Source organism: Blastococcus sp. SYSU DS0617 (genome assembly GCF_054051075.1).
In genome coordinates this window covers 228,321-341,033 of sequence record NZ_JBJHAO010000001.1, presented here as the reverse complement: position 1 = coordinate 341,033, position 112,713 = coordinate 228,321, and the positions used below count along the sequence as shown (strand labels likewise).

General features: G+C 74.3%; 111 protein-coding genes, 3 tRNA genes, 1 other RNA gene and 1 pseudogene (2 of these 116 running past the window's edge). 43 read left to right on the top strand and 73 right to left on the bottom strand.

Annotated elements, in window-relative coordinates; all coding sequences use genetic code 11:
- Both ACI793_RS01650 and ACI793_RS01645 read left to right on the top strand, forming a co-directional pair.
- On the top strand, nt 1-821 hold the 3' portion of the coding sequence (locus tag ACI793_RS01650; RefSeq protein WP_456604621.1) for an HAD family hydrolase. The gene continues 25 nt to the left of window position 1, outside the view; only the last 821 of its 846 coding nucleotides appear in the window; its start codon lies off the left edge, out of view; it ends in the stop codon at nt 819-821.
- Nucleotides 822-914: 93 nt separating this feature from the next.
- Nucleotides 915-1,187: a hypothetical protein gene (locus ACI793_RS01645; RefSeq protein WP_456604620.1), complete on the top strand. Its 273-nt coding sequence runs from the start codon at nt 915-917 to the stop codon at nt 1,185-1,187.
- A 59-nt stretch (nt 1,188-1,246) separates the two neighbouring features.
- Here ACI793_RS01645 and ACI793_RS01640 read toward each other — a convergent pair whose 3' ends face one another.
- Nucleotides 1,247-2,035, bottom strand: coding sequence for an oxidoreductase (locus tag ACI793_RS01640; RefSeq protein WP_456604619.1), 789 nt, complete (start codon nt 2,033-2,035; stop codon nt 1,247-1,249).
- Between the two features lie 140 nt (nt 2,036-2,175).
- Between ACI793_RS01640 and ACI793_RS01635 the strand changes: the two genes are divergently transcribed.
- Nucleotides 2,176-2,727: a histidine phosphatase family protein gene (locus ACI793_RS01635; protein WP_456604618.1), complete on the top strand. Its 552-nt coding sequence runs from the start codon at nt 2,176-2,178 to the stop codon at nt 2,725-2,727.
- A 97-nt stretch (nt 2,728-2,824) separates the two neighbouring features.
- Entirely contained in the window at nt 2,825-3,586 is a 762-nt protein-coding gene (locus tag ACI793_RS01630) for an adenosylcobinamide-GDP ribazoletransferase (RefSeq protein ID WP_456604617.1), read from the top strand.
- Nucleotides 3,587-3,939: 353 nt separating this feature from the next.
- Here the strand turns inward: ACI793_RS01630 and ACI793_RS01625 are convergent, their stop codons facing one another.
- On the bottom strand, nt 3,940-4,269 hold the full coding sequence (locus ACI793_RS01625; RefSeq protein WP_456604616.1) for a tetratricopeptide repeat protein: 330 nt from the start codon (nt 4,267-4,269) through the stop codon (nt 3,940-3,942).
- Nucleotides 4,270-4,398: 129 nt separating this feature from the next.
- Between ACI793_RS01625 and ACI793_RS01620 the strand changes: the two genes are divergently transcribed.
- Nucleotides 4,399-5,106, top strand: coding sequence for a DUF4383 domain-containing protein (locus tag ACI793_RS01620; RefSeq protein WP_456604615.1), 708 nt, complete (start codon nt 4,399-4,401; stop codon nt 5,104-5,106).
- 2 nt (nt 5,107-5,108) lie between these two features.
- Here the strand turns inward: ACI793_RS01620 and ACI793_RS01615 are convergent, their stop codons facing one another.
- Nucleotides 5,109-6,290: a glucose-1-phosphate adenylyltransferase family protein gene (locus ACI793_RS01615; RefSeq protein WP_456604614.1), complete on the bottom strand. Its 1,182-nt coding sequence runs from the start codon at nt 6,288-6,290 to the stop codon at nt 5,109-5,111.
- Between the two features lie 93 nt (nt 6,291-6,383).
- Here ACI793_RS01615 and ACI793_RS01610 point away from each other — a divergent pair, with 93 nt between their 5' ends.
- Entirely contained in the window at nt 6,384-7,643 is a 1,260-nt protein-coding gene (locus ACI793_RS01610; protein ID WP_456604613.1) for an MFS transporter, read from the top strand.
- On the opposite strand, the gene ACI793_RS01605 is transcribed toward ACI793_RS01610, so the two are convergent.
- The 4 genes from ACI793_RS01605 to def are packed head-to-tail and all read right to left on the bottom strand — an operon-like array spanning nt 7,628 to nt 10,079.
- On the bottom strand, nt 7,628-8,245 hold the full coding sequence (locus ACI793_RS01605; protein ID WP_456604612.1) for a flavodoxin family protein: 618 nt from the start codon (nt 8,243-8,245) through the stop codon (nt 7,628-7,630). The genes ACI793_RS01610 and ACI793_RS01605 overlap by 16 nt on opposite strands.
- A gap of 38 nt (nt 8,246-8,283) precedes the next feature.
- On the bottom strand, nt 8,284-8,787 hold the full coding sequence (locus ACI793_RS01600; RefSeq protein WP_456604611.1) for an FBP domain-containing protein: 504 nt from the start codon (nt 8,785-8,787) through the stop codon (nt 8,284-8,286).
- A 55-nt stretch (nt 8,788-8,842) separates the two neighbouring features.
- Nucleotides 8,843-9,505: an HAD hydrolase-like protein gene (locus ACI793_RS01595; protein ID WP_456604610.1), complete on the bottom strand. Its 663-nt coding sequence runs from the start codon at nt 9,503-9,505 to the stop codon at nt 8,843-8,845.
- 16 nt (nt 9,506-9,521) lie between these two features.
- A complete protein-coding gene (def, locus tag ACI793_RS01590; RefSeq protein ID WP_456604609.1) occupies nt 9,522-10,079 on the bottom strand; it encodes a peptide deformylase in 558 nt (185 codons plus the stop codon).
- A 43-nt stretch (nt 10,080-10,122) separates the two neighbouring features.
- On the opposite strand from def, the gene ACI793_RS01585 reads away from it, so the two are divergent.
- The 3 genes from ACI793_RS01585 to ACI793_RS01575 all read left to right on the top strand — a co-directional run bounded on the left by ACI793_RS01585 (nt 10,123) and on the right by ACI793_RS01575 (nt 13,350).
- Entirely contained in the window at nt 10,123-11,076 is a 954-nt protein-coding gene (locus tag ACI793_RS01585; RefSeq protein ID WP_456604789.1) for a cobalamin biosynthesis protein, read from the top strand.
- A 103-nt stretch (nt 11,077-11,179) separates the two neighbouring features.
- Entirely contained in the window at nt 11,180-11,848 is a 669-nt protein-coding gene (locus ACI793_RS01580) for a lysophospholipid acyltransferase family protein (RefSeq protein WP_456604608.1), read from the top strand.
- The gene (locus ACI793_RS01575; RefSeq protein WP_456604607.1) at nt 11,845-13,350 is read left to right on the top strand and encodes a cobyric acid synthase; all 1,506 of its coding nucleotides are present in this window, start codon (nt 11,845-11,847) and stop codon (nt 13,348-13,350) included. The genes ACI793_RS01580 and ACI793_RS01575 overlap by 4 nt, the downstream gene beginning before the upstream one ends.
- A 6-nt stretch (nt 13,351-13,356) precedes the next feature.
- On the opposite strand, the gene ACI793_RS01570 is transcribed toward ACI793_RS01575, so the two are convergent.
- Complete coding sequence (locus ACI793_RS01570; protein ID WP_456604606.1) at nt 13,357-13,743, bottom strand: acyl-CoA thioesterase; 387 nt, start codon at nt 13,741-13,743, stop codon at nt 13,357-13,359.
- Between the two features lie 40 nt (nt 13,744-13,783).
- Here ACI793_RS01570 and ACI793_RS01565 point away from each other — a divergent pair, with 40 nt between their 5' ends.
- Together ACI793_RS01565 and ACI793_RS01560 are read left to right on the top strand one after the other, a co-directional pair.
- Nucleotides 13,784-14,482 (top strand): MSMEG_1061 family FMN-dependent PPOX-type flavoprotein, encoded by a 699-nt coding sequence (locus tag ACI793_RS01565; RefSeq protein WP_456604605.1) that lies wholly within the window; start codon nt 13,784-13,786, stop codon nt 14,480-14,482.
- 39 nt (nt 14,483-14,521) lie between these two features.
- A pseudogene (locus tag ACI793_RS01560) lies at nt 14,522-14,946 on the top strand (VOC family protein).
- A gap of 1 nt (nt 14,947) precedes the next feature.
- On the opposite strand, the gene ACI793_RS01555 reads toward ACI793_RS01560, so the two are convergent.
- Nucleotides 14,948-15,145, bottom strand: coding sequence for a hypothetical protein (locus ACI793_RS01555; protein ID WP_456604604.1), 198 nt, complete (start codon nt 15,143-15,145; stop codon nt 14,948-14,950).
- A 177-nt stretch (nt 15,146-15,322) separates the two neighbouring features.
- On the opposite strand from ACI793_RS01555, the gene ACI793_RS01550 reads away from it, so the two are divergent.
- On the top strand, nt 15,323-15,838 hold the full coding sequence (locus ACI793_RS01550) for a type II toxin-antitoxin system PemK/MazF family toxin (RefSeq protein ID WP_456604603.1): 516 nt from the start codon (nt 15,323-15,325) through the stop codon (nt 15,836-15,838).
- Between the two features lie 7 nt (nt 15,839-15,845).
- On the opposite strand, the gene ACI793_RS01545 is transcribed toward ACI793_RS01550, so the two are convergent.
- Entirely contained in the window at nt 15,846-16,157 is a 312-nt protein-coding gene (locus tag ACI793_RS01545; RefSeq protein WP_456604602.1) for a hypothetical protein, read from the bottom strand.
- A 200-nt stretch (nt 16,158-16,357) separates the two neighbouring features.
- Between ACI793_RS01545 and cobT the strand changes: the two genes are divergently transcribed.
- Nucleotides 16,358-17,449 (top strand): nicotinate-nucleotide--dimethylbenzimidazole phosphoribosyltransferase, encoded by a 1,092-nt coding sequence (cobT, locus tag ACI793_RS01540; protein ID WP_456604788.1) that lies wholly within the window; start codon nt 16,358-16,360, stop codon nt 17,447-17,449.
- Entirely contained in the window at nt 17,449-18,801 is a 1,353-nt protein-coding gene (gene cobA, locus ACI793_RS01535) for a uroporphyrinogen-III C-methyltransferase (RefSeq protein ID WP_456604601.1), read from the top strand. Before cobT ends, cobA begins: the two co-directional genes overlap by 1 nt.
- A 205-nt stretch (nt 18,802-19,006) precedes the next feature.
- Here the strand turns inward: cobA and ACI793_RS01530 are convergent, their stop codons facing one another.
- The 3 genes from ACI793_RS01530 to ACI793_RS01520 form a co-directional block, all read right to left on the bottom strand.
- Complete coding sequence (locus tag ACI793_RS01530; RefSeq protein WP_456604600.1) at nt 19,007-20,629, bottom strand: DUF222 domain-containing protein; 1,623 nt, start codon at nt 20,627-20,629, stop codon at nt 19,007-19,009.
- 236 nt (nt 20,630-20,865) lie between these two features.
- Nucleotides 20,866-21,534 (bottom strand): class F sortase, encoded by a 669-nt coding sequence (locus tag ACI793_RS01525; protein WP_456604599.1) that lies wholly within the window; start codon nt 21,532-21,534, stop codon nt 20,866-20,868.
- A complete protein-coding gene (locus tag ACI793_RS01520) occupies nt 21,512-22,375 on the bottom strand; it encodes a hypothetical protein (RefSeq protein ID WP_456604598.1) in 864 nt (287 codons plus the stop codon). The genes ACI793_RS01525 and ACI793_RS01520 overlap by 23 nt, the downstream gene beginning before the upstream one ends.
- 348 nt (nt 22,376-22,723) lie before the next feature.
- Between ACI793_RS01520 and ACI793_RS01515 the strand changes: the two genes are divergently transcribed.
- The 3 genes from ACI793_RS01515 to ACI793_RS01505 are packed head-to-tail and all read left to right on the top strand — an operon-like array spanning nt 22,724 to nt 24,793.
- Nucleotides 22,724-23,650, top strand: a complete 927-nt coding sequence (locus tag ACI793_RS01515; protein WP_456604597.1) for an ABC transporter ATP-binding protein — start codon at nt 22,724-22,726, stop codon at nt 23,648-23,650.
- Nucleotides 23,647-24,501: an ABC transporter permease gene (locus ACI793_RS01510; protein ID WP_456604596.1), complete on the top strand. Its 855-nt coding sequence runs from the start codon at nt 23,647-23,649 to the stop codon at nt 24,499-24,501. Before ACI793_RS01515 ends, ACI793_RS01510 begins: the two co-directional genes overlap by 4 nt.
- A gap of 4 nt (nt 24,502-24,505) precedes the next feature.
- Nucleotides 24,506-24,793: a helix-turn-helix transcriptional regulator gene (locus ACI793_RS01505; RefSeq protein WP_456604595.1), complete on the top strand. Its 288-nt coding sequence runs from the start codon at nt 24,506-24,508 to the stop codon at nt 24,791-24,793.
- Here the strand turns inward: ACI793_RS01505 and ygiD are convergent.
- Nucleotides 24,790-25,641, bottom strand: coding sequence for a 4,5-DOPA-extradiol-dioxygenase (ygiD, locus tag ACI793_RS01500; protein ID WP_456604594.1), 852 nt, complete (start codon nt 25,639-25,641; stop codon nt 24,790-24,792). The two genes, ACI793_RS01505 and ygiD, sit on opposite strands and share 4 nt — an antisense overlap.
- A 22-nt stretch (nt 25,642-25,663) precedes the next feature.
- Complete coding sequence (locus ACI793_RS01495) at nt 25,664-26,851, bottom strand: PucR family transcriptional regulator (RefSeq protein WP_456604593.1); 1,188 nt, start codon at nt 26,849-26,851, stop codon at nt 25,664-25,666.
- A 75-nt stretch (nt 26,852-26,926) separates the two neighbouring features.
- On the opposite strand from ACI793_RS01495, the gene ACI793_RS01490 reads away from it, so the two are divergent.
- The 4 genes from ACI793_RS01490 to ACI793_RS01475 are packed head-to-tail and all read left to right on the top strand — an operon-like array spanning nt 26,927 to nt 30,185.
- Nucleotides 26,927-28,228 (top strand): alkyl sulfatase dimerization domain-containing protein, encoded by a 1,302-nt coding sequence (locus ACI793_RS01490; RefSeq protein ID WP_456604592.1) that lies wholly within the window; start codon nt 26,927-26,929, stop codon nt 28,226-28,228.
- Nucleotides 28,228-28,587 (top strand): YidH family protein, encoded by a 360-nt coding sequence (locus ACI793_RS01485; protein WP_456604591.1) that lies wholly within the window; start codon nt 28,228-28,230, stop codon nt 28,585-28,587. The genes ACI793_RS01490 and ACI793_RS01485 overlap by 1 nt, the downstream gene beginning before the upstream one ends.
- On the top strand, nt 28,587-28,982 hold the full coding sequence (locus tag ACI793_RS01480; RefSeq protein WP_456604590.1) for a DUF202 domain-containing protein: 396 nt from the start codon (nt 28,587-28,589) through the stop codon (nt 28,980-28,982). The genes ACI793_RS01485 and ACI793_RS01480 overlap by 1 nt, the downstream gene beginning before the upstream one ends.
- Nucleotides 28,983-29,021: 39 nt before the next feature.
- A complete protein-coding gene (locus tag ACI793_RS01475; protein ID WP_456604589.1) occupies nt 29,022-30,185 on the top strand; it encodes an acyl-CoA dehydrogenase family protein in 1,164 nt (387 codons plus the stop codon).
- A gap of 12 nt (nt 30,186-30,197) precedes the next feature.
- Here ACI793_RS01475 and ACI793_RS01470 read toward each other — a convergent pair whose 3' ends face one another.
- Nucleotides 30,198-30,902, bottom strand: coding sequence for a (2Fe-2S)-binding protein (locus ACI793_RS01470; protein WP_456604588.1), 705 nt, complete (start codon nt 30,900-30,902; stop codon nt 30,198-30,200).
- A 142-nt stretch (nt 30,903-31,044) separates the two neighbouring features.
- Between ACI793_RS01470 and acs the strand changes: the two genes are divergently transcribed.
- From acs to ACI793_RS01455, 3 genes are all read left to right on the top strand, one after another.
- Nucleotides 31,045-32,997, top strand: a complete 1,953-nt coding sequence (acs, locus tag ACI793_RS01465) for an acetate--CoA ligase (protein ID WP_456604587.1) — start codon at nt 31,045-31,047, stop codon at nt 32,995-32,997.
- A 104-nt stretch (nt 32,998-33,101) separates the two neighbouring features.
- Nucleotides 33,102-33,614 carry a phage holin family protein gene (locus tag ACI793_RS01460; protein WP_456604586.1) on the top strand — a complete coding sequence of 171 codons (513 nt, stop codon included), beginning with the start codon at nt 33,102-33,104 and terminating at the stop codon, nt 33,612-33,614.
- A 7-nt stretch (nt 33,615-33,621) separates the two neighbouring features.
- On the top strand, nt 33,622-34,551 hold the full coding sequence (locus tag ACI793_RS01455; protein WP_456604585.1) for an alpha/beta fold hydrolase: 930 nt from the start codon (nt 33,622-33,624) through the stop codon (nt 34,549-34,551).
- A 12-nt stretch (nt 34,552-34,563) separates the two neighbouring features.
- On the opposite strand, the gene ACI793_RS01450 is transcribed toward ACI793_RS01455, so the two are convergent.
- The 5 genes from ACI793_RS01450 to nth are packed head-to-tail and all read right to left on the bottom strand — an operon-like array spanning nt 34,564 to nt 38,324.
- Nucleotides 34,564-35,736, bottom strand: a complete 1,173-nt coding sequence (locus ACI793_RS01450; RefSeq protein WP_456604584.1) for a MarP family serine protease — start codon at nt 35,734-35,736, stop codon at nt 34,564-34,566.
- Nucleotides 35,737-35,747: 11 nt separating this feature from the next.
- Nucleotides 35,748-36,206, bottom strand: a complete 459-nt coding sequence (locus ACI793_RS01445) for a cupredoxin domain-containing protein (protein WP_456604583.1) — start codon at nt 36,204-36,206, stop codon at nt 35,748-35,750.
- Nucleotides 36,203-36,964 carry an NUDIX hydrolase gene (locus tag ACI793_RS01440; RefSeq protein ID WP_456604582.1) on the bottom strand — a complete coding sequence of 254 codons (762 nt, stop codon included), beginning with the start codon at nt 36,962-36,964 and terminating at the stop codon, nt 36,203-36,205. Before ACI793_RS01440 ends, ACI793_RS01445 begins: the two co-directional genes overlap by 4 nt.
- On the bottom strand, nt 36,961-37,527 hold the full coding sequence (locus ACI793_RS01435; protein WP_456604581.1) for a TlpA family protein disulfide reductase: 567 nt from the start codon (nt 37,525-37,527) through the stop codon (nt 36,961-36,963). Before ACI793_RS01435 ends, ACI793_RS01440 begins: the two co-directional genes overlap by 4 nt.
- Complete coding sequence (gene nth / locus ACI793_RS01430) at nt 37,524-38,324, bottom strand: endonuclease III (RefSeq protein WP_456604580.1); 801 nt, start codon at nt 38,322-38,324, stop codon at nt 37,524-37,526. The genes ACI793_RS01435 and nth overlap by 4 nt, the downstream gene beginning before the upstream one ends.
- Before the next feature lie 79 nt (nt 38,325-38,403).
- Here nth and ACI793_RS01425 point away from each other — a divergent pair, with 79 nt between their 5' ends.
- Entirely contained in the window at nt 38,404-38,643 is a 240-nt protein-coding gene (locus ACI793_RS01425; protein ID WP_456604579.1) for a hypothetical protein, read from the top strand.
- Between the two features lie 151 nt (nt 38,644-38,794).
- A complete protein-coding gene (locus ACI793_RS01420) occupies nt 38,795-39,469 on the top strand; it encodes a Crp/Fnr family transcriptional regulator (protein ID WP_456604578.1) in 675 nt (224 codons plus the stop codon).
- A gap of 54 nt (nt 39,470-39,523) precedes the next feature.
- Here ACI793_RS01420 and ACI793_RS01415 read toward each other — a convergent pair whose 3' ends face one another.
- The 3 genes from ACI793_RS01415 to ACI793_RS01405 are packed head-to-tail and all read right to left on the bottom strand — an operon-like array spanning nt 39,524 to nt 41,011.
- On the bottom strand, nt 39,524-40,315 hold the full coding sequence (locus ACI793_RS01415) for an NUDIX hydrolase (protein ID WP_456604577.1): 792 nt from the start codon (nt 40,313-40,315) through the stop codon (nt 39,524-39,526).
- 55 nt (nt 40,316-40,370) lie between these two features.
- Nucleotides 40,371-40,844: a RidA family protein gene (locus ACI793_RS01410; protein ID WP_456604576.1), complete on the bottom strand. Its 474-nt coding sequence runs from the start codon at nt 40,842-40,844 to the stop codon at nt 40,371-40,373.
- Nucleotides 40,841-41,011, bottom strand: coding sequence for a hypothetical protein (locus ACI793_RS01405; protein WP_456604575.1), 171 nt, complete (start codon nt 41,009-41,011; stop codon nt 40,841-40,843). Before ACI793_RS01405 ends, ACI793_RS01410 begins: the two co-directional genes overlap by 4 nt.
- Before the next feature lie 93 nt (nt 41,012-41,104).
- On the opposite strand from ACI793_RS01405, the gene ACI793_RS01400 reads away from it, so the two are divergent.
- From ACI793_RS01400 to ACI793_RS01390, 3 genes are read left to right on the top strand one after another with little or no spacing between them, the layout of a single operon-like run.
- Nucleotides 41,105-42,100, top strand: coding sequence for an ArsA-related P-loop ATPase (locus ACI793_RS01400; protein WP_456604574.1), 996 nt, complete (start codon nt 41,105-41,107; stop codon nt 42,098-42,100).
- Nucleotides 42,097-43,341, top strand: a complete 1,245-nt coding sequence (locus tag ACI793_RS01395; protein ID WP_456604573.1) for an ArsA family ATPase — start codon at nt 42,097-42,099, stop codon at nt 43,339-43,341. Before ACI793_RS01400 ends, ACI793_RS01395 begins: the two co-directional genes overlap by 4 nt.
- Before the next feature lie 41 nt (nt 43,342-43,382).
- The gene (locus ACI793_RS01390; protein ID WP_456604572.1) at nt 43,383-45,632 is read left to right on the top strand and encodes a transglycosylase domain-containing protein; all 2,250 of its coding nucleotides are present in this window, start codon (nt 43,383-43,385) and stop codon (nt 45,630-45,632) included.
- 11 nt (nt 45,633-45,643) lie between these two features.
- Here ACI793_RS01390 and ACI793_RS01385 read toward each other — a convergent pair whose 3' ends face one another.
- A complete protein-coding gene (locus ACI793_RS01385; protein WP_456604571.1) occupies nt 45,644-46,096 on the bottom strand; it encodes a GatB/YqeY domain-containing protein in 453 nt (150 codons plus the stop codon).
- A gap of 51 nt (nt 46,097-46,147) precedes the next feature.
- Here ACI793_RS01385 and ACI793_RS01380 point away from each other — a divergent pair, with 51 nt between their 5' ends.
- The 3 genes from ACI793_RS01380 (at nt 46,148) to ACI793_RS01370 (ending at nt 49,053) form a co-directional block, all read left to right on the top strand.
- A complete protein-coding gene (locus ACI793_RS01380; protein WP_456604570.1) occupies nt 46,148-47,059 on the top strand; it encodes a metallophosphoesterase in 912 nt (303 codons plus the stop codon).
- A gap of 62 nt (nt 47,060-47,121) precedes the next feature.
- Nucleotides 47,122-47,195, top strand: a tRNA-Pro gene (locus ACI793_RS01375).
- A 64-nt stretch (nt 47,196-47,259) separates the two neighbouring features.
- The gene (locus tag ACI793_RS01370; RefSeq protein ID WP_456604569.1) at nt 47,260-49,053 is read left to right on the top strand and encodes a prolyl oligopeptidase family serine peptidase; all 1,794 of its coding nucleotides are present in this window, start codon (nt 47,260-47,262) and stop codon (nt 49,051-49,053) included.
- Nucleotides 49,054-49,582: 529 nt separating this feature from the next.
- Here ACI793_RS01370 and ACI793_RS01365 read toward each other — a convergent pair.
- Together ACI793_RS01365 and ACI793_RS01360 are read right to left on the bottom strand one after the other, a co-directional pair.
- Nucleotides 49,583-50,635, bottom strand: coding sequence for an aspartate-semialdehyde dehydrogenase (locus tag ACI793_RS01365; protein WP_456604568.1), 1,053 nt, complete (start codon nt 50,633-50,635; stop codon nt 49,583-49,585).
- Complete coding sequence (locus ACI793_RS01360; protein WP_456604567.1) at nt 50,632-51,897, bottom strand: aspartate kinase; 1,266 nt, start codon at nt 51,895-51,897, stop codon at nt 50,632-50,634. Before ACI793_RS01360 ends, ACI793_RS01365 begins: the two co-directional genes overlap by 4 nt.
- 74 nt (nt 51,898-51,971) lie before the next feature.
- Between ACI793_RS01360 and ACI793_RS01355 the strand changes: the two genes are divergently transcribed.
- The 3 genes from ACI793_RS01355 to leuA all read left to right on the top strand — a co-directional run bounded on the left by ACI793_RS01355 (nt 51,972) and on the right by leuA (nt 56,914).
- Nucleotides 51,972-53,564 (top strand): phospholipase D-like domain-containing protein, encoded by a 1,593-nt coding sequence (locus tag ACI793_RS01355; RefSeq protein WP_456604566.1) that lies wholly within the window; start codon nt 51,972-51,974, stop codon nt 53,562-53,564.
- Between the two features lie 135 nt (nt 53,565-53,699).
- Nucleotides 53,700-54,935 (top strand): AI-2E family transporter, encoded by a 1,236-nt coding sequence (locus ACI793_RS01350; protein WP_456604565.1) that lies wholly within the window; start codon nt 53,700-53,702, stop codon nt 54,933-54,935.
- A 245-nt stretch (nt 54,936-55,180) separates the two neighbouring features.
- Nucleotides 55,181-56,914 (top strand): 2-isopropylmalate synthase, encoded by a 1,734-nt coding sequence (leuA, locus tag ACI793_RS01345; RefSeq protein WP_456604564.1) that lies wholly within the window; start codon nt 55,181-55,183, stop codon nt 56,912-56,914.
- Nucleotides 56,915-56,936: 22 nt separating this feature from the next.
- On the opposite strand, the gene mnhG is transcribed toward leuA, so the two are convergent.
- The 14 genes from mnhG to ACI793_RS01275 all read right to left on the bottom strand — a co-directional run bounded on the left by mnhG (nt 56,937) and on the right by ACI793_RS01275 (nt 73,369).
- Nucleotides 56,937-57,377: a monovalent cation/H(+) antiporter subunit G gene (mnhG, locus tag ACI793_RS01340; protein ID WP_456604563.1), complete on the bottom strand. Its 441-nt coding sequence runs from the start codon at nt 57,375-57,377 to the stop codon at nt 56,937-56,939.
- Nucleotides 57,374-57,715, bottom strand: coding sequence for a monovalent cation/H+ antiporter complex subunit F (locus ACI793_RS01335; protein WP_456604562.1), 342 nt, complete (start codon nt 57,713-57,715; stop codon nt 57,374-57,376). The genes mnhG and ACI793_RS01335 overlap by 4 nt, the downstream gene beginning before the upstream one ends.
- Nucleotides 57,712-58,302, bottom strand: coding sequence for a Na+/H+ antiporter subunit E (locus ACI793_RS01330; RefSeq protein ID WP_456604561.1), 591 nt, complete (start codon nt 58,300-58,302; stop codon nt 57,712-57,714). Before ACI793_RS01330 ends, ACI793_RS01335 begins: the two co-directional genes overlap by 4 nt.
- Entirely contained in the window at nt 58,299-60,056 is a 1,758-nt protein-coding gene (locus ACI793_RS01325; protein ID WP_456604560.1) for a Na+/H+ antiporter subunit D, read from the bottom strand. Before ACI793_RS01325 ends, ACI793_RS01330 begins: the two co-directional genes overlap by 4 nt.
- The gene (locus ACI793_RS01320; RefSeq protein ID WP_456604559.1) at nt 60,053-60,589 is read right to left on the bottom strand and encodes a Na(+)/H(+) antiporter subunit C; all 537 of its coding nucleotides are present in this window, start codon (nt 60,587-60,589) and stop codon (nt 60,053-60,055) included. The genes ACI793_RS01325 and ACI793_RS01320 overlap by 4 nt, the downstream gene beginning before the upstream one ends.
- Nucleotides 60,586-63,462, bottom strand: a complete 2,877-nt coding sequence (locus ACI793_RS01315) for a Na+/H+ antiporter subunit A (protein ID WP_456604558.1) — start codon at nt 63,460-63,462, stop codon at nt 60,586-60,588. Before ACI793_RS01315 ends, ACI793_RS01320 begins: the two co-directional genes overlap by 4 nt.
- Before the next feature lie 84 nt (nt 63,463-63,546).
- On the bottom strand, nt 63,547-63,822 hold the full coding sequence (locus tag ACI793_RS01310; protein WP_456604557.1) for a response regulator transcription factor: 276 nt from the start codon (nt 63,820-63,822) through the stop codon (nt 63,547-63,549).
- Nucleotides 63,823-64,046: 224 nt separating this feature from the next.
- Nucleotides 64,047-65,867 (bottom strand): ABC-F family ATP-binding cassette domain-containing protein, encoded by a 1,821-nt coding sequence (locus ACI793_RS01305; RefSeq protein ID WP_456604556.1) that lies wholly within the window; start codon nt 65,865-65,867, stop codon nt 64,047-64,049.
- 37 nt (nt 65,868-65,904) lie between these two features.
- Entirely contained in the window at nt 65,905-67,827 is a 1,923-nt protein-coding gene (locus ACI793_RS01300) for a clostripain-related cysteine peptidase (protein WP_456604555.1), read from the bottom strand.
- Between the two features lie 109 nt (nt 67,828-67,936).
- Nucleotides 67,937-68,824, bottom strand: a complete 888-nt coding sequence (locus tag ACI793_RS01295) for a transglutaminase family protein (protein WP_456604554.1) — start codon at nt 68,822-68,824, stop codon at nt 67,937-67,939.
- A 76-nt stretch (nt 68,825-68,900) separates the two neighbouring features.
- Entirely contained in the window at nt 68,901-69,851 is a 951-nt protein-coding gene (locus ACI793_RS01290; RefSeq protein ID WP_456604553.1) for an alpha-E domain-containing protein, read from the bottom strand.
- On the bottom strand, nt 69,845-71,449 hold the full coding sequence (locus ACI793_RS01285; RefSeq protein ID WP_456604552.1) for a circularly permuted type 2 ATP-grasp protein: 1,605 nt from the start codon (nt 71,447-71,449) through the stop codon (nt 69,845-69,847). Before ACI793_RS01285 ends, ACI793_RS01290 begins: the two co-directional genes overlap by 7 nt.
- A gap of 142 nt (nt 71,450-71,591) precedes the next feature.
- Entirely contained in the window at nt 71,592-72,356 is a 765-nt protein-coding gene (locus ACI793_RS01280) for a class I SAM-dependent methyltransferase (protein ID WP_456604551.1), read from the bottom strand.
- Entirely contained in the window at nt 72,353-73,369 is a 1,017-nt protein-coding gene (locus ACI793_RS01275; RefSeq protein ID WP_456604550.1) for a methylenetetrahydrofolate reductase C-terminal domain-containing protein, read from the bottom strand. Before ACI793_RS01275 ends, ACI793_RS01280 begins: the two co-directional genes overlap by 4 nt.
- A gap of 149 nt (nt 73,370-73,518) precedes the next feature.
- On the opposite strand from ACI793_RS01275, the gene ACI793_RS01270 reads away from it, so the two are divergent.
- A complete protein-coding gene (locus ACI793_RS01270) occupies nt 73,519-74,547 on the top strand; it encodes a pirin family protein (protein WP_456604549.1) in 1,029 nt (342 codons plus the stop codon).
- Nucleotides 74,548-74,604: 57 nt separating this feature from the next.
- On the opposite strand, the gene ACI793_RS01265 is transcribed toward ACI793_RS01270, so the two are convergent.
- Both ACI793_RS01265 and ACI793_RS01260 read right to left on the bottom strand, forming a co-directional pair.
- Nucleotides 74,605-75,360: a VOC family protein gene (locus ACI793_RS01265; RefSeq protein WP_456604548.1), complete on the bottom strand. Its 756-nt coding sequence runs from the start codon at nt 75,358-75,360 to the stop codon at nt 74,605-74,607.
- Nucleotides 75,361-75,434: 74 nt separating this feature from the next.
- Nucleotides 75,435-77,447: a TPM domain-containing protein gene (locus ACI793_RS01260; RefSeq protein WP_456604547.1), complete on the bottom strand. Its 2,013-nt coding sequence runs from the start codon at nt 77,445-77,447 to the stop codon at nt 75,435-75,437.
- Nucleotides 77,448-77,534: 87 nt separating this feature from the next.
- Between ACI793_RS01260 and ACI793_RS01255 the strand changes: the two genes are divergently transcribed.
- Nucleotides 77,535-77,909: a Rieske (2Fe-2S) protein gene (locus ACI793_RS01255; protein ID WP_456604546.1), complete on the top strand. Its 375-nt coding sequence runs from the start codon at nt 77,535-77,537 to the stop codon at nt 77,907-77,909.
- Nucleotide 77,910: 1 nt separating this feature from the next.
- Here the strand turns inward: ACI793_RS01255 and ACI793_RS01250 are convergent, their stop codons facing one another.
- The 10 genes from ACI793_RS01250 to ACI793_RS01205 form a co-directional block, all read right to left on the bottom strand.
- The gene (locus ACI793_RS01250; protein ID WP_456604545.1) at nt 77,911-79,068 is read right to left on the bottom strand and encodes an ABC transporter ATP-binding protein; all 1,158 of its coding nucleotides are present in this window, start codon (nt 79,066-79,068) and stop codon (nt 77,911-77,913) included.
- Complete coding sequence (locus ACI793_RS01245) at nt 79,065-80,105, bottom strand: ABC transporter ATP-binding protein (protein ID WP_456604544.1); 1,041 nt, start codon at nt 80,103-80,105, stop codon at nt 79,065-79,067. Before ACI793_RS01245 ends, ACI793_RS01250 begins: the two co-directional genes overlap by 4 nt.
- A 7-nt stretch (nt 80,106-80,112) precedes the next feature.
- Nucleotides 80,113-81,054: an ABC transporter permease gene (locus ACI793_RS01240; RefSeq protein WP_456604543.1), complete on the bottom strand. Its 942-nt coding sequence runs from the start codon at nt 81,052-81,054 to the stop codon at nt 80,113-80,115.
- Between the two features lie 31 nt (nt 81,055-81,085).
- On the bottom strand, nt 81,086-82,090 hold the full coding sequence (locus ACI793_RS01235) for an ABC transporter permease (RefSeq protein WP_456604542.1): 1,005 nt from the start codon (nt 82,088-82,090) through the stop codon (nt 81,086-81,088).
- Nucleotides 82,091-82,203: 113 nt separating this feature from the next.
- Nucleotides 82,204-83,916 (bottom strand): ABC transporter substrate-binding protein, encoded by a 1,713-nt coding sequence (locus ACI793_RS01230; protein ID WP_456604541.1) that lies wholly within the window; start codon nt 83,914-83,916, stop codon nt 82,204-82,206.
- A gap of 201 nt (nt 83,917-84,117) precedes the next feature.
- On the bottom strand, nt 84,118-84,717 hold the full coding sequence (recR, locus tag ACI793_RS01225) for a recombination mediator RecR (RefSeq protein ID WP_311346244.1): 600 nt from the start codon (nt 84,715-84,717) through the stop codon (nt 84,118-84,120).
- 37 nt (nt 84,718-84,754) lie between these two features.
- Nucleotides 84,755-85,105, bottom strand: coding sequence for a YbaB/EbfC family nucleoid-associated protein (locus ACI793_RS01220; protein WP_456604540.1), 351 nt, complete (start codon nt 85,103-85,105; stop codon nt 84,755-84,757).
- A gap of 116 nt (nt 85,106-85,221) precedes the next feature.
- Complete coding sequence (locus tag ACI793_RS01215; RefSeq protein ID WP_456604539.1) at nt 85,222-87,450, bottom strand: DNA polymerase III subunit gamma and tau; 2,229 nt, start codon at nt 87,448-87,450, stop codon at nt 85,222-85,224.
- A 65-nt stretch (nt 87,451-87,515) separates the two neighbouring features.
- Nucleotides 87,516-87,611: signal recognition particle sRNA small type (gene ffs, locus ACI793_RS01210), an RNA gene on the bottom strand.
- 91 nt (nt 87,612-87,702) lie between these two features.
- Nucleotides 87,703-87,787, bottom strand: a tRNA-Ser gene (locus tag ACI793_RS01205).
- Nucleotides 87,788-87,987: 200 nt separating this feature from the next.
- On the opposite strand from ACI793_RS01205, the gene ACI793_RS01200 reads away from it, so the two are divergent.
- Both ACI793_RS01200 and ACI793_RS01195 read left to right on the top strand, forming a co-directional pair.
- Nucleotides 87,988-88,335, top strand: a complete 348-nt coding sequence (locus tag ACI793_RS01200; RefSeq protein WP_311346241.1) for a hypothetical protein — start codon at nt 87,988-87,990, stop codon at nt 88,333-88,335.
- Nucleotides 88,336-88,359: 24 nt separating this feature from the next.
- A complete protein-coding gene (locus ACI793_RS01195; RefSeq protein ID WP_456604538.1) occupies nt 88,360-90,144 on the top strand; it encodes a serine/threonine-protein kinase in 1,785 nt (594 codons plus the stop codon).
- Nucleotides 90,145-90,348: 204 nt separating this feature from the next.
- Here the strand turns inward: ACI793_RS01195 and ACI793_RS01190 are convergent.
- From ACI793_RS01190 to ACI793_RS01170, 5 genes are all read right to left on the bottom strand, one after another.
- A tRNA-Ser gene (locus ACI793_RS01190) sits at nt 90,349-90,434 on the bottom strand.
- Between the two features lie 10 nt (nt 90,435-90,444).
- On the bottom strand, nt 90,445-90,909 hold the full coding sequence (locus ACI793_RS01185; RefSeq protein ID WP_456604537.1) for a nucleoside deaminase: 465 nt from the start codon (nt 90,907-90,909) through the stop codon (nt 90,445-90,447).
- Nucleotides 90,906-91,568, bottom strand: a complete 663-nt coding sequence (locus ACI793_RS01180) for an HAD-IA family hydrolase (RefSeq protein WP_456604536.1) — start codon at nt 91,566-91,568, stop codon at nt 90,906-90,908. Before ACI793_RS01180 ends, ACI793_RS01185 begins: the two co-directional genes overlap by 4 nt.
- Nucleotides 91,565-92,068, bottom strand: coding sequence for a tRNA adenosine deaminase-associated protein (locus ACI793_RS01175; RefSeq protein WP_456604535.1), 504 nt, complete (start codon nt 92,066-92,068; stop codon nt 91,565-91,567). Before ACI793_RS01175 ends, ACI793_RS01180 begins: the two co-directional genes overlap by 4 nt.
- Nucleotides 92,065-92,727, bottom strand: coding sequence for an O-methyltransferase (locus ACI793_RS01170; RefSeq protein WP_456604534.1), 663 nt, complete (start codon nt 92,725-92,727; stop codon nt 92,065-92,067). The genes ACI793_RS01175 and ACI793_RS01170 overlap by 4 nt, the downstream gene beginning before the upstream one ends.
- A 43-nt stretch (nt 92,728-92,770) precedes the next feature.
- Between ACI793_RS01170 and ACI793_RS01165 the strand changes: the two genes are divergently transcribed.
- Both ACI793_RS01165 and ACI793_RS01160 read left to right on the top strand, forming a co-directional pair.
- Nucleotides 92,771-93,733 (top strand): prephenate dehydrogenase, encoded by a 963-nt coding sequence (locus ACI793_RS01165; protein WP_456604533.1) that lies wholly within the window; start codon nt 92,771-92,773, stop codon nt 93,731-93,733.
- 36 nt (nt 93,734-93,769) lie between these two features.
- Nucleotides 93,770-94,003 (top strand): DUF2630 family protein, encoded by a 234-nt coding sequence (locus ACI793_RS01160; protein WP_456604532.1) that lies wholly within the window; start codon nt 93,770-93,772, stop codon nt 94,001-94,003.
- 61 nt (nt 94,004-94,064) lie between these two features.
- On the opposite strand, the gene ACI793_RS01155 is transcribed toward ACI793_RS01160, so the two are convergent.
- The gene (locus ACI793_RS01155; RefSeq protein WP_456604531.1) at nt 94,065-95,282 is read right to left on the bottom strand and encodes a PucR family transcriptional regulator; all 1,218 of its coding nucleotides are present in this window, start codon (nt 95,280-95,282) and stop codon (nt 94,065-94,067) included.
- Nucleotides 95,283-95,612: 330 nt separating this feature from the next.
- Here ACI793_RS01155 and ACI793_RS01150 point away from each other — a divergent pair, with 330 nt between their 5' ends.
- The gene (locus ACI793_RS01150; protein ID WP_456604530.1) at nt 95,613-96,599 is read left to right on the top strand and encodes a UDP-glucuronic acid decarboxylase family protein; all 987 of its coding nucleotides are present in this window, start codon (nt 95,613-95,615) and stop codon (nt 96,597-96,599) included.
- Between the two features lie 165 nt (nt 96,600-96,764).
- Nucleotides 96,765-98,333: a substrate-binding domain-containing protein gene (locus ACI793_RS01145; protein ID WP_456604529.1), complete on the top strand. Its 1,569-nt coding sequence runs from the start codon at nt 96,765-96,767 to the stop codon at nt 98,331-98,333.
- A 63-nt stretch (nt 98,334-98,396) separates the two neighbouring features.
- Here ACI793_RS01145 and ACI793_RS01140 read toward each other — a convergent pair whose 3' ends face one another.
- From ACI793_RS01140 to ACI793_RS01075, 14 genes are all read right to left on the bottom strand, one after another.
- Nucleotides 98,397-99,341 (bottom strand): glycosyltransferase family 9 protein, encoded by a 945-nt coding sequence (locus ACI793_RS01140; protein ID WP_456604528.1) that lies wholly within the window; start codon nt 99,339-99,341, stop codon nt 98,397-98,399.
- A gap of 119 nt (nt 99,342-99,460) precedes the next feature.
- A complete protein-coding gene (gene rfaE2 / locus ACI793_RS01135) occupies nt 99,461-100,831 on the bottom strand; it encodes a D-glycero-beta-D-manno-heptose 1-phosphate adenylyltransferase (protein WP_456604527.1) in 1,371 nt (456 codons plus the stop codon).
- The gene (locus ACI793_RS01130) at nt 100,828-101,523 is read right to left on the bottom strand and encodes a D-sedoheptulose-7-phosphate isomerase (RefSeq protein WP_456604526.1); all 696 of its coding nucleotides are present in this window, start codon (nt 101,521-101,523) and stop codon (nt 100,828-100,830) included. Before ACI793_RS01130 ends, rfaE2 begins: the two co-directional genes overlap by 4 nt.
- Nucleotides 101,520-102,722 carry a glycosyltransferase gene (locus ACI793_RS01125; RefSeq protein WP_456604525.1) on the bottom strand — a complete coding sequence of 401 codons (1,203 nt, stop codon included), beginning with the start codon at nt 102,720-102,722 and terminating at the stop codon, nt 101,520-101,522. Before ACI793_RS01125 ends, ACI793_RS01130 begins: the two co-directional genes overlap by 4 nt.
- Complete coding sequence (locus ACI793_RS01120) at nt 102,719-103,711, bottom strand: glycosyltransferase (protein WP_456604524.1); 993 nt, start codon at nt 103,709-103,711, stop codon at nt 102,719-102,721. Before ACI793_RS01120 ends, ACI793_RS01125 begins: the two co-directional genes overlap by 4 nt.
- Nucleotides 103,708-104,715 (bottom strand): glycosyltransferase family 9 protein, encoded by a 1,008-nt coding sequence (locus ACI793_RS01115; protein WP_456604523.1) that lies wholly within the window; start codon nt 104,713-104,715, stop codon nt 103,708-103,710. Before ACI793_RS01115 ends, ACI793_RS01120 begins: the two co-directional genes overlap by 4 nt.
- A complete protein-coding gene (locus ACI793_RS01110; RefSeq protein ID WP_456604522.1) occupies nt 104,709-106,199 on the bottom strand; it encodes an HAD-IIIA family hydrolase in 1,491 nt (496 codons plus the stop codon). Before ACI793_RS01110 ends, ACI793_RS01115 begins: the two co-directional genes overlap by 7 nt.
- A gap of 85 nt (nt 106,200-106,284) precedes the next feature.
- Nucleotides 106,285-106,962 (bottom strand): 3-oxoacid CoA-transferase subunit B, encoded by a 678-nt coding sequence (locus tag ACI793_RS01105; protein WP_456604521.1) that lies wholly within the window; start codon nt 106,960-106,962, stop codon nt 106,285-106,287.
- A complete protein-coding gene (locus ACI793_RS01100; protein WP_456604520.1) occupies nt 106,959-107,627 on the bottom strand; it encodes a 3-oxoacid CoA-transferase subunit A in 669 nt (222 codons plus the stop codon). Before ACI793_RS01100 ends, ACI793_RS01105 begins: the two co-directional genes overlap by 4 nt.
- Before the next feature lie 76 nt (nt 107,628-107,703).
- Entirely contained in the window at nt 107,704-109,356 is a 1,653-nt protein-coding gene (locus tag ACI793_RS01095; protein ID WP_456604519.1) for a tripartite tricarboxylate transporter permease, read from the bottom strand.
- A 1-nt stretch (nt 109,357) separates the two neighbouring features.
- A complete protein-coding gene (locus ACI793_RS01090) occupies nt 109,358-109,801 on the bottom strand; it encodes a tripartite tricarboxylate transporter TctB family protein (RefSeq protein WP_456604518.1) in 444 nt (147 codons plus the stop codon).
- Nucleotides 109,802-109,873: 72 nt separating this feature from the next.
- Nucleotides 109,874-110,878, bottom strand: coding sequence for a Bug family tripartite tricarboxylate transporter substrate binding protein (locus ACI793_RS01085; protein ID WP_456604517.1), 1,005 nt, complete (start codon nt 110,876-110,878; stop codon nt 109,874-109,876).
- A 346-nt stretch (nt 110,879-111,224) separates the two neighbouring features.
- Entirely contained in the window at nt 111,225-111,725 is a 501-nt protein-coding gene (locus ACI793_RS01080) for a MarR family winged helix-turn-helix transcriptional regulator (RefSeq protein WP_456604516.1), read from the bottom strand.
- Between the two features lie 56 nt (nt 111,726-111,781).
- Nucleotides 111,782-112,713: the 3' portion of a hypothetical protein gene (locus ACI793_RS01075; protein WP_456604515.1), read on the bottom strand. Its footprint extends 196 nt past the window's final position; 932 of the gene's 1,128 nt are visible here — the last part of the coding sequence; its start codon lies off the right edge, out of view — the gene reads right to left on this strand; the stop codon is at nt 111,782-111,784.

The following is a 112,713-nucleotide window of genomic DNA, read 5'->3' as shown; positions in this document are numbered from 1 at the left end:
ATCTGGACAAGACGATCATCGCCAAGTCCAGCACCCTGGCCTTCGGCCGTCCGTTCTTCCAGGGCGGGCTGATCAACCGGCGCACGGTCCTCAAGACCGCGTACGCCCAGTTCGTGTTCTCCCTCGCCGGCGCCGACGCCCAGCAGATGGAGCGGCTGCGCGCGCAGATGACCGCCATGGTCACCGGCTGGGACGCCGCCGCCGTGCAGGACATCGTCCGGGAGACCCTGCACGAGATCGTGGACCCGCTGGTCTACGCCGAGGCCGCGGACCTCATCGAGGAGCACAAGGCCGCCGGCCGGGAGATCGTCATCGTCTCCAGCAGCGGGGCGGAGATGGTCGAGCCGATCGGCGAGATGCTCGGCGCCGACCGCGTGGTCGCCACCCGCATGGTGGTCGAGGACGGCCGGTACACCGGCGAGATCGAGTTCTACGCCTACGCGGAGAACAAGGCCGCCGCGATGCGCGAGGTGGCGGCCGAGGGCGGCTACGACCTCGCCGACTGCTACGCCTACAGCGACTCGGTCACCGACCTGCCCATGCTCGCGGCGGTCGGTCATCCCACGGCGGTCAATCCCGACCGCGGCCTGCGCAAGGCCGCCCTGCAGCACGGCTGGCCGATGCTCAGGTTCGAGCGGCCGGTGAGGATGCGGTCCCGGTTCTCGGTGCCGGCGGCTCCGGTGGTCACCGGCGCGGCGGCCATGGGCGTGGGCGCCGCCGTGGTGGGGATGGCCTGGTACGCCCGGCACCGGACGGCCCGACCGGTCGCCCCCGGGACGCCCGGTCCGCTCAGCGGGCGACGGCGCCGCCGCGGGGCCTGACCTCCCCGGCCACCGGAGCGCCACCCCGGCGCCCTGGGCCCGTTCCCGGCGAGGCACCGGCCGCACCGCCGACGCGTCGGCCATCCTGCGGACGTGCTCACCGCGGTCCTCGCCTGGCTCGCGGCCCTGGCCGTGTGCGTGGCCGCCGTGCTCCTCGGCCAGTCCGTGCGGACCGCACCGCGGCGCCGTCGGCGCCGGCGGGCCGCCCGCATCGGTCTCTTCCTCTCGCTGTCCGGCCCGTGGCTGTCGGTGCTCGCGGCGCTCGCCTACGGGTACCTCACCGGTGCCTGGATACCGGCCGCGGCCGCCGGTGCGATCGCGGTGACCACCGTCGCGCTCACGGGACTGCTGCTCGCACCCCGCTGACCCGCGCCGCGCTCACCCACACTCCGACGAGCCGCGCCGCGCTGACCCGCGGCGAGCGGTCAGCCGCGCAGCAGGCTCTCGCAGATGGCCAGACCCTCCAGGGCTCCGTGCTCGGTGGCCTGGCAGCAGTGCACCAGCCAGCGGGCCACGCCCGAGGGCTCCCCGGAGGTGTAGGCGGCGAGCGCCTCGGCGTAGGCCGCGACGCCGAGTTCGGCGAAACCGACCTCCGGGACCGAGACCGCCTTGGGGTCCAGCCCACGGCTGATGCCGGTGAGCCGGCCGGCCGCGCGGGCCACCAGGCCGTCGGCCACCCCGAAGGGAGCCATCGCGGCGAGCTCACCGTGCACGAGCGCTGCCACGACCACAGCCGGCGCCGACGTCGCGCCGGTGACCAGCGAGAACAGGCCCGACAGCCGGGGCCCGACGTGGGGCGCCGGCCGGCCGAGGTCCGCGCTGTCGACCCGGTCGCTGGCGGCCAGCACGTGCAGGCGGGCGAGCACCTGACCGGGGGCCTTGGGCCACGTCTCGACCATGCCGCCCAGACCTGCCGACACCCGCAGCGCGCCCTGCACGACCGGATCGTCGACCGCACCGGCCCGGAGTTCGGCCAGGGGCACGTCCACACCTTCGAGCGCGGCCGAGGCGCGGGCGCCGCGCAGGGCCGACTCCGTGCTCACACCCGCCGACTCCCGGCGCAGCACCTTGTGGCTCAGCAGCCGGTCGACGGCCGCGCGGGCGGAGTCGGCGGCCACCCGGACGCCGGGCAGCTCGAGCACGGGCGCGAGCGGGTCCGGTGCGCCCGCTCGGTCGGCGGGACGGGTGGCGCCGGGACGGACGGGGATGCTCACGTGCTCTCCTCGCTGCGCCCGTCGGTCGGGCCGACCGGCGCTGCTGTGCGGGTGCGCGGCCTCCTCGGAGCGGCCGCGACGACGACGGTACGAGGCTCGCTCTCCGCGCCGCCGACCACCTGGTTACGCTTTCATCCACCATGGCTCACCCGTTGACGCTGCTGCTCGTCCGCCACGGGCAGAGCGAGTGGAACGCCGCGGGCCTGATGCAGGGGCAGACGGCCCACATCCCGCTCACCGATCTCGGCCGGAGCCAGGCCGAGGCCGCGGCCGAGGAACTGGCGGGGCTCTCCCCCGGCGCCCTCATCACCAGCGACCTGCTGCGGGCCGTCCAGACCGCGGAGTCGTGCGCGCGGGCCACCGGCCTGCCGATCGTGACCACGCCGGCCCTGCGCGAGCAGGGGTACGGCGTGCTGGAGGGCCGGCCGTCGCAGGAGCTGTGGGACGTCGTCGACTGGAGCGACGCGCAGTGGTCGGCCGAGGGCGGGGAGAGCCTCGCGGAACTGCACGGCCGGGTCGAGGCCTACCTCAAGGACCTCTGCGCCGAGCCGCCCGCCGACGTGATCGCCCTGGTCACCCACGGCGACACGATTCGCGCGATCCAGGCCGTGGTCGCGGGTCTGGGCCCCGATGCGATGCCGGCGGTGACACCGCACAACGGCAGCATCACCCGTTTGGAGTTCTGCCCGTGATCGCCCGGGTCCGGCGGCGCCCCCTCGGCGCGCGGCCCGTCGGCGCGCGGCGCGTCGGTGCGGGGCCCGTCGGTGCGCGGCCCGTCCAGCAGCCGGGATGAGGCTCACCGGCCCGCTGGAGTCAGCGGCGCTGCTCACCGCCCTGCCGGTGCCCGCCGGCGCGGCGACCTCGACCCGGGGCGTGCTGCCCTGGGCTCCGCTGGTCGGCGTCCTGCTGGGCGGGATCGCGGCCGGGGTCGCCGAGGCCGGCGCCCGGGCGGTCTCGCCCCTGACCGGAGCGGTGCTCGCCGTCGCCGTCCTGGCCCTGCTGACCCGCGGGCTGCACCTCGACGGGCTGGCCGACACCGCTGACGGTCTCGGTCCGCTGCGCGGCACTGAGCGGGCCCTGCAGGTCATGCGCCAGAGCGACGTCGGCCCGTTCGGCGTCGCCACGCTGGTGCTGACGCTGCTGCTCCAGGTGGCCTGCCTGTCGGCGCTGCTGCCCCAGGACGGCGGCTGGCTGGTGCTCTGGGCGGCGGTGGTGGTGGCCCGGCTGGTCATGACCCGCACCGGCCTGCCCGGGGTGGCGGTCGCGGACGGGTCGTCACTGGGCCGCACCGTGGCCGGCACCGTCTCCGCCGCGTGGCTGGCCTCGGCCGCCGTCCTCACCCTGGCCCTCGCCGCCCTCGCCGCGGCCGCGGTGGGCGGCACCGGGCGGGCCGCCGTGCTCGTCGGTGCCCTCGCGGCCGGCGTCGTCGCTGCCGAAGCGCTGCACCGCCGCGCGCTCCGCCGGCTCGGTGGGACCACCGGCGACGTCATGGGGGCCATGGGCGAGGTCGCGACGGCGGCGACCCTGCTGGCCGCCGCCGCCCTCTGGTAGCCGTCTACCCGCTCAGCCGCGGGCGGCCGGCGATCAGCGGCGTCGCAGCAGTCCGCCGACCATGCTGCCGAGCCCGCCGGAGGACGCCGGCGTGCCACGCCCACGGCCCATGCCGCGCCGGCCGACCGCACCCTTGGCGGTGGACCTGCCCATCCCTCGTCCGGGCCGTGCGGTCCCGCGTCCGCCACGGGCTGCTCCGCGCGCTGCGCCTTCTGCTGAACCCATCAGTCGTCCGAGAATGCTCATGGGACGTGGGTGCCCACCGGAGGGCGCCCGACGCGAACCGTCGGGCACCCCCCGGCGTGGCGTGACTCCGCGTCGAGGAGCACGAGCCGACCGGACGCCCGGCCGGGTCACCGTGCGCCGAGGGCGTCGGCCATCCGGTGGTGCGGAACCGCCTCGGCGTGCCGGCTCTGCCGCTCCAGCGTGCGGGCGAGCGCACGCCGGGCCCACCCGTTGGCCGGGGCCAGGTGCACCAGACGGATCAGCGCCTCCTCGGCACGGGCGAGCTGGGCCGAGCCGAAGTAGGCGCGCGCCAGGGCCTCCAGGGCGGCCTGGTTGGTGGGCTCGCCCTCGACGACCGCTGCCAGGATCCGGGCCGCCTCGACGGGCTGGCCCATCGCGAGGAAGAGGTCCGCGCGCAGGAACTCGGAGTGCAGGTCGATCTCGAACCGCTCGTTCACGCACGGATCAACGCAGCGGACCCGGCACGCCTTCCCGCCCCTGCAGCCGGGCCGGCCGTGTGCGCACGTCGCATCCGAACCACCTCCGGCCGGCGAAGAGGGGGCATCCACCTCGACCGAGGAGCCCCCATGCAGCTTCGCCACCTTCCCTCCCTGCGGACGGCGAAGGGCACCGCCCTCGCCGCCCCCGCCGTCGGCGACGACGGCGACGACGGCCCCCGTCACGACCCGCGGGTCTTCGCCGTCCAGCGGATCGGCGCCCTCGCCGTCGCCGCCGTGATCCTGGTCTTCGGACTGCTCGGGTTCGCCGGCGGCCTGGACTTCTTCTCGACCGACGGCGAGCCGATCCTCGGCATGTCGTCCAACGGCCTGCTGTCGACGATCTCGGTGCTCACCGCCGCCGTCCTCGTCCTCGCCGCGCTGCGCAGCCCGCGGACGGCCTCGACGCTGATGATCGTCGTCGGCATCCTCTTCCTCGTCGCCGGTCTGGGCAGCCTCGCGGTGCTGCGGACCGACGCCAACGTGCTGGCCTTCGAGATCGAGAACGTGGTCTTCTCCGAGGTGGCCGGGCTGGTCCTGCTGCTCCTGGGCGCCTTCGGCCGGGTGAGCGGGAACCTCCCGTCCGACAGTCCGTACGCCCGCCCGCAGGAAACCGACGACGGCACGGACGGCGTCCCGTCGACGCCGGCGGAGTTCGCTGCCGAGCGGGCCATGCGCGAGGCCGAGATCGCGGTGGTCAACCACGTCGCGACGCCCGACCAGCGCCGCCGGGTCGAGGCCATGGCGCAGGTGCACACCCGCGGCGACCGGCGCCGCGTGTGGATGGAGTTCGACTGAGCTCAGTCGTCCTCGGGCTCGGGGAAGCGGGCGCCGGCGGCGAGGTGCGTGCCGGCGTCGACGACCGCCTGGTGGCCGACCAGCGTGATCTCGCCGTCACCCCCGACGGTGGCCGACTCCCCGATCTCCACCCGGTCGTCGAGCACGGAGCGGGTCACCGTCGCCCCCGCGCGCACCCTGACCCCGGGCAGCAGCACCGAGTCCACCACGGTGGCCCCCTCCTCCACGATCACGCCCGGGGACAGGACCGAGCCGCGCACCTCACCGCCCACCCGCGTACCGCCGGAGACCAGGCTGTGCTCCACCGCGGCCCCGCGCAGCAGCCGTGCCGCGCTGTGCCGGCCACCCCGGGTGCGGATGGCCCACAGCGGGTCGTCCAGGTCCAGCGGGGGCTCCTCCTGGATGAACTCCCGGTGGGCCTCCCAGTAGGCCGGGATGGTGCCGACGTCGCGCCAGTACCCCTCCAGCGGATGGGCGCGGGCCAGCCCGTCGGCGGTCTGGGCGGGCAGCAGTTGCGTGCCGAGGTCCTCCAGCCCCTCCTCCCCCGCGTCCCGGGCCAGCGCCTCGAGCCGGTCGAGGGTCTCGGTCGGCGAGAAGACGAAGACCTCGTTGGTCGCCGTCGTCGTCGCCGGCTCGTCGGGCTTGTAGGCGTAGCCGGTCACCCGGCCGCCCTCGCCGACCTCGACGATGCCGTAGCGCGAGGCGTCGTCGGCAGCGACCTCGGTGGTGACCATGGTGACCTCGGCACCCGAGCCGAGGTGGGCCTCGGCCACCTCCCGGTAGTCCAGCTTGTAGACCGCGTCGGAGCTGGCCACGACCAGTGCGTCGGGCGCGAAGGCACGGATCTGGTCGGCCTGGCGCCACAACGAGTCCGCGGTGCCGGTGTTCCACCCACCCCGCTCGGTCCCCCGGTAGGGCGGCAGCGTGAGCAGCCCGCCCACGCTGCGGTCCAGGTCCCACGGCCGGCCGTTGGCCAGGTGCTCCGCGAGCGACGTCGGGTGGAACTGGATGGAGACCCAGGCGTCGGCGATGCCGGAGTGCAGGCAGTTGCTGAGCGGGAAGTCGATCAGCCGGTAGACGCCCGCGAAGGGCACGGCCGGCTTGGCCCGCCGGTCGGTGAGCAGTTCCAGGCGGCCCCCCGCTCCGCCGGCCAGGACGAGGACGAGGACCCGGGGAAGCGCCATGTCCGGCCCCGTACCCGGCGCTCTGGCCCGCCACGCCCCGTTCCGACACGCGGCCCGGGAATCGGCTCCCGGGCGTGGGCCTTGCTGTCTGTCGTGCCCGAGTCTCGCCGTCTGCCCCGCACCCCCGCCTTCTGGTCGGTGGCCGTCCTCCTGGTGCTCATGCTGGCGGCGTCGGGCGTGCCGTCCCCGCTGTACCGGGTTTACCAGGAGGAGTTCGGCTTCGGCCCCGGGATGCTGACGACGGTGTTCGGCATCTACGCCTTCGCGCTGCTGGCCTCACTGCTCGTGGTGGGCGGGCTGTCCGACCACGTGGGCCGGCGGCCGGTGCTGATCGTGGCGTTCCTCCTCGAGGCCGTCGCGATGGTGCTGTTCCTGGCCGCCGACGGCGTGGGGTGGCTGCTGGCCGCGCGGGTGGTCCAGGGGCTGGCGACCGGGGCGCTCACCAGCACGCTCGGGGCCTCGCTGCTGGACCTGCAGCGCCCGGAGCGACCGCACGGCGCCTTCATCAACAGCGCCTCCCCGGGGCTCGGTCTCTCCATCGGGGCGGTCGCGGCCGGTCTACTCGTGCAATCGGTCGCCGCACCGGACACGTGGGTGTTCGGCGTGCTGGCGGTGGTGTTCGTGCTGGCCGCCCTGGGCGTGCTGTGGCTCCCGGAGACCTCGGCCCGGGTGCCCGGTGCCGCGGCCTCGCTGCGCCCGCGGGTCCACGTGCCGGCCGCGCACCGCAGGGCCTACGTCGTCGCGCTGCCGCTGCTGGTCGCCTGCTGGGCGCTCGGCGGCCTCTACGCCTCCCTCGGCCCGTCGCTGGTCGCCGACGTCTTCGCCATCGACAACCACCTGGTCGGCGGGCTGCTCATCCTGGCGCTCAACGGCACCGGGATCATCGGCTCGCTGGCGCTGCGCACCTCCCCGCCCGAGCGGGCGATGCTGGTCGGCGCGCTGGTGTTCACCGGTGGGGTGAGCGGCACGCTCGGCGCCCTGGCCACCACCTCGGCACCCCTGCTGTTCGCCGCGGCGGTCGGCACCGGCTTCGGTTTCGGTGCCGCGTTCCTCGGCGCGGTCGCCACGATCACGCACGGCATCGAGCCAGGGCACCGGGCCGGCCTGATGGCCGCGATCTTCGTCGTCGGGTACCTGGCGTTCAGCGTGCCGGCGATCGCCGCGGGCGTCGCCGCCGGGCACGCCGGCCTGACGCGGACGACCGGGGTCTACGGGATCGCGGTCGTCGTCCTCGCGCTGCTGGCCGTGGCCGGCCTGCTGCGGGCCCGGCGGACCGCCGGGTCGCTGGCCGCCGGCGAGGCACCCGCGGGCGAGCGGTCCGATCGGCGCGCCCCGGTTCAGCTGCCCGGGTAGGGGCTCGCCTTCAGCGCGCGGGCCAGGTGCGCGGCGTTCTCGGCCAGCGTGGCGGTGGTGGAGGCGACCGCCTCCGGGGTCTCGTCGAGGTCCATGTAGTCGGTGCCACCCATGGCCTGGTCGTTCCAGTAGGTGCCGCCCTGCGACGGGATCGTGAAGCCGATGTCGTTCAGGGCCTGGAAGAGGTCGGCGATGATCTTGTGCGCGCCGTCCTCGTTGCCGACGACGGCGGAGACGGCCACCTTGCCGGCGACCAGCGGCCGTCCCGAGTCGTCGGTCTCCGACAGCTCGGCGTCCAGGCGCTCGAGCACCCGCTGGGCGACGCTGCTCATGTGCCCGACCCAGGTGGGCGTGGAGACGATCAGGATGTCGGCGGCCATCATCTGCTCGCGGAGGGCCGGCCAGGCGTCGCCGGCGCCCATGTCCACCTCGACACCGGGCTTCACGTCGTGGTCGACGACGCGGACGACGTCGCCGGTCACCCCGTGCCTGCCCAGCTCCCCGAGGATCTGACGGGCCATGAGGTCACTGCTGGACGGCGCGGGCGTGGGCTTGAGGCTGCAGACGAGGGCGAGTGCGCGCAGCGGCGTCGATTCGGTCATGCACCGTCAGATGCCCCACCACCGGCCGTCGCCACACATCAGCGGCGGACCGCCTCGACGAAGCTCTGCACCCGTTGCCGCAGCTCGGCGGCCCGTTCGGCGACGACCTCGTCCGGATTCCGGTCCTGCAACCACGGCGGGATCTCCGTGCGCACGCGGGCGGCGCAGCCCAGATCGGCGCACATGTACGTGCCGACGGTGTTGCCGTTGCGGCCGGCCGCGCCGGTGCGCCTGGCCGTGAAGAGCGAGACGGCGTCCCCACTCTGCGCCGTCTGGCACAGCAGGCACATCGCGGTCGTGCGGGCCGACATCCGGGACTCCGCGGCCCGCACCGCGATCCCGACCGGGCGCCCGGCCGCACCGTCCGGGTCCTCGACGACGAGGTAACCGCGCAGCGGAGCCTTCGGGTCCCGCCAGCCGAGCAGCTCGAGGGCGGGCCAGTCCAGGTCGGCGAAGTCCCTGGGGAGGGCGAGCCCCTTGGCCTCGCCCTGGGAGCAGTTGACGAACGAGCGGCGGACCTGCTGCTCGGTGAGGGCGTGCACGATCGAACTCCTTGCTACGGGGGGCGGCCCATGGTGCGCGACGCCGGCCCGGGGTTCACCCCGTTTTCGCCAGCAGGCCCGGCACGTCCGCGGGGACGGCGGCGATCGCGGCCGCACCGGCGGCGGCCAGCTCGCCGTCCTCGGCCGGGCCCCAGCCCGCCCCGATGCACGGCAGGCCGTGGGCGGCCGCGCCCAGCACGTCGTGCGACCTGTCGCCGACGAGGACGGGGGCGCGCCCCCGTGGATGCGCCCCGAGCGCCGCGGCCACCACCTGCTCCTTGTGCCGGACCGCGCCGTCCAGAGTCGCGCCGTGGACGCTCGCGAACGCTGGGAGCAGGCCGGTGTGGTCGAGCACGCGCACGGCGAACGGCTCGGGTTTGCTGGTCGCGACGGCGAACGTCGCCCCCGCCGCCCGGAGGTCGGCGAGCAGCCCGGGGATGCCGTCGTGCACCGTGACGTCGAGCAGCGCACCGGCCGCGTAGTGCGCCCGGTAGGCGGCGACGGCGCCGGGCACGTCGTCGACCGCGAGGCCGAGGACCAGTGCGAAGCCGTCCTGCAGCGGCGGCCCGACCATGTCGCGCAGCTGGTCCGGCGTCGGCTCCGGGAGGCCGAGCGCGGCCGCGGCGTGCCGGACGGAGGAGGAGATGCCCGGCGAGGAGTCGACCAGCGTGCCGTCCAGGTCGAACAGGACGAGGCGGCCGCCCAGGTCCCCGCTCACGCGGGCAGGTCGCCGCTCACGCGGGCAGGTCGCCGCCGGGACCCGCCGCCTCGGCGAGCAGCCGCTCGCGCACGTCCTCGGGCAGCCGGTCCACGTAGACGATTCCTTCCAGGTGGTCGACCTCGTGCTGGAGGCAACGCGCGGCCATCCCGGTCGCCTCGATCGACACCGGGTCGCCGTGGACGTCGACGCCGTCGACCCGCGCGCGGAAGGCACGGGGCAGCTCGGCGTACGGGCCGGGCACCGACAGGCAGCCCTCCTCGGTGACCTCCTCGGCCGGGTCCTCACCCTCGGCCGGGAGGATCGTCAGGGTCGGGTTGATCGCGTACCCGACCACGTCCTCACCGGCGGCGTCGGGGCAGTCGATGACGAAGATCCGCGCGTCCACGCCGATCTGGTTGGCCGCCAGGCCCACCCCGTCGGCGGCCGCCATGGAGGCGAACATGTCCAGGAGCAGGTGGCGGAGGGCGCGGTCGAACTCGGTCACCGGGGCGCACGGACGGTGCAGCACGGGGTTGCTTCCGTACGTGACGATGGGCCGGGCGACGCCGTCGTAACGGCCGGGCAGACGCATGACGACCGATCCTAGGGAGGCCGCCCGCGGGCGTGCGGGCACCATGTCGCCCGTGGACGTCCCACTCGCCGCCGGCCTGGCCCTCGGCTCCGTCGCCGACCTGCTGCTCGGTGACCCGCGCCGCCACCACCCGGTGGCCGGCTTCGGATCGGCAGCCGCCGCGCTGGAGCGCCGGCTGTGGCGGGACGAGCGCCTCGCCGGCGCCGGGCACGCCCTGCTGCTGACGACGGCGGTGGCCGCGCTCGGGACCGCACTGGAGCGGGCGACCGGCTCCCGGCCGGGTGCGCGCACGCTGGTCACCGCGGCCGCCACGTGGACGGTGCTCGGTGGCACGTCGCTGTCCCGCACCGCGGAGCGGATGGCGGCCGCCCTCGCAGCGGACGACCTGCCCGGGGCGCGGGCCGTGCTGCCCGCCCTCGCCGGCCGCGACCCGAGCGGGCTGGGCGCCACCGAGCTGGCGCGGGCGACGGTCGAGTCGGTCGCGGAGAACACCTCCGACGCCGCCGTCGCCCCGTTGTTCTGGGGCGCGGTCGCCGGCGTACCGGGCCTGCTCGCCTACCGCGCCGTGAACACGCTGGACGCGATGGTCGGGCACCGCTCGCCGCGGTACGAGCGCTTCGGCTGGGCGTCGGCCCGGCTGGACGACGTCGCCAACTGGGCGCCGGCCCGGACGACGGCCGCGCTGACGGTCGCCTGCGCGCCGCTGGTGGACGGCTCGGCGTCCGGTGCGCTGCGCGCCTGGCGCGCGGACGGCGCGGCGCACCCCAGCCCCAACGCGGGACGGTGCGAGGCGGCGCTGGCCGGCGCCCTCGGGCTGCGCCTGGGTGGCCGCAACGTCTACGGCTCCCGGGTGGAGGACCGGCCGACGCTCGGCTCGGGCCGGCCGCCGGAGCCCGGGGACATCCGCCGGGCGGTGCGCCTCTCGCGTGCCGTGTGGACGACGTCGGCCGCCGTCGCCGTCGCCGCCCGCCTGGTCCGCGCGCGCCGGCGCCGCTGAACCGGGCCTGCGCGCTGCCGCCCCGGGCGGTCCGGAACAATGCGGACGCCGCACGAGCCGTCGGTCCCGCCGACGGCGGGGCGGGCCGAGGAGGGAGCACCCGGTGTTCTACGTCATCGCCCGCTTGGTCATCCGGCCCGTGTTCTGGGTGCTGTTCCGCCCGCGGGTCACCGGCAAGGAGAACGTGCCGCCCACCGGGCCGGTGATCATCGCCAGCAACCACCTGTCGTTCATCGACAGCCTGGTGATCCCCACCGTCGCCCCGCGCCGGGTGCGGCTCCTGGCGAAGGCCGAGTACTTCACCGGCAGCGGAATCTCCGGCTGGTTCACCCGGGTGCTGTTCACCGCGCTCGGCGCGTACCCGGTCGAGCGAGACACCCACCGCGCCGCGCAGGCCGCGCTGGACACCGCGCTGTCGGTGCTCCACCAGGGCGACGCCTTCGGCCTGTACCCGGAGGGCACGCGCTCGCGCGACGGCCGGCTGGCCCGCGGCAAGACCGGTGTCGCGTGGCTGGCGCTCACCGCCGACTGCCCGGTCGTGCCGGTCGCCGTCCACGGCACCGACCGCATCCAGCCCGTCGGGGCCCGCTGGCCGCGGCCCGCCCGGGTCTCGGTGACCTTCGGGGCCCCGCTGACCTTCCCCGAGCACCGCGGCCTGGCCGGCAAGGGCAAGGCCCGGCGCGAGGTGACCGACGCGGTCATGGAGCAGATCGCGGCCCTCTCCGGCCAGGAGAAGGCCGGGTGGGGCACCCCTCCCGAGGCGCCCGCGTGAGCGGAGCACTGCTGGTCGCCGGCACGACCTCGGACGCCGGCAAGTCCCTCGTCACCGCGGGGATCTGCCGCTGGCTCGTCCGGCAGGGCGTCTCGGTGGCGCCGTTCAAGGCGCAGAACATGAGCAACAACTCGATGGTCACCGCCGACGGCGCGGAGATCGGCCGCGCCCAGGTCGTGCAGGCGGCCGCGGCCCGGGTGGAGCCCGAGGCTGCGATGAACCCGGTGCTGCTCAAGCCGGGCGGGGAGAACTCGAGCCAGGTCGTCGTCCTCGGCCGCGCCGTGGGCGAGGTGACCGCCCTGTCCTACCGGCCGCGGAAGGCCGCCCTGATGGAGCAGGTGCTGGCCAGCCTGGCCGACCTGCGGGCACGGTTCGACGTCGTCGTCTGCGAGGGCGCCGGCTCCCCGACCGAGATCAACCTGCGGGCCGACGACATCGCCAACATGGGGCTGGCGACGGCGGCCCGGCTCCCGGTGGTGGTGGTCGGGGACATCGACCGCGGCGGGGTCTTCGCGGCGCTGCACGGCACGGTGGCGCTGATGCCACCGGAGGACCAGCGGCTGGTCGCGGGCTTCCTGGTCAACAAGTTCCGCGGCGACGTCCGGCTGCTGCGCCCCGGGCTGGACCAGCTGACCTCGCTGACCGGCCGTCCCACGCTGGGCGTGCTGCCCTGGCTGGCCGACCTGGAGGTCGACGTCGAGGACTCCCTCGGACTGGACGTGCCGCGCTCCCCCGCCGGGCCGGCGCACGGGGAGGACGTCCTCCGGGTGGCGGTGGCGCGGCTGCCCCGCATCTCCAACTTCACCGACCTCGACGCGCTCGCCGCCGAGCCGGGGGTGCTGCTCCGGTACGCCACGCGCCCCGAGGAGCTCGCCGACGCCGACCTCGTGGTCCTGCCCGGCACGCGGGCGACCGTCGCCGACCTGGCCTGGCTGCGCACCACCGGGCTGGCCGAGGCGGTGGGCCGGCGGGCCGCGGCGGGGCTGCCGGTGCTGGGCATCTGCGGCGGGTTCCAGATGCTGGCGCGCACCATCCGCGACGACGTCGAGTCACGTGCCGGTGTCGTGGCCGGGCTGGGGCTGCTGCCGACCGAGGTGCGGTTCGCGCCGGAGAAGACGCTGGGTCGTCCGGCCGGCTCCGCGCTGGGCGAGCCGGTCACCGGCTACGAGATCCACCACGGCGTCGCCACGGTGGACGAGGACGCGGAACGTTTCCTCGACGGGGCGCGGGCGGGGTCGGTCTTCGGGACGACGTGGCACGGGGCGCTGGAGAACGACGGTTTCCGCCGGGCGTTCCTGCGCGAGACGGCCGCGCTGGCCGGACGCCGGTTCGTGCCCGCCCCGGACACCGACTTCGCCGGTGTCCGGGAGGCGCGGCTGGACCGACTGGGCGACCTGGTCGCCGAGCACGCCGACACCGACGCGCTGTGGCGGCTCGTCGAGCAGGGGCCGCCCGCCGGCCTCCCGCTGCTGCCGCCGGGGTCCGGGTTCGGGGCGCGCTGATCGGCCTCAGCCGGCCAGGCACGCCCGCAGGTCGTCGGGCCAGGCCGTCGGGGCGCCACCGGTGAGGCACACGTAGGTCGTCCGCACGGTGCAGCACAGCCGCTCGCCCACCCGGATCACGAAGCGCACGGTCAGGCTGGTGCGGCCGAGCTTCTCCAGCTCGGCGTCCACCTCGACGGTGTCGCCGTGCCGCGCCGAGGACGTCCACTCCAGGGTGCTGGCGACGACGACGTACTGGAAGCCCTCGGCTCCGAACCGGCCCCAGTCGACGCCCCGCTCGATCCACCACGGGGTCAGCGCCTCGTCGGCCCACACCAGGTAGTGGGCGTTGAAGACGATGCCCTGCATGTCGCACTCGGCGAACCGGACGGGAGCACTCCACACCTGGGACACGGAGGGCCACGCTATCCGCGTGGCCGGTTACGGTCGTCGGGTGGATCCCGTCACCGCTCCGGACGTCCCCCGTCCCGACCCGGCGCTTCCGAACCCCGACCCGGCGCTCCTCAACCCCGACCCGGCCCTCCCGCTGACCGACCCCGCCGGCCGGGACGTCGTCGCCGGCTACCGGGCGCCCGGCGGGCTGGTCCTGGACAAGGTGATCGACCACCTCGACGCGCACTGCCGCGAGTTCATCGCCCACTCCCCCTTCGCCACGCTGGCCACCGCCGATGCCGACGGCTGGCCGGAGATCTCTCCTCGCGGCGGCGACCGGGGCTTCGTGCACGTGCTCGACGAGCACCGGCTCGCGCTGCCCGACCGCCCGGGGAACAACCGCGTCGACAGCCTGCGCAACCTGACGGCGAACCCGCGGGCGGCGCTGATGTTCTTCGTCCCGGGCGTCGACCAGACGCTGCGCGTCTACGGGACCACCTCGCTGCTGCGGCCCGAGGAGCTCGACCTCGACCTGACCGAGTTCGGCCGCGCGCCGCTGTCGGTGCTCGTGCTGCAGGTCCGCAGGGCGTTCTTCCAGTGCCCGAAGTCGGTGATGCGCTCGGGGCTGTGGGACCCGGCGCAGCGGCTGGAGCCCGGAACGCTCACCCCGTTCGGCCGCGTCATCAAGGACCACTGCGCCCTGGAGACCGACCTCCCCGACGACGCGACGATCTGGGCGGACCTGGCCCAGGAGCTCTAGCCGGCCCGGACCGTCGGTACCGCGGCCTACGGTCCGGTCATGGCATTCGACATCCAGGTCGTCGTCGACTCCACGGCTCCGCACGAGCTCGCCGACTGGTGGGCCGAGGCGCTGGGCTGGCAGGTGGAGCCGCAGGACGAGTCGTTCATCACCCGCATGGTGCAGGCCGGCGCCGCGAGCGAGGCCGACACGATGCGGCATCGCGGCGCGCTGGTGTGGACGCTCGGCGCGGCCATCACCTCGCCCGAGCCGGGCCGGCCGCGCGTCCTCTTCCAGCGCGTCCCGAGGCCAAGACGGTCAAGAACCGGCTGCACCTCGACGTGCACGTGGGCCCGGAGGGCCGGGAGGCCGAGATCGCCCGGCTGCTCTCGCTCGGCGCGACCGAGCTCTGGCGCGGCTCGCAGGGGCCGATGGAGTGGGCGACCCTCGCCGACCCCCAGGGGAACGAGTTCTGCGTCGCCTGAGTCAGTCGGGGGGCAGGTCACGCTCCAGTCTGCGATCGGCCACCGCCCGCTCGGCGAGGATGCGGGCCCGCTGGGCTCGTGGTCTGCGCCCGTTGCCCAGGTAGCGCGCGTCCTCGACCAGCTGGAAGGCGGCCAGCACGCTGGCCTGCACCTCTCCGGCCCGCGGGACGGCGGGGCGCACCGGCTCGGCCGACGTCATGCGGACCCCTCTTCCCCGGAACCCGCCCCCGACTGCCTGTCACGGCCGATCCCGTGCCGGAACGGTTTCCCCGCAATCGGGCGAGCTAACCACTGAGTGACCGGAGGGTGCCCATGTGTCACAGAGGACACATGGGCACCAGCGGCGGCCGCGAGGCGGGCCCGTAGCGTGCGGCGCATGGCAGCGCGGCGGAGGCTCCGAGCGGCGGCGCGGTCGATGCTCGACCTGGTGCTGAAGGCCGGCGGCGAGAGCCGTGCGGCGCCGGGGCGCCGGTCGCCCGACCGCCCCCGTCGTCGGACCGGTGCCCCGGCCCCCGACGTCGAGTACCGGCCCCGGGACGACGACGCGGCCGATCCCGGCGAGATCGTCTGGGCGTGGGTGCCCTACGACGAGGGCGACGGGCGCGGCAAGGACCGCCCGGTGCTGGTCATCGGTCGACGGGGCGACGACCTGCTCGGCCTGATGCTCAGCAGCCAGGACCACGACCGCGACGCCGCGGACGAGGCGCGACACGGGCGGGTGTGGACCGACCTGGGCACCGGCGCCTGGGACGCGCGCGGGCGCCCCAGCGAGGTCCGCCTGGACCGGTTGCTGCAGCTCGCGCCCGGGAGCGTGCGCCGCGAGGGCGCCGCGCTGGACCGGGCGCGGTTCGACCGCGTCGTCGCCGAGGCCCGTCGCGTGCAGGGCTGGTGAGCGCGGCTCAGTCGGCGACGGACTCGTCGCGGGCGGCGTGCTCGGCGCGCGGGCGGACGGTGTAGACACCGGCGCCGTCGGCGAGCGTCTCGAGGTCGTAGCGGTGCACGACCTTGGGCCCGCCGTGCAGGTGCACGTGCGTGACCGTGGGCAGGGGCTCGCCGTGGCAGGCCTTGCGGATCTCCACGCGGCCGTCCAGCGGGCCGCCGACGAACAGCAGCACGGCGTCGTCGTCGGCCGGCTCGGCCCCGGTTCCAGCGTCCTCGGACAGTTCAGCGCTCCCTCGCTCGTTCCGCGACCAGCCAGGGTAGGCGCGCACGGCCGCCCGGGGGAGGTCAGCCGCCGGTGATGCGCCGGAGCTCGGAGACGTGCGTCGGACACCGCCCGGCCCGGCCGGGCTGACCGTGTCACCTGCGTGTCACACGGGCGTGGTCTCATGCGTCCCCTGCACCACCTGACGCCCGGGTCCGCGCTCGCTGCGATCCTTGACCCCGACACCGCCGCCGCCGAGGAGTTCCGCTGAGCACCGATCCCGCCCCGTTCGCCGGCACGCTGCTCGGCGACACCATCGCCGCCGTCCGCCCGCGGGACGCGGCGGCCGAACGCGCCGCCCGCGAGCGGCTGGACCGGATGACCAAGCCCCCGGGCTCGCTCGGCGTCCTGGAGGACGTTGCGACGCAGCTCGCCGGCATCGCGGGCGTCTGCCCCGCGCCGCTGCCCGAGCCGGCCACCGTCGCCGTCTTCGCCGGCGATCACGGGGTGCACGCCCAGGGCGTGACGCCGTGGCCGCAGGAGGTGACGGCGCAGATGGTGGCCAACTTCGTGGCCGGCGGCGCGGTGGTGAACGCCTTCGCCGCCGGGCTCGGCGCGCGGGTCGTGGTCGTGGACGTCGGCGTCGCCGTCCCGCTGGACGCCACGCCGTCGCTGCTCGACCGCAAGGTGCGCCCGGGCACCGCCGACCTCTCCGTCGGTCCGGCCATGACAGTCGACGAGGCGCGCCAGGCGGTCGAGGCGGGCATCGAGGTCGCCACGACGCTGGCCGCGGACGGCGGCTGCCTGATCACCGGAGACATGGGGATCGCCAACACCACCGCTTCGGCGGCCCTGGTCTGCGCCTTCACCGGCGCCACCCCGGCCGCCGCGACCGGGCGGGGCACCGGCATCGACGACCCCACGCTGGCACGCAAGGTCGAGGTCGTGAGCCGCGCGGTGGCCCGCGTGCCCGCGCGGCCGACGACCCCCGAAGCGGCGCTCGCGGTGCTCGCCGAGGTGGGCGGCCTCGAGCACGCGGGCCTGGCCGGCTTCGTGCTCGGCGCGGCAGCCGCACGGGTGCCGGTCCTGCTGGACGGCGCGATCGCGGGCTCGGCGGCGCTGGTCGCCGCGGCGCTGTGTCCCACGGTGCTCGACTACGCGCTGGCCGGGCACACCTCGGTCGAGCCGGGGCACGCCGTCGCGCTGGACGCGCTCGGCCTGCGCCCGCTGCTGGGGCTGAACCTGCGACTCGGTGAGGGCACCGGGGCGCTGCTGGCCCTGCCGCTCGTCACCAGCGCCGCGCGGGCGCTGCGGGACGTCGCCACCTTCGACTCCGCCGGCGTGACCGAGAAGAGCTGATGGCCACTCCTGCCGACCCCGCGCGGACTCCCGGACCTGCCGGTCCTGCCCACCCCGAGCGGGCTCCCGGGCCCGCCGGTGCAGCCGACCCCGTGCGGGCTGCCGGGCCCAGCGGCCCGGGTGGCCCCGTCTACCCCGTCGGCCTGCGGCTGCTGGACCGGCGGGTGGTCGTCGTCGGCGGCGGGCAGGTGGCGCACCGCCGGGTGGCCGGGCTGGTGGAGGCGCGGGCGCGCGTCACCGTCGTCAGCCCCGAGGTCACCCCCGCCCTCGAGGCGCTCGTCGCGCCGGGCTCCCTCACCTGGCTGCGCCGGCGCTACGAGCCGGGCGACCTCGACGGCGCCTGGTACGCCGTGGCGGCGACCGACGACGCGGATGTCAACGCGGCCGTCGCCGCGGAGGCGGAGAGCGCCCGCATCTTCTGCGCGCGCGCCGATGACCGCGCCTCCTCCAGCGTCTGGACGCCTGCGACCGGCCGGCACGGCGATCTCGTCGTCGGCGTCCACGGCGGCGGCGACCCCCAGCGGGCGATCGCGGTCCGCGACGCCGTCGTCTCCGGGCTGACCGACGGCACGATCGCCGACCGCGCCTCGCGGGACGTGATGTCCGGCCGCGCCGGCGGCGTCGTGCTGGTGGGCGGGGGCCCGGGTGACCCGGCGCTGATCACCGTGCGCGGGCGGCAGGCGGTGGCCCAGGCCGACGTCGTCGTGGCCGACCACCTGGCGCCACTGTCCCTGCTCGCGTCGCTGCCGGACGAGGTGGAGGTCATCGACGCCTCCAAGCTGCCGCGCGGCCGTTCGATGGCCCAGGAGCAGATCAACGACCTCCTGGTGACGCGTGCGCTGGCCGGCAAGCGGGTGGTGCGACTCAAGGGCGGCGACCCGTTCGTCTTCGGCCGGGGCATGGAGGAGGTCGAGGCCTGCCTGGCCGCGGGCGTGCCCGTCGAGGTGGTGCCGGGGGTGACCAGCGCGATCGCCGTGCCCGCGCTCGCCGGCATCCCGGTCACCCACCGCGGGATGACCCACGAGTTCGTCGTGGTCTCCGGCCACCTGCCGCCCGGCCATCCCCAGTCGCTGGTCGACTGGTCGGCGATCGCGCGGTTGCGCGGCACGGTCGTGGTCCTCATGGGCGTGGACACCGCGCCGGCCATCGCCGCGGCGCTGGTCGAGCACGGCCGGGCACCCTCGACGCCCGTCGGGATCGTCAGCGACGGCTCGACACCGACGCAGCGCACCGTGCGGACGACCCTCGCCGAGCTGCCCGCCACCCTGGCGACGGCCGACATCCGGCCGCCGGCCGTGTGGGTGGTCGGACCCGTCGTGTCGCTGTCACCGGACCCGAGCACGCCCAGCTGAGCTCTCGCCCACCTCCTGGGTAGTGGCCCGGGTCGCGTCCTCGGCAGGGCGGCCTGGGGGCGACAGGCCTTCTCGGAAGGGCGAGCCTGGGGCATCACGTCTCCTCACAACGGCAGCCCGGGGCACCGAGTCTGCTCGGAACGGCGCCTGGAGCACGTGGTCGAGCGGGTGTGGGGTGTCGGCGACGTGGCCGTGCGGGTCCCGCTCAGAAGGGCGGCGGTTCCTCCACAACCGGCACCGGTTGCGGCCCCGGTAGCGCGGGTTGTGCGCGCAGGCCCGGTGGTCGAGTCGTTCGGGTGATGCCGGACGGGGTGGTGACGGTGAGGGTGCCGTCGGGGTGCATCCGGAAGCGCCAGTTGCGGGCGAAGGTCTTGAGCCGGTGGTGGGTGCGGCACAGGCAGCAGAGGTTCTGGCAGGTGGTGCGGCCGCCGCAGTCGTGGGGGACGACGTGGTCGGCGTCGGTGCGTCCGGCGGGTTGGCCGCAGCCGGGGTGCCGGCAGGTGCGGTCGCGGAGGCGGATGAACCGTTCCTGTGCGGGGGTGTGGTCGTAGCCGCGCGCCTCGGGCGGCGGGCCCACCACCGGGCACCGGCAGGTGGCTTCACGTCCGTGGGTGGGGCAGCCGCGGGTGGCCAGTCGGGTGAGTTCTGCGGCGGTGGTGGTGGCGAGCAGCGCGCCGTCGTCGTCGACGAGCGCCGCCTCCAGGCTGCCGCCCGGCGGAGCCTGGACGCCGAGTGCGCCGAGCTGGGTGAGCAGTTCGCGCAGGTGGGCGGCGGTGATGGCGGTGCCGTTCACGGCCGGGGTCGCCGCGCCGGCTGCCGCACGCTCCACCGCCCGGTTCGGCGCCTCGTCGGCCGGCGCCGACCGGGCCGGCGCCTCTCGGGCCGGGATCTCGCAGGTCGGCATCAGCTGGGTCCGCGCCACCTGGGCCGGCGTCTCCTGGGCCGCGGTGCGGGATTGGTTCGGCGGGCGCAGGGCTGACAGTGGTGCGGTCACGGTGAGGTGGCCGGTCATGGCCGGGCGGGAGGTGTCCCAGGTGCGCAGCACCAGCGCGGCGTGCGCCTCGGTGCGCAGCATCCCGATGGGCCGGTCGTCCCCGGTGGTCTTCGCGAGCTGGGCGGCCTGGTCGATCACCGACCACATCGCCGCGGCCACCGGCGAGGGCAGCTCACTGGTCAGCACCGACATGCCGTCGCCGGTCTGGTACAGCCGCACCGCCGCGCGCTGCTCGGCCTCGATGCGCCGCTGCTCGGCGAACTCCTCGTCCGCCGCCTCGGCGGCGGCGACCAGCCGCTTACGGAGCTTCCCCGCCGACAGGCCGGCCGCCAGGGGCAGCACCGCGGGCACCACGACCGCGACGACCTCGTCGGTGGCCGTACCGAGGACGTCGGCGAACACCCGCGCTCGGTACCAATCCAACCGGCCGGCGGTGCAGTCGGCGTGCACCGCGGGCATCCGTTCCACCAGCTGGTAGGAGTCCGACAGCACCCCGGCGGCGAAGGCGCGGGAGCAGTTGAGCACCATCGCCAGCTCGTCGGGCAGGAACTCCGACGTCCCCGGCACCGGCGAGCCACCACCGCGCCGCCGCGCACCCGGATGCCCGGGCGGCGGGTCATCGGTGTCGGGCCGGGCGGCGGCCAGCGCCATGACCAGTTCGGCCTCGTAGGCGGCGTCCATGGCCTTGCGCGCCTGCACCCGCTGCAGCTCGGCTGCCGCCTCGTCGGCGGTCATCAGGCCGACCGGCAACCGCTGCACCGACGGCGCCCGCTGCAGCAGCAGGCCCAGCAGCGCACCCTCCACCACGGAGCGCTGGAGCAGGTTCGTCGGCACGGGTCGAACATACGTTCGGGGTATGACAGTTCTGACCGCGCTCACGCCAAGAGCGCGGCCGCCTCACGGCTCAGCGAACCTCGGTCGCACGGCTCCATCGACGCACGACCGCACGATCTCGGGACCGCACGACCTCAGGACCGCACGACCTCACGACCGCACGACCTCAGGACCGCACGACCCCACGGCCCCACGGCCAACGGCCCCACGGCCCACGGCCCCACGGCCCCACGGCTTCAGCGAACGACGGTCGCGAACACCACCGTGTTGTCGGTGCTGGTGCCGGCGTCCTCGACGAACTCGCCGCCGCAGGTCACCAGCGCGACGTCGGCCTCCGGCGGGTGGCCGTTGAGCGTGTCGGCCAGCGCGGAGGTCGCCTTGTCCAGCCCGGTGACCGGCTCGCCCAGCACCTGCAGACGCAGCACCGCACCGTTCGCGTCGCGCAGGCTGACCTCGTCCCCGGGTCGCAGGGTGTGCAGCCGATCGAAGACCGCACCCCCGGAGGCCTGCTGGTGCCCCAGGATGACCGCCATCTGACCCGAGCCGGGCAGCGGGCCGTCCGACCACCACGACGTGGTGCGCATCGACTCCGGCACCCCGTAGCCGTCCACCTGGGCGCCGGTGAACGGGTTCTCGTACTGCACGGTGCCGCGGGACTCCACGATCGTGTCCACGTCGATCGCCGGGATGCTCAGCGAGGCCGGCTGGATGGCACCGGTGGCGACCATCTCGCCGGCCAGGGCCGGCGCCTCGCCGGCGAGCGGCGCCGACGCCCCGGGAGCCGGTCGCGGAGCGGTGTCCGCGTCCGGGCGCCCGGAGACGACGAGCAGCAGTGCCAGTCCGGCCGCCAGCACCACCAGGAAGGCGCCGGCGGCGCGGAGATCAATCCCGCGTACGAACCGCACGGCCCCGCATCCCGTATCCAGCCGCACCGGCGGCCACGAGCACCAGTCCGCCACCCAGGGCGGTCAGCGGCACCGAGGTGTCGTCGGCCCGGGGGGCGTCGGCACCCGTGGGCGCGTAACCCAGGTAGGCGACCGGCTGGGCCACCGGCTCGGGGGCGTGCGGCGCGGGCTGCGCGGGCGTGGGGTGGACGACCGGCGTCTCCGGCTCCGGCTCGGGCTCCTCGGTGGGCGGAGCGGGGATGCACGCGGCGAGCGCCTCGCCGAGAGCCACCAGGCCGTCGACCAGGGTCAGCGTGGGCAGCTCAGGGGTCTCCGGCGCGGGCGTCTCCTCGGCCGGGACCTCGCCCTCCGGGGCACCCTCCCCGCCGAGCAGCCCCTCGACGTCTCCGACCAGCGGCAGGGCGGCGCCCTCCGGGGCCGCCTCGCCCTCGGCGGCGGACTGGTCAGCGGCCGCGGACTCGTCGACAGCTCCCGGAGCGGCGCCGGCCAGGCCCCCGAGGAGCTGGTCGAGAAGGTCCTCGATGACGGCGAGCTCGTCGGGCAGCGGCAGGCCCTCGCCACCGCCGAGCAGCTCCAGCAGCGCCGCGAGCGCGTCGGCGAGCTCGAGCGGCAGTGCGATGAGGCCGCCCAGGATCAGCTCGATCGCGTCCGCGACGCCGTCCACGCAGTTCTCGGGAAGCATGGCTGCATCGGCCAGCTGCTGGAACGCAGCCCGGATCTCCGGGGGCACCTCGAAGGCCGGCAGACCGGGGGCCGCCCCGTCCGACGGCGCTTCGGCGGCCAGGCCCTCCAGGAAGGCGGTCACCTGCTCGACCGGCTCGGCCTCGTTGGCGGCGGCCATTCCGGGGACCGTGACCAGCGCGGCGGTGAGGCCGGAGGCGACGAGGACGCGGTGCCCGCGTCGCGGACTGGAGGGGCGGCGGCGCTGAGACAAGTGTGACTCCCGGTTACGAACAGGTGAGTGAGCGCACTCACTGTCCGAAGGGCCACCCGTGCCCGCCAGTCCGGACCTGGGCTTTTGCTGTGAGCCCGGGTGTGCCGTCACTGCCTGCAGGCGGAGCGAGACGGACCGTTCCCACTCCCGACGAGCGTCGCCGCGCCCCTGGCCCTCGCTGACGTCACGGCGCTACGTGGTTGTGCTGTCGATGTAGCACTCCTACTATCAGCGCCGACCCGAGAGGTGAGGCGCATGAACCCCGACTCCGACGATCCGGTCGTCTCCGTCCGCGGACTGCGGATGTCCTACGGCTCGCACGACGTCCTGACCGGCGTGGACCTGGAGGTCCGCTCCGGCGAGGTGGTCTGCCTCCTGGGCCCGAACGGGGCCGGCAAGACCACGACCATCGAGGTCCTCGAGGGCTTCCGGCTCCCCTCCGACGGCGAGGTGCGGGTGCTCGGCGAGGACCCGGCGAACGCCAGCGAGGCCTGGCGGGCCCGGGTGGGGGTGGTCCTGCAGTCCTGGCGGGACCACGGCCGGTGGACCCCGCGCGCCCTGCTCCAGTCGCTCGGCGGGTACTTCGTCCCCTACTCCACCCCCGACCGCACGCGCCCCTACGACGTCGACGAGCTGCTCGAGACCGTGGGCCTGGGCGAGCACGCCGGCCGGCGGATCGGCACGCTGTCCGGCGGCCAGCGGCGCCGTCTCGACGTCGCCGTCGGCATCATCGGCCGCCCCGAGCTGCTCTTCCTCGACGAGCCGACGGCCGGGTTCGACCCGCAGGCACGGCGGGACTTCCACGACCTCGTGCACCGGCTCTCCGACCTCGAGGGCACCAGCATCATGCTGACCACCCACGACCTCGCCGAGGCCGAGAAGCTGGCCGACCGGATCCTGATCCTCGACGGCGGCCGGATCGTCGCCGACGGCAGCGCCGAGGAACTGACCCGCCAGGTGGCCGGCACGTCCGAGGTGCGCTGGGCGCGGGGCCGGGAGCGGTTCGTGCACCCCACGGACGACGTCGTCGGCTTCGTCCGACGCCTGTTCGAGCAGGACGGCGACGCGCTGACCGACCTCGAGGTGCGCAAGGCCAGCCTGGAGGACACCTACCTGGCGATGGTGCAGCGCTCGCAGTCCGACCCCACGACGACGCCCCGACTCCAGGAGGTGGCCCGGTGAACCGCACCCGGCATGCGACCGGCCTCGGTCTCCGCCGCGGCTGGACCGAGTTCGTGCTGAGCCTGCGCAGCCCGCAGGACCAGGCCTTCTACCTCTTCACCGCCGTCGGGGCCCTGGTGTTCCTCTGGTTCAACCGGGACAACGAGCTCGAGGGCACCGAGCTGATGTACCCCACCTACGCGCTGCCCAGCATCCTCGGTGCGCTGCTCGCCTTCGGCGTCGTCATCGGCCCGGCCTTCGCGCTCGCCATGGAACGCGAGGACGGCACGCTGCTGCGGCACAAGGCCCTCCCCCACGGCATGCAGGGCTACGTGACCGGTCAGATCACCTACCACTCGCTCTGCCTGTTCCCGTCGCTGCTGACCATCCTCGTGCCGAGCTTCCTGCTCTTCGACGACCTGATGCACCGCGGCGCCGGCGGCTGGCTGACGGTTGCGTGGGTCGTCGTCCTCGGGCTGCTGGCCACGCTGCCGCTGGGCATGATCATCGGCTCGGTCGTGCCGAGCACGCAGAAGGTCGGCACCTGGGGAATGCTCCCCGTCATGCTCCTCACCGCGATCTCGGGGATCTTCTTCCCGATCCAGGCGCTGTGGGGCTGGGTGCAGGCCGTGGCCCAGGTCTTCCCGACCTACTGGATCGGGCTCGGGCTGCGCTCGGCCTTCCTCCCCGATTCCGCGGTCACCCTCGAGCTCGGCGACTCCTGGCGGACGGGGACGACGGTCGCCGTCCTGCTCGCCTGGGCGGCGTTCGGCGCCCTGGTGACCCCGCGGGTGCTGCGCCGGATGGCCCGCCGCCAGTCCGGATCGACGGTCGAGGCGGCGCGCGAGGCCTCGCTGCAGTGGGTCCGCTGATCCCGTGACGCCCGATCCCACGAGCGAACGCCCCGGCGACGGCGTCCACAACCGGATCGCCCTGCTGCGCGCCGAGCAGCAGGTGACCCGGCGCGAGCTCGCCGACGCCCTGGGCGTGCACTACCAGACGGTCGGCTACCTGGAGCGCGGCGAGTACAACCCCAGCCTGCACCTGGCGCTGCGCATCGCCGAGTTCTTCGGCGTCCCGGTCGAGGCCGTCTTCTCCACCCGCCCGTTCCCCCGGATCACCGACCTGCACCGCCGGGCGGAGGAGCCACCCCGCACCGCCTAGATGTTGGCGCCGTCGGGGGGCGGCACCTCCGGCAGCGCCGCGGCGACACCCGGCGCCGACAGGGCCGGCGGCGTCATGCCGACCGTGTAGGACGCCATCGACAGCGAGCCGTGGGCGTACCCGTCGACCAGCACCTCGGCCGGCAGCCCTGCCGCGCCGGCGAGCCCCGCCAGGTAGAGCAGCGGGAGGAAGTGCTCCGGCGTCGGGACGGCGAGATCGAAGTCCCGGTGCCCGTCGAGGCGGAGGACGTCCGCCGGGTCGGTGAGCATGCACTCCTTGGCCTGCTCGCCGAACCGCCGGGCCCAGTCGAAGCCGGCGTCCGGCATCGCCCGGCTGACCCCACCGAGGTTGTGGACGACGTTGCCGCTGCCGATCACCAGGACGCCCCGCCTCCGCAACGGCTCCAGGGCCGCGCCGAGCTGCAGGTGGTAGTCGAAGGGCTTGAGCGCGTTGAGGGACAGCTGCACCACCGGGACGTCCGCATCCGGGAAGGCGTGCACCAGCACCGCCCAGGCTCCGTGGTCGATCCCCCAGCTGTCGACGTCGGCGCCGACCCACGTCGGGTGCACGACGTCGGCGATCTCGTCGTAGAGCTCCGGCAGGCCGGGCGGTTCGTAGCGGACCTCGAACAGCTCGGGCGGGAAGCCGTAGAAGTCGTGGAGCATGCGCGGCCGCGGCATGGCGGTCACCGCGGTGGCCTGCACGTACCAGTGCGCGGAGACGACCAGGACCGCCCGCGGGCGGGGCACCGACCGGCCGAAGGCGCGCCAGGCCTCGGTGTAGCGGTTCCTCTCCAGGGCGTTCATCGGATTGCCGTGTCCGACGAACGCGGCGGGCAGCTCCGTCATGCGACTCCCCCCGGCTCCAGACCTACCGATCATCCTCCGCGCGGACCCCGGCCGCGAGGCCCTGCGGACCTCGGGCAAGGGTCCGGTGGACCACGATCGCCGCCCCCAGGAGCTGGATGCCCCGGGCCGAGCGGGGATCGACCCCGGTCAGCTCGCCCACCCGGTCCAGCCGGTTGTCGACGGTGTTGGCGTGCACCCCCAGCGCCCGGGCGGCGTTCCGCCGGTTCAGGTCGGCGTCGAGGAAGGCGGTGAGGGTGGGCAGCAGCTCGGGGTGCCCGCTCAGGGGGGTGAGCACCGCCACCAGCTCCGCCGCGCTGTCCACCTGGTGGGTGAGGTGGTACTCCAGCAGCACGTCGGAGAGCTGGTGCGCCCCCGGTCGGCCGGCGACGGCGGCGATGCGGTCGGCCCGCGCCGCGGCCGCCGGCACGTCCTCCGGCAACGCCGCCGTCGCGATGCCCACGACCGGCGCAGCCGCCGCGTCGGCCGGGATGACCACGTCCTCGACCGGGCAGGAGCCGGGCAGCAGCACGAAGCCGCCCAGGTCGTCGCGCAGGCTGAGCGCGCGCCCGTCGGCCCGGGGGGCGGTCCGGGCCAGCACGAACCGCAGCGCCGCCCGGGCCGCGGCCGGGTTCCCGCAGCGGGCGGTGCGCACGCGGAGCACCAGGTATCCGGACTCGAGCGCCAGCCCGTAGCGCGCGGCGACGTCCGCGGGCCGTTCCCCGCGGACGAGCGCCCAGGTGAGCTCGCGGACCGCGACGTGCTGGTCGCCGGCGCCCGCGACGTAGGCCTCGGTCACCTGGGCCACCGCCGCGCCCACCGCGCGCATCTGCTGGCGCGTCAGCCGCAGCAGGGCGCCCTCCTCGCCCGGCAGGGCCGCCTCGGCGAGGGCGTCGACGACCACCTCGGCACCCACGGAGTACGTCTGCACGAGGGCGGCCAGCGGCACGCCCTCCTCGGCCCGCTGCACGGCCCGCTGCCGGGACAGATCGGCGCTCCGGCCGGGCAGGCCCTGCGCGTGCTGCAGGAACGCCCGGATCGCCGCTCGCGCGGTCGCGGCGACCTCCATGTCCTGCACGTCGCTGGGGAGCCGGTCGAAGCCGGGTACCTCGCTCCGGATCCGCTCGACCACCCGGCGCGCCAGCCGGGGTACCTGCGGGACCAGCCGGGCGGCCAGCGCGGCCGTCTGCGCATCGCCCACAGGTTGTGACATGTCACAACGATACCGACGTCGGACTGGCTCTCCGGCCGGTTGCCCGCCCCGGTCGGAGGCGCCACGGTGAACGGCATGACGCGCTCTCTGGTCGACTACGCCGACGACGTCTGGCGCGGAGCCGCCGACGACAACATCGCCCAGAGCGGATCCGGTGGGTCCGGTGTCCTCGACGTGGCCGAGGGCGTCGGGTTCCACCCCGGCTTCGGCAACGTGGTCACGTTCCGCGCCGGTGGCGAGCTGGTCCTCTTCGACAGCGGCAACCCGATGGGTGCGCAGGCCCTGCACGCGGCGGTCCGGCGGTGGAGCGCGGACCCGGTGAGCACGGTGGTGTTCTCGCACGGGCACATCGACCACGTGTTCGGCGTCGGGCCCTTCGACGCCGAGGACTCCCCCCGTCCCACGGTCATCGCCCAGGAGCTCATCGGCGACCGGTTCGACCGCTACATCCTCACCAACGGCTACAACGCGGTGATCAACCAGCGCCAGTTCCAGGCACCGCAGCTGACCTGGCCCGCCGAGTACCGCCGTCCCGACATCACCTATCGCGACGGCATGACCGTGACCCGCAACGGTCTGACCATGGAGCTCTTCCACGTCCAGGGGGAGACCGACGACGCCACGGTGGCCTGGCTGCCCCAGCAGCGCATCCTGTGCCCGGGCGACATGTTCATCTGGGTGACGCCGAACTGCGGCAACCCGCAGAAGGTGCAGCGCTACCCCCGCGAGTGGGCGATCGCGATGCGCCGGATGGCCGCGCTGGACGCGGAGATCATGCTGCCCTCCCACGGCGCGCCGATCTTCGGCGCCGAGCGCATCCGGCAGGCGCTCACCGAGACCGCCGAGTGGCTGGAGAGCCTGGTCGAGCAGACCCTGGACGGCATGAACGCCGGAGCGCGGCTGGACGAGCTGGTGCACACGGTGAGGCCCCCGGCGCACCTGGCCGACCGGCCCTACCTGCGGGCCCGCTACGACGAGCCGGAGTTCATCGTCCGCAACCTCTGGCGCCGGTACGCCGGCTGGTACGACGGCAACCCGGCCAACCTCAAGCCGGCCCCCGACCACCAGCTCGCCGCCGCCGTGGCCGAGCTCGCCGGTGGCACCACGGCGCTGGCCGACGCCGCCCGCCGCTACGCCGGCGCCGGGGAGCTGCGGCTGGCCGCGCACTTCGCCGAGCTGGCCGTGCAGGCCGACGCCGACGACGCGACCGCCCACGCCGCCCGAGCCGAGGTCTACGCGGCCCGTGCCGCGGCGGAGGAGTCCCTGATGGCCCGCGGCATCTTCACCTGGGCCGCGGCCGAGTCGCGCAAGGTCACCGAGGGCACCGGTCCGGAGGCGGGGCCGTCGGCGCGGCTGCTGGCGCCGACGCAGGACTAGTGGGGCGCTGGCCGGGCCGGGTCTACCGGGAAGGGGCCGAGCCGGACCCGCGGTTCACCTTCGCCAACGAGCGGACGTTCCTCGCCTGGCTGCGGACGTCGCTGGCGCTGGTGGTCGCCGGGGTGGCGGTCGACGTCCTGGCCGAGTCGGGCGACGCCGACGCCGGCGGCTACCGGCCGCTCGCCGCCGCCCTGATCGTCCTCGGCATGGCCTCCAGCGCCACCGCCTTCGTCCGGTGGATGGCCAACGAGCGCGCCATGCGCCGGCAGGAGCCGCTGCCCGGCCTGGGGATGGGCACCGTCCTGGCGGTGGGCATCGCGGTCATCGCCCTCGGCCTGGCGCTGCTGATCGTGCTCTGATGGCCCGCCTCGCCGGGCGCATCCGTCCCCGCCTCCTCCGCCCCGAGCAGGCTCGCCCCTCCGGCCCCGGACGGCCCGCGCCCTGGGACCCGGGGCTGCAGCTCGAGCGGACGACGCTCGCCTGGCGCCGGACCGTCCTCTCCGGCTACGGCGCGGCGCTGCTCATCGGTCGGCTGCTGCTCGACCGGTCGGTGGCGGCCGCCGTCGCGCTCGCCACCGCCGCCACCGTCCTGGTGACCGTGATCGGCGTCCGGGCAGCGCTGCGCTCCCGCGCGGCCGACGCGCGGCTGCGCCGGGACGAGGCCCTGCCCGACGCCAGGCTGTACCTGGCGGTGACCGGGCTGATCCTCCTCGTCGGCGTGATGGCGCTGGCCACGGTCGTCCTGCGACCCTGACCGCTACGGTCGGCGCCCCTCGACCCGGGAGGACAGCGGATGAGCAGCGACGACGAGGTGCGCCACGAGGTGCGTGCGTGGCTGGCCGCGCACTGGGAGCCCGGGACGGACCGGACCCGGTGGCTGGCCGCCGTGGTGGACGCCGGGTACGCCGTTCCGCGCTGGCCACGCTCCGCCTTCGGCGCAGCCCTCAGTGACGAGCAGGCCGGCATCGTCGAGGCGGAGTTCGCCCGGGCCGGCGCACCCGGCAGCGGGCAGGACCGGACCAACCTCTGGGCCAACACGCTGCTCTCCCACGGCACCCCCGAGCTGCGGGAGCGGCTGCTGCGGCCGCTGCTGGAGAACCGGCTGCGGATGTGTCTGCTCTACAGCGAGCCGGGCGCCGGCTCGGACCTGGCCGGGGTGCGCACCAGCGCGGTGCCCGAGGGCGACGAGTACGTCGTGGACGGGCAGAAGGTGTGGACGTCGAACGCGGCCGGCGCCGACTACGGGATGCTGCTGGCCCGCACCGACCCTGCCGTGCCCAAGCACCGGGGACTGAGCTTCTTCTTCCTGCCCATGGACCAGCCCGGGGTCGAGGTCCGGCCGCTGCGGCAGATCACCGGCGAGGCGCACTTCAACGAGGTGTTCCTCAGCGGCGCCCGGGTCCCGGCAGCGAACATGCTGGGCGACCCGGGACAGGGCTGGCGGGTGCTGCAGACCGCGCTGGCCTACGAGCGGGTGGCCCTCGGGCAGGCCAACCTCGGGGCGATGACCCGGGCGAACGGCCGCGCGGAGGCCGATCTGGCCGAGCTGGCGCGGCGGTACGGCCGGGCCGACGACGTGCTGCTCCGGCGGGAGATCGCGCGGGTGTTCGCGCTGCGCGCGGTCAACCGCTGGAACAACCAGCGCGCGCAGGCCCAGCTCGAGCAGGGCAGCTCCTCGCCGCTGGCCTCGCTCGGGAAGCTCTCGATGTCGCGGATCGTGCACGAGACCGGCCGCGTGCAGTCGGCGATCGTCGGCGCCCAGGCGCTGTTGGAGGGCCCGGACCACCCGGACGGCGACGACGCGAACTTCGCCGCGATGAACGCCTGGTTCACCTCGATCGGCGGCGGCACCGACCAGATCCAGCGGAACATCATCGGCGAGCGGCTGCTGGGCCTCCCCCGCGAACCCGAGGTGGACCGGGACGTCCCGTTCCAGGACGTGCGGCACTCCTCCTGAGCGGCCCGGGCCTCACCAGTGGCGGGCGGCGCGCTCGAGCAGGGCGCGCCGCTCGGCCGGCGGACGGCGGGGGCAGGAGGTGCACAGCGCGCCCGACGGCAGCTCGTGCAGCAGGCAGCACGACGCCCGGCGGGTGAACCGGGCGCCCGCGACGTCCTCGTACCTCGGCGCGGGCAGCGGAGCGCCGATCGCCTCGGCCAGCGGGCGCGCGAGCGCCGTCACCCCCGCCGGGTCGCCCACCGCCCGGCCCAGATCGAGCAGCCGGTTGGCCAGCGAGTCGGTGGCGATGGCCCAGAGCGGTCGCTCGCGCACCCCGCCGGCCTCGGCGACGGCCGCGACGACCGCCGCCAGGGACGCCCGCAGATCCGCCGCCGGGGCGGCGGTACCCCCGGCCGCCACCGCCGCGATCGGGACGAGCCCGGGCAGCAGTGCCACGGTCAGGTCCTCCAGCCGGGCCGACAGCGGGATCCCGGCGACCAGCCCCGCGAGCGGCGGGGTGACCAGCACCGACGACGCGGAGTACCACCAGGTCGTGGCCAGCACCCGCCGGTCCGTCGTCCGCTGGGACCTGGCGCGGCGGGCGAGCACCTCCGCCGTCCACCCCGGGTCGGCCAGCGTGGCGGCCGGCAGGGTCGTGGCCCCTGCCGGGACGAGCAGTCCGAGGGCCCCGGCGCCGCGGATCCGCCGGGCCACGGCGTCCTGCTCCGGGGTCCTCACCCCGCCAGTCTGACCGGCCGTCGCACGGAACCGGCCGCCCGCCGTACCGGGGCAGACGACGCCGTCGCGCTGCCCATACGGTGTGACCCGAGGCACGTTGCGTCGCCGGGTGCCGAGCGACGCCGGACACCGGAGGTACCGCATGAGCGACACCCAGTCGTCGACCGGGGACCGGACCTTCTCCCCGCCCGAGGCGATCGCCTCCCGGGCCAACGTGGGGCCAGCGGTCTACGAGGAGGCGGCGGCCGACCGGCTCGCGTTCTGGGCGAAGCAGGCGGGCCGGCTGTCCTGGGACCGGCAGTGGGACGAAGTCCTCGACTGGAGCAACCCACCCTTCGCCAAGTGGTTCGTCGGCGGGAAGCTCAACGTCGCCTACAACTGCGTCGACCGGCACGTCGAGGCCGGCCACGGCGAGCAGGTCGCCTACCACTGGGAGGGCGAGCCCGGCGACACCCGGACGATCACCTACGCCCAGCTCAAGGACGAGGTCAGCAGCGCCGCCAACGCCCTGACCGAGCTCGGGGTGCAGGCCGGCGACCGCGTCGCCATCTACCTGCCGATGATCCCCGAGGCGGTCATCTCGATGCTGGCGTGCGCCCGCATCGGCGCCGTCCACATGGTCGTCTTCGGCGGGTTCTCCGCCGACGCGCTGGCCAGCCGACTCGACGACGCCGGCGCCGTCCTGGTCATCACCGCCGACGGCGGCTACCGCCGGGGCGCGCCCAGCGCCCTCAAGCCGGCCGTGGACGACGCCGTGAGCCGCTCCCCCGGCGTCCGCAACGTCCTGGTGGTCAAGCGGACCGAGCAGGACGTGGAGTGGACCGAGGGCCGCGACCTGTGGTGGGACGACGTCGTGGGCCGCCAGTCCCCCCAGCACACCTGCGAGTTCTTCGACGCCGAGCACCCGCTGTACATCATGTACACCTCGGGCACGACGGCGAAGCCGAAGGGCATCCTGCACACCTCGGGCGGCTACCTGACGCAGGTCAGCTTCACGCACTGGGCGAGCTTCGACCTCAAGCCCGACGAGGACGTCTTCTGGACCGCCGCGGACGTCGGCTGGGTCACCGGCCACAGCTACATCGTCTACGGCCCGCTCTCGAACCGGGCGACGTCGGTGATGTACGAGGGCACCCCGGAGACCCCGCACCGCGGGCGCTGGTGGGAGATCGTCCAGAAGTACGGGGTCACCATCCTGTACACGGCGCCGACGGTGATCCGGACCTTCATGAAGTGGGGCGAGGACGTCCCGGCCGGCTTCGACCTCTCCTCGCTGCGGGTCCTCGGCTCCGTCGGTGAGCCGATCAACCCCGAGGCCTGGCTCTGGTACCACGAGCACATCGGGGGCGGCCGCTGCCCGATCGTGGACACCTGGTGGCAGACCGAGACCGGCGGCCACATGATCAACCCGCTGCCCGGCGTGACCTCGCTGGTGCCCGGCTCCGCCCAGGTCCCCTTCCCGGGCATCTCCGCGAAGGTCGTCGACGACGAGGGCAACGAGCTCTCCGACGACTCCACCGGCCTGCTGGTGCTCACCGAGCCGTGGCCGTCGATGCTGCGCACCATCTGGGGCGACGACGACCGCTACGTCGACACCTACTGGTCGCGGTTCGGGAAGAACGTCTACTTCGCCGGCGACGGCGCCAAGAAGGACGCCGACGGCAACATCTGGCTGCTCGGCCGGGTGGACGACGTGATGAACGTGTCCGGCCACCGCATCTCCACGACCGAGGTGGAGTCCTCCCTCGTGGGCCACCCCTCGGTCGCCGAGGCTGCGGTCGTGGGCGCCAGCGACCCCACCACCGGCCAGGGCATCGTCGCCTTCGTGATCCTGCGGGAGAGCGGCGTCGACTCCGGTGACGAGCTCGTGCAGACCCTGCGCAACCACGTCGCCCGGGACATCGGCCCGATCGCCAAGCCCCGCCAGATCATGGTCGTGCAGGAGCTGCCGAAGACCCGCTCGGGCAAGATCATGCGCCGGCTGCTCCGCGACATCGCGGAGAACCGCGAGCTCGGCGACGTCACCACGCTGACCGACTCGTCGGTGATGAACCTGATCAAGGAGAAGCTGCCGGCAGCACCGTCGGAGGACTGAAGGCGCCGCCTCCGCGTCCCCTCCGGGGGATGCGGAGGCGCGCGTCCGGCCGTCGTGCGGCACGATTCCTCTGACCAGCACCGCAGTCGAAGAAGGAGCCACCCGTGGCACACAGTGTCTCCGGCACGCCCAGCTCGTCGTCCGCCGTCCGTCCCGCGGGGACGGAGGAGCCCTCTGTCGGGACCCTCGTGCAGAGCGCCATGGCCGACATCTCCACGCTGGTCCGCAGCGAGATCGAGCTGGCCAAGGCCGAGGTCGGCAAATCGGCGAAGAAGGCCGGCATCAGCGTCGGCCTGTTCGGGGCGGCAGGCGTGCTGGCCGCGTTCGCCGGCATCTACCTGTTCGTCACGATCGCCGAGGCGCTGACGGCGCTGGGTCTCCCGCGCTGGGTGTCCTACGGCATCGTCACGCTGTTCCTGCTGATCCTGGCCGGCATCTGCGCCCTCATCGGGAAGCGGATGATCTCGAAGATCGAGAAGCCCGAGCGCACGCTCGAGACGCTGTCCGACCTGCCCGAGGTGCTGCACCGGGAGGCGCCGGGCCAGCGCCACCGGGCCGTGCCCGAGGTGAGCAACGGCAAGGTCGTGCTGCGCGGCAACGAGTCGTACAAGGTCTGAGCCGCCGGTGACCGTCCCTCCGGGCGGGCAGCCGGACGCGACCAGCGTCCTGCTGCCCGGGCCGTGGACCCACCGCGACATCTCGGCCAACGGCATCCGGCTGCACGCCGCGGAGGCCGGCGAGGGCCCGCTCGTGCTGCTGCTGCACGGGTTCCCGCAGTACTGGTGGACCTGGCGGTCGCAGCTGACCGGCCTGGCCGACGCGGGGTTCCGCGTCGTCGCCCCCGACCTGCGGGGCTACGGGGCGAGCGACAAGCCGCCGCGCGGGTACGACCTGCCCACCGCTGCCGCGGACGTCGCCGCGCTGATCCGCGCCCTGGGCGAACGCGACGCGGTGCTGGTCGGCCATGACTGGGGCGCCCTCGTCGCCTGGACGATGGCCGCGCTGCACCCGCGCAGCGTCCGCCGCCTCGTCGTCCTCTCCATGGCGCATCCGCGGCGGTTGCGCGCGGCGATGACCGGCTCGGCGCAGCGGCGGGCGTTCCGCTACTTCCTGGGCGCGCAGCTGCCCCGGTTGCCCGAGCGCCGGCTCACCCGGGACGACGACGACCCGGTGGCCGACCTGCTGCGCTCCTGGGCTGGCCCCGGTTGGACGCAGACCGCGGACTTCGCCGAGGCCGTCGACCGGTACCGCGCCGCCGCCCGCATCCCGCAGGCCGCCTACGGCTCGATGGAGTACTTCCGCTGGGCCGGCCGCTCCCAGCTGCGCCCCGACGGACTGCGCTACGCGCGCCGGATGTCCGCCCCGATCACCGCCCCCACGCTGCAGCTGCACGGCGGGGCGGACCCGTGCGTGCTGCCCGCCAGCGCGCACGGCTCGGGCCGCTACGTGGCCGGCGCCTACGAATGGCAGGAACTGCCCGACCTCGGGCACTTCCTGCCCGAGGAGGCCCCCGAGCAGGTCACCGGGGCCATCGCCGACTGGGCGCGCGGCTGACGCCTCGGCCCGCTACTCGCAGGCGCCGGTGTCGGCCGCGGCACGGGCGGTGCTGCCCACCGTCGCGGCCTCCATCACCTCGGGACCGGTGAGCGCATACCCGGTGTTCGGGTCGTCGATCGCCGAGGCGAAGACCACGCCCAGCACCGTGCCGTCGGGGGCGAGGAGCGGGCCGCCGGAGTTGCCGGCCCGCACGCTGCCGAACAACGCGTAGACGTCGCGGACCACCGTGCCGGTGTTGCGGAAGTCCGGCCCGCTGATCTCGCCCTCGTCGCGGATCCGCGCGGCCCCGACGTAGAAGTCGCCGCCACCGGGATAGCCCATGATGATCGCGTCGTCGCCCGCCTCGGCCAGCGCGGGTGTGAAGTCCAGCTTCAGCTGCGGGAGCCCGGGCACGTAGAGGACGGCGACGTCGGTCGCCTCGTCGACGTACACCGGCGTCGCGTCGTACTCCTCGCCCTCGGCCTCCACCACGGGCCGGGTGACCCCCGCCAGCACGTGGGCGTTGGTCATGACCCGCTCCGGCGCGTAGACGAAGCCGGAGCCGTCGATCTGCCGCGAGCAGGACGGCGCCACTCCGGTGATCTTGACGACCGACCCCCGCACCGACGCCACGACCGGGCTGGCCTCCAGCGCCGGATCGGGCGCGGGCACGTCGCGAACCTGGGTCGGGGTGAGCGGGTCCAGGACGTCGGGCAGCCCGCGCCGGTCGATGGCCTCGCGGAGGTTGTCGTAGACCGACCGCACCCCGGAGGGGACCGCGCTGTCGACCGCCTGCACCAGCGCTGACTGGCGCACCTGCCCCGACACCTCGGGGAAGGGCGAGGTGGCCAGCGGCGAGGCGACCATCCAGGCGACCAGCAGCACCGCGGCCGCCGACACGACCGCACCGGCGACCGAGTCGAGCATCTTGGCCGGTTCCCACGTGACCGTGCGGCGCACGGCCCGGCCGACCGCGCCCGCCAGGATCTGCCCGAGCAGCGCACCGGCCAGGACGACGACGAGCGCGGCGAACACGCGCGTGAGGCTGGAGCCGTCGATGCGCTCGGCGACCGGCTCGGACAGCTGCGCCCCGAGCACCGCGCCGCCGAGGAAGCCGGCGATCGAGGTGGCCGACACGAGCAGCCCCTGCCGGAAGCCGGACAGCGCGAAGGCGAGCGCCAGCACGATGAGCACCACGTCCACGAGCGACACGGTCAGCTGCCCGCGCTCACCGTCATCGTGCCCACCTGGCCCTGCGGGATGTGGAAGGTGCACGCGAAGGGGTGGTCACCCGGCACGGTCACCTCGAAGTCGATGGTCATCTCCTGGCCGGGCGCCAGGAAGTCGATCCCCGCGCCGATCGGCTCGGGTCCCTCCCCCTCGTCGAACTCCAGGTTGTGCGTCATCTGGTCGGCGGCGTTGACCAGCGTCAGCCGGACCTTCCCGGGGGCCACGGTGAACCGGTCGGGGGTGAACACGAAGTCGTCCTGGGTCTGCAGCGTGACCTCCTGGACACCGTCGTCGGCGACGGTCACCTCCCCGACGCCCGGGAGCGGCTGCGCCCCGACGTCGCTGCGCCCGGTGGAGTCCCCGCCGCAGCCGGCGAGCGCGCCGACCGCGAGCACCGCGGCGGCGCACAGGGCCGCCGCCGCCCGCCTCGTCCTGCGCCTCATCGGGGGGGAACCGTACGCGTCGGCGCACCGTCCGGCGCGGGATCGGCGACCGTCGGCGCGGCGGCATCGCCGGCCGGGTCGTCGTCCCCCGACCCGGGCAGGGTGTACGGGCTGAGCCGCGGCGGCCCCATCGGCCGGACGTCGGTCGGGTCCCACGGCCGGGTCAGGCCGGCCGCCTCGAGGATCGCGTCGACCAGCCCCGCGGTGAAGCCCCAGATCTCCATGTCCGCGACCGCGAAGGCCGGGCCGATGTACCCCGCGGGGTGGCGCACCCGGTAGCGGTTCGCCGGGTCGACCAGCTCGGCCAGCGGCACCCGGGCGACGCGGGCCACCTCGTGCGGATCGCCCACGGTGACGTCGCGCGGGTCGTCCCACCAGCCGACGACCGGGACGACCAGCCGGTTGGAGGGCGGCAGGTAGAGCTCCTGCAGCGTGGCCAGCACCCGGACGCCGTCGGGATCGATCCCGGCCTCCTCCTGCGCCTCCCGCAGGGCTGTACCGACCGGGAAGTCGTCGCCGCTCTCCACCCCGCCCCCGGGGAACGCGGGCTGGCCGGCATGGCTGCGCAGGTGCGCCGACTTCTCGATGAACAGCAGGTCCGGGCCGTCGGGGCCCTCGCCGAACAGGATCAGCACGGCCGAGCGCCGGGCGGTCGCCGTCGCCTCCGGCATTCGCCTGGCCAGCGGCAGGTCGTGGGCCCCGTCCAGCAGCCGGCGGAGGTACGCCGGCAGGCCCGCTCCGTCGTCCGGCGCGGTCACAGCTGCACGCCGAGGTGCTCGGTGACCAACCCGCGCAGCTCGTCGTAGGAGCTGATGACGCCGGTCTCGACGTGCGCCACGGACCCGTCGGGGGCCAGGAAGACCGAGTGCGGGAGGCCGCGCAGCCCGAGTTCTGCGGCCAGCGCACCGTCCTCGTCGTAGGCGCTCGGGAAGGTCAGTCCCGCATCCGCGGCGAAGGAGGCGCCCTGCGGGCGGCCGTCCTGGCTGTCGACGCCCAGGACCTGCACCTGCTCGCCCGCGGCATCGTCGAGCTGCTGGAACAGCGGGAGCTCCTCACGGCACGGACCGCACCAGCTGGCCCACAGGTTCAGCACGGTCGGGACGCCCGGGGCCAGCCCGAGGTCCAGCTCCCCGCCGCCGATGCAGTCGAAGGCGAGGTCCGGTGCCCCGTCGGCCGCGGGCTCCCCGGACTGTTCGGGGCAGGGCGTGAGGTCGCTCTCCGCCGACGCCTCGTCGGGCGCCTGCTGGCCGGCGTCGCCCTCGGACGTGCAGCCGGCCAGGACGAGCAGCGCCGCGGCGACGACGGCGCTCCGGCGCCTCACTCGGTGTCCGAGGCGGCGGGGGTCTTCACCAGCTTCGCCGCCGCCTCCGGGTCGACCGGGCCGATCCCGTAGGAGGGGCACCACTTCGCCAGCCCGCACGCACCGCACGCGGCCTTCTTGGCATGGCACACCCGGCGCCCGTGGAAGATCACCCGGTGGGAGAAGTCGGTCCACTCCTTCTTCGGGATCAGCTCGGCGATCTGCGCCTCGACCTTGACCGGGTCCTCCTCCTCGGTCCAGCCGAACCGGCGGACCAGCCGGCCGAAGTGCGTGTCGACGGTCAGGCCGGGGACGCCGAACGCGTTGCCGAGGACCACGTTCGCCGTCTTGCGGCCGACCCCGGGGAGGGTGACGAGGTCCGCCATCCGGCCGGGGACCTCGCCGTCGAACCGCTCGACCAGCGCCTGCGCCAGCCCGAGCGCGGAGGTGGCCTTCGCCCGGAAGAACCCGGTGGGCTTGAGGATCTCCTCCAGGTCGGCCCGGTCGGCGCCGGCCAGGGCCACGGCGTCGGGATAGCGGGCGAACAGCGTCGGGGTGACCTTGTTGACCGTCTTGTCGGTCGTCTGCGCGGACAGCACCGTGGCGACGAGCAGCTCGAAGGCGTTGGTGAAGTCCAGCTCGCAGTGCGCGTCCGGGTGGAGAAGGGCCAGCTCGCGCGCCATCCGCCGGGCCCGGCGGGTGCGCCCGAGCGGGGTCTCGCCGGGGTCGAACGGGGAGGCGCCCGTGCGGGCGGCCCGGGTGGGCCGGCGGACCGGGGCCGGGCGCGCGTAGACCGGCGGAGAAGCGGGGGCGGACACGCGACCGAGGGTAGGCGGACCTGCTGACAGCCACCGACCGTGTCATCATCGGGGCCGTCCCAAGTCCGAGGAGGTCGCCGTGGTCGCACTGAGCGTCATCCTCTTCCCGCCTCTCCTGATCGCGTTCCTGCTCGTCATGGAGCGGGTCGAGGAGCCGTTGCGCCGTCCTGCCTCCCCGCGCGAGGTGGGCGAGTTCCTGGAGACGGCGACCGCCGCCGAGGTCGACACCCTGGCCTCATCCGGCATCCGCCGGGCGCTGTCCCGCTGGCGCCGGCGCCGCCGGGGTGGCAGCAGCACCACCAACCCCCCGATGGTCTGACCCGCCTCCACCGGCGGCTGTGAGCCGGCACACTCGCTCGCAGGGGGGACGTCGGGGGCCACCGAACGGGTGACCCGGGGCACAGGCCCCTAGACTCGCTGCGGACACGGGAGCTCTGCGTCCCGTCATCAGCAGTGGGAAAGGACGTGCAGTGGACGAGGTGCTGGCCCAGTCGGGGCTCTTCCAGGGACTCTCGGAAGACGCGGTGGACCCCGTCCTCAGCCGCCTCGAGGTCGTCACGCTCCCCCGCGGCCGCGTCGTCTTCAACGAGGGCGAGCCCGGCGACAGCCTCTACATCGTGATGACGGGCAAGATCAAGCTGTCCCGCCGCGCACCCGACGGCCGCGAGAACGTGCTGGCCGTCATGGGCCCCTCCGACCAGTTCGGCGAGCTGTCGGTCTTCGACCCGGGCCCGCGGACGGCGACGGCGACCGCGGTCACCGACGTCCGGCTGGCGCGCATGCCGCAGTCGGTGCTGCGCCCCTGGATCGAGGCCCACCCGGAGATCGGCGAGCAGCTGCTCCGCGTGCTGGCCCGCCGTCTGCGCCGCACCAACGACTCCGTCGCCGACCTGATCTTCACCGACGTCCCCGGCCGCGTCGCCAAGGCGCTGCTGCAGATGGCCGACCGGTTCGGCAACCGCGAGAGCGACGGCCTGCGGGTCAAGCACGACCTGACGCAGGAGGAGCTGGCCCAGCTCGTCGGCGCCTCCCGCGAGACCGTGAACAAGGCGCTGGCCGACTTCGTGCACCGCGGCTGGATCCAGCTGCAGGGCAAGTCGGTCGTCGTCCTCGACGAGGACCGCCTCCGCCGCCGCGCGAGGTGACGATGCGCTGAAGACCAGAGGCCCAGAACCGATCCGGTTCTGGGCCTCTGGCATTCAGTGCTTCCTGGGCGCGACCAGCGGCACCTTGTCGCCGTTGGGCAGGACGGCGAAGCGGCCCTCCGGGGTCTGCTCGAACCCGGGCATGATCGGCTCCAGCGGGTCCGGCGGCGACCCGGCCAGCACCCCGGCGACGTCGGCGAACCGGCCCAGCTGCGACAGCGTGTGCGACGTGGGCGGCAGCATCGGCCGGTCGCCCGCGTGGTGCTCCTCGAGCGCGGCGGCCGGCGGGAGCCACGCGGCCTCGTCCGCCTCGCCGGAGACGTCGCGCGCCTCCTGCCCGGCCGGCAGCGCCGCCGCGAAGAACTTGGTGTCGTAGCGGCGGGACTCCATGGGCGGGGTGATCCAGTGCGCGAAGGGGCGCAGCAGGTCCGACCGCAGCACCAGGCCCCGGCCGGCGAGCAGCTCGGTCAGCGACAGGTCGCGGCGCAGCAGCGCCTGGCGCTGCTCCTCCCAGTCGTCCCCGGACACGTCCGGCACGACCGCGCCCTCCGCGGGGCCCGCGAGCAGGACGCCGGCCTCCTCGAAGGTCTCCCGCACCGCGGCGCAGACCAGCTCGCGGGCCAGGCGCTCGTCGCAGCCGAAGGCGGCGGCCCACTCGGCGGGCGAGGGACCGGCCCAGCCGATCTCGGTGTCGGCGTCGCGCTCGTCGACCCCTCCGCCGGGGTAGGCCGTCATCCCGCCGGCGAACGGCATGCCCTTGGTCCGCCGCAGCAGGTACACCTCGAGGCCGGGTGCGCCGTCGCGGACCAGCAGCACCGTCGCCGCGTGCCGGATCTCGGTGTTCATCGCACGCCGACGCAGGAGGTCGCGGACCCGGCGCGGGGGCCGGAGGGTCGCCGTGTCATGGCCGCAGCTCGACCGTGAGCTCGACCTCGACCGGGGCGCCCAGCGGCAGCTCGGCGACGCCGATCGCGCTGCGGGCGTGCCGGCCGGCCTCGCCGAAGATCGTGCCGAGCAGCTCACTGGCGCCGTTGACCACGCGCGGCTGACCGGTGAAGCCCTCGGCGCTGGCCACGTACCCGACGACGCGCACGATGCGGGCCACCTCGTCCAGGCCGACCAGGTCGTCGACCGCGGCCAGGGCGTTGAGCGCGCAGACCTTGGCGTCCGCGGCCGCGGCCTCGACGTCCACCGAGCCGCCGACCTTTCCGGTGCGGCGCAGGCCGCCGTCGACGAAGGGCAGCTGGCCGGAGGTGAAGACCAGCGATCCGGTCCGCACCGCCGGGACGTAGGCGGCGACCGGCGCGGCCACCGGCGGCAGCCGGATGCCGAGCTCGGCCAGCCGCGCGTGCCAGCCCGGGGCCGGCGCGGTCACGCCGGGCGCTTGAGGTAGGCCACGAGCTGGTCGTTGCCGGTCGGGCCGGGCAGGACGGTCACCAGCTCCCAACCGTCCACGCCCCAGGAGTCGAGGATCGCCTTGGTGTTGTGGATGAGCAGCGGGATGGTGGCGTACTCCCACCGCTGGCGTGCCGATTCGGTCATGCCTCGGACGCTAGCGCAGGGGTGCCCTCCCGGTGGAGCGTGCGTCCCCCGCTGCACCGGGCCGGGCGACCGACCTGCTCCTACGCTGGAGCGGTGAGCCCCGACCCGTCGTCCGCGCGCCTGCACGTCGTCACCGGCAAGGGCGGGACGGGGAAGACGACCGTGGCCGCCGCGCTCGCTCTCGCCCTGGCGGCCGACGGACGTTCGGTACTGCTGGTCGAGACCGAGGGCCGGCAGGGCATCGCCCAGCTGTTCGACACCGCGCCGCTGCCCTACGAGGAGCGGCGGGTCGCGGTGGCGCGAGGCGGCGGGGAGGTCAAGGCCCTGGCCATCGACGTCGAGGAGGCCCTGCTGGACTACCTCGACATGTTCTACAACCTGCGCCGCGCCGGCCGGGCGCTGCGCAAGATGGGTGCCATCGACTTCGCCACGGCCATCGCGCCGGGGCTCCGTGACGTGCTGATCACCGGGAAGATCAAGGAAGCGGTCACCCGTCGCCACGGCGGGAAGCACGTCTACGACGCCGTCGTCGTCGATGCGCCGCCCACCGGCCGGATCACCCGCTTCCTCAACGTCACGAACGAGATGGGCCAGCTGGCGCGCTCGGGCCCCATCAAGACGCAGAGCGACGGTGTCATGGCGGTGCTGCGGTCGCCGCAGACGGTGGTGCACCTGGTCACGATCCTCGAGGACATGCCCGTGCAGGAGACCGCCGACGCGATCGCCGAGCTCCGGGAGGCGGGCCTGCCGATCGGCTCGGTGATCGTGAACCTCGCCACCGACCCCGTGCTCGCTCCCGACGGCCTCGCCCGGGCCGCCTCCTCCGGGCTGACCGGCGCCGACCTCGCCCCCGCGCTGGCCGCCGCCCACCTGCCGGCGAACGGGGACGTCGCCGACGCCCTGGCCGCCCAGACCGTGGAGCACGCCCGCCGGTGGACGGCGCAGGACGCGCTGCGCGACGACGTCGAGGCGCTGGGCCGGCCGACCGTGGAGCTGCCGCTGCTGACCGGCCCGGTCGACCTCGGCGCGCTGTTCGAGCTGGCCGGGCGGCTGGACGACCACCTGCGCGACGCCGAGGTGGCCGCGTGAGCGCCGCACCTGTCCCGGCCGACAAGGCCGCCCGTCCCGGCCGCGCGCGCCCCGAGGCGCCCGCGCTGGAGCTCGGTGCCCTGATCGCCGACCCCGAGACCCGGATCGTCGTGTGCTGCGGCGCCGGCGGGGTGGGCAAGACGACGACGTCGGCGGCGCTGGCCCTGGCCGCCGCGGAGGCCGGGCGCACCGTCGTCGTCCTGACCATCGACCCGGCCCGTCGGCTGGCCCAGTCCCTCGGCCTGACCGAGCTGGACAACGAGCCGCGGCAGGTCCATATCCCTGGTGGCGCGGCCACGGGGGCGAAGGGCGAGCTGCACGCGATGATGCTGGACATGAAGCGGACGTTCGACGACGTCGTCGCCGCCCATTCCACGCCCGACCGGGCCCAGCAGATCCTGGACAACCCCTTCTACCAGACCCTGAGCTCCTCGTTCTCCGGGACGCAGGAGTACATGGCGATGGAGAAGCTGGGCCAGCTGCGGGCCAGCGACCAGTGGGACCTGATCATCGTCGACACCCCGCCGTCGCGGTCGGCGCTGGACTTCCTCGACGCCCCCAACCGGATGAGCCGCTTCCTCGACGGCACGATGATCCGGCTGCTCATGGCCCCCAGCCGGGCGGGCTTCAAGTTCGCCAGCGCGGGCTTCCTGCTGTTCAGCCGGATCGTGTCGAAGATCCTCGGCGGTCAGCTGCTGCGGGACATCTCCGCGTTCGTCGCCGCCCTGGACACGATGTTCGGCGGCTTCCGCGAGCGGGCCACCGCCACCTACGAGCTGCTCCGCCGGCCGGGGACGTCGTTCGTCGTCGTCGCCTCGCCCGAGCCCGACGCCCTCCGGGAGGCCTCCTACTTCGTCGACCGGCTCTCGGCCGACGAGATGCCGCTGGCCGGTCTGGTGGTGAACCGCACCCACCCGCCGGCCACCGCCGCGCTGTCGGCCACGCGCGCGGCCGCGGCCGCCGAGGAGGTGCTGGAGGCCGGTGGCCCGGACGCGGAGCTCGCCGCCGCCGCCCTGCGGGTGCACGCCGAGCGGATGACGCTGGCCGCCCGGGAGCAGCACCTGGCCGACCGCTTCACCAGCGCCCACCCGGAGGTCGCCGTCCGGACCGTGCCCGCCGCGGCCGGTGACGTGCACGACCTCGACGGCCTGCGGACCATGGCCGCGGAGCTGACCGGGGCCGATGCGGACACGCCGACCGGCACGCCGCGCACGCGCATCCTTCCCGCGCGCCGCGGCTGACGCCGCCGCGGAGGCGGGAACTCGCCGTACGCTGGGCCGCGATGTCGGACAACGCACGCCTCCGCACCCGCCTGCTCGGGAAGCTCGCCCTGTCGATCGTGGTCGCCGGCGTGCTGCTCGCCGGTCTCCTGCTGCCCTGGGTCGGGGGGAGCGGGCTCGTCGCCCGCAACTCCGCGAGCCTGCTGGACGCGCTGCCGGTGGAGCTCACGGACGCGACTCCCGCCGGGATGACCCGGGTGCTCGCGGCCGACGGCACGCTGATCACGAACATGTACACGAAGAACCGCACGCCGGTGACCTCCGACCAGATCGCCGACGTGATGAAGACGGCGCTGGTCGACATCGAGGACTCACGGTTCTACGAGCACAACGGCCTCGACGTGCAGGGCACGATGCGCGCGCTGGTGAAGAACCTGGCCGCGGGCTCGGTGCAGGAGGGCGGCTCCACGCTCACCCAGCAGCTGGTGAAGCAGACGCTGCTGCAGACGGCGGAGTCCTCCGAGGGCCGGGACGCGGCCACCGAGCAGACGACGGCCCGCAAGCTGCGCGAGGCGCGGTTGGCGCTGGCCCTGGAGGAGACCTACGACAAGGACGAGATCCTCACCCGGTACCTGAACATCGTCTACTTCGGCAAGGGCGCCTACGGCATCCAGGCCGCCGCCCAGCGGTACTTCAGCGTGAACGCGGCCGACCTCACCCTCCCGCAGGCTGCGATGCTCGCCGGTCTGGTGCAGAGCCCCTTCTACGACGACCCGATCGACAACCCGGAGAACGCCCAGGTCCGGCGCAACCAGGTGCTCAAGCGGATGTTCGACCTCGGTCACATCACCGAGCAGGAGTACCTCGACATCGCGCCCACGCCGGTGGAGGTGGCGCCGGGCATCGCCCCGCCCAACGAGTGCATCGACGCCACGATCGGCGCCTTCTTCTGCGCCTTCGTGCGCGAGCACCTCGTCCGGGACCCGGAGGCCGGCGGCCTCGGCCTCACCGATGACCAGATCCGGAACGGCGGGCTGACCATCCAGACCACGCTGCTGCCCGACCTGCAGCGCTCAGCGGACCAGGCGGTGCTCCAGACGCTGCCCATGGGCGATCCGCTGGCCGGCATGTTCACCGCGATCGAGCCGGGCACCGGCAAGGTGCTGGCGATGGCCGTGAACCGGCGGTACGGCTGCGACGCACCCGACTGCGAGTCGGTCGTGCTCAACGTAGCGGCGAGCAAGGGCGCCGGCTCCACCTACAAGACCTTCACCGCCGCCGCCGCGCTCGAGGCGGGCATCCCGGCGAACACGGAGATCACGACCCCCAACACCTACGTCTCGCGCGTGTTCAAGGACTGGGATCCCGACCGCGGCGTCGCCGTCCCCTACGACGTCTCCAACGTGGGCACCAGGACCCCCCGGACGCTGGACATGGTCGGCGCGCTGGTGCGGTCGTCCAACACCTACTTCATGGCACTGCAGGACCGGCTGGGCAGCGTGGAGCCCGCCGTGCGCATGTCCCAGCGCCTGGGCATGACCTACGACCAGCGCACGCAGAACTCCGCCGAGCAGATCATCGAGGGCAACTTCGCCGCGTTCACCCTCGGCTACAACGCCACCAGCCCGCTGGCCCTGGCCAACTCCTACGCCACCCTCGGGGCGCAGGGCACCATGTGCACCCCGGTGCCCGTGACCGAGGTGCTCGACCGCAACGGCAAGCCGCTCACGCGCGACGACGGCGAGCCGGTGGTGAGCGGCGACAACTGCACCCCGGAGTCCATCCCGGCGCCCATCGCCAACACGCTGAGCAACATCCTCGTCGGCGACGTCTCCACGCCGGCCGGAACCGGCACCCGGGCGGCGATCCCGGGCCGGGCGATCGCCGGCAAGACGGGTACCGCGCAGGGCCGCGACTCGGTGGCCTTCGTGGGCTACCTGCCCGAGTACTCCGCCAGCGTGATGGTCTTCAACCCGAAGGAGAAGCAGGACGTCGGCGGCTTCGGCGGCAACATGCCGGCGACCATCTGGCACGACGCCATGGCGCCGTTCCTGGCCGACAAGCCCACGTCGGCGTTCCCACCGGCCGACCCCGTGCTGATGGGCCCGGAGCCGGAGCCGGAGCCGCGTCCCCAGTCACGGCCGCAGCGGCCGTCCAACGGTGCGGACGAGCGGCCGGCCGCCGAGCAGCCCGGCCAGCAGGAGCAGCCGGCCGGTGGGACGCCCGACGCCGGGACGCCCCAGGGCGGGGCGCCCGAGGGTGAGGCCCCGGCCGCCCCCGAGGGGGAGCCCGGCCGGCCGGCCGACGACTGAACGAAGGCCCCTCAGCCCAGCTGGCGGCGAACCTCGGCGGCCACGCGTGAGCCCTCGGCGCGGCCGGCGACGACACCGTTCGCGGCGCCCATGACCTTGCCCATGTCCTGCATGCCGGACGCGCCGGTGCGGGTGATGACGTCGGCGACGATCGCCGCCAGGTCCGCGTCCTCCAGCTGTGCCGGCAGGTAGGCGGCGAGGACCTCGCCCTCGGCCCGCTCCCGCTCCGCCTGCTCGGCCCGGCCGGCCCCGCCGAACGCCTCGGCGGCCTCCCGGCGCTTCTTCGCCTCCCGGCGCAGCACGGCCTGGACCTCGTCGTCGGACAGCTCGCGGGACTCCTTGCCGGAGACCTCCTCGGCGCTGACCGCGGTGAGCACCATGCGCAACGTCGCCGTGCGCAGCTCGTCCCGGGCCTTCATGGCGGTGGTCAGGTCGTCGCGCAGCTGCTTCTTGAGGTCGCTCACGTTCCCAGCCTGGCACGACGCCGTCGGAGCCCGCGCCCGTAGGCTCCCGGTGTGCGCTGGACCACCGCCGTTCCCACCGCCGCTCTCGCCTCGGGCGCAGGCGCGCTCGCCTACGCGAGCCTGTACGAGCGCACCCGCTGGACGCTGCGCCGGTTCGACGTGCCGGTGCTGGCCCCGGGCTCCGCGCCGCTGACCGTGCTGCACGTCTCCGACCTGCACATGACCGCCGGGCAGCGGTCGAAGCAGGAGTGGGTGGCCGGCCTGGCCGCGCTGGAGCCGGACCTGGTCGTCAACACCGGCGACAACCTCGCCGGCTTCGACGCCGTCCCCCCGACCCTGCGGGCGCTGGCGCCGCTGATGGAGCGGCCCGGCGCGTTCGTGCTGGCGAGCAACGACTACTACGCGCCGCGGCCGAAGAACCCGCTCAAGTACTTCTTCCCCGGCCACAAGCGGGTGCACGGCGACGAGCTCCCCTGGCGGGACCTGCGGGACGGGATGCTGGACCGCGGCTGGCTCGACCTCACCAACGCCGCCGGCGAGCTGGTCGTGGACGGGCGGCGGATCGTGTTCGCCGGCGTCGACGACTCACATCTGAAGCGGGACCGGTACGACGTCGTCGCGGGGCCGGCCGATCCGTCCGCGGACCTGCGCCTGGGCCTCGCGCACTCCCCCGAGCCGCGGGTGCTCGACCGGTTCGCCGCCGACGGCTACGACCTGCTGCTGTGCGGGCACACCCACGGCGGCCAGCTGCGGGTGCCGTTCTACGGCGCTCTGGTCACCAACTGCGGCATCGACCGCGAGCGGGTGCGCTGGCTGCACCGCTGGGCCGAGCCCGCCCCGGACCACCCGAACGGCACGTGGCTGCACGTCTCGGCCGGGCTGGGCACCAGCCCCTACGCCCCCGCCCGGTTCGCCTGCCCGCCGGAGGCCACCCTGCTGACGCTCACCGCGCGGGACGGCTGAACCGGCGTCTCCCCCGCTGGAGGACGCCGCGTCGAGGAGCGCTAGACTCGACCAGCGCACCTCGGGGTGTGGCGCAGCTTGGTAGCGCGCGTCGTTCGGGACGACGAGGCCGCAGGTTCAAATCCTGTCACCCCGACAGTTGCTCAGGGGCCGCCGATGGCGGCCCCTGAGTCGTTCCACGGGGCTGGCACGATGGATCGGTGACCGCAGAACCGACCGTTCCCGCCCTTCCCCCCGAGGTCACCGCCCGCTGGCAGGCGCGGTTCCGCGCACCGCGGGTCTCGCTGCCCGACTGGGCGTTCGACGCCCCGCACCGCAACCTGTACGCCTCCGACCTCAGCGGCGTGATCGAGCAGTACGCGTGGGACCGCTCGACCGGCACGCACCGCCAGGTCACCGACCGGCCCAACGGCACCCTCATCGGCACGCTGAGCCCCGACGGCGAGACCATCTGGTGGTTCGCCGACACCGACGGGGACGAGTTCGGCGTCTGGATGACCCAGCCCTTCGCCGGCGGCGAGGACACCGTCGCGGTCGCCGAGGTCGGGCCCGCGTACCCGGCCGGGCTGGAGATCGGCGACGACCTGGTCGCCATCGGGCGTTCGACCGACGACGGCAGCGAGCTGTGGCTCTGCCCCCGCGGCTCGGCACCGCGGGTCGTCTACCGGCACCCCGACCCCGCCTCCGTGGACGCCCTCACCCACGACGGCGACCTGCTGGTCATCTCCCACTCCGAGCACGGCGACCCGCGCTACCCCGCGCTGCGGGTGCTCCGGACCTCCGACGACGCCGTCGTCGCGGAGAAGTGGGACGGCGAGGGTCGCGGCCTGCACGCCTCGGAGTTCGCCCCGCTGTCCGGCGACACCCGCCTGCTGGTAGGGCACGAGCGCCGGGGCCGCGAGGAGCTGCTGATCTGGGACGTCGCGGCCGACACCGAGACCGAGATCGTGCTCGACCTGCCCGGCGACGTGTCGGCCGGCTGGTACCCCGACGGGACGGCGCTGCTGGTCGGCCACGACCACGCCGCCCGCACCGAGCTGTACCGGTACGACCTGGCCAGTGGCGCGCTGGAGAAGCTGGACACCCCGACCGGCGTCGTCCGGGGCGCGACCGCCCGGCCCGACGGCACCGTGGAGCTGGCCTGGTCCAACGCCGAGCTGCCGCCGGTGATCCGCCGCGCCGACGGGCCCGTCGTGCTGTCAGTGAGCGAGGAGGAGCCACCGGCCGCCTATCCGGTCGAGGACCGCTGGGTGGCCGGCCCGGGCGGCGACGTGCACGCGCTGCTGGTGCGGCCGGCCGGCGAGGGCCCGTACGCGACGGCGTTCCTCGTGCACGGCGGGCCGGAGGCGGCCGACGACGACTCGTACCGCGCGCGCCGCGCGGCCTACGTGGATGCGGGCTACGCCGTGGTGCACGTGAACTACCGGGGGTCCACCGGCTACGGCTCCGCCTGGCGTGACGCGCTCACCGGCCGTCCCGGGCTGACCGAGCTGGAGGACATCGGCGCGGTCTACGACGCGCTGGTCGCCGAGGGCGTGGTCGACCCGGCCCGGGCGCTGCTGACCGGCGGCTCGTGGGGCGGCTTCCTCACCCTGCTCGGGCTCGGCACCCAGCCCGAGCGCTGGGCGGCCGGCATCGCGGAGGTGCCGGTGGCCGACTACCTGGCCGCCTACGAGGACGAGATGGAGGGTCTGCGCGCCTACGACCGCGCGCTGTTCGGCGGCTCACCGGAGGAGGTGCGCGACGTCTACGTGCGCTCGTCGCCGATCACCTACGTCGACGCCGTCGCGGCGCCGGTGCTCGTGGTCGCGGGCGCGAACGACCCGCGCTGCCCGATCCGGCAGATCGACAACTACCTGACCCGCCTGGACGAGCTGGGCAAGGACCACGAGGTGTACCGGTTCGACGCCGGCCACGGCTCGCTGGTCATCGAGGAGACGATCCGCCAGGTCGAGGTCGCGCTCGCCTTCGCGCTGAGGCACGTGCGCCCGTGATCATGGAGTTGTTGCCACCGACACGCGCAGGCACGCCGTCGTGGGCGGCAACAACTCCATGATCGGCGAAGCGCGGGCGTGACCCTCCCCCCATCGAGGGGTGCCGACGGCCGCCCGGGCCCCCTCCGGTCCGGACAGCGGAGCTCCGGCGCCCGCGTCCGGGGTGGGCGGGAGCACCGGCGCCGGAACCGAGGCCACCGGAGGCGAGAGCGCCGGGAGCCGGAGCACGTCGGCCCCGGGCCGGGACACGGTCCGGCCGTCCGCACCGGAGGCGGCCCGCGACCATCCGCGCCTCCCCGCCCGGGAGGCCCCGGTGGCGCGTCCGGAGACGGGCAGGCCGCCCGTCACGGGCGGGCCACCCGCGACCACCCCGGCGCGACCGGTCGCTCCCAGGGGCACAGCCCCGGCAGGGACGGCGCAGACCGAGGACGCACCTGCGACCGCCGACTACGCCACGTCAGCCGTGATCATCGAGTTGTTGCCGCCGACACGCGCCGACATGCCACGCCGGCCGGCGACAACTCGATGATCAGCGGGCGGCGGCGATAAGCTCCGCGATCTGGACGGTGTTGAGCGCCGCACCCTTCCGCAGGTTGTCGTTGCTGACGAACAGCACCAGACCGCGGCCGCCGTCGACGCTCTGGTCCTGGCGGATGCGGCCGACGTAGCTCGGGTCGCGGCCCGCGGCCTGCAGCGGGTTCGGGACGTCGGAGAGCTCCACGCCGGGCGCCGCCGCGAGCAGCTCGGTGGCCCGCTCGACCGAGATCGGCCGCTCGAACTCGACGTTCAGCGACAGCGAGTGGCCGGTGAACACCGGCACGCGCACGCAGGTGCCCGAGACCCGGAGGTCGGGCAGGCCGAGGATCTTGCGGCTCTCGTTGCGGAGCTTCTGCTCCTCGTCGGTCTCGAACGTGCCGTCGTCGACGACCGAGCCGGCCATCGGCAGCACGTTGAAGGCGATGGGCGCGACGTACTTCACCGGGTCGGGGAAGGCCACCGCGGTGCCGTCGTGGGTCAGCTCGTCGGCCTTGTCGACGACGGCCTTCGCCTGCCCGTGCAGCTCCTCGACGCCGGCGACCCCGCTGCCCGAGACCGCCTGGTAGGTGCTGGCGACGATGCGGACCAGGCCGGCCTCGTCGTGCAGGGGCTTGAGCACCGGCATCGCGGCCATGGTGGTGCAGTTCGGGTTGGCGATGATCCGGCCGTGCGCCCGGTCGATGTCACCGGGGTTGACCTCGCTGACGACCAGCGGGATCTCCGGGTCGCGCCGGAAGGCCGAGCTGTTGTCGATCACCGTGACGCCGGCGGCGGCGAACCGCGGCGCCTGGGCGCGGGAGGTGGTCGCACCGGCGGAGAAGATCGCGATGTCCAGCCCGGCCGGGTCGGCCGTGGCGGCGTCCTCGACGGTGATCTCCCCGCCCGCCCAGGGCAGCGTCGAGCCCGCCGAGCGGGCCGAGGCGAAGAAGCGCAGCTCGGCGAGCGGGAAGTCCCGCTCGGCGAGGATGTCGCGCACGACCCGGCCCACCTGGCCGGTCGCGCCGACGATGCCGACCCGCAGGCCGCTGTCGCTGAACGAGCTCATCGTCCGGTCCCTCCGTAGACGACGGCCTCGACGTCGGAGCCGAGGTCGAACGCGTCGTGCACCGCGCGGACGGCGATGTCGACGTCGGTGTCGCGGCAGACCACGGAGATGCGGATCTCCGAGGTGCTGATGAGCTCGAGGTTCACGCCGGCGTCGGCCAGGGCGCCGAAGAACTTGGCCGAGACGCCCGGGTGCGACCGCATGCCGGCGCCGACCAGCGACACCTTGCCGATGTGCTGGTCGAAGCTCACGTCGGTGTAACCCACCGTGTGCTTGACCCGTTCCAGCGCCGCCAGGGCCGTCGGGCCGTCGCTCTTGGGCAGGGTGAAGGAGATGTCGGCGAGCTTGCTGGCCTCGGCCGACACGTTCTGCACGATCATGTCGATGTTGACCTCGGCGTCGGCGAGGACGCGGAAGAGCTGGGCGGCCTCACCCGGCCGGTCCGGCACCCCGAAGACGGTGATCTTGCCCTCGGAGCGGTCGTGCGCGACGCCCGTGATGATCGCCTGTTCCACCGGGAGGTCCTCCATCGAGCCGGACACGATCGTGCCGGGGAGCTGTGAGTAGGAGCTGCGGACGTGCACGGGGATGCCGTAGCGGCGGGCGTACTCGACGCAGCGGAGCATGAGCACCTTGGCCCCGGACGCGGCCAGCTCGAGCATCTCCTCGTAGGTGATGGTGTCGAGCCGCTGGGCGTTGGGGACGATGCGCGGGTCGGCGGTGAAGACGCCGTCGACGTCGGTGTAGATCTCGCAGACGTCGGCGTTCAGGGCGGCGGCGACGGCGACGGCGGTCGTGTCCGAGCCACCGCGGCCGAGCGTGGTGATGTCCTTGGTGTCCTGGCTGACGCCCTGGAACCCGGCGACGATGACGATCGACCCGTCGTCCAGCGCCGAGCGCAGCCGGCCGGGCGTGACGTCGATGATCCGGGCCTTGCCGTGGCTGCCGGTGGTGATGACGCCGGCCTGGGAACCGGTGAAGGAGCGGGCCTCGTAGCCGTGCGTGGAGATGGCGATGGCCAGCAGCGCCATCGAGATCCGCTCGCCGGCGGTGAGCAGCATGTCGAGCTCGCGACCCGGTGGCTCGTCGGTGATCTGACCGGCCAGGTCGAGCAGCTCGTCGGTGCTGTCGCCCATGGCGGACACGACGACGACGACGTCGTCACCGTTCTTCTTGGCGGCGACGATCCGCTCGGCGACACGCTTCATGTGTGCTGCGGAGGCGACGGAGGAGCCGCCGTACTTCTGGACGACGAGGGCCACGGGTCCACAGGCTACCGGCGTGTCCTGCGTCGCCGTCGGTTGCATCCGACCGGCCGCTCCGATGTGATCATGGGATGGACGAACCGGAACGGTGGTTGCTGCGCGCCGACGAGCGCGGCAACCCGGCATCCGACCTGGAGGCGTGGAGCGAGGGCAACCTCGTCGAGCCCCTCGTGCACGGGGCGGCCTACTTCGACCGGCTGATCGACGTGGTCGACGGCCTGGGACCCGGGGACTACGTCTACTTCACCGACTGGCGGGGCGATCCCGACGAGCGGCTGCGCCCCGACGGGCCGACGGTCGCCGAGCTCTTCGTGCGCGCGCTGGACCGCGGCGTCACCGTCCGCGGCCTGGTGTGGCGCTCCCACATGGACCGGATGCAGTTCAGCAAGGAGCAGAACCGGGCGCTCGACCGCGAGATCGAGAAGGCCGGTGGGCGGGTGGTCCTCGACCAGCGGGTCCGCTGGGCGGGCTCGCACCACCAGAAGTTCGTCGTCGCCCGGCACCGCGACGCCCCCGAGCGGGACGTCGCCTTCGTCGGCGGCATCGACCTGTGCCACGGCCGCCGGGACGACGCCCTGCACGACGGCGATCCCCAGCCGGTGCCGATGGCCAGCCTGTACGGGGACCGCCCGGCGTGGCACGACGTCCAGGCGCAGATCAGGGGCCCCGCGGTCGCCGCGGTCGAGCAGGTCTTCTGCGAGCGCTGGAACGACCCCACCAGCCCGCTGGCCCACAACCCGATCGCCTGGGTGCGCGGCAAGCTCGACGGCGCCCGGCTGAACCCCGAGCCGCTGCCGGACCCGCTGCCGCCCCCACCGGCATGCGGGCCGCACCGGGTGCAGCTGCTGCGGACCTACGCGAACATCCGGGCGTCCTACGAGTTCGCACCGGACGGCGAGCGCTCGGTGGCCCGCGGGTACCGGAAGGCGGTCCAGCAGGCGCGCCGCCTGGTCTACATCGAGGACCAGTACCTGTGGTCGTCCGACGTCGCCGAGCTCTTCTGCGCAGCGCTCGAGAACAACCCGGACCTGCACCTGGTCGCGGTCGTCCCGCGCGCGCCCGACCACGAGGGCAGGTTCTCCGAGATCCCGCAGTACATCGGGCACCGGCAGGCCATCGAGCTGTGCCTGCAGGCCGGGCCCGGGAGGGTGCACGTCTTCGACGTGGAGAACCCGGCGGGGATGCCCGTCTACGTCCACGCCAAGGTCTGCGTGATCGACGACGTCTGGGCCTCCATCGGCAGCGACAACTTCAACCGGCGCTCCTGGACCCACGACAGCGAGCTCTCCGCGGCAGTCCTCGACACCACCCGGGACCCGCGGGAGCCCCGGGATCCCGGTGGCCGCGGGGAGGGGGCCCGCACCTTCGCCCGGGACCTGCGGCTCCGGCTGGCCCGGGAGCACCTCGACCTCGATCCGGACGGCAGCCAGGACGACCAGGTGCTGGCGCCCGACCGGTTCATCGCCGCCGTCGAGGAGTCGGCCGCGGCGCTCGAGGCCTGGCACGAGAACGGCCGCCCCGGACGGCGTCCCCCCGGCCGGCTGCGACCGCACCAGCCGGTGAAGCTGTCGTGGCTGACCAAGCTGTGGGCGACGCCGCTGTACCGGATGGTCGTCGACCCGGACGGCCGCCCCCTCCGCCTGCGCCTCCGCAAGGAGTTCTGAGGTCGCCGGCCTGCCGGTGACTCCCCGGGAAGTCCGGGCAGGTCCGCCGCGCACCGGGTGCCGGGCGGGGGCAGGGAGCGGGACCGGCGCAGCTCTCCAGGGATCGATGGCCGTCGGGCTGGGCAGAGCCCTGTCATGAGCGACTCCGGTGCGACGCAGACGCAGGACGCCACGCTGCTGCGGGCAGGGCGACGGGCATGGGCAGCGCTCGGGCTCGTCGGCGTCGTGGCGCTGGTCTACCTCCTGCTGCGGGAGGTGAGCACCATCGCGACGCCGCTGGCCGTGGCGCTGTTCCCGGCCGCCGTCCTCTGGCCGCCGGCGGCATGGCTCAAGCGGCGGGGGCTGCCCGGGGCGCTGGCGTCGCTGCTGCTGATCCTCGCGATGTTCGGGCTGATCGGGCTCGCCCTCTGGTTCGTGGTGCCCCAGTTCCTCGACCAGCTCCCCGAGGTCGGCGACAGCATCGAACGCGCCCTCGCCGACCTCGAGGACGCGCTCGCCGACGCCCCGGTGTCCCTGCCGTTCGACATCGGGGACGGCGGACTGGCTGCGGTCGCCGAGCAGGCAGTCGATGCCTTCGGGGGCGGGGCCGAGTCGACCGTCGGGCAGGGCATGGACCTCGTGGCGCGGGTGACCGACCTCGGGACGTCGCTCCTGATCTTCCTGGTGGCGCTGTTCTTCTACCTGCGGGACGGCGACCGGATCTGGGCGGGCGTGACCAGCCTGCTGCCCCGCCCCACCCGCCGGCACGTCCGCCGCGTGTCCGGTCAGGTCGGCTGGACGCTGGGCGCGTACTTCCGGGCGCAGATGGTCGTGGCACTGGTGGACGCGGTGGGTATCGGGATCGGCCTGGTGCTGCTCGACGTACCCCTGGCGCTGCCCCTGGCCCTGCTGGTGTTCTTCGGGGGGTTCTTCCCCATCGTGGGGGCCTTCGCCTCCGGCCTCGTCGCCGTGCTGGTGGCCCTCGCCGACCAGGGGCTGGGGACGGCGCTGCTCGTGCTGGGTCTCGTGGTGCTGGTCCAGCAGGCCGAGGGGAACCTCCTCGAGCCGCTCATCCTGAGTCCGGTGCTCCGGATGCACCCGTTCGCGATCATCCTCGCGGTCTCCGCCGGGGCGGTCACCTACGGCGTGCTGGGCGCCTTCCTCGCCGTGCCGGTGGCGGCGTCCGCCGCGCGGGTCGTCGACTACGTGCGCGGGCGCCGGCCGGCGGCGGGCCCCGGCTCCGATCCCGACGACGGGCATCCCGCGTGGGGCGTGGACGACGAGGAGGACAAGGAGGACGGGGAGGACGACGCGCACGAGGCACCGGCCGACGGCGGTGACCGCCCCGGGGAGCAGGCGGCCGGCGAAGGCGCCGCCCGTGCGCAGGGGTGAGACTCCCGTGGCCATCTCCTCCGCCCCGGCCGGGCGCCACGCGGCTCCTCCCGGTCGCACTCCTGCGCCCGCCACCATGGCGCTGCTACCGTGAGGCGGTGCGCGGCAGCCTCCTGCTTACCCGCCGCGGCGAGGCCCTCTCCTAGGTCGGCCCCCTCGCCGCGGTGTCCCGCCGTGACCGCCCCCCGGCGTCTGCTGACCGCCCCACCGGAGCTGAGTCCAGCCCGCGCCAGAGGAGCCCTTCCGTGAACGAGCAGCACCCGCACGTACGCCATCCGCAGCAGCCCTCGCGGATGCCGATCCACCGCTACGCGCCCTTCACCCCCGTCGTCCTGGCCGACCGCACGTGGCCCGACACGGTCACCACGCAGGCCCCGCGCTGGTGCGCGGTCGACCTGCGCGACGGCAACCAGGCCCTGATCGACCCGATGACCCCCGACCGCAAGCGGCGCATGTTCCAGCTGCTGGTCGACATGGGCTACAAGGAGATCGAGGTCGGCTTCCCCGCGGCCAGCCAGACCGACTTCGACTTCGTCCGGCAGCTCATCGAGGACGACCTGGTCCCCGACGACGTCACCATCCAGGTGCTCACCCAGGCCCGGGACGAGCTGATCGAGCGGACGTTCGAGTCCCTGCGCGGGGCGAAGCAGGCGATCGTGCACCTGTACAACTCGACCAGCACCCTGCAGCGCCGGGTCGTCTTCGACTCCGACCGCGCCGGGATCATCGACATCGCCGTGCACGGCGCCCGGGTGGTGCGGAAGTTCGCCGAGCAGATGGGCGACACCGACATCCGCTTCGAGTACTCCCCCGAGTCCTTCACCGGCACCGAGCTCGACTTCGCCGTGGAGATCTGCGACGCCGTCACCGACGTCTGGGAGCCCACCCCCGACCGGCCGACGATCCTCAACCTGCCGGCGACGGTGGAGATGGCCGAGCCGACCGTCTACGCCGACCAGATCGAGTGGATGCACCGCAACCTGGGCCGGCGGGACTCCGTCGTCCTGTCCCTGCACCCGCACAACGACCGGGGCACCGCCGTGGCCGCCGCCGAGCTGGGCTACCGCGCCGGCGCCGACCGCATCGAGGGCTGCCTGTTCGGCAACGGCGAGCGCACCGGCAACGTCGACCTGGTCACCCTCGGCCTGAACCTGTTCAGCCAGGGCATCGACCCGCAGATCGACTTCTCCGACATCGATGAGATCCGCCGCACCGTCGAGTACTGCAACCAGCTGGGCGTCCACGAGCGGCACCCCTACGGCGGCGACCTGGTCTACACCGCCTTCTCCGGCTCCCACCAGGACGCGATCAACAAGGGCTTCAAGGCCCTCGAGGCCGATGCGGCCGCTGCCGGCACCACCGTCGACCGGATGCCGTGGGCCGTGCCGTACCTGCCCATCGACCCCAAGGACGTCGGCCGCACGTACGAGGCCGTCATCCGGGTGAACAGCCAGTCCGGCAAGGGCGGCGTCGCCTACATCATGAAGACCGAGAACCACCTCGACCTGCCCCGGCGGCTGCAGATCGAGTTCAGCGCCGTCATCCAGCAGCACACCGACGACGAGGGTGGCGAGGTCACCGCCGGGCAGATGTGGGCGGCGTTCTCGAGCGAGTACCTGCCCGACCCGGACGCCCCGTGGGGTCGCTTCGGGCTGGCCGGCCACCGGCACACCGCCAACGGGGACCAGTCCGACGAGATGGTCGTGGAGCTGGTCGACGCCGGGGTGCCCGTGACCCTCGAGGGCCGCGGCAACGGGCCGATCGCCGCGTTCGTCGACGCCCTGCACAGCGTCGACGTCGACGTCCGGGTGCTCGACTACGCCGAGCACGCCCTGTCCGCCGGTGGTGACGCCCGCGCCGCCGCCTACGTCGAGTGCGCCGTCGGCGACCGCATCCTGTGGGGCGTGGGCATCGACGCCAACATCGTCACCGCGTCGCTCCGGGCGATCGTCTCGGCGGTCAACCGCGCCCAGCGCTGACCCGGGGGCGGGGCGCGCCGACTCAGCGCGCCTCGTCCTCCCGCCGGCTCTCCACCAGCGCGCGGCCCGGCTCCTCGGGCGGCGCGTCCGCCGGCTCGTCACCGCGGTACACCTGATCCTGGCGCACGCCGGTGCGCAGCTCGTCCACCAGCAGCCGGTCGCGGCGCACGTGCCGACGCCGGTAGGCGACCCGGCTGATCATGTGCGCGCTCACCGGTGCGGTCAGCATCTGGAACACCGCGACGAGCAGCAGCATCCAGGTGGCCGACCAGCCCTGCAGCCGGATCGCGGCCCCGACCATGATCAGCAGCACGCCGAGGACCTGCGGCTTGGTTCCGGCGTGCATCCGGGTGAGGACGTCGGGGAAGCGCACCAGGCCCAGCCCGGCGGTCAGGCACAGGAGGGCACCGAGCAGCAGGAAGGCGACGGCCACGACGTCGGCCACCGTGCGCAGGTCGTTCATCTGTCGGCCTCCAGGCTCCGGGCGATCCGTTCCTCGGCCGCCTCGGGCAGGCCGACGTCCTGGCCGTCTCCCGTGGAGCGGATCAGCATGCCGCCGATGTACCGGGCCACCGACACCGATCCGACGAAGGCCAGCAGCGAGACGACCACGAGCACCGGGACCACCGTCGGGTCCCGCTGCAGCCCGGCGTGGACGGCGAGCCCGGCGGCGATGATGACCAGCAGGGTGTCGGTGGCCACCACGCGGTCCAGCAGCGACGGGCCGATGCCCAGGCGGATCAGCGAGAGCAGCGCCCCGATGCCGAGCATCCCGTAGGCGAGCCAGAAGACCACGATCACGGCGTCCTCCTCCCCTCGCCGACGACGGCCGCTCCTGGCCCGCGGTCCAGCGCGGCGATCTCGTCGGGGGAACCGAAGGCGCGCACCACCCGGTCCTCCTGGGCGAGGACGGCCTCGCGTTGGCTCTCCACGTCCGCCTCGTCGCGCACGTGCAGCACGTGCACCGCGATCGTGCGCTCGTCGCGGTCCATGTCGATCACCATCGACCCGGGCACGAGCGTCAGCGACTCGGACAGGATGGTCAGCAGCAGGTCCGAGTCGGTGCGCAGCTGCACGGTGATGATCGCGCTCCGGTCGATGCCGCTGGGCCGGACGGTCTGCCACGCCACCAGCGCGCCCGAGCTGACCAGGTCCGACACGAAGTGACCGAGGAACAGCGCCAGGCCGACCGGCCGCACACGGGTGCCACCGACCACCGGCGGCAGGGGCAGCAGCAGCGTTACCGCGAGCGCGACCACCAGACCACCGAGCAGGTTGGCCCACGACCACGTGCCCCAGAGCAGGTTCCAGACCAGCACCAGCCAGACCAGCAGCGGCAGCTGGTGCCGCAGCCGGTGCCCGGTGCCCGGTGCAAGGCTCTCGCTCACGGCACGTCCTCCCCGCCGAAGACCGCGGTGATGTAGGGCCCCCGGTCCAGCAGATCCCCCGCCGCCCGCTCGGCGATCCCGTACAGCGGCCCCGCGAGCCCGGTCAGGGCGACCGTCACCGCCACCATCACGGCCGCGGAGCCCACCATCACCCGCGGCAGCGGGCGCAGCGAGGGCCCGCGCGGGTCGTCCTGGCCGAGCCCGTCGGTGACCGGTGAGGTCGCCGTGGCGACAGCGGTGTGCCGCTCCCAGGCCGCCCGCCGGGCCTCGGCGCGGCCGCCGACGACGGCACCGACCGGCTCCTCGTCGTCGGCGGTCTCCTTCTCCCCCACCGGCTGGGTCTGCTTGGCGGGATCCGGCGGGGGCGCGGGGGCGAGTTCGGGCCCGGAGTCCTCCGCGGCGGCCTCGAACGTGTCGTCCTCCGGCGACTGCGCCGGCGGCCGCCAGAAGGCGCGGCTCCACACCCGTGACATGGCGAGCAGGGTCAGCAGGCTGGTCACCGCACCCGCGGCCACCAGGACGACGGGCAGCCACCCGCCGTCGGCGACGCCGGCCTCGAGCAGCCCCAGCTTCCCGATGAACCCGGACAGCGGCGGGATGCCGGCGAGGTTCATCGCCGGGACGAAGAACAGGATCGCCAGCAGCGGGGACGCCGTCGCCAGCCCGCCCAGCCGGTCCACGGCCATCGACCCGCCCTGCCGCTCCACGAGCCCCGCGACGAGGAAGAGCGTCGTCTGGATGGCGATGTGGTGGACGACGTAGAAGATCGCCCCGGCCAGCCCCATCTGCGAGGCCAGCGAGATCCCGAAGATCATGTAGCCGATGTGGCTGACCAGCGTGAAGGACAGGATCCGGCGGATGTCGGTCTGCGCGACCGCGCCCAGGATGCCGATCACCATGGTCGCCAGCGCCGCCCACATCAGCACCTGGTCCAGCGCGCCGCCGGGGAACAGCAGGGTCTGCGTGCGGATGACCGCGTAGACGCCGACCTTGGTGAGCAGGCCGGCGAACACCGCGGTGACCGGAGCGGGGGCGGTCGGGTAGCTGTCGGGCAGCCACGCCGACAGCGGGAAGACCGCGGCCTTGATGCAGAACGCGATGAGCAGCATCGACTGCAGCAGCAGCTGGGTGCCGTCGGGCAGCTCCTGGAGGCGCACGGCCAGCTGGGCCATGTTCACCGTGCCGGTGGCGGCGTACACCAGCGCGATCGCGGCCAGGAACAGCAGCGAGCTGAGCAGGCTCACGATGATGTAGGTGATGCCCGCCCGGATGCGGGGGGCGGACCCGCCCAGGGTCAGCAGCACGTAGCTGGCGGTCAGCAGGATCTCGAAGCCGACGTAGAGGTTGAACAGGTCGCCGGCCAGGAAGGCGTTGGCGACGCCGGCGATCAGCACCAGGAACGTCGGGTGGAAGATCGAGATCGGCGTCTCCTCGTCGCCGTCGGCCGCACCCTGGCCCACGGCGAAGATCAGCACCCCGAGCGCCACGGTGGCGGCGACCACGAGCATCAGCGCCGACAGCCGGTCGACCACCAGCACGATGCCCAGCGGCACCGGCCAGCCCCCGACCGAGACTGCGTCGGCGCCGTCGGCGTCGGCCAGCAGGAGCAGCGCGACCGACACGGCGAGCACCGAGCTCAGCACCAGGACGCTGAGCAGCCGCTGGACGTGCGGGTGCCGGCCGCCGACCAGCAGCGCCGCCGCGGCACCGAGCAGCGGCAGCAGCACCGGCAGCGGCGTGAGGACGCTGATCACCGTCGCCTCCGCCGTGTCGGGAGCAGGTCGACGTCGTCGGAGGGGATGCCGGAGTAGTGCCGTGCCAAGCCGCGCTCCACGTCGTCGTCGTCCGCGTCGGCCGCGAAGGTGTCCGCGTGCATGGCGGACCGGTCCTCGGGGGCCAGGTGGTCGGGGTCGATCTCGTCGGCGTCGGTGGCCGACCGGCTGGCGACGCGGCGGTCCTCCTCGTCGACCTCGATCACCTCCTGCCGCACCAGCCGCCAGGACCGGTAGATGAGCGCCAGCAGGAACGCCGCGATCCCGAAGGTGATCACGATGGCGGTCAGGATCAGCGCCTGCGGCAACGGATCGCTCATCTCCTCCGGCTCGGCGTACCCCAGGATCGGCGCGAGGCCGGCCGGCCCCCCGGCGGAGAGCAGGAGCAGGTTGGTCGCGTTGCCCAGCAGCAGGAAACCCAGCAGGACGCGGGTGAGGCTGCGGTCGAGCAGCAGGTAGACGCCGGCCGCGTAGAGGCCGCCGATGATCACCGGCAGGACGACGGTGGGGGTCATCGGGCGATCACCTCCCCGGGTGCGCTGTCGATCGGGTCGTCCTCGTCGGCCTGGCGGTCCAGCTCGGCCCCGAGGCTGCGCAGGATGTCGAGCACCAGCCCGACGACGATCAGGTAGACGCCGATGTCGAAGAACAGCGAGGTGACCAGCTTGACGTCGCCGAGCACGGGCAGCACGGTCTCCAGGATCGCCGTCTCCAGCACTTCGGCGCCCAGCGCCAGCCCGACGACGCCGGTGCCGCCCGCGAACAGCAGCCCGAGGCCGAGCAGCAGGCCCGGGTCGACCGGGGCGGCCTCACCGAGCTCGTAGCGACCGCCGGCGAGGTAGCGGAGCACCAGCGCGAGGCCGGCGACGAGCCCGCCGGCGAACCCTCCGCCGGGCTCGTTGTGGCCGCTGAACAGCAGGAAGACGGAGAAGACCAGGATGGTGTGGAACAGGATCCTGGTGACCACCTCGAGGATCACCGACCGCCGCTCGGGTGCCAGCGCCGCCGTCGCGGCCAGCCACTGGCCCTGGGGGGCCCGCCGGGAGGAGCGCTCCTGCCGGGCCAGCTGGACCGGGTCCATCCGGTCCACCGCGCCGGTCCGCCGGCGCAGGAACACCAGGCTGGCCACGCCCGTGGCCGCGACCACCACCAGCGAGATCTCGCCCAGGGTGTCCCAGGCGCGGATGTCGACCAGCGTCACGTTCACCACGTTCTGGCCGCCGCCGAGCTCGTAGGCGGCGTCGGGGTAGGCCACCGACACCGGGGTCGCGGTGCGCGCGCTCATCGCCACCGCGCCCGCCGCCGCCATGAGCGCACCGACCGCCACCGCCAGCACGCTGCGGAAGGCGCGCTCGCGGGGCAGGTGCCGCTCGGTGATGTCCTTGGGCAGCTTGCGCAGCACGAGCACGAAGACCACGAGGGTGAGCGTCTCGACGAGGAACTGGGTGAGGGCCAGATCGGGGGCTCCCTGGAGCGCGAACAGCACGGCGAGGCCGTAGCCGGTGACGCCCACGACGAGGACGGCGGACAGCCGCTGCCGGATGCGCAGCGCGAGCACCGCGGAGATCAGCACGACCGCGCCCACCAGGGCCTGGATGGGGCTGTCCCAGGCCCGCCACTCCCCCGGCCACGGCGCCTGGAACAGCAGCACCGACCCGGGGAGGGCGAGCACGACCACCAGGATGGTGCCGAGGTAGGCCGGCAGCGAGCCGCGCTGCGTCGTCCCGGTGACGAGGACGGCGAGGCGGTCGAGGGCCTGCAGGGTGTTCCAGTAGCCCTCGTCCGCCGACGCGCCGACGGCCAGCCGGCGCTGGGTGCGGAAGACCGTGCGCCGCGCCAGGAAGAGCAGCGCGCCGCCGGCGACGGTGAGCGCCGACAGCAGCAGGGCCGGCTGCAGCCCGTGCCACAACGCGAGCTTCTCCACCTCCGGCACCAGCAGCGGCAGGGTGTCGGCGTAGCCGGCGACCAGCGGCTCCAGCAGCGGGCTGAACGGCCCGGCGAGCAGGCCGACCAGGGCCAGCACCGCGGGAGCGGTGAGGAAGAGCGGGCTCGGGGGGTGGATCAGCTGGGTGTCGGCGCACCCGGGCTTACGGGCGAAGGCCCCCCAGAGGAACCGCGCGGTGTACCCGGCGGTGAGGACCGAGCCCAGCACCAGTCCGACCAGGACGACGACGGCGGCGGTGCGGTCGGGCAGACCGCCCTCCCAGAGCGCGGTGAACGCCGCCTCCTTGCCCACGAAGCCGAGCAGCGGCGGCAGCCCGGCCATGGAGGCCGCGGCGAGGGTGCCGATGACGGCGAGGGCCGGCAGCCGGCGGCCGAGCCCGGACAGGGTCCGCAGGTCGCGGGTGCCGGTGGCGTGGTCGATGACGCCCACGGTGAGGAAGAGCGTCGACTTGAACAGGGCGTGGGCGAGCGTCATGGCCAGCCCGGCGGCGGCCAGCTCCCGGCTGCCCGACCCCACCAGCGTCATGAGGAAGCCCAGCTGGCTCACCGTGCCGAAGGCCAGCAGCAGCTTGATGTCGTTCTGCCGCAGGGACCGGTAGCCGCCGACGAGCATCGTCGCGACGCCCAGCCCCAGCACGACCGGCCGCCAGCCCGGGACATCGGCGAACCCCGGGGCCAGCCGGGCCACCAGGTAGATGCCGGCCTTCACCATCGCCGCGGCGTGCAGGTAGGCGCTGACCGGGGTGGGCGCCTCCATGGCGGCGGGCAGCCAGAAGTGGAACGGGATCATCGCCGACTTGGTCACCGCGCCCGCGATGACCAGCATCGTCCCGGCGACCAGGAAGGGACCGCTGCCCGGATCGGCGACCACCTCCGACAGCCGGTAGCTGCCGCTGGTCTCGCCCAGCATGATCAGGCCGACGAACATGGCCAGTCCGCCGGCAGTGGTGAGGAGCAGCGCCTGGCCGGCTGCGCGCCGGGCCGCCAGCTTGGTGCCTGCTCCGCCGATGAGCAGGAAGGAGAAGACGGTGGTGAGCTCCCAGAACACGTAGAGCACCAGCAGGTCGTCGGCCAGGACCAGCCCGAGCATGGAGCCCGCGAACGCGGTGAGGTTGCCGGCGAAGCGGGCGCTCCCCTCGTCGTCGGCCTCGAAGTAGCGCGCGCAGTAGAGCATCACCAGCGCGCCCACGCCGGTGACCAGCAGCGCGAAGGTCAGCGACAGCGCGTCCAGCCGGAGGGCGACCTCGAGGTCCAGGGAAGGGACCCACGGGACGGTCTCGGTGACGACGCCGCCGTCGGTGACCCTCGCGAGCCGGGTGAGCACCCACCCGAAGGCGGCGGCGGGGACCAGCGCCAGCGCCAGGAAGGCGTCCCGCCCCCACCGTCGCACGAGCACGGGCGCCAGGACGGCGGCGACCAGGTGGAGGAGCAGCAGCGCGAGCACGGGTCTCCGGGAGTCATGGGTGGGCTCGGGGACGACCACAGACGTCGGAGGACACCGGCGGTACCCCAGGTTACCGCCACCGGCTCACCGCCCGCCTGGCGTGACCAGCCCGCTCTCGTAGGCGAACGCGACCGCCTGCACGCGGTCGCGCAGGCCGAGCTTGAGCAGGATCCGGCTCACGTGCGTCTTGACCGTCGCCTCCCCCAGGTACAGCCGCGCGGCGATCTCGGCATTGGACAGCCCGGCCGCGACCAGGGCCAGGACGTCGGTCTCCCGCTCGGTGAGCCCGGCCAGCGCGGCGGCCCGGGCCGGGTCGGGGGACGGGACCGCGGCATAGCTCTCGATGACCCGCAGCGTCACGGCCGGATCGAGCAGGCCCCGGCCCGCCGCGACCGTGCGGACGGCGGTGACGAGGTCCTCGGGCGGCGCGACCGCGCGGAGGCGAGCGCGGCCGTCTGACCCCCGCCACGATCAGGTGACCTGATCGTCGAGCGTCCTCCCTCACCGTGCACCGTGAGGGAGGACGCTCCGCGGTGAGGGTGGACGCCGTGACGGGGACCGACGCCGTACCGGAGACGGGCGGGTCAGCCGTCGGCGAGCTCCGAGGCGGCCAGCCAGGCCTCTTCGACCTCGTCCTTCTCCGCCTGCAGCGCCTTCAGCTGGGCGTCGAGCTCGGCAGCCTTCGCGTAGTCGGCTGCGGCGTCGGCGAGTTGCGCGTGCAGCTTCTTCTCGTCGGCGTCCAGCTTGAGCATCCGGCGCTCGAGCCGGCCGACCTCCTTCTTCGCCGCCCGCGCCTCGGCGGCCGAGACGGCCGGGCCCGCGGTCGACGGAGCCCCGACCGGACGTGTGCCCCCGCTGCCGGCCGCCGTGGTGAGCGGAGCACCGCCCGCGGCCCGGCGGCGCAGGTACTCGTCCACCCCACCGGGCAGCTCGGCGAGCGAGCCGTCCCCCAGTAGCGCGACGACCTTGTCGCAGACCCGGTCCACGAAGTACCGGTCGTGGCTGACCACGAGCACCGTGCCCGGGAAGCTGTCGAGCAGGTCCTCCAGCGCGGTGAGGGTGTCGATGTCCAGGTCGTTGGTGGGCTCGTCCAGCACCAGCACGTTCGGCTCGGCCATGAGCAGCCGGAGCAGCTGCAGCCGGCGCCGCTCACCACCGGAGAGGTCTCCCACCGGCGTCCACTGCCGGTTGGCCGCGAAGCCGAACCGCTCGGCCAGCGTGGACGCGGAGATCTCCTGGTTGCCGATCCGCGCGATCCGGGCGACGTCCTGCACCGCCTCCAGCACCCGGGCCTTCGGCGGCAGCTCGGTGACGTGCTGCGAGAGGTAGGCCGGTGCCACGGTCTGCCCGACGACGATCGAGCCGGCGTCCGGCTTCGTCTCCCCCACCAGCAGCTTGAGCAGCGACGTCTTGCCGGCGCCGTTCACGCCGACGATGCCGATGCGGTCACCCGGGCCGACGTTCCAGGTGAGGTCCTGGAACAGGGTCCGCGGGCCGTCGTCGGTGGGGACGGCGTAGGCGACGTCCTCCAGCTCGTAGACGGTCTTGCCCAGGCGCCGCGCGGCGAAGCCCTTGAGCGCCATCGCGTCCCGCGCCGGGGGCTCGTCGGCGATGAGCGCCTGCGCGGCCTCGATGCGGAACTTCGGCTTGCTGGTCCGGGCCGGCGGGCCGCGGCGCAGCCAGGCCAGCTCCTTGCGCACCAGGTTCTGCCGCCGCTCCTCGGTGACCGAGGAGATCCGCGCCCGCTCCGCGCGGGCCAGCGTGTAGGCCGAGTAGCCGCCGTCGTAGGCGTGCACGCTGCCGTCGGCGACCTCCCACGTGGTGGTGCAGACCTCGTCGAGGAACCACCGGTCGTGGGTGACGACGACCATCCCGCCCTGCCGGGCCTTCACGTACTCGGCCAGCCAGGCGACGCCCTCGACGTCGAGGTGGTTGGTGGGCTCGTCGAGCACCAGCAGGTCCAGCGGGCGGATCAGCTGAGCGGCCAGCGCGACCCGGCGCCGCTCGCCACCGGACATCGGGGCGACCGGGGCGTCCAGGCCCATCCGGTCCAGCTCCAGGCCCGCGAGCACGCTGCGGACGGCGGGGTCGGCGGCCCACTCGTGCTCGTTGGCGAACATGCTCGTGGGCAGCACGACGTCGCGGACCGTCGTCCCCTCCGGCAGCGTGCCCAGCTGGTCGAGCACGCCCATGGCGAGGTCGCCGCGGCGGGTGACCCGGCCGGAGTCGGGCTCGTCGGTGCCGGTCAGCAGCGAGAGCAGCGTGCTCTTGCCGCCGCCGTTGCGGCCCACGACACCGATCCGCTCGCCCGCGGCGACGCCCAGGGAGACGTCGTCGAGGATCACGGTCGTGCCGTGTGCCTTGTGCACCCGCTCGAGGTTGACCAGGTTCAGGGGTGCGCTCATCGCCGCCCAGTATCCCCGGGCCCCACGGCGGCCGCCGCTAGGGGACGACCACCTCCGTGGAGACCGAGTCGCTGTTGCCGCCGAAGTCCGTGACGGTCAGCTGCGCGTACAGCGGGGTGCCGCTCTCCAGGGGCTCGAAGTCGTACTGCAGGTTCGGCAGGTCGGCGAAGAGTCCGACGTCGGTGGCCGGCTGCCACGACTCGGTGCCGTCGGCGGCCACGACCCGCAGCTTGGGCACGATGATCCCCTCGGGGTCGGTCGTGAGCTCGCCGTACGTGCCGGCCTCCGTGTACGCGTAGTACGTCTCGTTGAGCACGTCACCCGACTCCTGGTCGAACGTGATGGTCAGCGTGACGTCGCGGTACTCCTCGTCCTCGCCCGGCGCGTAGTAGGCCAGGGGGACGTCGATGGTGGCCGACGCGGCGTCCTCGTCCCCCCAGGTGACCGTGAGGTAGGCGTACGAGGTGTCGCTGCCGTCGCTGATCGTCATGGCGGTGAGGTCGTAGCTGCCCAGCACCGTCCCCGAACCGTCGTCCGAGACCTCCGCCTGCTCCTCGCCGAAGAAGGTGACCGACCCGTCCTCGCCCACCTCGCCGTAGCTGATCGAGGACCACACCACGTTGTCCTCGGCCGCCGCGTCGAAGACCGCCTCGAGGTTGAGCCCGTAGTCGTCGAAGTAGGACTCCACCTCGCCGTCGGCCGTCTCGAAGCTGGGCTTCCGGTCCTCCGGGATCGCGGACCCGGCGTCGAAGTAGCTGGACAGGAAGCCGCCCCACGCCTGCGCGCTCTCCACCGAGGCGTAATCGGCGTTCAGCAGGTCCTCGGTCGGCGGGAAGTAGATCGACAGCCCGCTGGCGCCCTGCGCCGCCGGCCCGTTCACCTTGTAGGGGACGGCGTCGTTGATCGCCCGGATCAGCGCATCGGCCTGGTCGGAGACGTCGAGGGCGTCCACGCCGATCTCCGCGGCGAGCAGGCCGAGGTCGGCCATGTGGGTGTCGACCGTGGGGTCGGGGTCGCGGCCGAAGGAGAGCACCTCGGCGCGCTCCCGGCCCACCACGGGGGCCACGTCCGCCGCCCGCTCGCTGAGCGCGTCGCTGAAGTCGGTCACGGCCGAGTCGACGTCGGCCATCTTGTTCAGGTCGACCATGGAGAGGGTGATGTCCGCGCCGGTGCCCTCGGCCTCGGCCTGGGCGGCGAACCCGTCGACGATCGACTTCCCCAGCGTGTCCACGTCCACGGCCGGGTCGTCCGCGGCGACCTGGAAGGCGCGGTAGTCCCAGCCGTGGCCGGGCTCCAGCTCCTGGCTGGCGATCATCCGGTCGGCCAGCGGCGCCATCATGCTGGCCGTCTCGTACGTGGCCATCAGGCAGGCGTCGAAGCCGAGCAGGTCCAGCTTGTCCAGGCCGGCCTGCTCCAGGCCGTCGCTGATGCCGCCGCGCAGCTCCTCGAGGGACAGCACGCTGTGGTCGGAGCCCTCGTCCCCGCCGACGCCCGGCCAGGCGGCGCCGTGGTTGCTGATGACCAGCGCGTACTTCTCGGCGGGGTGGTCGGCGATGCCCTGGGCGATGAACTCGGCCAGCGGCGCGGGGTCACCGGTGTCCACGTCGCCGAGCTCCTCGAGCTCCTCGGCGCTGCCCTGGCCGATGGAGACGTACTTGGCGCCCACCCAGTCGTCGATGCCCAGCAGCGGGTCGCTGCTGTAGTCCTCGGCGCGGTCGACCATCGCCGCGACCTGCAGGTTCTCGTTCGACCCGACCTCGGCGAACTCCGCGAGGTCGGCGAGCAGGTAGGGCTCGAGGTCGGTGTCGGCGATCGAGTAGACGAGCACCGTCCAGCCCTCGCCCTCGGCCGCGCGCTCGGTGGCCACCTCCTCGGTCGCCACCTCCTCGGGCTCGCTGGTGCACCCCGCGGCCACCAGCACGCTCGCCGCCACACCCAGGACCGACCACCGACGACGCATGGACCCTCATCCGCTCCGCCCGCGCCGACCGGCCGGGGCACCGCGGCATCCTGGCAGGTCAGCCCCGTGTAGTCACTCCATCCTCGCGCCGCGTGTCGGTTTCGCTCGATCAGGCGAGGCGGGTGACCTCCACGGTCACCGTGTGCCCCTCGCTGCGCGGACCCGAGAACAGCCCCTTGAACGGCGGGACGTCGCCGTAGTCGCGCCCGCGGCCGAGGGTGACGTGCCGGTTGCCGATCGGGACGGAGTTGGTGGGGTCGAAGCCGTTCCAGCCGCCGTCCCACCACTCGACCCAGGCGTGGCTCTCGCCGGTCACGGCGGCGCCGATCTCCCCGTCGGGCCGGGGATGCAGGTACCCGGAGACGTAGCGGGCCGGCAGACCGAGCGCGCGGAGGATGCCGACGGTGACGTGCGTGATGTCCTGGCAGACGCCCTTGCCCGACGTCCAGGCCTGCATGGCGTTGGTCTTCACGTTGGTGGAGCCCGACAGGTACTCCATGTGGTCGTGCACGAACTGGCACACCAGTGGCCCGGCGTCGTGCGGGATCGCGTCACCGACGACGTCCCGGGCGGCCGCGACGACGTCGTCGTCGATGGCGGTGAGCGGCGTCGGGCCGAGCAGTTCGCCGAACTGCTCGCGCACCTCCCGGCCGGCCAGCCCGGCCCAGCCCAGCCGGTCGTGCGCGGCCAGGTCCGAGCCGGCCTCGACGATCGACGTGCCGGTGACCACGAGCTCCGCGTGCGGGGTGTGCAGGTCGAAGGCGGTCACCGTCGAGCCCCAGTAGTCGCGGTAGGGGTAGGCGGTGGCCCCCGGCTCGATCTCCACCTTCGAGCGCAGCGTCGTCTGCCGGGCGCTGTTCTCCGGCGTCAGCCGGGCCTCGTTGTAGGAGGAGCGCACCGGTCCGCTGTAGTGGAAGGCGGTGCGGTGCACGATCTGCAGCCGCCAGCGGGAGCCGGGGGTGCGCGCGGCCGGGGCCTGCGTCTGGAACTGGGTCATCGCCATCCCCGTTCGCTCCCGCGGGGCGCTCCGCTCCTCGCTCGTTCCTCGCTGCGATGCTCACACCCCTGTCCGCTCACCCTGCCTCCTCCGTCGCCCACACCTGCGGCGCCTGCTCGGTGAAGAAGCGGTGGGTCACCGCGGCGCTCGCCGCCGACGAGGTGCGCTGCAACTCCTCCAGCCGTGCCGGCAGCTGCGCCAGCAGGTCGGGGGTGCTCATGAACTCCAGCATCGTGCGGGCCCGGCCGACGATGCGGTGCGCCTCGCCGGCGACCCCGACCCGGGCGGCGTCCCGCACCGTGGAGCGCTCCAGCTCCACCAGGCACGCCTCGGCCCGCTCCAGGGAGGCGAACACCGACCGCGGGAACAGCCGGTCCAGCAGCAGGAACTCCGCGGCCCGGCTGGAGTCGACGACGCCACGGTAGGTGCGCAGGTAGGGCTCGTAGGCGCCGGTGGAGCGCAGCACCAGCGTCCAGGACGGCGCGGCGTCGCCGGCCAGCACGCGGGTGGAGAGCATCCGCGAGGTCATGTCCACCCGCTCCAGCGAGCGGCCCAGGATGAGGAACAGCCAGCTCTCGTCGCGGCTCATCGTGGCGTCGGCCAGCCCGAACACCATCGCCGAGCGCTCGCGCACGAACCGGAACAGCGAGTGCGGGCCGTACCGGCGGGCCATGGTGCGCTGCTGCGGGAGCGCGTTGTGCGTGACGTTGAGCGACTCCCAGATCTCGGCGCTGAGCACCTCACGGGCACCGCGGGCGTTCTCGCGGGCGGCCGACAGCGCGCCCACGATCGAGCTCGGGCTGGCCCGGTCGAAGGCGAGGGCGGCCAGCACCCGCTCGGTGTCGGCCTCGGGGTCGGGCACCGGGGAGCCCATCAGCGCCAGCAGGTTCGCGCACGCCCGGCGCTCGTCGATCCACGGGTCCTCGACCAGGCGCTGGGTGTGCACGTCGAGGATCCGGGCGGTGTCGTCGGCCCGCTCCACGTAGCGGCCGATCCAGAACAGCGACTCGGCGATCCGGCTCAGCACGGCGCGCCCTCCCCCGTCTGCTGCTGCTGCTGGGACTGGGCCAGGGCGTTGTCGTTGACCGGGCCCGGGTCCTGCGTCGGCGGCTCCTCGGGCAGGTCGGCCGCGGTGAACTCGACGGTGGTGAGGTCGCGCGCCGGGTCCTCGGCCGCGCCGTCGCCCACCGGACGCGGGCGGCTGAGCACCCAGGTGTCCTTGGAGCCGCCGCCCTGGCTGGAGTTGACCACCAGCTCCCCCTCGGGCAGCGCGACGCGGGTCAGCCCGCCGGGCAGCACCCACACCTTCTGGCCGTCGTTGATCGCGAACGGCCGCAGGTCGACGTGCCGCGGCGCGATCCGGCCACCGATCAGCGTCGGGCAGGTGGACAGGCCGATCGGCTTCTGCGCGATCCAGTCGCGGGGGGTGGCGCGGACCTTGACGGCCAGCTCCTCGAGCGTCTTCTCGTCCGCCCGGGGTCCGATGACGATCCCCTTGCCGCCGGAGCCGTCGACCGGCTTGAGCACCAGCTGGTCCAGCGACTCCAGCACCCACTCGACGGTGTCCCGGTCGTCGAGGCGGTGGGTCTCGGCGTTCTGCAGGACCGGCTCCTCGCCCAGGTAGTACCGGATGAGGTCGGGCACCCAGGTGTAGAGCAGCTTGTCGTCGGCGACGCCGTTGCCCACCGCGTTGGCGATCGTGACCCGGCCGGCGCGGGCGGCGTTCAGCACCCCGGCGCAGCCGATCACCGAGTCGGGCCGGAAGTGCACCGGGTCGAGGAACTCGTCGTCGATGCGGCGGTAGATGACGTCGACGCGGCGCTGCCCGTCCGTCGTCCGCATGCTCACCTGGTTGCCGGCGCAGACGAGGTCGCGGCCCTCGACGAGCTCGACGCCCATCTGGCGGGCGAGCAGCGCATGCTCGAAGTAGGCGGAGTTGTAGACACCGGGGGTGAGGACGACGACGGTCGGGTCGGCGGCGTTCGAGGGCGCGGCGGCCTTGAGCGCGGCCAGCAGCCGGGTCGGGTAGTCGTCGACCGGCTGGATGCGGTGGTCGGCGAACAGCTCGGGCAGCACCTGGCTCATCGCCGCCCGGTTGGTGATGACGTAGCTGACCCCCGACGGCGAGCGCAGGTTGTCCTCGAGCACGCGGAAGTCACCGGCCTCGTCGCGCACCAGGTCGATGCCGCTGACGTGCACGCGGACGCCGTTCGGTGGGACCAGACCGTGCGCCTGCCGGTGGAAGTGCGCGCTCGTCGTCACCACGCTGCGCGGCACGACCCGGTCGGCGAAGACCTGGCCGGCGCCGTAGACGTCGTCGAGGAAGGCCTCCAGCGCCAGCACCCGCTGGGCGACGCCGCGCTCGATGACGTCCCACTCCTCGGCGCCGATGACGCGGGGGACGATGTCGAGCGGGAAGGGCTGCTCCTCGCCGGCGTGGGCGAAGGTGACGCCGGCGTCGCGGTAGGTCTGGCTGAGCAGGTCGGCCCGGGCGGCGAGCTCCTCGCCGTCGATCGGCTGCAGCGAGGCGAACAGGCCCGCGTAGGCCGGCCGGGGATCCCCGACGGCGCCGAACATCTCGTCCCACTGCTGCCCCAGGAGGTAGCCGTCGAAGAGATCCGCCATGCGCCCGAACCTAGTTCGGGGATGTGTCCCGCGCGTTTCGGAGCAGCGACCACGCGGCCCGCGCGCCCTCTCCCCGCCGACCAGATCGCCGATGTGGGCGCGTCAGCGGCCGGGAAGCGCCCAGATCGCCGATGTGGGCGCGTCAGCGGGCGACGGCGACGGCGAGCCAGGGGCGCAGCGCGCCGTCGGAGAGCAGCCGGCCGACCCGCCCCGAGCTCTCCTGCGCCTGCCGGAACGCCGGGTCGTCCCCGTGCCGGCGCTCGACCTCCGCGTCGACGGCGTCGGCCGCCTGCATCCACTCCTCCGGGCTGTCGGAGAGGTCCGCCTCGGTGGTCTCGAGCAGCTCGAAGCCGGCGTCGCCCAGCAGTCCGCGCATCTCGGCCTCCGACGGGAACTCGTTGCCCTCCGGTGGTGCCGAGGGAAGCGGCCCGTCCGCGACGAAGACCAGCAGGCCCAGGCGCCCACCCTGGACCAGGACCCGGCGCAGCTCGGCCAGCGCAGCGGCCTTGTCCGAGGTCGTGCAGAGGACGCCGAGGCACTCCGCGACGTCGAACGACGCGTCGGCGAAGGGCAGCTGCTGGCCCAGGGCCACGACCGAGCGCAGCCCGAACAACCGCCGCGAGGCCCGCACCGCCGCGACCATCGGCTCCGCGCAGACCGGCCGCACCCCCCGATCGGCCGCCAGCCAGGCGGCGGGGCCGCCCACCCCCGCGCCGGAGTCGAGCACCCGGCTGCCGGGGCGGAGGTCCAGGCGGTCGGCCAACCAGCGCAGCGCCCCCTCGCTGCCGCTGCCCCGGCACCCGGCCGGGATCGCGTGGCCGCGCCCGAGGGCCCGGACGGCCTCCTCGGTCCAGCCGGCGACGGTGTCGAACTCCGCCTCCATCGCCTCGCTCTCGAGCTCCGTCATGCGGTTCCCTTCAGCTCGCCGGCGACGGCGGCCTTCACCCGCGCGCCGTCGTCCTCACCCCGCCCCGAGCCCATCCCGGACAGGTTCACGCCGACGACGCCCTCGACCGCGAGCAGGGCGCGCGCCTCCTCGACCGCGGCCGCGATGCCGGCCGCCCGGGGATCGGACGACGCCAGCACGCGCTCGACCCGGTCGTCGTCCAGCTGGAGCCCGGGGAAGCGCTGCAGCACGCGCGCCGAGCGCTCGTCGGTGTAGACGGCGACCCCGGCGACGAAGGGCAGCGTCGCGCCGGCCGCCCGCGCCGCGGCGACGAACTCACCGACCCGCGCCGGGCTGCGCACGTGGTTGAGCACGCACAGCTGCGCCCCGGCCCGCTGCTTGACCGCGACCCGCGCGGGGCGCGCCGCCACCGGCGGCGCCTCGGGTGACTCCGGCACGGCGACCGCCAGCCCGGTCCCGGCGGCGAGCGCGGCCAGCCGCGGGCCGTCCAGATCGAACACCTGGGTCGCCCCGGTGCGGACGCCCGGGCCACGGGCGTCGCCGGTGACGCACAGGACCCCGTCGGCGCCGAGGGCCGCGAGCCCGGCCAGCTCCTGCTCGAGGACCACGCGGTTGCGGTCGCGGCAGGCCAGCGTCGTCCACAGCCGGCCGCCGGCCGCGTGCACCCGGGCGGCCATCATCGTGGGCGGCACGTCCGGACGGTTGGCGTGCTCGCCGGCCAGGAGCGCGTCGGACACGGGCGCGAGCACCTCGACCACGCGGCGCACCGAGTCGGCGTCGAACGGCGCCGTCGTCAGGTCGGCGAGGACGACCGGGCCGCGCGCGGCGGCGGCCAGCAGCCCGCTGGTGGCGACCGGCTCCACCGGCGGATCCGGCCAGGCCGGCAACGGCCCGTCGACGAAGACGCAGCGGTGCTCGGCCACTTCGCAGCGATCACCGGGGCGCACCCCGCCGCACGGGCCGAAGACCATGCGCTTGGGGCAGCCGAGCCGGGGTGGGAGGAGGTCCGGCACCGTCCAGCCGTGTCCGCTGCGGACCGCGGTGAAACCCGGGAGGCGACGTCCTCCGGCGTCCACGTCCCGCGGACCGGTCCGCCGGGAAGCTTTGGGAAGGCGCCTGGGTTACGGTGTCGCTAGTTGAACTCTCAACCGAGGAGGCCGGCATGCCTGCCGTCACCGTCGAGGACACCACCACGCTTCCCCGCGTCCCGCTCCCGGGCCCGGGCACCGTCCGCCGCCGGACCCGCTCGGTCACCACCGCGCCGTCGGGCTTCGAGGGCGAGGGGTTCCCGGTCCGCCGGGCGTTCGCCGGCGTCGACCTCCGCGACCTGGACCCCTTCATCCACATGGACCAGATGGGCGAGGTCGAGTACGCGCCCGGTGAGCCCAAGGGGACGTCGTGGCACCCGCACCGCGGCTTCGAGACCGTCACCTACATCATCGACGGCACCTTCGAGCACGCCGACTCCCACGGCGGCGGGGGCACGATCAGCAACGGCGACACCCAGTGGATGACCGCCGGCGGTGGCGTCCTGCACATCGAGCGCCCGCCGGAGCACCTCGTCGCCAGCGGCGGCCTCTTCCACGGCCTGCAGCTGTGGGTGAACCTGCCGAGGGCGCAGAAGTGGGTGGAGCCGCGCTACCAGGACCTGCGCGCACAGGAGTCCGTCCTGCTCGCCAGCGCCGACGCCGGTGCGCTGCTCCGGGTGATCGCAGGCGACGTCGCCGGCGCCACCGGACCCGGGTCCACCTACACGCCGATGGCCATGGTGCACGCCACCGTCTCCCCCGGCGCCACCCTGGACCTGCCGTGGCGTCCGGACTTCAACGCCCTGGTCTACGTGCTCTCCGGTGCCGGGTCGGTGGGCATCGACGCGGCGCCGGTCCGCACCGGCCAGCTCGCGGTGCTCGGCCCCGGGGACACCGTGACGATCAACGGCGCGGTGCACCAGGAGTCGCGCACGCCGGCGCTCGACGTCGTCGTCCTCGGCGGCGCGCCCATCCGCGAGCCGATCGCCATGGCCGGGCCCTTCGTCATGAACTCGCGGCAGGAGGTCCTCGATGCGTTCGAGGACTTCCAGAAGGGGCGACTGGGCTCGATCCCCGCCGCCTACGGACGCCGCGAGCCGATGCCGCACGGCGGGGTCCGGGGCGAGAGCGGGCAGGCCGCACCGCCTGCTCCCCGCGCCTGACGTCCGATCCCTCGGCGGCTGCGGCCGCCGAGGGATCGACGCCCGGCGACGCCGGGCTCAGCCCGGGGACACCATGACCGAGAACGAGGCACCCCACGGGTCCTCGAGCACGGCGAACCGGCCGAACTCGGTGTCCTCCGCCGGGTGCAGCACCTTGCCGCCCGCCCCCTCGACGGCGCGGACCGCACCGTCGGTCGAGGACACCGCGAAGCAGACCGTCCAGCCGCTGGGCAGTCCGGGCGAGATCTCGCCGAGCCCACCGAGCGGATCTCCTCCGGTGCCGAAGCTGGCGTAGGGCGCCATCCCCTCCATCGGCTGCCACTGGAAGCCGAACACCGCGGTGTAGAACCGGTGCGCCGCGTCCGGGTCCTCGACAGCCGCCTCGTTCCACACCAGGGCCCCGGGCTCGTTGTACCGCTGGACGCCGGTGTGCTGCCCGGACTGCCAGAGCCCGAACGCATGACCCTGCGGGTCGAGCGCGATGACCATCGTGCCCAGCGGGCCGATCTCCATGGGCTCGACGACGACGGTGCCGCCGGCCTCGCGGATGCGGCCCGCGGTCGCCGTGGCGTCGTCGGTGGCGAAGTACGTCGTCCAGGCCGGCGGGTCACCCTCGCCCATCAGCGGGCCGAGGCCGGCGACCTGCGCCCCGTCCTTCTGCGCGTTCAGGTAGCCGCCGAACTCCTCGCCGCCGCCGGTCCAGGACCAGCCCAGCAGGTCGGCGTAGAAGGCCTTCGCGCCGTCCACGTCAGCGGCGCCGTAGTCGATCCAGCACGGGGTGCCGGCCGGCCAGGCGGTGTCTCGAGTGGGCATCTCTCCTCCTCTGTGTGAGGAGGGTCACGCTGCCACCGGGGTCCGACAGTTCCCAGGGCTCCTGGCGCGAGGACCTAGAAGCGGCCGCCGCCGAAGCCGCCCCCGCCGCCACCTCCGCCACCGAAGCCGCCTCCGCCGAAGCCGCCCCCACCGCCGAAGCCACCACCGAAGCCGCCGCCCCGGCCGCCGCCGAGCAGGATGCCGCCGAGCACCAGGCTGCCGAGGTCCACGCCTCCCCGGCGGTACCCGGGCCCGTAGCCGCCGCCGAACCCACCGGGGCCGCCGCCGTAGCCGCCGCCCCAGCCGGAGAGGTCGTCCTGGGCCCGCTCGAACGCCGAGCGCGCCAGCGAGGTGGCCTGGTGCGCCTCCTGCAGCGCCGCCACCGGCTCGTCGCGCCCGCGGGCGACGGCGGCGTCGAGGTGCCGCTGCGCCTCGGCCAGCCGGGTGCGCGCCTCGGGGCCGATCGCACCCCGCCGGGTGGCGATGAAGTCGCGGGCGGAGGCGATCTCCGACCGGGCGGTCATGATCGCCTGCTCCAGGGCGGCCGCCGCCCGGCGGACCTGGGTCTGCGCGTCGCGCGCCACGGCGAGCGCCTGCTCCAGGGCGATGTCGGCCTCCTCCAGCTGCCGCAGCGCGGCCAGCGGGTCCGGCCGGTCGCCGGCGAGCGCGCCGTCGGCCGCGGTGAGTGCCGCCTCCGCCCGGCTGATCTGCGGGCGCAGGCCGCTGCGGTCGCCCGACGCGACGAGCGCGCGCGCCTCGGCGAGGTCCTTCTCGGTCTCGGCCCGGATCGCGGCGACCCGGCTCCCGGCGGCGTCGAGCTCGGTGCCGAGCCGGCCGACGGCGTCGAGCAGGGTGGCGGTCTGGGCCACCGCGTCCTCGGCCGCGCGGATGTCGCCCACGGCGGTGCCGGGCTCCGGCGAGGCCAGCGCGGTCCGGGCCTCCTGCACCTCCTGCTCGGCGGCGGCGAGCCGGGCGCGCGCCTCGGTGACGTTGTCCGCGACCGGGGCGACCGCCGAAGCGGCGAAGCGCTGCCGCAGCTGCTCGAGCCGCTGCTCCTCCTGCGGGATGCGGGCGTGCAGTTCGGCGATCCGCGGCGCCAGGGCGTCGAGCACCTGGGGCGCGGTGTGCTCCAGGTCGCGCAGCGCGGCGAACGCCTCGGCCTGCTCGTCCAGCCGGGTGCCGGCGGCCTGGGTCAGCTGCAGCATCTCCCCCAGCATCCGGCGCGTGGTCGGCTCGTCCTCCGGGATGTCGTCGTCGAGCTGCTGGCGGATCGCGAAGGCCCGGGAGAGCTCGTCGCGCGACGTCGCCAGGGCCTTGTCGAACCCGTCGACCGCCTGCGGGCCGTACTGCAGGCGGGCGTAGTCGAGGTCCAGCTGCGAGGTCTGCATCGCCTCGTCGAGCTGCAGGAGCGCGTTGCTCGCCCGGCCCTGCAGCTCGTCGGTGGAGACACCGGCGTACGGGTCGACCTTCTCCAGCCGGGTGACCGGCGGAGGCAGCGCCTCGGCCTTGCGCCGCCGGTTGCGACTGACCAGGTACGCGCCGCCACCGACGACGGCGATGCCGACCAGGACCAGCAGCGCACCACCGCCACCGCCGTCCCCGGAGCCGGGGGCCTCGCCGGTGCGCAGGATGTCGGCGTAAGTGACGACGCCGGCCGCCCAGTCGCCCTCGCGGAACTCGGGCACCATGGCCTGGTTGGCCAGCTGCTCGGCCTCCGCGCGGGTCGCGTCCGCGCCGTCGGGCACGTCGATGACGTACTCGCCCAGGTTCACGGCGACGGCGAGCATCGCGTCGGCACCGCCCAACCCGGAGAGCTGCTGCGTCTCCGTCATCCACTCTTCGCTGCTCAAGCCGCCGAAGTCGTCGACGAAGACGACGAACAGCTGGATCCCGTCCTCGGACTGCAACTCGTCCAGGGCGGCCTCGATCTCGGCCTCGCCCCCGAGGACGCCGGCCTCGTCGACGATGCGGTCCTCGAGCCGGAACGGTTCCTCCGCCAGCGCGGGGCCGGCAGCACCGACGGCGAGCAGGGCGGACGCGCCCACGACCACGAACAGCCTGCGGACGGCCACCTTCACACGGATCACCGATCGAAGGTACCGGCGCAGCGGGGGTCGGGCGGGATCGCTGTGGGTAGGCGGTGCCCACCCACCCCGCATCCCGAGGAGTTCCCCGTGCCGCAGGACGACCGGATCCCCGCCACCGAGCTGCCCCCGGGGAGGGTGCGCCGCGTCGGCGACTGGGCCGTGGGCAACCGCGGCCCGGGACCGGCCGGGCAGGACCGCCACTTCGCCGTCTCCCGCCGCTGCCGGCACCAGCTCGCCGATCTGTCCGAGGGCACGGTGGACGCCGACGGCTGCCTGGTGTGCCCGTGGCACCAGAGCCGCTACGACGTGCGCACCGGCGAGATGGTCGACGGCCCGCGCGGCTTCCTGGGCTACCACGGGCCGACCCCGGTCTACTCCGGGCTCGTCGCCGCCGTCGGCCGCCTGGTGCGGCTGCGCGTCCGCCGGGCGCGCCGCGACGGCGACGACGTCGTCCTCGACTGAGCTACCTCCGCTCGATGGGCTGATCCACGCCCTGCACCAGCGCATCGGTCTCCGGGTTCTCCGCACCGGGGGCCCGCACCGAGGCGCCCATGGACGCCGCGACCTCCTCGGGCGACTTCGGGTGCAGGACGCCGTCCCGGATCTCCTCGGCCCAGTGGCAGCTGACCAGCCGAGCGGGGGCGAGTTCCCGCAGCACCGGCACCTCGTCGTCGCACCGGGTCGCCTGCCGCCACGGGCAGCGGGTGTGGAACCGGCACCCGCTGGGCGGGTTGGCCGGCGACGGCAGGTCACCGGCGAGCAGGATCCGCTCGCGCGTCTCCTCCACGACCGGGTCCGGCACGGGGACGGCGCTCATCAGGGACCGGGTGTAGGGGTGCAGCGGCTGCTCGTACAGGTCGTCGGCAGGTGCCTGCTCGACCAGCGAGCCGAGGTACATGACCCCGACGACGTCGCTGATGTGCCGCACCACGGCGAGGTCGTGGGCGATGACCAGGTAGGTCAGGCCGAGCCGTTCCTGCAGTTCCTCCAGCAGGTTGAGCACCTGGGCCTGGACGCTGACGTCCAGCGCCGAGACCGGCTCGTCGGCGATGAGCAGATCCGGCTCGAGCGCGACGGCGCGGGCGATGCCGATGCGCTGCCGCTGGCCGCCGGAGAACTCGTGCGGGTACCGCCGCAGCGCGGCCGACGGCAGGCCGACCGCGTCCAGCAGGGTGCGGATCTTCTCGGCGATACCGGCCTTGCCGCCACCGAGACCGTGGGCGCGCAGCGGTTCGGACAGCAGCGACTCGACGTTCTGCCGCGGGTCGAGGCTGCCCAGCGGGTCCTGGAACACCATCTGCATGCGCTGGCGCATGTGCCGCAGCGGTTCACCCTTGAGCGAGGCCACGTCGGTGCCGTCGAAGATCACCTCGCCGGCAGTCGGCTCCTCCAGGCGCAGGATCGCCCGGCCGAGCGTCGACTTGCCGCAGCCGGACTCACCCACCAGCCCGTAGGTGGCGCCCCGCTCGATGGTGAGGTCGACGCCGTCCACGGCCCGGACGTGGCCGACGGTCCGGTCGAAGACGATCCCCCGCTTGATCGGGAAGTGCACCTTCAGGCCCCGGACCTGCAGCAGCGGCCCCTCGCCCGGCGTGCGCGGTGCCGGCGCGTCAGCGGTCATCGGACGGCTCCGGACGCGGTGGCGCCGGATCGGGACGCCGGGTACTCCAGCGGGTGCCGGCAGCGCAGCTCACGCCCCGGCCCGTCGTACTCCAGCGGCACGATGCTGCCGGACACCTCGGTCAGGCAGTCGTCCTCGGCGTTGTCGCACCGCGGTGCGAAGGCGCAGCCCTGGGACCACGGAATGGCGTCGCGGGCCGAGCCCCGGATGGGCGTCAGCGGCGTCCCGCGGCTGGCGTCCAGGCGGGGCACCGAGGCCAGCAGGCCACCGGTGTAGGGCTGCCTCGGCCGGGCGAAGAGTTCGTGCCGGTCCGCGGTCTCGATGATCTTCCCCGCGTACATGACGTGCACGCGGTCGCACAGCCCGGCGACGACGCCGAGGTCGTGCGTGATCATCACCAGCGCCGTCCCGCTGTCGACGACGAGCTCCTTCAGCAGCTCGAGGATCTGGGCCTGGATGGTGACGTCGAGCGCGGTGGTGGGTTCGTCGGCGATGAGCAGCCGCGGCGAGCAGGCCAGGGACATCGCGATCAGCGCGCGCTGCCGCATACCGCCGGAGAGCTGGTGGGGGTACTCCTTGAGCCGCCGCTGCGGGTCGGGGATGCCGACCTTGTCCAGCAGCTCGACGGCCTCCCGCGAGGCCTGCGTGCGGTCCATGTCGCGGTGCTCGAGGAGCACCTCGGTGACCTGGGTGCCGATCGGCACGGTGGGGTTGAGCGAGGACAGCGGGTCCTGGAAGACCATGGCCATGTCGGCGCCGCGCATGCGGCGCAGCACCTCGTCGCCTGCACCGACGAGTTCCTGGCCGTCGAAGCGCACGGAGCCGCCGACCTGCACGCCGCGCTTGGGCAGCAGCCCCATGACGGCCAGCGAGGTCACCGACTTGCCGCAGCCGGACTCGCCGACCAGGCCGATCGTCTCTCCCGGAGCGACCGAGAAGCTGACCCCGTCGACGGCGCGGGTCCCGGCCTCTCCCTTGCGCGTGAAGGTGACCGTGAGCTCGTCGACCTCGAGGACCGGAGCGTTCGGGATCGTCACAGGGCGCTCACCTCCGGAACTTCGGGTCGAGGGCCTCGCGCAGCCGCTCACCGAGCAGCGTGAAGCCGAGGGCCACCACGATGATGCAGAGCGCGGGCCAGATGGCCAGCCACGGACGGACGGAGAGGAAGGCCTGCGCGTTGGCGAGCATCGCCCCCCACTCCGGGCGGGCGATGTCGGGGTCGCCCAGGCCCAGGAACGACAGCGCCGCCGCCTCGATGATCGCGGTCGCGAGCGACAGCGTCGCCTGGACGATCACCGGCGACAGCGAGTTGGGCAGCACGTGCCCGAACACGATGCGGGCCTTCTTCACGCCCAGCGCCCGCGCCGCGACGGCGTAGTCGCTGTTCCGCTGGGCGAGCATCGATCCCCGCAACAGCCGGGCGAAGACCGGCACCTGGACGACGGCGATGGCGATCATCAGCGAGTACTGGTTCTGCCCGAGGAGCACCGAGACGGTGATCGCCATGAGCAGGCCCGGGATCGACAGGATGATGTCGACGAACCGCATGACGACGGTGTCGACCCACCCGCCGAAGGCACCGGCGAGCACCCCCAGCGTCATGCCGACGATCAGCCCGAGGACGGTGGACACGACGCCGATCAGCAACGACTGACGCGATCCGTAGATCAGCCGGGAGAGCAGATCCCGGCCGAGGTTGTCCACCCCGAGCGGGAAGCCCTCCCGCGGGCCGGGGATCTGCCCCGGGCGGATCTCCGAGAGCAGGTACTGCGTCACCGGATCCTTGGGGGCCAGCAGCGGGGCGAACGCGGCCACCACCAGGAAGATCAGCACGATGACCGCGCCGATGATGGCGACCGGGTCGCGCCGCAGCCGGTTGAAGGCGCTGCGCGTCAGCGAGAGCCCGCCGTCGCCCTCCGGGATCGCCCCCGCCTGAGCCGCCAGCTCGTCGATCCGCCTCCGGCGGACGTCCCCCACCGCGGTCACCGCTGCGCACCCCGGTTCGATTCCGCAAGCTTCATCGAACTCTCACTCTCGGGTCCAGGAGACCGTAGGAGATGTCGACCAGCAGGTTCACCAGCACGTACACCACGGCGAGCAGCAGGATGAAGCCCTGGAGCACGGCGAAGTCCCGGTAGGTGATCGCGTCCCGGAGAGCCAGACCGACCCCACCGAACGCGAACACGGTCTCGGTCAGCACCGCGCCGGACAGCAGGAGCCCGGTCTGCAGCCCGATCGTCGTCGACACCGGGAGCAGAGCGTTGCGGACGATGTGCCGGCGCCGGACGGTCGCCGTCGCCAGGCCCTTCGCGTTCGCCGTCCGCACGTAGTCCTCGTTGACCACGTCCAGGACCGACGCCCGGGTGATCCGCACGATGATCGCCAGCGGGATGGTCCCGAGCGCGATGGCCGGCAGGACGAGGTGCAGCACGGCGTCCCAGGCGGCGTCCCACTCCCGGGTCAGGATCCCGTCGAGGACGTAGAAGTTGGTGATCCGGGTGGCGTCGATGCGCACGTCCTGCCGGCCGGAGCCGGGCAGCCAGCCGAGCTCGACGGCGAAGGCCAGCCGGAGCAGGTAGGCGAGGAAGAAGACCGGGATCGCGACGCCCAGCAACGAGCCGACGACGGACGCCGAGTCGAGGAAGCTGCCGTGCCGGCGGGCGGCGAGGTAGCCCAGCGGGATGCCCACGCCGATCGCGAAGACCATCGCGACGAGGGTCAGCTCGATGGTGCCCGGGAACCGCTCGAGGAAGACCTCTGTGACCGGGCGGCCGTACTGGGTGGAGTTTCCGAAGTCGAGGGTCAGCGCCCGGCCGAGGAAGCGCAGGTACTGGACGTAGAGCGGCTCGTCGAGGCCGAACAGCTCGTTGTACTGGGCGATCGCCTCGGGAGTCGCCCGCTCGCCGAGCGCGGCCTGCGCCGGGCCGCCGGGCAGGGCCCGCAGCCAGGCGAAGAGCAGCACGGACAGCCCGAGCAGGATCGGGATCAGCTGGAGTAGCCGCTGGACGATGAAGCGGAGCACGTGGTCGCGTCAGCCTTTCCGGACAGCTCGGTCCTGGTCGCCTCCGACCCCGGACGGGCGACCGCGCCGGCGGCGGCATCATGCCACCACCGGCGCGGTCGAGGGGTACCGGCTCAGTCCTCCAGGTAGACCGTGGAGAAGTCCTCGGCGGTCAGGGGGCTGGGCTCGAGACCCTGCACGTTCTCGGCGACCACGAGCGCCGGGGGCGAGTGCGTGATCGGGACACCGGGCAGGTAGTCCATGATCAGCCGGTTGGCCTCCTCGTAGAGCTCCGTCCGCTCGGACGGCTCCGGCTCGGCGTCGGCCTCGGCCAGCGCCGCGAAGATCTCCGGAGCGCTGAACGCGCCGAACTCCGCGGACGCCTGGTTGTTCTGGTCCTCGGCGAAGAACGTGCCGATGAAGTTGTAGGCGTCGTTGTAGTCGCCGGTCCAGCCGAGCAGGTGGATGTCGGCCTGACCGGACTGGACCGCCTGCAGGTAGTCCGGGTTCCACTGCAGCGCGGTCGGCTCGATGGTGATGCCGACCTCCTGCAGGTCCTCGCTGATCACCTGGTACATCGCGGCCGGGTCCGGCAGGTACGGCCGGCTGACGTCGGTCGGGTAGTAGAACCGCAGGGTGAGGTTCTGCTGACCGGCCTCGGCGAGCAGCTCACGGGCCCGCTCGGGGTCGTACTCGTAGGTGGTCACGTCGTCGGCCCAGCCGTCGACGGTCGGCGGCATGAACTGAGTGGCCACCTCCGCCCCCTCGGGGAGCAGCGAGTTGGCGATGGTCTGCCGGTCGATCGCGTGGGCGATCGCCTGGCGCACCCGCTCGTCCTGCAGCGCCGGGTTGGCGGCCGTCCCGGGGACGTTCCCGCCGTTGAACCCCAGGTACAGGATGTTGAACGGTTCGCGGACGAGGACCTGTGCATCCGCGTCCTCCAGCGTGTCGTAGTCGGCGGGCGCGACGAAGTCGTAGCCGTCGATGGTGCCGGCCTGCAGCTCCTGCCGGCGGGTGTTCCCGTCGGGGATGGTGCGGAAGATGATCTCGTCGAGCAGCGCCTGCTCGCCCCAGTAGTCCTCGTTGCGGACGATGGTGACCTCGCCGTTGCCGCGGTCCCAGCTGTCGAACTTGAAGGGGCCGGTGCCGGTCGGGTGCTCGAGGGCGTACTCGGTGTAGGTGATCGCGTCCTCGCTGCCGGACAGGTTGTCCGCGTCGTACTCCTGCAGCGCCGTCGGGCTCTGGATGGAGAACGCCGGCAGCGACAGGGCGGCGGGGATCTTGCTGGTCACCTGGTTGAAGCTGACGACGGCGGTGTTCTCGTCGGTCGCCTCGCAGCCCTCGTAGATGCCGGGGTTGTCGCTGTCGGCGAAGCCGCCGAAGACCGCCTGGTAGTAGTACGAGGCGCTGGGGCTCTGGGCCAGGCCCTCGAAGTTGTGCCAGCGGTCGAAGTTGAAGCACACCGCCTCGGCGTTGAAGTCCGTCCCGTCGTGGAACTGGACGTCCTCGCGCAGGTTGAAGGTGTACTCCAGACCGTCCTCGCTGACCTCCCAGTCCTCGGCCAGCGCCGGCACGAGCTCGGTGGTGCCCGGCTCGTTGGTCAGCAGCCCCTCGTGGATCTGGCGGGCGATCCGGAAGGTCTCGCCGTCACTGGCGAACGCCGGGTCGAACATCGCGGGGTCACCGGCGGCGCCGAAGACCAGGGTGCCGCCGGACTGGCCTTCGCCGGCGGCGTCGGCGCCGTCGCCGGAGTCGTCACGGTCGCTGGAGGCACAGGCGGAGAGGGTGACCGCGGTTACGGCTGCGGCCGAAGCGGCGAGCGCGCGGGTGTAGCGGCGACGATGCATCGCGGAAGACCTGCCTTCCCAGCCCCTGCGGGCCGGACGGGATCCGGATCTGGCAGTCGTGGACGCGAAGATCCACACTGTTCAGCGGACCTTAAGACGCCCGTTCCCGTACCGGCGAGGCGAAGGCTGCATCGACACCATCTCGTGACATGGCACACATGGCGGCCTGCGGCCGTCGTCGGGCGGTGCCCATGACGCGGCTCAGGCGGTGATGGTGCGGCGGCCCTCGAACGCGCGGCCCAGCGTGACCTCGTCGGCGTACTCCAGGTCGCCACCCACCGGCAGGCCGCTGGCCAGCCGGCTCACGGTCAGCCCCATGGGTCCGACCAGCCGGGCCAGGTAGGCGGCGGTCGCCTCGCCCTCGAGATTGGGGTCGGTGGCGATGATCAACTCGGTGACGGCGCCGTTCATCAGTCGGGTCATCAGCTCCTTGACCCGCAGGTCGTCCGGGCCCACCCCGTCGATCGGGCTGATGGCGCCGCCGAGCACGTGGTAGCGGCCACGGAACTCCCGGGTCCGCTCGATGGCCACGACGTCCTTGGGCTCCTCGACGACGCAGAGCACGTCCTCGGTGCGGCGCGGGTCGCGGCAGATCCGGCACTGCTCGGCCTCGGCGACGTTGTAGCAGGTCACGCAGAAGCGGACCTCGGCCTGCACCCGGTTCAGCGCGGCGACCAGCCGGCCGACGTCGGCGGACTCGGACGCCAGCAGGTGGAAGGCGATCCGCTGCGCGCTCTTGGGCCCGACGCCGGGGAGGCGGCCGAGCTCGTCGATGAGGTCCTGGACGGCGCCCTCGTACACGGTGTTCCTCGATCTCTGGGCGGTGTGGCGGTGCCGGTCAGAAGCCGGGCAGGCCCAGCCCGCCCCCCGGGCCGCCACCGAGACCGCCGGCCAGCGGGCCCATGGTGTCGGCCGCCAGCTGGTCGACGGCGCGCCTGGCGTCGCGGACCGCGGCGACCACGAGGTCCTGGAGCGTCTCCAGGTCGTCGGGATCGACGGCGGCCGGGGCGATCGTCAGCGCGGTCAGCTCACCGCTGCCGGTCATCGTCGCCGACACCAGCCCGCCGCCGGCGGTGCCGGTGACCTCGCGCGCGGCGAGCTCCTCCTGCGCGGCGACGAGCTGCTGCTGCATCTCCTGCGCCTGCTTCATCAACTGAGACAGGTCGGGCTGGCCTCCACCGGGGAACATGGTTCGAGAGTAGGCCGCGGATCCGACGTGCACCGGCTTCCGGGCTCTTCCCGGGACGGCTGGTGCCCGCGGGACAGGACGCCCGCCGTCGGCCCGGGCGCCGCCGGGAGAGCGGCTCAGGACTCGATCGGACGGGCCCCGAGCTGGGTGCGCAGCAGCGACAGCGCCGCCTGCTCCGGATCGACGACGGCCGCCGGCTCGCCCCCCGACCCCGACTCCTCCGCCGCCCGCTCGGCCATGAGCTCACGGGCCTCGGCCGCCTCGGCGGCGCGGGCCGCCTCACGGGCGTCCTCGCGGCTGACCGGCGGCCCCGGCGCGGCAGCGCCCGCGACGACCACCTGCACCTTCCAGCGGACGCCGAGGAGCTCCTGCAGCGACGCACGGAGGACGTCCTTGTTGAGGTCGTCGCCCAGCATCTTGGCCAGTGCCGGCGAGGTCGCCTCCAGCGTGAGGACGCCGCCCGCCAGGTCGTGCACCTGGGCGCTCTTGAGCAGCGCCTCGGTGGTCCGCTTGTGGCCGCGGACCACCTTCAGCAACTCGGGCCACACCCGCCGGACGTCGCTGGTGTCCAGCGTGCCCTCGGACTCGGGTGGATTGGCCGACACCACCGGCGTCGGCTCGCCGCCGCGGGGCACGGGCGAGGACTCCGCCGCCGGCCGGGGCGCGGCGGCCGGTGCCGGCTCCTCGACGCGCGCTGCCGCGGCACGGACGGCCGCCGGCCGGGCCGGGTGCGGCCAGTCCTCGTCGTCGGTGGGCTCGGGCGGCAGGGGGATGTCCGGCTCGTCGGTCGCGGGACGCACGGACCTGGCGTCGGGCCGTCCGGCCGCAGCGGCCGGAGCGGGTGCATCCGGAGCGGGCGCGGCCGCCCGGGTGCGCGATCCGGGCTGCACGGTCTCGGGCCAGTCGTCCGCGGCGGGGGCGGCGGCCGGAGGTGCGGGCTCGGGCGCCGGCGCAGCAGCCTCACGGCGCTGCGAGGGACGGACGTACCCCGTCGCCGCGGCGGCCGGCTGCTGGCGCACGGGCTCGGCCGGCGCCGCACGGACGGGCGCGGGCGCGTCCGCCGGCGCCACGGCCGCCGGACGCGCGGGCTCGGGCGCACGCGCCGGTGCCGGCCGGGCCTCGGCGGGGCGCGCCGGCTGCTGCGGCGCGTCCTCGGTCTGCGGCCGGCCGGCGTGCTCGCCGGCGATCGACATCCGCCGCTCGAGGCGCTCGAGCCGCTGCAGCGTGGCGACCGCGGAGCCGTCGGTGCCCGGCAGCAGCATGCGGGCGCAGACCAGCTCGAGCAGCAGCCGCGGCGCCGTCGTCCCCCGCATCTCGGTGAGCCCCTCGTGCACGGTGTCGGCCATGCGCGACAACGTCGCCGAGCCCAGCGCCTGCGCCTGCTGGCTCATCAGGTCCAGCCGGTCCGACGGCGAGTCGAGCAGCCCGTTGCCACCGGCGTCGGGCACCGCGTCCAGCACGATCAGGTCGCGCAGCCGGTCGAGCAGGTCGGTGGCGAACCGGCGCGGGTCGTGCCCGGCCTCGACCACCCGGTCGACCGCGCGGAACACCCCGGCGGCGTCGTGCGCGGCCAGCGCGTCGATCGTCTCGTCCAGCAGCGCGTCGTCGGTGACCCCGAGCAGGCCGACGGCGGTCTTGTAGGTCACGCCCTCCGGACCGGCACCGGCGAGCAGCTGGTCGAGGATGGACAGGGAGTCACGGACCGATCCGCCGCCGGCGCGGACGACGAGCGGGAAGACCGTCGGCTCGACCGTCACCCCCTCGGCGGCGCAGGTCTTCTCCAGCAGCCCGCGCAGCGTCGTCGGCGGCACCAGGCGGAACGGGTAGTGGTGGGTGCGCGACCGGATGGTGGACAGCACCTTGTCCGGCTCCGTCGTCGCGAAGACGAAGACGAGGAACTCCGGGGGTTCCTCCACCACCTTGAGCAGGGCGTTGAAGCCCTGCGAGGACACCATGTGGGCCTCGTCGACGATGTAGACCTTGTAGCGACTGTTCACCGGCGCGAAGAACGCCCGCTCGCGCAGGTCGCGGGCGTCGTCGACACCACCGTGGCTTGCCGCGTCGATCTCGATGACGTCGAGCGAGCCCGGGCCGTCGGGGGCCAGCGCCACGCAGGAGCCGCAGACGCCGCAGGGGGTCGAGGTGGGCCCCTGCTCGCAGTTCAGCGAGCGGGCCAGGATGCGCGCCGAGGACGTCTTGCCGCAGCCGCGCGGGCCGCTGAAGAGATAGGCGTGGTTGATCCGGCCGCCGTCGACCGCGTTCACCAGCGGCGCGGTGACGTGCTCCTGCCCGACCACCTCGGCGAAGGTCGCCGGGCGGTACTTCCGGTACAGAGCCAGGGCCACGGGGCGAGGTTACCCAGGCGCTCCGACGGTCCGGGCGCATCGTCCGGCCGCACGGGCCCGGGGAAGAAAGGGACCCCCCGCGCACCCGCCAGAGCCCGCTTATCCTTGCTGCCTTCCGGCCCTGGGGAGGTTCACAGGGTGACGCCACACGAGGGGTCTGGACCCACTGTAGAGCACACCCGGCGGGCGCCCGGCACCACGGATGCGACGGGCCCGCCGCCGTCCGGAGGGGACGGGGCGGGCCCGGTGCGGCGGAGGATGGGAGATTCGAACTCCCGAGGGGTTGCCCCCAACCCGCTTTCCAAGCGAGCGCCATAGGCCACTAGGCGAATCCTCCAACTGCGGCTCCGATGCTACCGGGCGCCCCCGGCGACCCGGGCACGGCTCTCGGCGAGGGGAAGTTCGGCCGGTGCGACGGCACGGCACCGTTCGGGGGCGGCGGGGTGGTTGAGTGTCCCGACCTGCGGGCATGCCCGTGCGGATACGAACCAGTGGCCCGGGCACGCTCCGCGGAGGCGACCGGAGGAGGAGGCGGACATGAGCGAGGACACGCAGGTGCGACCGGACGTGGTCGAGGCGATCGTCGGCGTCCTCAAGGGCGGTGACGCCGCGGCGCTGCCGGAGGGGGCCACCTCGGCGGAGAAGGCGGCCGCCAAGGACTCCTACCTCTCCGAGTTCGTCGCCGAGCGCGGGAAGCGCGACCGGCAGTCGCAGGCCTGGGAGCTGCTGCTGACCCGCAGCTACGACGAGCCGCCCACCTGGGGCCGGATCTTCGACGACCTGGACCCCGCGGTGCACTCCGAGCTCGGCGACCTCTTCGACGCCCTGCCCGAGGGCGCCAAGGAGGAGTACGTGCGCCGGTACGGGGAGCCCTCGGGCGTCTGACCGCAGTCCACCGCCGACCTCCCGATGTCACGTCCCCTCACCGCGCCCGGCCGGCTGGTCGCCGGGCGCTACCGCCTGGAATCGCAGATCGGCGGCGGTGGCATGGGGGCGGTCTGGCTGGCCCGCGACGAACTCCTGGGCCGGCAGGTCGCGGTCAAGCAGGTCCTCGTCTCCGACTCCGACCCGGCGCTGGCCGACCAGCAGCGGCAGCGTGCCCTGCGGGAGGGGCGGATCGCGGCGCGGCTGAGCCATCCGCACGCGATCTCGGTCTACGACGTCGCCCAGGAGGGCGAGACGCCCTGGCTGGTCATGGAGTACCTGCCCTCCCGCAGCCTGGCCGAGGTGGTCACCGCCGACGGCGTGCTGCGGGTGGACCAGGTGGCGCAGATCGGTGCCCAGGTGGCCGACGCGCTGACCGCCACGCACGCGGCCGGCATCGTGCACCGCGACGTGAAGCCGGCCAACATCCTCATCGGCCAGGGCGACCGGATCGAGGGCCTGGTCAAGATCACCGACTTCGGCATCTCGCACGCCCACGGCGACGTCACCCTCACCCAGACCGGCCAGATCACCGGCACGCCCGCGTTCCTCGCGCCGGAGGTCGCCCAGGGCTACGAGATGGGCGAGGCCAGCGACGTCTTCGCCCTCGGCGCCACGCTGTACACGTGTCTGGAGGGGCAGCCGCCGTTCGGCATGGAGGACAACGCGCTGGCGATGCTGCACAAGGTGGCCGGCGGCTCGATCCGCCCGCCGGCGCGGGCCGGCTCCCTGACCGGGCCGTTGACACGCATGCTGGCCACCGACCCGGCGGCCCGGCCGACGATGGCGGAGGTCCGGGACGAGCTGGCCGGCCTCGCGGCGGGCCGGAGCGGCGACACCACCACCGTGCTCCTGGCCCGCACCGACCTGCGCCCGGCCGGCGGCCGGCCGCGCACCGAGGCCTTCCCGGCAGCCGGGGTCGCCGCTGCCGGAGCCGCCGCTGCCGGCGCGGCCGGCGTCGGGGCCGCCGCGGTGGGAGCAGCCGCGGCGGCCGACGCACCGGCGAAGGCGGCGCCCCTCCCCCCGCCGCCGGTGCGGGCCGCACCTCCCCCTGCCGCACCTCCCCCGGCAGCGCCACCGCCGAGCACGTCCGCGCCCGCCGATCCCCCGGCCCCCGACCGCCCCCGCGTCGCACCCGCCCCCGCGTCGCCCGCGCGGCGGAGGAGCCTCTGGGTGGTCGCGGCGCTCCTCCTCGCGGCGCTGGCCGTCGTGGCGGGGTTCTGGGCGTTCGGTCCGGACGACGAGGCGTCCGACCGGACGGCCGCCTCGACGTCGGCGACCCCGTCCTCGGACGCCACGGACAGCTCCGAACCGACGGACGCCACGGACCCGACGGACGCCACGGACCCGCCGGCCCCGACGGAGCCGAGCGAGACCGCCGAGGCGCCCGACCCGGACACCGCCACGGAGGAACCCCCGGTCGACCCGGCGCCGCCGTCCCCGCCGGAGGTGGCGCCCCCCGCGGCGGAGGACCCTGCCACTGCGGTCACGCGGTTCTTCTCGGTGGTCCCCGGCGACCTCCCGACCGCCTACCAGCTCACCAGTCCGAGGTTCCGCAGCGAGTTCCCCTACGAGCAGCGGTTCGCCTTCTTCTGGAACCAGTTCTCGGACGTGCAGGTCGCCAACGTCCAGGTCGAGTCCGACACCACCGCGGTCGCCGACGTGACCTACGTCGGGGGCCCGAACGGCACGGAGACCGAACGCAAGCGCCTCACGTTCGTGCGGGGGGACGACGGGACCCTGCTGCTCGACAGCGACCTGCCCGCCTGAGACGGGCGAACGCCGGTTCCTCGCGGCTCCCGTGCACGGCGACTGCTCGTGCCGGCGCGCGCACCGCGGTGACCCCGGACCGGTCCACGAGAGGGCCGGAAACAGCAGCGAAGCCGCCCCCGGGGCCCCGACCCGTCGGTCGGAGCTCCCAGGAGCGGCTTCGCCGCTACTACGTGGCTGCCTCGGTTCCTCGGCAACCGTCTGCGGTGGCGGTGGGATTTGAACCCACGGAGGCTATGAACCTCACACGCTTTCGAGGCGTGCTCCTTCGGCCGCTCGGACACGCCACCGCCGAAGAGACTACAGGCCCCGGTGCGCGCGGAAGAACGCACGTAGCAGCGTGGCGGACTCCTCGGCGCGGACGCCGGCGGTGACCTCCGGCCGGTGGTTGAGCCGCCGGTCGCGGACGACGTCCCAGAGCGAGCCGGCCGCACCGGCCTTCGGGTCGTCGGCGCCATAGACCACCCGGTCGACCCGGGCCAGCACGCTGGCGCCCGCGCACATCGTGCACGGCTCGAGGGTGACCACCAGCGTGCAGCCGGTCAGCCGCCACCCGTCGCCGTGCACGCGCGCCGCCGCCCGCAGCGCCAGGACCTCCGCGTGCGCGGTGGGGTCGCCGACCTTCTCCCGCTCGTTGGCGGCCTCGGCCAGCACCGCTCCGTCCGGCCCGAGGACGACGGCGCCGATGGGGGTGTCGCCCCATTCCTGCGCCGCGGCCGCGAGCTCGAGCGCCCGGCCCATCGCGCCGTCGACGTCGAGGGTCATGAGGCTCGAGCGGCGCCGTCCAGCGGGAAGCCGACCAGCGCGGAGAGCTCCGCGATCGCGACGTCGGGGTCGACCACCTTGATGGTCGAGAAGCCCAGTGCCCGCGCGGGCTTGAGGTTGATGCCGAGATCGTCCAGGTAGGCGCAGTCGCTCGCCTCGATCCGCCGGCCGACGGCGTCGGAGAGCCGGTCCAGCGCCCGCCGGTAGATCTCCGGCTCGGGCTTGCGGACACCCTCGACCGACGACTCCACGATGACGTCGAACATGTCGAGGATCTCGTCCATCCGGCCGCCCCGCTCCATCGGGGAGACGTTGTTCGACACCATCCCCAGCGGCAGCCCGGCCGCCTTCAGCCGGCGGATGGCCTCGACCATGGCCGGCCGCACCTCCCCGCGGAGCGCGGCCAGCACGCGGCTCGCGTCCAGCCGGTGCCCGAGTGCGGCCGCCTCCGCCTCGAACGCCGCCGAGAAGCCGGGCACGTCCAGCTCGTTGCGCTCGAACCGGGCCCACGCGTTGGTGTCCGGGTCGGTGGAGTTGAGCTGCCGGATGAGCCCGTCGGGCAGCCCGGCCTCTCGCTCGTACGCGGCGAACGCGATCATCGGGCTCTCGGTGATGACCCCGCCGAGATCGAAGACCACCGCCGACACGGTGCCGGTCACGGGTGCACCGCCGCGGCCAGCTCGTCGGCGAACCCGAGCCGTGCGGCGATCCGCTGCACCATCTCGTCGGCCCACAGGTCGTCAGCAGTCACGATCGTCCTCAGCTCCTCGGCGGGCAGTCCGTCGTCGGCGAAGACGTCCATGTCCCCACCCGGCCAGCCGCTCTCGTCGTCGTCGAAGGCGCCGTCGGTGTCGACGCCTATCCCGTACCGCTCCACCACCTCGGCGGCGAGCACCCATTCGAGCATCGTCGCGTCGGAGATCAGCGCCCGGACCATCCCACCGGGCCCGTGCCGCAGCACGACGAAGTACAGCCGGGAGTCCACGACCACCACGAACGGCGGCGGCCAGGCACCGACGTCGCCCAGTGCCCGCTCCAGGACCGGCAGCTCGTCGCCGGCGTCCTCGGCCAGCAGCTCCACCCGCCAGCGCTCGCCCGCCCGCGACACCCGCACCGCGTAGCTGGCCGGGCCGGGAGGCGCGCCGTCCACCGCGCTCATCGCTTGCGGAGCAGGGTCAGGCCGTCGGCCAGCGGCAGCAGCGCCGTCTCCCACCGGGGGTCCGCGGCCAGGGCGGTGTTCAGCTCGGCCAGGGCCCGGTCGGACTCGTCCTGCGGGTCCAGCACGCGCCCGTCGCGGAGGGTGTTGTCCAGCAGGACGACGCCGTTCGGGCGCAGCCGCGGGTAGAGCTCGTCGACGTACGCCGCGTAGCCGGTCTTGTCCGCGTCGACGAACGCCAGGTCGTAGGCGGGCTCGGCCGGCAGCGCCCGCAGCGTGGGCAGCGCGTCCCCCAGCCGCAGCTCGATCCGGTCCGCCACACCGGCGCGTTCCCAGTACCGGCGCGCCACCGCCGTCCACTCCTCGCTGCGGTCCAGGCACAGCAGCGAGCCGTCGGCGGGCAGCCCCCGGGCGATGCAGAGCGCGGAGAAGCCGGTGAACGTGCCGATCTCGATCGCCGTCCGGGCGCCCAGGGCCGTGGTCAGCAGCCGCATGAGCACGCCCTGCTCGGGCGCGATCTGCATCGTGCCGGGCGCCTCGCCGCGCTCGGCCATCTCCGCCGTCTCCCGGATCAGGTCGGCCAGCACCTCGTCGACGGCGTCGGACGAGGCGCGGACGTAGTCGGCGAGCTCCTGCGTGAGGAGGAACGACCGCGGCGTCATGGCGTGTGGGGATGGAGGAGCACGGGCGTCATAGCCTCTGATCATGGCCGATGCCGAAGGTGCCGGGAACGCTGCTGCCGGGCGGGCCCCCTCGTTCCCGGTGCCGACCATGCCGGCACCCCCCGTCTCGGTCGTCGGGCTCGGTCAGCTGGGCGGCTCCCTGGCCGCCGCGCTGGTCGCCGCCGGCCGCCCCGTGTCCGGCTGGGACACCGACCCCGCCGCCTGCGACGCGGCGTCCGCCCGCGGGGTGACGATCACGCGCGAGCTCTCCGGCGTGGTCGTCCTCGCCGTCCCGCTCCCGGCCATGACCACGGCCCTGGACGGGCTGCGGATCGACCCGGGCGCGACCGTCACCGACCTCGGCTCGGTGAAGGGCCCCGTCCTGCAGGCGCTGACCCCGGCGCTGGGCAGCCGGTTCGTCGGTGGCCACCCGATGTGCGGCACCGAACGCTCCGGCCACGAGGCGGTCGACCCGGCGCTGTTCGACCGTGCCCGGTGGGCGCTGTGCGTGGAACCGGACACCGACCTGCCCCGCTGGCTGCGGGTCGCCGAGATCGCGCTGGCCGTCGGTGCCGAGGTCGTGCCGGTCACCGCCGCCGAGCACGACGACGCCGTCGCCGCGATCAGCCACGTGCCGCACCTGCTCGCCGCGGCCCTGGCCGCGGCCGCCGCCGAGGCCGGGCCGCTGGCGCTGGCGCTGGGCGCCGGCAGCTTCCGCGACGGCACCCGCGTCATCGGCAGCGACCCCGCCTTCGTCACCGCGATGGTCGAGGGCAACGCCGGACCCACGGAGGCGGCGCTGGACCGGGTGCGCGCCCAGCTGGCACGCCCCCGGCCGGAGCTGGTGGCCGCGGGTCACGCCGTCGTCACCCGGCAGGCCGCCCGGCGGCCCGTGCGCATCCCGCTGGAACGGGCCGCCCTGCTCTCGCTCGGTCGCGCCGGTGGTGCGGTCACCCGCCGCCTGGCCGCGTTCGTGGAGGGCTGGGTGCCGGAGACCGCCCGCTGACCGTTTCGCGCCCCCGCGTGGGGGCAGCACCCGTGCATGGACGAGAACGACATCCTCAACCGCATCCACTCGCTGGTCGAGGAGGAGCACAAGCTCCGCGACAGCGACGAGCACACCGACGAGACGCGCACCCGCATGAGCAAGCTCGAGGCCGACCTGGACCAGTGCTGGGACCTGCTGCGGCAGCGGCGGGCCAAGCGCCAGTACGACGAGGACCCCGACGAGGCGCAGCCCCGCCCCGAGCCGCAGGTCGAGAGCTACCTGCAGTAAGGCCCCCGCTGCAGGAGCCCGCGCCGACCCTGCGAGGCGTGGGGGCAGCGGGGTCCTGCTGCTAGGCCGACCGCTGGGCCGGCCGCCCGTGCTGTGCGCCCAGCAGGGCGAGCTGCCACTGCAGGCGGGCGCGCGGGTCGGCGACCTTGCGGCCGGTGACCTGCTCGATCCGCCGCAGCCGGTGCATGACCGTGTTGCGGTGGCAGTACAGCTCGTCGGCCGCGCGCGTGGGCGAACCGTCCGAGGCCAGGAAGGCGGCCAGCGTGTCCAGCAGCACCTCGCGCTCGTCCGCCGGCAGGGCCAGCAGCCCGCCCAGCGTCTGACCCACGAGGCGGGAGCTGATCTCCGGGGAGTTGCTCAGCAGCGCCTCGGGCAGCCGCTCGTCGATCGTGACGACCCGGCGCGTCGCCCGCGGCAGCGTCCGCGCCGCCGTCTCGGCCAGCCGGTAGGCGGAGCTGACCGCCCCGGCGCCGTCGACGGGCGCGGAGACCCCGACCGGGCCGGTGGTCAGCGCCTGGAGACGCCCACGGATCTCCGCGGCGCTCAGCGCGCCCAGCGCGATGACGCCCACCTGCGCACCGGACCGCGAGCCCCAGACCGAGCGCACGCCGTGGCGGAGCAGTTCGGGGCCCACGCCGTCGAGCCCCGGTCCGCCGCTCTCGTCGGGCAGCGCGACGACGGCCATGAGGCGGCCGTCCAGCGACATGGCCAGCAGATCGGCGGCGGTGCGCACGAACGCCGGGTCGTCCCCCCGGCCGTCCAGCAGGCCGTCGAGCATCCGGCGACGGGTCTCCTCGTCGACGCCGGCCAGCCGGCGCTGCTCGTCGCGGTAGCCCTCGGCCAGCGCGGCGCACTCGCCGTCGTTGGTGCGCCAGACGGTGCCGGCGACCTGCAGCAGGAGCGTGTCGTGCCGGCCACCGGCCTGGGCGGAGACCTTGAGCAGCGCCTCCCAGGTCACCTGGCCGCCGAGCCGGTAGGCCCGCAGCACCGCTTCCAGCGGGATGCCCTGCGCGGCCCTGCGGCGGCCCACCTCGCGGGCGCCGTGCAGCGCCGGGCGGTCGGGAACGGGAGCGCCGACGAGCGCGAGCAGCCCGTGCTCGAGGTTGTCGCGCGTCGAGCGGCGCAGCTCCTCCTCGGAGTCGGCGATGAAGTCGCGGTAGGCCGGCTCCGTGCGGGAGAGCACGTCCACCATGCGATCGGTCATGGCGTCCAGCTGCTCCAGCAGCAGCGGGGCGAGGTCGACCAAACGGGACGAGACCTCGGTGTCGAACGCCTGCACTCGATCTCCTCCTCTGGGCGTGACGTACAGCACAACCGGTCGGGACCATGACTGTGCGTTGCGCCCATTGTGACCACGGCCACGGAGCGGAAGCGTCGATCGGACGGACTTGTGACCCAATCGTCGCCCGCGTCCCACTGTGCGGAATGCCCCCGCACGCCGCTGTCCCGGACCGCCGCCCGCAGCGCGCAGCGCACGACCCGGAGCCCGCACCGCGCAGCCCGCCGGCGAATTACTTCGACGCCGAAGTGTGCACGCCGCGATCCTCCGGGTAGGAGCCCGGTGACGGTGGCGCCTCGCCGTGCGCCGACGGTGGACGAGGGAGCAGTCATGGCACAGCCGGTGCGAGCAGCACGGACCATCCGACGGGCGGTGGTGACCGGCGGCGCCGGTTTCCTGGGCTCGCACCTCTGCGAGCACCTGCTCGACCGCGGGGTCGAGGTGGTCTGCCTCGACAACTTCCTCACCGGGTCACCGGAGAACGTCCTGCACCTCATGGAGCACCCCGGCTTCCGGCTGGTGCGCTGCGACGTCACCGACTACGTGCACGTGCCCGGGCCGGTCGACCTGGTGCTGCACTTCGCCTCACCGGCGAGCCCGCTGGACTACCTGAAGATGCCGATCGAGACGCTGAAGGTCGGCAGCCTCGGCACGCTGCACACGCTGGGCCTGGCCCGCGAGAAGGGCGCCCGCTACGTCCTGGCCTCGACGTCGGAGGTGTACGGCGACCCCCTCGTGCACCCGCAGCCCGAGGAGTACTGGGGCAACGTCAACCCCGTCGGCCCGCGTGGCGTCTACGACGAGGCCAAGCGGTTCAGCGAGGCACTGACGACGGCGTACCGCAGCTCCCGCGGCACCGACACCGGCATCGTCCGCATCTTCAACACCTACGGACCGCGGATGCGCGCCGACGACGGCCGGGCGATCCCCGCCTTCGTGGGCCAGGCGCTGTCCGGCCGCCCGCTCACGGTCGCCGGCGACGGCTCCCAGACCCGCTCGATCTGCTACGTCGACGACACGGTGACCGGCATCCTGGCCATGGCGTTCTCCGGGCACGCCGGGCCGGTGAACATCGGCAACCCCGACGAGCTCTCGATGCTGCGGCTGGCCGAGTGGATCGTGGAGCTCACCGGGTCGGACTCCCCCATCGACTTCATCGACCTGCCCGTGGACGACCCGAAGGTCCGGCGTCCCGACACCACCCGCGCCGAGCAACTGCTGGACTGGCGGCCGCAGGTGCCCTCCGAGGAGGGGCTGCGCCGCACCGTGGCCTGGTTCGCCGGACAGCTCGCCGCCCGGGAGGTGCGCGCCGGCTGAGTCCGGCGTCCCGGCCGGCGACACAGCTTTCCCCTCTAGGGTGTCCCTGCGGACCGGGGGGCCGCGCCCGTTGCCGAGTGATGACAGAGAGCGAGCATGGGCCGCCACGCTGATCCGACTGCCACCGACCGCCGGTTTCCCGTCGCTTTGATCGCGGCTGCGGCCGTGGTCGTCCTGCTGCTCGCCGGTGGCGTGGGCTGGTGGCTGACCGCCGGCGACGACGAGGAATGCGCGACGCGCTCGACCGTCGACGTGACGGTCGCCCCGGAACTGGTCTCGCTGACCCAGGAGCTCCTCTCCGAACCCGGGGCGCTGGATGCCGACGGCTGCATCACCGCCGAGGTCACGGCGCAGGAGCCGCTGCAGACCGCCGGCGCGCTGAGTGCGCTGGACCCCGAGTCGCTGCCCGACGTGTGGGTGCCCGACTCGTCGCTGTGGGCGCTGCGCGCCGGCGGGACGGAACTGACCGACGAGGGGTCCCTGGGTTCCTCCCCCGTCGTGCTGGCCACCAGCCAGGCCGTTGCCGACGCCGAGGGCTGGACCGACGAGCCGCCCACGTGGGGGCAGGCACTCACCACGGACCAGGACGTGGCGGTGCCCGACCTCGCCGGCAGCGCCGAGGGGATCGCCGCGCTGTCCGCCCTCCGCACCTCGCTGGGCGGCGACGAGGACGCCGACAACGGCGTCGTCGAGGTGGTGCTGTCCGCAGCCCGCTCCGGCAGCTCCGAAGAGGCGCTCGAGGCCGGTGGCCAGGGAGCCGAGGACGCACCGCTGGTGCCCGTGAGCGAGCAGACCGTCTACGCCGCCCACGCCTCGGCCGCCGACTCGTCCCTCGTCGCGGTCTACCCCTCCGAGGGCTCCCCGATGCTGGACTACCCGGTGTTCCGCGTCGCGGCGGGCGACGGCCAGCAGCAGCAGGCCGTCGACGCCGTCGTCGCGGCACTGACCTCCGACGAGGCGCGGACCGCGGCCATGGAGGCCGGCTTCCGGGGCGCCGAAGGCGCCCCCCCGCCGGCGGCCGGCGAGGAGAGCGGCATCCGCGAGGAGGCCCCGCAGCCGGTGGAGCTGGATCCCGCCGAGGTGGGTGGCCTGCTCGCCCGGCTGACGAGCCTGGCCGCACCGTCCCGGATCCTGGCCGTGCTGGACGTGTCGACGTCGATGGAGGCGCCGGCCGGGAACGGCACCCGCGCCACCCTGGCCCGCGACGCGGCGCGGACGACGCTCTCGCTGGTGCCGGGTGAGTACGCGCTCGGACTGTGGTTCTTCGCCTACGAGCTGGTCGGCGACCAGGACTGGCAGGAGCTGGTGCCCATCCGGAAGCTGGACACCGAGGTCGACGGCCAGACGCAGCGGGAGATCCTGGACGCCCAGGCCGCCACCCTCCCGCAGCGGCTGACCCCCGGTGGGACCGGTCTCTACGACACGACGCTGGCCGCGGTCCGGGCCGCGCGGGCCAACTACGACCCGAGCGCGGTGAACAGCGTCCTCGTGATGACCGACGGGACGAACGAGGACGACGCGGACGGCATCAGCATGGAGGCCCTCCTGAGCACGCTGACCGCCGAGGCCGACCCCACGCGCCCGATCAAGGTCATCGGGGTGGCGCTGGGACCGGACGCCGACATCTCAGCGCTGGAGCAGATCGCCGAGGCGACCGGCGGTGCGGCCTACTCCGCCGTCGACCCGACCGACCTGCAGACGGTGCTGTTCGACGCCCTCCGCCAGCGCGACTAGCCGTACTTCGCAGCTTCGTCGCGAGTGGGGCCCGGAGGGTTCCGCGCAGCGACGACGGTGGGCTCAGCGCCCCCGGGGGACGGCTCCTGACCGCGGTGCCGCCCGGAGGGCGGCGATGACCTCGTCGACGGGAATGCGGGCCAGGGCGGGGTCGAGCTCGGTGCCCCACGGGTCGCCGGTGCCGTCCCCGTGCCAGAGGACGGCGTGCAGCGCCGTCCCCTCCGGCCCCGTCCGCGCCGGCGGTCCCCACAGCGCGGGCGACACCGGCCCGAACAGCACCACCGAGGGACGGCGGTAGGCGGTCGCCAGGTGCGCCACCCCGGTGTCCCCGCAGACCACGACCCGCGCGGCGGCGACCACGGCGGCGAGCTCCATCGACGTCGTCCGGCCGGCCAGGACGGCGTCCGGCCCGAGCCCCGCGCCCGCGGCCACGGCCTGCGCCAGCTCGACCTCGGCCGGGCCACCGGTGATGCGGACGTCGTGGCCGGCATCGGCGAGGTGCCGGGCGACGGCGGCGAACCGGTCGGCCGGCCAGCGACGGCCCGGGTACGCCGCCCCGGGGTGGACGACGGCGGCGCCGCGCACCGGAGGTGGCACCGGTGGGACGGCGAGGTCCAGCGCGTCGGGGTCCGCCTCGACGCCCAGCCCCTCGGCGACCAGCCGGCACCAGCGCGCCACCTCGTGCTCGTCGGCGTACCAGCGCGGGCCGGGGTAGCCGGGGCTGTCGAACGTGAGCAGCCGCGCGGGCCGCAGGTCGGCCACGATCCGGTGGGAGGCGGGGCCCTTGCCGTGCAGGTCGACGGCGAGCTCGGGCGGCGGACCGGACCAGTCCAGCGGTTCGAGCTCACCGGCGGGGAGCACCTCGTCGACGGCGTCGATCAGGCGGGCGAGGGGCGCCAGCGACGTCGTCGTCGCCAGGACCAGCCGGTGGTCCGGGACGGCCGCCCGGACGGCCCGGATCGCCGGTACCCCGGTGAGCAGGTCACCCAGCCCGAGCGGCCGCAGCACGACCGCCGTCGGAGCGTCTGCTTCTCCCCGGAAGGCATAGGTACCTCTGCCTACGGAATGGGCACCCGATTCGCAGGTAGAGGTACCTATGCCTGCATCGGGGCCTGGGGCGGGGGCGCTCACACCTGGGAGCGCTCGACCAGTGCCGTGGTCGAGTGCCCGTCCAGGTACGGCAGCACGACGGCCTGGCCGCCCCACGTACGCAGGACCGCCGCCTCGGGCAGGTCGGCACCGGCGTAGTCGCCGCCCTTGGCCCACACGTCGGGCCGCAGCCGGTCCAGGACCGCCGACGGGGTGTCCTCGTCGAACACGACGACGGCGTCGACGAACTCCAGCGCCTCGAGCACGCGCGCGCGGTCGGGGGCGCTGTTCAGCGGGCGCGAGGGGCCCTTGAGCCGGCGGACGGAGTCGTCGGAGTTGATGCACACGACCAGGCAGTCGCCCAGGCCGCGGGCCGCCCGCAGCGTCGCGACGTGCCCGGGGTGCAGCAGGTCGAAGCAGCCCCCGGTGGCGACGACGGTGCCACCGGCCGCCCGCACGCGCGCGATCACGCCCTCGGCGCCCGGCTCGGCGACCACGTCCGGGGTCTCGCGGTCCCAGGCGGTCGCCCCGCCGCGGGCGACGAACGCGCCGGCGAAGGCCACCGCCGACGACACCGCCTCTCCCGTCACCGCGCCGTCGGCCAGCGCCAGCGCCGCGGCCGCCGCGAACGAGTCCCCGGCGCCGCACGGGTCACCGCCGGTGACCGGCACGGCGGGCACGACCATGGGCGCGCCCGAGCCGTAGGACAGCAGCGCACCCCGGTCGCCCATGGTGACCGCGACCGCCCCCACGCCCCAGTGCGCGATGAGCGCCTCGGCGCGGGCGCCGACCGCCGCCAGGCCGTCGCCGGGTGCCTCCGGCACCACCCGTGCCGCCTCGGCCGCGTTGGGGGTGACCAGGCGGACCCCGCGCACCGGCTCGGCGCCGCGGGGGTGCGGGTCCCACACCACCGGACCGCGGGCGCCGGCCAGTGCCTCGCGGACGTCGACGGCCGCCGTCGTGCCCCGGCCGTAGTCGGCGACGAGCACGGCCGCGGCGGTGCGGATCGCCTCGGCCGCCTCGGCGGGCAGCGCGCCCAGCGTGGCCACCGGCGCCCCGCTGTCGAGACGGGCGACGGAGTGGTCGCCGACCCGGATGCGCTGCTTGACCGCGGTGCCGCCGCCGGCCGGGATCGCGATCAGCCGCACCCGCCCGTCGAGCAGCTCGCGCAGCCGGGCCGCGCCGTCGTCGGAGTCCAGGGGCGCCACCAGGACGACCTCGCGGGACGTCGCGGCGGCGGCGATGACCGCGGCCAGCGCCGCGCCGCCGGGGCGCTCGCGGCGCTCGACGTCCTCGACCACCGGCACCGGCGCGTCGGGGGTGAGCCGGGAGGCGCTGCCCACGAGGTCGACGTCGAGCAGCGCGTCGCCGACGACGACCAGCGGCCGGGCGTCGGACCGCCGGCTCACCGGGCGGTCCCCAGCGTCGGCCCGGTCGGCACGCGCGAGGGCGCGGCCAGCACGGCGGCGTCGAACGCGGCGCAGACCAGGTGCAGCGCGACCAGGTGGCACTCCTGCACCGTCGCCGTCCACGGGGAGTCGATGCACACCGCGTCGTCGGCGACGCCGGCCAGCGGGTTGGGCGCCGGGCCGGTCATCGCCAGCGTGGTGATCCCGCACTCGCGGGCGCGGCGGGCGGCGGCGACGGCGTTCGGTGAGCGGCCCGAGGTGGACAGCAGCACCAGCACGTCGCCGGGGCGGCCGTGCGCCTCGACCTGCCGGGCGAACAGCTCGTCGGCCGGGTAGTCGTTGGCGATGGCGGTGAGCGACGAGGTCTCGGCGGTCAGGCAGATCGCGGAGAAGGGCGGCCGGTCGGCGCGGTAGCGGCCGACCAGCTCGGCGGTCAGGTGCTGCGCCTGGGCGGCGCTTCCTCCGTTGCCCGCGGCGAGCAGCCGGCCCCGCGACTCCCCGGTGAGCACGCCGGCCAGCAGCCGCCCCCAGCTGTCGAGCGTGTCGAGCTGCGCGTCCAGCGACCCCAGCGCGGCGGTCAGCGAGGCGACGTGGTCCGCGCCGGTGAGGTGCGTGCACGTCGCGGGGTCGGGCACCGCGGCGGGCGCGACCGCCACGACGTTCTCGAAGAAGCTGTGCGGACCGGCGCTCATCGGGCGACTCCCACGGGACGGCGGCTGGCGAGTACCTGCCGGTAGACGGTGTCGGTGTCGGCCACGACGCGGCTCCACCGGTAGCGGTCGCGGGCCCGCTGGACCCCGGCGGCGCCGTAGGCGGCCCGGCGCGCGTCGTCGGCGAGCAGCGCGGCGAGCACCTCGCCGAGCCGCTCCGGGTCGCGCGGCGGGACGAGGTCGCCGGTCACGCCGTCGACCACGCTGTCCTGCAGCCCGCCGACCGCGGTGGCCACCACCGGCCGGGCGCAGGCCATGGCCTCCAGGGGCGTGATGCCGAACGGCTCGTACCAGGGCACCGCGAGGACGACGTCGGCCGAGCGCACCCAGGCGGGGACGTCCGCCCGGGCCACCGAGCCGGCGAACACCAGCCGGTCGGCCACCCCGGCCTCGGCGGCGATCGCGCGCAGCCGGCGGACCTCGGGGTCGGCGTCGACCGCATCGGCGCGCGGGCCGCCGACGACGACGAGCTCGGCGTCGGGGACCGCGCGCAGCGCCCGCACCGCGTCGTCCTGGCCCTTGCGCTCCACGAGCCGGCCCAGCACCAGCAGCCGCTTGCGGTCGGACCGTGGGGCCACCGGGCCGTCCGGCGTGAACACCGCGGTGTCGACACCGCAGGGCACGATCGAGACGCGGTCGGTGGTCAGCCCCAGCCGGCGCAGCTCGAACACCTCGTCGGTGCAGGTGGCGACCACGTGGGCGACGCTGCGGCACAGCGAGCGCTCCAGCTCGATCCGGTTCGGCGGCGAGGTGTCGGCGTCGCCCTGGTGGCGGCGCTTGACCGAGCCGAGGGCGTGGAAGGTCTGCAGGACCGGGATGTCCCCGGCGGCCGCGACCGACGCCAGGCCGCTCATCCAGAAGTGCGCGTGGACCAGATCCGGTGGCCGGGAGCTCCACGTGCGGCGGAGGTTGGTGGCGAACTCGGGCATGTGCCGCAGCAGGTCGTCCTTGGGCAGCTCGCACGGCGGGCCGGCGGGCACGTGGACGACGTTGTAGCCGTCCTGCGTGACGACCCGCTCGGGCAGCGAGTCGTCGTCGCGACGGGTGTGCACGGTGACGTCGTGGCCGCGCTGCGCGAGCCCCGCGGCCAGGGCCGCGACGTGGACGTTCTGCCCGCCGGCGTCGACGCCGCCGATGGCGGCGAGCGGGCTGGCGTGCTCGCTGACCAAGTCGATCCTCATCGCGTCACCTCTCCGAGAAGGCGATCCCAGTCGCGCAGGAAGCGGTCCAGCCCGTAGCGCTCGAGCGCCGCGGCGCGGGCGGCCTTGCCGGCCAGCCGGGCGGCGTCCTCGTCGTGCAGGAACTCCCGCACGGCGTCCCACAGCTGCTCCGGCCGGGTGGAGATGACCCCCGCCTCGGCCGGCACCGCCTCGACCACCTCGGTCGTGGCCAGGGCGACGACGGGCATGCCCAGGTGCATGGCCTCCAGCAGCGACAGGCCCAGGGACGTCCAGCGGACCGGGTGCACGTACACCCGGCGGCGGGCGAGCTCGGTGTGCATGGCGGCCTGCGGCGGGTCGTCGAACAGCGCCACCCGGTCCGGGTCGAGGCCGTACCGCTCGTGCAGGCCGGCCAGGCCCATGCCGAAGACGTCGACCGGCGCGGCCTGCGCGAGCCCGGGGAGCAGGTCGGCGCCGACGGTGCGGCCCCGGCGGACCGGCTCGTTGACGACGACGGCGGCGCGGGCCAGCTCCCCGGTCCAGCGCTCGCCGGGGTCGACGATGCCGTGCTCGATGACCGTGGTCGGCGCCCGGCCGTTGTCGTAGAACAGCCGGTTGAAGTGGGTGACGTGCGCGATCGGGATGTCGGTCCGCCCGGCCATGGGGTGCCGGGTGTGCGGCACCGGGCCGTCGTCGGGCTCCAGGCCGGGGGCGTTGTGCTCCAGGAAGACCGCGGGCAGGTCGCGTCCGGGTTCGGCGCCGAGCCACTCGCGGACCAGCTCCAGGTCACGGGTGCGCTGCAGGACCACGACGTCGGGCTGCTCCTCGCGCAGCTGCTCGGGCGTCACCTCGCGGGCGGCCGCCGGCCAGTCCCAGGTGCGGGCGCGGCCGAGCCCGTCGGGACTGCGCCGCCCGTCCGGACCGTCGACGACGGGGATCAGGTACTCGTGGCTGCCCTGGACGAACGCCGTCGTCCAGGAGCCGTGCACGTGCCAGACGAGGACCTTCATGTGCTCACCAGCTTCTCGACGGCGGCGACGACGTCGGCGGCCGTGACGGAGGTCAGGCAGGGATGGCCGGGCACGGGGCACTCGCGCGCCCGGGTGTCGCGACAGGGTGCGTCCTGGTCACCCAGCAGGACGGTGGGGACGCCGTAGGGCGCCCACCGCGCGGCGGGGACCACGGGCGCGAACAGCGAGACCACCGGCGTCCCCACGGCGGCGGCGAGGTGCGCCGGCCCGGTGTTGCCGACGACGACCGCAGCGGCGCCGTCGAGCACCGCGGCCATCTCGGCGAGCGTGGTCGCGCCCCCGAGGTCGACGCCGCGGGTGCCTGCGACGAGCGCGGTCAGCTCCCGCTCGCCCGGGCCGCCGGTGACCAGCACCCGGTGGCCGGCGTCGGCCAGCGCCTCGACCGCCTCGGCGCACCGCTGGGCGGGCCAGGCCCGGGCCGGGACGGAGGCCCCCGGGTGCAGCACGACGTAGCCCGGTGGCACGTCCACGGCGGGCAGCGGACGGCGCAGCGTCAGCCGGCCGTCGTCGCCGGGCGGGAGCTCGAAGCCGGCCGCGCGGGCCAGGGAGAGCGCCCGTTCCGGCTCAGGCACGTCGTCCTCGACCCGGTGGCGGACGTCGAGCAGCGCGCCGGGGTAGTCGACGCTGATCGCGGAGATCCGCGGGACGCCGGCCGTCCGGAGCACCAGGGCCAGGGGCAGCGGCGACTGGTGGAACGACGTGGAGATCACCGCCTCGTCGGGCGCGAGCGACCGCACGCGCTCGGTGAGGGCGGCGAGGTCATCGGCGTCCACGGGCGGGGCGTCGCCGAGGATCCACGGGCAGGCCCACGTCCACACCTCGTCGACGCCCGGCAGCAGCTCGGCGGCCGCGGCACCCGCCGGGCCGGCGAGGAACACGACGCGGTCGGCACCGTGCGCGACGGCCCGCACCAGCGGGCCCTGCAGCAGGACGTCCCCGGCGTTGTCCAGCCGGGCCACGAGCACCGTCCGGGCGGTCACCACCGGCCGCCCAGTACGTCGTCCACCGCGGCGGTCAGCGTCTCCGCGACGTGCGCCGCGGCGGCCACCTCGGCCTTCCGCGTCACCGGCGTCGGCACCATGATCCCGGTGGCGCCGGCGGCGGACGCGGCGTCGACGTCGGCGGAGATGTCGCCGATGACCACGCACCGCGCGGGGTCGACGTCGAGCTCGGCGCAGGCGGCCTTGACCATGCCGGGAGCGGGCTTGCGGCACGCGCAGCCGTCGTCGGGGCCGTGCGGGCAGACCTGCAGCGTGTCGAAGGGGCCGAGCAGCTCCTCGAGCCGGGCCATGCAGGCGTCGACCTGCGCGCGGGTGATGAGGCCACGGGCCACGCCGGACTGGTTGCTGACGACGCCCACCTTCACCCCGCGGGCGCGCAGCGCGTCGACGGCCTCGCGGGCGCCGGGCACCGGCTTCACCAGGTCCGGGTCGCCGTTGTAGGGGTAGTCGCGGACCAGGGTGCCGTCGCGGTCGAACAGCACCAGGTCGGGCAGCCCCTTCCACCGCGGCACCCGCCGGTGGCCGGCGACGCCCTTCAGCCAGTGCCAGGTGGCCAGCGGCGGGATGAGCGCACTGGTGGCGAGCATGGTGGTGACCTCGGCGCGGTCGCGCGGGCCGGGTGCGATGCGGGCCCAGGCGAACTCGGCGGTCCCCGCCAGCCAGCCGGCGGCGGCGAGGGCGGCCGCCCGCGGGCGGCGGGCGGCCGCGAACCCGAGCGCGGCGAGTACTGCGGCGGTGACGGCGGTGTGCTGCGGACGGCGGCCCAGCGCGGCGTCGGCCCGCTCCCGCCAGTCGGGTCCGTGCAGCCGCCGCATGAGGACGTCGTCGGCGTTGCCGGCCTGGACGCGGACGCTCACCCAGCGGTCGGTGGGCCGCACGGGGTGGGTGATCCAGCGGTCGCCGCGGACCAGGCGCGCGCCGGTGTCCATGACCCGCAGGGCCAGGTCGGAGTCCTCGCGGAAGGCGCGCGGGAAGCGCTCGTCGAAGCCGCCGACCGCGGACAGCGCGGCGCGGCGGTAGGCGAGGTCGGCGGTGATCCAGCTGGAGGTGGCCAGCCCGGCGGTGCCCCTCTCCCAGTCGGTGGGCCGCCGGTGCTCCGGCAGCGGCACGCGCACCCGCCCCTGGCTGCCGGCGACGTCGGCGGGGAGGTCGGTGAGATCAGCGGCCAGCCGCTCGTACCAGTCGGCGTCGGGCACCACGTCGTCGTCGAGGAAGGCGATCCAGGGCGTCCGGGCGCTGCGCCAGCCCAGGTTCCGGGCGCGGGCCGGACCGCCGCCGCCGGTGCGCACGACGCGGACCGGCGGGAGCCCGGGGCGCTCGGGGTCCAGCGGCGCCCCGGTCGGGCGGTCGTCGACCAGGATCAGCTCGGCCGGGCGGGGGCCCGGGGCCGCCGCGAGTGCGTCGAGGAGCACGTCGAGCGAGGGCCGCCCGATCGTGGGCACGACGACGGTGCACTCCGCGATCATGATCGCGTCCGTGCCCGGACTCGATCGGCCAGAAACACTACGGGCTTGAAGTTTTCGCCCCTGTCCACCGGCCGGGGCGGTGCGTTCAGACGGCGCCGGGCTCCAGCACGAGGACGTCGTCGGCGAAGGCCAGCCGGGCGCCGGTGCGGGCCTGCAGCTCCTCGCGCTCCAGGCCGGCGACCATCTCGCGCACGACCAGGCCCTCGGGGGTCACGTCCATGACGGCCAGCTCGGTGTAGATGCGGTCCACGACGGCGGCGGCGGTGAGCGGGAAGGTGCACGAGGAGAGCACCTTGGGCCGGCCGTCCTTGGTGGTGTGCGTCATGAGCACGAGCACCCGCTTGGCGCCCACCGCGAGGTCCATCGCACCGCCGACCGCCGGCGGGTGCCCGACCTCGTCGGTGGCCCAGTTGGCGAGGTCGCCCTTCTCGGACACCTGGAAACCGCCGAGCACGGTGACGTCGATGTGGCCGCCGCGCATCATCATGAACGAGTCGGTGTGGTGGAAGAACGAGCCACCGGGCACCAGCGTGACCGGCTGCTTGCCGGCGTTGATCAGCTCGGGGTCGCCCTCGCCCGGGGCGGGTGCCGGTCCCATGCCGAGGATGCCGTTCTCGGAGTGGTAGACGATCTCCTTCTCGGGGGAGACGACGTCACCGACCAGCGTGGGCATGCCGATGCCGAGGTTGACGTAGGCGCCGCTGGGGATGTCGCGGGCCACGCGGCGGGCCATGTCGGTCAGCGAGAGCCGGGGCCCGGTCATGACGCCTCCACCTGCACGACCCGGTCGACGAAGATGCCGGGGGTCACGATGCACTCGGGGTCCAGGTCGCCGAGTTCGACGAACTCGCGCACCTGGACGACGGTCAGGGTGGCCGCGGTGGCCATGGTGGGGCCGAAGTTCCGCGCCGCCGTGGAGTAGACGAGGTTGCCCCACCGGTCGGCCGCGCGTGCCTTGATCAGCGCGACGTCGCCGTGCAGGGGCTCCTCGAAGACGTGCCGCCGGCCGTTGATGATGCGCACCTCCTTGCCCTCGGCGAGCAGCGAGTCCGCGCCCGCGGGGGTGAAGAAGCCGCCCAGGCCCGCGCCGGCCGCACGCATCCGCTCGCTGAGCGTGCCCTGCGGGACGAGCTCGAGCTCCAGCTCGCCGGCGCGGTAGCGCTCCTCGAACCAGATCGAGCCGCTGGACCGCGGGTACGAGCAGATGATCTTGCGGACCCGCCGCTCGCGCAGGAGCGCGGCGACGTCGGTCTCCCCGCTGCCGGCGTTGTTCGTGACCAGCGTGAGCTCCCGGGCGCCCTGGTCGAGGACGGCGTGCACCAGCTCCACCGGGATGCCGGAGTTGCCGAATCCGCCGACGAACACCGTGGCGCCGTCCTGGATGTCGGCGACGGCGTCGACGAGCGACCCGACCCTCTTGTCGATCACTGGCTCCCCGTCCGCTCGTGCGGGCACCCGCGCCCGGCTCCGACCACTCTGCACCAGCCCCCGCCGGGGCCGCGGCTCAGGGCCGGTCGCCGTCGACGCGCGTGCTGCCGCCGGTGGTCGAGCCGCCGGTGGTCGTGCCGACGTCGGCCGGGCCGTCGGTGGCCGCCGCTCCCCCGGTGCCCTCCGGCTCGGCCTCCGTGCCGGTCGCCGCGAGCTCGCCCTCGGCGACGCCGGGGAGCCGGCTGCGGCTGCGCCGCCGCCGGATGCCCATCACCGTGCTGTAGAGGATGAGCAGCGCGATCGCCGCGAACAGCCCGCCCGACAGCGGCCGGGTGACGAAGATGTCGAACTCTCCACCGGAGATGAGCATCGAGCGGCGGAAGTTCGACTCGAGGATGGCGCCCAGCACGAAGGCCAGCACCAGCGGGCCCGGCTCGAAGCCGGTCTTCTTCATGAGCCAGCCGATGATGCCGAACACCAGCACGACCCACATGTCGAAGGGGTCGTTGTTGACCGAGAAGACGCCGGCCATGGTGATGAGCAGGGCGAACGCGGCCAGGATGCCCGCGCGCACGCGCAGCAGCTGGACGAAGACCCCGACCAGCGGGATGTTGAGCGCCAGCAGCATCAGGTTGCCGATGAACATCGACGCGATGACGCCCCAGAAGATGTCCGGGTTCTCGTCGATCAGCTGCGGCCCCGGGGTGATGCCCTGGATGAGCAGCGCCCCGTAGATCAGCGCCAGGACGACGTTGGGCGGGATGCCGAGGGTGAGCAGCGGGACGAACGCCGACGTGGACGACGCGTTGTTCGCCGTCTCCGGTCCCGCGACGCCCTCGATGGCGCCCTTGCCGAACCGGCTCGGGTCCTGGGCGCGGCGCTTCTCGAGCGCGTAGGAGGACAGCGAGGAGATCACCCCGCCGCCGCCCGGCAGCACGCCGAGGAAGAAGCCCAGAACGGACCCGCGGGCGATGGCCCCGGAGGAGTCCCGGAAGTCGCGGCGGGAGGGCCAGATGTTCTTGAGCTTGCTCTTGACCGCCTCGGCCTTCTCGGTCTTCTCCAGGTTGTAGAGGATCTCCCCGACGCCGAACAGGCCCATGGCCACGGCCACGAAGTCCAGCCCGTCGAACAGCTCGACCTGGTCGAAGGTGAACCGGCTGGTGGCCGTGATGGCGTCCCGCCCGACCGTGGCCAGGAACAGGCCCAGCGCGGCCATGGACAGCGCCTTCACCGGGTGCTTGGTGCCGAGGTAGGTGACCAGCAGGATGCCGAGCGCGGTCAGCGCGACGTACTCGGGCGCCTGGAACTGCACCGCCAGGTCCGACAGCGGGGGCGCCAGCAGGATCAGGCCGACCACCGAGATCGTGCCGCCGATGAAGGACCCCACCGCGGCGATGCCGAGCGCCGGTCCGGCGCGGCCCTGCTTGGCCATCTGGTAGCCGTCGAAGGTGGTCACCACCGAGGCCGCCTCACCCGGCAGCTGCAGCAGCACCGAGGTGATCGTGCCGCCGTACATCGAGCCGTAGTAGATGCCGGCCAGCAGGATCACCGCGGTCGCGGGCTCCAGCTCGTAGGTCAGCGGTAGCAGCAGCGCGATGGTCGCCGTCGGGCCCAGCCCGGGGAGGACGCCGATGACCGTGCCGATGAGTACGCCCAGGAAGACGTAGAGGATGTTGGTGGGGTCCAGCGCGACGGAGAAGCCCTCGCCGAGGCCGTCCAGGATGCCCACGTCAGCCGCCCAGCACGATGTCGTCGGGGAAGGGCACGCCGAGAGCCTCGACGAAGACCAGGTGGAAGACCACGGCGCCGATCACCGCCAGCGGCACCGCCCAGCGCCAGGGCTCCCGGGCGAAGAGGCGCAGCCAGATCAGCAGCATCAGCACCGCCGGGACCAGGAAGCCGATCTGCTGGAACAGCACGATGAAGACGCCGAGGCTGATCAGCCCCAGCGCGATGCCGGCCGTGCCGCGGGTCCACGGCTCGTAGTCGGCCGGGTCGTCGATGAACAGCAGGATGAGCGCCGTCAGCGTGAGCAGACCAGCGACGATGAACGGCCACAGTCCGGGGCCCGGTGCGTCGAGCTGCCCGAGCGACAGGTCGCGTGCCTGGAGCATCGCGGCGATCCCGAACAGCAGCAGGACCAGCGGCGCCAGCCGGTGGAGGTGCTTGGACATCGATCTCCCGTGGAGCGGCGGCGGGCCCGCCGGTGGGCCGCGGAGCCGGTCGCCCGGCTCCGCGGCGTTCGGTCAGTCCTGCAGGATCGGACCGTAGACGTCGACGATCTCCTCGATCCGGTTCTGGAAGGCATCGGTGCCGACGAACTCGTCCGGCACGTACTGCTCGCCGAGCTGCTCGACCGTCTCCGGCTTCTCCAGGCAGGTGCTCACCGTGTCCTCGAGGGTGCTGACGACGTCGTCCGGCGTCCCGGCCGGAGCGGCGAGACCGAACACCGACACGCTGTTGGTCAGCTCGGGGAACCCGACCTCCGCCAGCGGCGGGGCGTCGATGTAGTCCACCGGCTCGGGGGTGCTGACGGCCAGCGGCACGAACACGCCCTCCTCGATGTTGTTCAGCACGTCCTGCGAGCTGTTGATGAAGATCGCGTCCACGGCGTCGCCCTGCAGGGCGGTGGTCATCTCGGCGTTGCCGGTGTACGGGACCAGCGTCAGCTCGGTGTCGTACTCCTCCGCCATGCGCGTGAGCTCCATCGCCTGCGACGTCGTCGTCCCCGGGACCCCGACGTTGAGCTCACCCGGGTTGTCCGCCGCGTACTCGAAGAAGGCCTCGGCGTCGGCGTACTCGGAGTCCGGGCCGACGATCAGCGCGGACGGGATCTCGGTGAGGGCCGCGATCGGGATGTAGTCGTCGTTGGTGTAGCCCACGTCGTCCCCCTGCAGGGGGTTGGTGGCCGACGCCGGCACCGCGATCAGCGACAGGGTGTAGCCGTCGGCGTCCTCCGCCAGCATGGCCTGCATACCGATGGAGCCCGAGGCGCCCTCCCGGTTCTGCACGACGACGGTCTGCCCGAACTCGTCCTCCAGGCAGCTGCCGATCGTGCGCGCGGCGAGGTCGGTGGGGCCACCCGCGGCGTAGGGCACGTAGAGGGTGATGTCGTCGGTGGGGTAGTCGGAGGCGGCCTCGCCGCCACCACCGCCGGAGGAACCGCCCTCGTCGTCCCCACCGCAGGCAGCGGCGAGGGTGAGCACGGAGATCGCGATCAGGGCGGGTGCGGTCCGTCGGATGGGGCGCATGGGAGTCCTCCAGTTGCTGGGCGTGCGATCGGGATCGTGCGGGTGGGTCAGCCGGGGAGCGGCTGGTCGACCCGCCGGGTGGGCTCGACGGTCCGGGCGGGCCCCGACGGGCCGCTTCCCGCCTCGTCCCCGCGGCCGGGATGCGCGCCGGCCGCCACCGGGAGGAGCGCCGGAACGCTCCGGAGGCTTCGCTGCATCGTCGTCGCCCCCTGGTCCGCCACCTGCTCCGCCGGCTCGGTGACCTGCGTCGCACATGCAAGCACAGGCCGGGGACGCGGACAGTGCCGGAGGACAACGAAGCGGCAACGATGCGAACCCGCCGGTAACCAGGGCCGACGGGCCCGGATCAGTGCCGGGACCGCGCCGCCGAGGACACCCGCGCCAGGGCATCGGTGACGACGGCGGCGTCGTCCCCGAGCAGGGTCAGCAGGTGCGCCACGAGCTCGTCGTGCGTGCGCGCCGCCTCGGTGACCCGCTGCCGCCCCGCGGGGGTCAGCTTCGCGTGCAGCACCCGCCGGTCGGCGTCGCCCCGTTCGCGCAGCACGAGGCCGTCGGCGACCAGCCGGCTCACGGTGCTCGTCACCCCGGGCCGGGACAGCCCCAGGGCCTCGGCGACCTCGCCCATGGAGGCCCGCTCCCCCGGTGCGTCCGCGATCCGCCGGAGCGCCTCGAACCCCGTGAGCGAGAGGTCGTGCTGGCGGTGCAGGGCCGAGTCGACCCGCCGGGTGATGCGGTCGTGCACCTGCACGATGCGCAACCACGTCTCGGCGGGGCGGGGGGCGACCCCGGGAACGGCGGCGGCGTCGCGGGGGATCCCGCGCGCGAGCGCGTCCTCCGACCGTGGCACGCCAGCGTGGTCCCCGGATGAGGCCGGGCTGAAACCGTCCCGGCGGCGTCGTCCGGTCAGCGGCCCAGCCGGTGTCCGCCGCGGTGCCGCCGCTCGAGCCGCCCGGGTCGTCGCCGCGCGGTCATGGACACCAGCCCCGTCCCGGTGACCGCGAGCGCGCCGGCGGCCGCCAGCAGCGGCACGGTCGACGCCTCGTCCGGCGCGGGGGCGGTGGCGTCCGCGGCCACGTCGAGGGGGACATCGGCGACGGCGGCCGAGCTGTCGCCCACGACGTCCAGCGCCGCGGGACCAGCCGCGGTCCACGCCGGGATGAGCACCTCGGCGGTGACCGAACCGTCGTCGTCGGCCGTGGCCGAGCCCAGCACCTCGCCGCCGTCCCGCAGCGTGATGGTGACCCGCTCGCCGGGCCGGTAGCCCTCCGCCCGGAGCCGGACGGTGCCACCGGCGGCCACGGGGGTCTGGGTCTCCCCGCCCCCGGCCGCCGACGTCGTCGGCCGAGCGGAGGTGGACGGGGGTCGAGCGGACGTGGTCGCGGAGACGGAGGCGGACGGCGTACCCGCCGGCGAGGACGACGGAGGCGTGGGCCGGGAGGACGACGGCGACGTCGGGCCCGTAGGTCGCTGGGTCGACGGCGACGTCGGGCCCGTGGGCTCGGCCGGGACCACCGGCGCGGGGGCGGGTGTCGGCCCCGGACCCGGCGTCGGCCCCGGGCCGGTCGTCGGCCCCGGGCCGGTCGTCGGTCCCGGATCGGGGGTGGGCGCCGGCGGGGACGGCGGCGGCGCGCTGGGCGGCGGTTCGGTGGCGACGGCGCACTCCTCGGCACCGGGCCGGGTGTACGTGTGGTCGGCGAGCTCGTCGACGAACGTGGTCCCCGACCCGTCCTGGGCGGCGTACTCGAGGCGGCCGTCGATCGTCTCCCCCGGGGCGACGTCGGCGGTGCGCAGGACCACGGTCTGCCCCGGCTGCAGCAGCGCCTCGTCCTCGCCGC

What these genes read in the sequence shown, in the direction of transcription:
- ygiD (WP_456604594.1), bottom strand. Translation starts at nt 25,641, where the DNA reads ATGACGGAGCTGCCCGCCGCGTTCGTCGGACACGGCAATCCGATGAAC.
- ACI793_RS01365 (WP_456604568.1), bottom strand. Translation starts at nt 50,635, where the DNA reads ATGAGCTCGTTCAGCGACAGCGGCCTGCGGGTCGGCATCGTCGGCGCG.
- ACI793_RS01130 (WP_456604526.1), bottom strand. Translation starts at nt 101,523, where the DNA reads ATGAGCGCCGGTCCGCACAGCTTCTTCGAGAACGTCGTGGCGGTCGCG.
- ACI793_RS01160 (WP_456604532.1), top strand. Translation starts at nt 93,770, where the DNA reads ATGGACGAGAACGACATCCTCAACCGCATCCACTCGCTGGTCGAGGAG.
- ACI793_RS01445 (WP_456604583.1), bottom strand. Translation starts at nt 36,206, where the DNA reads ATGAGGCGCAGGACGAGGCGGGCGGCGGCGGCCCTGTGCGCCGCCGCG.
- ACI793_RS01490 (WP_456604592.1), top strand. Translation starts at nt 26,927, where the DNA reads ATGACGCGCTCTCTGGTCGACTACGCCGACGACGTCTGGCGCGGAGCC.
- ACI793_RS01300 (WP_456604555.1), bottom strand. Translation starts at nt 67,827, where the DNA reads ATGCGTCGTCGGTGGTCGGTCCTGGGTGTGGCGGCGAGCGTGCTGGTG.
- ACI793_RS01635 (WP_456604618.1), top strand. Translation starts at nt 2,176, where the DNA reads ATGGCTCACCCGTTGACGCTGCTGCTCGTCCGCCACGGGCAGAGCGAG.
- ACI793_RS01320 (WP_456604559.1), bottom strand. Translation starts at nt 60,589, where the DNA reads ATGACCCCCACCGTCGTCCTGCCGGTGATCATCGGCGGCCTCTACGCG.
- ACI793_RS01105 (WP_456604521.1), bottom strand. Translation starts at nt 106,962, where the DNA reads ATGACCGGGCCCCGGCTCTCGCTGACCGACATGGCCCGCCGCGTGGCC.
- ACI793_RS01120 (WP_456604524.1), bottom strand. Translation starts at nt 103,711, where the DNA reads ATGAAGGTCCTCGTCTGGCACGTGCACGGCTCCTGGACGACGGCGTTC.
- ACI793_RS01185 (WP_456604537.1), bottom strand. Translation starts at nt 90,909, where the DNA reads ATGACCCTCGACGTCGACGGCGCGATGGGCCGGGCGCTCGAGCTCGCG.
- ACI793_RS01520 (WP_456604598.1), bottom strand. Translation starts at nt 22,375, where the DNA reads ATGGCCGCCGCCAACGAGGCCGAGCCGGTCGAGCAGGTGACCGCCTTC.
- ACI793_RS01170 (WP_456604534.1), bottom strand. Translation starts at nt 92,727, where the DNA reads ATGACGCCGCGGTCGTTCCTCCTCACGCAGGAGCTCGCCGACTACGTC.
- ACI793_RS01270 (WP_456604549.1), top strand. Translation starts at nt 73,519, where the DNA reads ATGCCTGCCGTCACCGTCGAGGACACCACCACGCTTCCCCGCGTCCCG.
- ACI793_RS01350 (WP_456604565.1), top strand. Translation starts at nt 53,700, where the DNA reads ATGAGCGACTCCGGTGCGACGCAGACGCAGGACGCCACGCTGCTGCGG.
- ACI793_RS01195 (WP_456604538.1), top strand. Translation starts at nt 88,360, where the DNA reads ATGTCACGTCCCCTCACCGCGCCCGGCCGGCTGGTCGCCGGGCGCTAC.
- ACI793_RS01495 (WP_456604593.1), bottom strand. Translation starts at nt 26,851, where the DNA reads ATGTCACAACCTGTGGGCGATGCGCAGACGGCCGCGCTGGCCGCCCGG.
- def (WP_456604609.1), bottom strand. Translation starts at nt 10,079, where the DNA reads ATGCGTCTGCCCGGCCGTTACGACGGCGTCGCCCGGCCCATCGTCACG.
- ACI793_RS01250 (WP_456604545.1), bottom strand. Translation starts at nt 79,068, where the DNA reads ATGACCGCTGACGCGCCGGCACCGCGCACGCCGGGCGAGGGGCCGCTG.
- ACI793_RS01550 (WP_456604603.1), top strand. Translation starts at nt 15,323, where the DNA reads ATGGCAGCGCGGCGGAGGCTCCGAGCGGCGGCGCGGTCGATGCTCGAC.
- ACI793_RS01555 (WP_456604604.1), bottom strand. Translation starts at nt 15,145, where the DNA reads ATGACGTCGGCCGAGCCGGTGCGCCCCGCCGTCCCGCGGGCCGGAGAG.
- ACI793_RS01110 (WP_456604522.1), bottom strand. Translation starts at nt 106,199, where the DNA reads ATGATCGCGGAGTGCACCGTCGTCGTGCCCACGATCGGGCGGCCCTCG.
- ACI793_RS01265 (WP_456604548.1), bottom strand. Translation starts at nt 75,360, where the DNA reads ATGCCCACTCGAGACACCGCCTGGCCGGCCGGCACCCCGTGCTGGATC.
- ACI793_RS01125 (WP_456604525.1), bottom strand. Translation starts at nt 102,722, where the DNA reads ATGAGGATCGACTTGGTCAGCGAGCACGCCAGCCCGCTCGCCGCCATC.
- ACI793_RS01150 (WP_456604530.1), top strand. Translation starts at nt 95,613, where the DNA reads ATGGCACAGCCGGTGCGAGCAGCACGGACCATCCGACGGGCGGTGGTG.
- ACI793_RS01305 (WP_456604556.1), bottom strand. Translation starts at nt 65,867, where the DNA reads ATGAGCGCACCCCTGAACCTGGTCAACCTCGAGCGGGTGCACAAGGCA.
- ACI793_RS01230 (WP_456604541.1), bottom strand. Translation starts at nt 83,916, where the DNA reads ATGCATCGTCGCCGCTACACCCGCGCGCTCGCCGCTTCGGCCGCAGCC.
- ACI793_RS01175 (WP_456604535.1), bottom strand. Translation starts at nt 92,068, where the DNA reads ATGAGCGCGGTGGACGGCGCGCCTCCCGGCCCGGCCAGCTACGCGGTG.
- ACI793_RS01475 (WP_456604589.1), top strand. Translation starts at nt 29,022, where the DNA reads ATGAGCAGCGACGACGAGGTGCGCCACGAGGTGCGTGCGTGGCTGGCC.
- ACI793_RS01285 (WP_456604552.1), bottom strand. Translation starts at nt 71,449, where the DNA reads ATGGCGGATCTCTTCGACGGCTACCTCCTGGGGCAGCAGTGGGACGAG.
- ACI793_RS01165 (WP_456604533.1), top strand. Translation starts at nt 92,771, where the DNA reads ATGGCCGATGCCGAAGGTGCCGGGAACGCTGCTGCCGGGCGGGCCCCC.
- ACI793_RS01090 (WP_456604518.1), bottom strand. Translation starts at nt 109,801, where the DNA reads ATGTCCAAGCACCTCCACCGGCTGGCGCCGCTGGTCCTGCTGCTGTTC.
- ACI793_RS01355 (WP_456604566.1), top strand. Translation starts at nt 51,972, where the DNA reads ATGGACGAACCGGAACGGTGGTTGCTGCGCGCCGACGAGCGCGGCAAC.
- ACI793_RS01515 (WP_456604597.1), top strand. Translation starts at nt 22,724, where the DNA reads ATGAACCCCGACTCCGACGATCCGGTCGTCTCCGTCCGCGGACTGCGG.
- ACI793_RS01220 (WP_456604540.1), bottom strand. Translation starts at nt 85,105, where the DNA reads ATGTTCCCCGGTGGAGGCCAGCCCGACCTGTCTCAGTTGATGAAGCAG.
- ACI793_RS01085 (WP_456604517.1), bottom strand. Translation starts at nt 110,878, where the DNA reads ATGCGCCCCATCCGACGGACCGCACCCGCCCTGATCGCGATCTCCGTG.
- ACI793_RS01390 (WP_456604572.1), top strand. Translation starts at nt 43,383, where the DNA reads ATGTCGGACAACGCACGCCTCCGCACCCGCCTGCTCGGGAAGCTCGCC.
- ACI793_RS01630 (WP_456604617.1), top strand. Translation starts at nt 2,825, where the DNA reads ATGAGGCTCACCGGCCCGCTGGAGTCAGCGGCGCTGCTCACCGCCCTG.
- ACI793_RS01295 (WP_456604554.1), bottom strand. Translation starts at nt 68,824, where the DNA reads ATGACCCAGTTCCAGACGCAGGCCCCGGCCGCGCGCACCCCCGGCTCC.
- ACI793_RS01405 (WP_456604575.1), bottom strand. Translation starts at nt 41,011, where the DNA reads ATGACCGAATCGGCACGCCAGCGGTGGGAGTACGCCACCATCCCGCTG.
- cobA (WP_456604601.1), top strand. Translation starts at nt 17,449, where the DNA reads ATGGCCACTCCTGCCGACCCCGCGCGGACTCCCGGACCTGCCGGTCCT.
- ACI793_RS01605 (WP_456604612.1), bottom strand. Translation starts at nt 8,245, where the DNA reads ATGACCGAATCGACGCCGCTGCGCGCACTCGCCCTCGTCTGCAGCCTC.
- ACI793_RS01280 (WP_456604551.1), bottom strand. Translation starts at nt 72,356, where the DNA reads ATGACGGAGCTCGAGAGCGAGGCGATGGAGGCGGAGTTCGACACCGTC.
- ACI793_RS01615 (WP_456604614.1), bottom strand. Translation starts at nt 6,290, where the DNA reads ATGGCGCTTCCCCGGGTCCTCGTCCTCGTCCTGGCCGGCGGAGCGGGG.
- ACI793_RS01585 (WP_456604789.1), top strand. Translation starts at nt 10,123, where the DNA reads ATGTCGCCCGTGGACGTCCCACTCGCCGCCGGCCTGGCCCTCGGCTCC.
- mnhG (WP_456604563.1), bottom strand. Translation starts at nt 57,377, where the DNA reads ATGAACGACCTGCGCACGGTGGCCGACGTCGTGGCCGTCGCCTTCCTG.
- acs (WP_456604587.1), top strand. Translation starts at nt 31,045, where the DNA reads ATGAGCGACACCCAGTCGTCGACCGGGGACCGGACCTTCTCCCCGCCC.
- ACI793_RS01200 (WP_311346241.1), top strand. Translation starts at nt 87,988, where the DNA reads ATGAGCGAGGACACGCAGGTGCGACCGGACGTGGTCGAGGCGATCGTC.
- ACI793_RS01415 (WP_456604577.1), bottom strand. Translation starts at nt 40,315, where the DNA reads ATGAACACCGAGATCCGGCACGCGGCGACGGTGCTGCTGGTCCGCGAC.
- ACI793_RS01620 (WP_456604615.1), top strand. Translation starts at nt 4,399, where the DNA reads ATGCAGCTTCGCCACCTTCCCTCCCTGCGGACGGCGAAGGGCACCGCC.
- ACI793_RS01480 (WP_456604590.1), top strand. Translation starts at nt 28,587, where the DNA reads ATGGCCCGCCTCGCCGGGCGCATCCGTCCCCGCCTCCTCCGCCCCGAG.